The sequence below is a fragment of the Peribacillus sp. FW305-BF15 genome (genome assembly GCF_058783805.1).
On record NZ_JBYSYV010000015.1, the window covers coordinates 57,672 to 140,073 of the forward strand.

85 protein-coding genes, 2 pseudogenes and 2 other annotated features (1 of these 89 running past the window's edge) are annotated in these 82,402 nt (G+C 40.8%); of the genes and pseudogenes, 60 read left to right on the forward strand and 27 right to left on the reverse strand.

Translation table 11 applies throughout. The features are described from left to right. Both AC3WLU_RS16805 and AC3WLU_RS16810 read left to right on the forward strand, forming a co-directional pair. Positions 1 to 1,493, forward strand: partial view of a M3 family oligoendopeptidase gene (locus AC3WLU_RS16805; RefSeq protein ID WP_063576964.1) — the 3' portion only. Its footprint begins 202 nt before the window's first position; only the last 1,493 of its 1,695 coding nucleotides appear in the window; the start codon falls outside the window, past its left edge; its stop codon occupies positions 1,491 to 1,493. Between the two features lie 407 nt (positions 1,494 to 1,900). Next, positions 1,901 to 2,941, forward strand: a complete 1,041-nt coding sequence (locus AC3WLU_RS16810) for a YkvI family membrane protein (RefSeq protein ID WP_413002067.1) — start codon at positions 1,901 to 1,903, stop codon at positions 2,939 to 2,941. A gap of 53 nt (positions 2,942 to 2,994) precedes the next feature. Here AC3WLU_RS16810 and AC3WLU_RS16815 read toward each other — a convergent pair whose 3' ends face one another. Then, positions 2,995 to 3,606, reverse strand: coding sequence for a DUF8580 domain-containing lipoprotein (locus AC3WLU_RS16815; RefSeq protein ID WP_057279002.1), 612 nt, complete (start codon positions 3,604 to 3,606; stop codon positions 2,995 to 2,997). A 193-nt stretch (positions 3,607 to 3,799) separates the two neighbouring features. Further along, the gene (locus AC3WLU_RS16820; protein WP_064505160.1) at positions 3,800 to 3,976 is read right to left on the reverse strand and encodes a YkvS family protein; all 177 of its coding nucleotides are present in this window, start codon (positions 3,974 to 3,976) and stop codon (positions 3,800 to 3,802) included. 452 nt (positions 3,977 to 4,428) lie between these two features. On the opposite strand from AC3WLU_RS16820, the gene ykzS reads away from it, so the two are divergent. Next, entirely contained in the window at positions 4,429 to 4,623 is a 195-nt protein-coding gene (gene ykzS / locus AC3WLU_RS16825; RefSeq protein WP_095389998.1) for a protein YkzS, read from the forward strand. A 47-nt stretch (positions 4,624 to 4,670) separates the two neighbouring features. Here the strand turns inward: ykzS and AC3WLU_RS16830 are convergent, their stop codons facing one another. Both AC3WLU_RS16830 and AC3WLU_RS16835 read right to left on the reverse strand, forming a co-directional pair. After that, complete coding sequence (locus AC3WLU_RS16830) at positions 4,671 to 5,165, reverse strand: sigma-70 family RNA polymerase sigma factor (protein WP_098865222.1); 495 nt, start codon at positions 5,163 to 5,165, stop codon at positions 4,671 to 4,673. Positions 5,166 to 5,988: 823 nt separating this feature from the next. Then, positions 5,989 to 6,807, reverse strand: coding sequence for a thermonuclease family protein (locus AC3WLU_RS16835; protein WP_057279004.1), 819 nt, complete (start codon positions 6,805 to 6,807; stop codon positions 5,989 to 5,991). Between the two features lie 179 nt (positions 6,808 to 6,986). Between AC3WLU_RS16835 and AC3WLU_RS16840 the strand changes: the two genes are divergently transcribed. The 7 genes and pseudogenes from AC3WLU_RS16840 to AC3WLU_RS16870 all read left to right on the forward strand — a co-directional run bounded on the left by AC3WLU_RS16840 (position 6,987) and on the right by AC3WLU_RS16870 (position 13,024). Then, positions 6,987 to 7,616, forward strand: a complete 630-nt coding sequence (locus AC3WLU_RS16840; protein WP_098936706.1) for an ABC transporter ATP-binding protein — start codon at positions 6,987 to 6,989, stop codon at positions 7,614 to 7,616. Continuing rightward, complete coding sequence (locus AC3WLU_RS16845; protein ID WP_057279005.1) at positions 7,616 to 8,401, forward strand: ABC transporter permease; 786 nt, start codon at positions 7,616 to 7,618, stop codon at positions 8,399 to 8,401. Before AC3WLU_RS16840 ends, AC3WLU_RS16845 begins: the two co-directional genes overlap by 1 nt. A gap of 202 nt (positions 8,402 to 8,603) precedes the next feature. Then, on the forward strand, positions 8,604 to 8,870 hold the full coding sequence (locus AC3WLU_RS16850) for a phosphocarrier protein HPr (protein WP_034314127.1): 267 nt from the start codon (positions 8,604 to 8,606) through the stop codon (positions 8,868 to 8,870). Beyond that, positions 8,870 to 10,588, forward strand: coding sequence for a phosphoenolpyruvate--protein phosphotransferase (gene ptsP, locus AC3WLU_RS16855; RefSeq protein ID WP_492597606.1), 1,719 nt, complete (start codon positions 8,870 to 8,872; stop codon positions 10,586 to 10,588). The genes AC3WLU_RS16850 and ptsP overlap by 1 nt, the downstream gene beginning before the upstream one ends. A gap of 309 nt (positions 10,589 to 10,897) precedes the next feature. Continuing rightward, the gene (locus AC3WLU_RS16860) at positions 10,898 to 11,683 is read left to right on the forward strand and encodes an SDR family oxidoreductase (protein WP_492597607.1); all 786 of its coding nucleotides are present in this window, start codon (positions 10,898 to 10,900) and stop codon (positions 11,681 to 11,683) included. Positions 11,684 to 11,705: 22 nt separating this feature from the next. Beyond that, a pseudogene (locus AC3WLU_RS16865) lies at positions 11,706 to 12,593 on the forward strand (NAD(P)-dependent oxidoreductase); the annotation flags it as partial. A 65-nt stretch (positions 12,594 to 12,658) separates the two neighbouring features. Further along, positions 12,659 to 13,024 (forward strand): hypothetical protein, encoded by a 366-nt coding sequence (locus AC3WLU_RS16870; protein WP_249597867.1) that lies wholly within the window; start codon positions 12,659 to 12,661, stop codon positions 13,022 to 13,024. Between the two features lie 87 nt (positions 13,025 to 13,111). Here the strand turns inward: AC3WLU_RS16870 and AC3WLU_RS16875 are convergent, their stop codons facing one another. After that, positions 13,112 to 14,260, reverse strand: coding sequence for an aminotransferase A (locus AC3WLU_RS16875; protein ID WP_413000584.1), 1,149 nt, complete (start codon positions 14,258 to 14,260; stop codon positions 13,112 to 13,114). 148 nt (positions 14,261 to 14,408) lie between these two features. Here AC3WLU_RS16875 and corA point away from each other — a divergent pair, with 148 nt between their 5' ends. Further along, on the forward strand, positions 14,409 to 15,392 hold the full coding sequence (gene corA, locus AC3WLU_RS16880) for a magnesium/cobalt transporter CorA (protein WP_170946957.1): 984 nt from the start codon (positions 14,409 to 14,411) through the stop codon (positions 15,390 to 15,392). A 552-nt stretch (positions 15,393 to 15,944) separates the two neighbouring features. Continuing rightward, a complete protein-coding gene (locus AC3WLU_RS16885; protein WP_063576953.1) occupies positions 15,945 to 16,850 on the forward strand; it encodes a chemotaxis protein in 906 nt (301 codons plus the stop codon). 55 nt (positions 16,851 to 16,905) lie between these two features. Here the strand turns inward: AC3WLU_RS16885 and AC3WLU_RS16890 are convergent, their stop codons facing one another. Both AC3WLU_RS16890 and AC3WLU_RS16895 read right to left on the reverse strand, forming a co-directional pair. After that, positions 16,906 to 17,412 carry a YkyB family protein gene (locus tag AC3WLU_RS16890; RefSeq protein ID WP_492597608.1) on the reverse strand — a complete coding sequence of 169 codons (507 nt, stop codon included), beginning with the start codon at positions 17,410 to 17,412 and terminating at the stop codon, positions 16,906 to 16,908. A gap of 291 nt (positions 17,413 to 17,703) precedes the next feature. Continuing rightward, positions 17,704 to 18,015: a hypothetical protein gene (locus tag AC3WLU_RS16895; protein ID WP_413000601.1), complete on the reverse strand. Its 312-nt coding sequence runs from the start codon at positions 18,013 to 18,015 to the stop codon at positions 17,704 to 17,706. Positions 18,016 to 18,177: 162 nt separating this feature from the next. Between AC3WLU_RS16895 and AC3WLU_RS16900 the strand changes: the two genes are divergently transcribed. Both AC3WLU_RS16900 and crcB read left to right on the forward strand, forming a co-directional pair. Beyond that, positions 18,178 to 18,558, forward strand: a complete 381-nt coding sequence (locus AC3WLU_RS16900; RefSeq protein WP_057279012.1) for a fluoride efflux transporter FluC — start codon at positions 18,178 to 18,180, stop codon at positions 18,556 to 18,558. Then, positions 18,555 to 18,917 (forward strand): fluoride efflux transporter CrcB, encoded by a 363-nt coding sequence (gene crcB, locus AC3WLU_RS16905; protein WP_492597609.1) that lies wholly within the window; start codon positions 18,555 to 18,557, stop codon positions 18,915 to 18,917. Before AC3WLU_RS16900 ends, crcB begins: the two co-directional genes overlap by 4 nt. Before the next feature lie 171 nt (positions 18,918 to 19,088). Here crcB and AC3WLU_RS16910 read toward each other — a convergent pair whose 3' ends face one another. Further along, a complete protein-coding gene (locus tag AC3WLU_RS16910) occupies positions 19,089 to 19,952 on the reverse strand; it encodes a metallophosphoesterase (RefSeq protein ID WP_057279013.1) in 864 nt (287 codons plus the stop codon). A gap of 163 nt (positions 19,953 to 20,115) precedes the next feature. Here AC3WLU_RS16910 and AC3WLU_RS16915 point away from each other — a divergent pair, with 163 nt between their 5' ends. After that, complete coding sequence (locus AC3WLU_RS16915; RefSeq protein ID WP_063576951.1) at positions 20,116 to 21,972, forward strand: SLC13 family permease; 1,857 nt, start codon at positions 20,116 to 20,118, stop codon at positions 21,970 to 21,972. Here the strand turns inward: AC3WLU_RS16915 and AC3WLU_RS16920 are convergent. Continuing rightward, positions 21,973 to 22,145, reverse strand: a pseudogene (locus AC3WLU_RS16920) (transposase); the annotation flags it as partial. A gap of 473 nt (positions 22,146 to 22,618) precedes the next feature. Here AC3WLU_RS16920 and AC3WLU_RS16925 point away from each other — a divergent pair. The 3 genes from AC3WLU_RS16925 (at position 22,619) to AC3WLU_RS16935 (ending at position 24,788) form a co-directional block, all read left to right on the forward strand. After that, a complete protein-coding gene (locus AC3WLU_RS16925; RefSeq protein WP_057279015.1) occupies positions 22,619 to 23,824 on the forward strand; it encodes an EAL domain-containing protein in 1,206 nt (401 codons plus the stop codon). A gap of 74 nt (positions 23,825 to 23,898) precedes the next feature. Continuing rightward, positions 23,899 to 24,126 (forward strand): hypothetical protein, encoded by a 228-nt coding sequence (locus AC3WLU_RS16930; RefSeq protein WP_057279016.1) that lies wholly within the window; start codon positions 23,899 to 23,901, stop codon positions 24,124 to 24,126. Positions 24,127 to 24,308: 182 nt separating this feature from the next. Next, the gene (locus tag AC3WLU_RS16935; protein WP_427526029.1) at positions 24,309 to 24,788 is read left to right on the forward strand and encodes a DUF3993 domain-containing protein; all 480 of its coding nucleotides are present in this window, start codon (positions 24,309 to 24,311) and stop codon (positions 24,786 to 24,788) included. 70 nt (positions 24,789 to 24,858) lie between these two features. Here AC3WLU_RS16935 and AC3WLU_RS16940 read toward each other — a convergent pair whose 3' ends face one another. Both AC3WLU_RS16940 and AC3WLU_RS16945 read right to left on the reverse strand, forming a co-directional pair. Further along, positions 24,859 to 25,092 carry a glutaredoxin family protein gene (locus tag AC3WLU_RS16940; protein ID WP_492597610.1) on the reverse strand — a complete coding sequence of 78 codons (234 nt, stop codon included), beginning with the start codon at positions 25,090 to 25,092 and terminating at the stop codon, positions 24,859 to 24,861. An 89-nt stretch (positions 25,093 to 25,181) separates the two neighbouring features. Continuing rightward, positions 25,182 to 26,141 carry an MBL fold metallo-hydrolase gene (locus AC3WLU_RS16945; protein WP_095679443.1) on the reverse strand — a complete coding sequence of 320 codons (960 nt, stop codon included), beginning with the start codon at positions 26,139 to 26,141 and terminating at the stop codon, positions 25,182 to 25,184. 183 nt (positions 26,142 to 26,324) lie between these two features. Between AC3WLU_RS16945 and AC3WLU_RS16950 the strand changes: the two genes are divergently transcribed. The 4 genes from AC3WLU_RS16950 to AC3WLU_RS16965 all read left to right on the forward strand — a co-directional run bounded on the left by AC3WLU_RS16950 (position 26,325) and on the right by AC3WLU_RS16965 (position 29,023). Next, positions 26,325 to 26,564: a YkuJ family protein gene (locus tag AC3WLU_RS16950; protein WP_034314086.1), complete on the forward strand. Its 240-nt coding sequence runs from the start codon at positions 26,325 to 26,327 to the stop codon at positions 26,562 to 26,564. Between the two features lie 116 nt (positions 26,565 to 26,680). Then, positions 26,681 to 26,827 carry a hypothetical protein gene (locus AC3WLU_RS16955; protein WP_094246583.1) on the forward strand — a complete coding sequence of 49 codons (147 nt, stop codon included), beginning with the start codon at positions 26,681 to 26,683 and terminating at the stop codon, positions 26,825 to 26,827. A 120-nt stretch (positions 26,828 to 26,947) separates the two neighbouring features. Next, on the forward strand, positions 26,948 to 27,388 hold the full coding sequence (cbpB, locus tag AC3WLU_RS16960; protein ID WP_034314084.1) for a cyclic-di-AMP-binding protein CbpB: 441 nt from the start codon (positions 26,948 to 26,950) through the stop codon (positions 27,386 to 27,388). Positions 27,389 to 27,529: 141 nt separating this feature from the next. Next, entirely contained in the window at positions 27,530 to 29,023 is a 1,494-nt protein-coding gene (locus AC3WLU_RS16965) for an MDR family MFS transporter (protein ID WP_492597619.1), read from the forward strand. Between the two features lie 47 nt (positions 29,024 to 29,070). On the opposite strand, the gene AC3WLU_RS16970 is transcribed toward AC3WLU_RS16965, so the two are convergent. Together AC3WLU_RS16970 and AC3WLU_RS16975 are read right to left on the reverse strand one after the other, a co-directional pair. Then, positions 29,071 to 29,427 carry a TSUP family transporter gene (locus tag AC3WLU_RS16970; protein WP_231892208.1) on the reverse strand — a complete coding sequence of 119 codons (357 nt, stop codon included), beginning with the start codon at positions 29,425 to 29,427 and terminating at the stop codon, positions 29,071 to 29,073. 79 nt (positions 29,428 to 29,506) lie between these two features. Further along, positions 29,507 to 29,797, reverse strand: coding sequence for a TSUP family transporter (locus AC3WLU_RS16975; RefSeq protein WP_492597611.1), 291 nt, complete (start codon positions 29,795 to 29,797; stop codon positions 29,507 to 29,509). A 113-nt stretch (positions 29,798 to 29,910) separates the two neighbouring features. On the opposite strand from AC3WLU_RS16975, the gene ccpC reads away from it, so the two are divergent. The 4 genes from ccpC (at position 29,911) to AC3WLU_RS16995 (ending at position 33,551) form a co-directional block, all read left to right on the forward strand. After that, positions 29,911 to 30,795: a transcriptional regulator CcpC gene (gene ccpC / locus AC3WLU_RS16980; protein WP_034314080.1), complete on the forward strand. Its 885-nt coding sequence runs from the start codon at positions 29,911 to 29,913 to the stop codon at positions 30,793 to 30,795. 124 nt (positions 30,796 to 30,919) lie between these two features. Next, complete coding sequence (gene dapD, locus AC3WLU_RS16985; RefSeq protein WP_492597612.1) at positions 30,920 to 31,630, forward strand: 2,3,4,5-tetrahydropyridine-2,6-dicarboxylate N-acetyltransferase; 711 nt, start codon at positions 30,920 to 30,922, stop codon at positions 31,628 to 31,630. A gap of 75 nt (positions 31,631 to 31,705) precedes the next feature. After that, positions 31,706 to 32,830 (forward strand): N-acetyldiaminopimelate deacetylase, encoded by a 1,125-nt coding sequence (locus tag AC3WLU_RS16990; protein WP_492597620.1) that lies wholly within the window; start codon positions 31,706 to 31,708, stop codon positions 32,828 to 32,830. Positions 32,831 to 32,891: 61 nt separating this feature from the next. Beyond that, complete coding sequence (locus AC3WLU_RS16995) at positions 32,892 to 33,551, forward strand: potassium channel family protein (protein WP_057279020.1); 660 nt, start codon at positions 32,892 to 32,894, stop codon at positions 33,549 to 33,551. A gap of 465 nt (positions 33,552 to 34,016) precedes the next feature. On the opposite strand, the gene rnjA is transcribed toward AC3WLU_RS16995, so the two are convergent. Beyond that, complete coding sequence (gene rnjA, locus AC3WLU_RS17000; protein WP_034314071.1) at positions 34,017 to 35,687, reverse strand: ribonuclease J1; 1,671 nt, start codon at positions 35,685 to 35,687, stop codon at positions 34,017 to 34,019. A 3-nt stretch (positions 35,688 to 35,690) separates the two neighbouring features. Then, positions 35,691 to 35,900, reverse strand: coding sequence for a DNA-dependent RNA polymerase subunit epsilon (locus tag AC3WLU_RS17005; RefSeq protein WP_034314070.1), 210 nt, complete (start codon positions 35,898 to 35,900; stop codon positions 35,691 to 35,693). An 882-nt stretch (positions 35,901 to 36,782) separates the two neighbouring features. Here AC3WLU_RS17005 and AC3WLU_RS17010 point away from each other — a divergent pair. Further along, positions 36,783 to 37,550: a Cof-type HAD-IIB family hydrolase gene (locus AC3WLU_RS17010; RefSeq protein WP_034314068.1), complete on the forward strand. Its 768-nt coding sequence runs from the start codon at positions 36,783 to 36,785 to the stop codon at positions 37,548 to 37,550. 46 nt (positions 37,551 to 37,596) lie between these two features. Here the strand turns inward: AC3WLU_RS17010 and def are convergent, their stop codons facing one another. Continuing rightward, a complete protein-coding gene (def, locus tag AC3WLU_RS17015; protein WP_057279022.1) occupies positions 37,597 to 38,151 on the reverse strand; it encodes a peptide deformylase in 555 nt (184 codons plus the stop codon). A gap of 238 nt (positions 38,152 to 38,389) precedes the next feature. After that, on the reverse strand, positions 38,390 to 38,545 hold the full coding sequence (locus AC3WLU_RS17020) for a YjcZ family sporulation protein (protein ID WP_063576945.1): 156 nt from the start codon (positions 38,543 to 38,545) through the stop codon (positions 38,390 to 38,392). A gap of 210 nt (positions 38,546 to 38,755) precedes the next feature. Between AC3WLU_RS17020 and AC3WLU_RS17025 the strand changes: the two genes are divergently transcribed. The 7 genes from AC3WLU_RS17025 to AC3WLU_RS17055 all read left to right on the forward strand — a co-directional run bounded on the left by AC3WLU_RS17025 (position 38,756) and on the right by AC3WLU_RS17055 (position 46,454). After that, complete coding sequence (locus AC3WLU_RS17025; protein WP_413000570.1) at positions 38,756 to 39,418, forward strand: YkyA family protein; 663 nt, start codon at positions 38,756 to 38,758, stop codon at positions 39,416 to 39,418. Positions 39,419 to 40,063: 645 nt separating this feature from the next. Then, entirely contained in the window at positions 40,064 to 41,179 is a 1,116-nt protein-coding gene (gene pdhA / locus AC3WLU_RS17030; RefSeq protein WP_063576943.1) for a pyruvate dehydrogenase (acetyl-transferring) E1 component subunit alpha, read from the forward strand. 3 nt (positions 41,180 to 41,182) lie between these two features. Further along, positions 41,183 to 42,160 carry an alpha-ketoacid dehydrogenase subunit beta gene (locus AC3WLU_RS17035; RefSeq protein ID WP_034314063.1) on the forward strand — a complete coding sequence of 326 codons (978 nt, stop codon included), beginning with the start codon at positions 41,183 to 41,185 and terminating at the stop codon, positions 42,158 to 42,160. A gap of 120 nt (positions 42,161 to 42,280) precedes the next feature. Continuing rightward, a complete protein-coding gene (locus AC3WLU_RS17040) occupies positions 42,281 to 43,639 on the forward strand; it encodes a dihydrolipoamide acetyltransferase family protein (protein WP_034314061.1) in 1,359 nt (452 codons plus the stop codon). 3 nt (positions 43,640 to 43,642) lie between these two features. Then, positions 43,643 to 45,055, forward strand: a complete 1,413-nt coding sequence (lpdA, locus tag AC3WLU_RS17045; protein ID WP_057279024.1) for a dihydrolipoyl dehydrogenase — start codon at positions 43,643 to 43,645, stop codon at positions 45,053 to 45,055. 272 nt (positions 45,056 to 45,327) lie between these two features. Next, positions 45,328 to 45,585 carry a hypothetical protein gene (locus AC3WLU_RS17050; protein WP_306804763.1) on the forward strand — a complete coding sequence of 86 codons (258 nt, stop codon included), beginning with the start codon at positions 45,328 to 45,330 and terminating at the stop codon, positions 45,583 to 45,585. Between the two features lie 44 nt (positions 45,586 to 45,629). Beyond that, positions 45,630 to 46,454, forward strand: coding sequence for a polysaccharide deacetylase family protein (locus tag AC3WLU_RS17055; RefSeq protein WP_492597613.1), 825 nt, complete (start codon positions 45,630 to 45,632; stop codon positions 46,452 to 46,454). A 26-nt stretch (positions 46,455 to 46,480) separates the two neighbouring features. Here the strand turns inward: AC3WLU_RS17055 and AC3WLU_RS17060 are convergent, their stop codons facing one another. Then, positions 46,481 to 46,915 carry a DUF1885 family protein gene (locus tag AC3WLU_RS17060; RefSeq protein ID WP_187050710.1) on the reverse strand — a complete coding sequence of 145 codons (435 nt, stop codon included), beginning with the start codon at positions 46,913 to 46,915 and terminating at the stop codon, positions 46,481 to 46,483. Positions 46,916 to 47,501: 586 nt separating this feature from the next. On the opposite strand from AC3WLU_RS17060, the gene AC3WLU_RS17065 reads away from it, so the two are divergent. Next, a complete protein-coding gene (locus AC3WLU_RS17065; protein WP_081108747.1) occupies positions 47,502 to 47,627 on the forward strand; it encodes a GapA-binding peptide SR1P in 126 nt (41 codons plus the stop codon). Between the two features lie 142 nt (positions 47,628 to 47,769). Here AC3WLU_RS17065 and AC3WLU_RS17070 read toward each other — a convergent pair whose 3' ends face one another. After that, on the reverse strand, positions 47,770 to 49,227 hold the full coding sequence (locus tag AC3WLU_RS17070) for an aminotransferase class I/II-fold pyridoxal phosphate-dependent enzyme (RefSeq protein ID WP_063576939.1): 1,458 nt from the start codon (positions 49,225 to 49,227) through the stop codon (positions 47,770 to 47,772). Positions 49,228 to 49,638: 411 nt separating this feature from the next. On the opposite strand from AC3WLU_RS17070, the gene AC3WLU_RS17075 reads away from it, so the two are divergent. The 9 genes from AC3WLU_RS17075 to trpA all read left to right on the forward strand — a co-directional run bounded on the left by AC3WLU_RS17075 (position 49,639) and on the right by trpA (position 58,095). After that, positions 49,639 to 50,598, forward strand: a complete 960-nt coding sequence (locus AC3WLU_RS17075) for an NAD(P)H-dependent flavin oxidoreductase (protein WP_063576938.1) — start codon at positions 49,639 to 49,641, stop codon at positions 50,596 to 50,598. Positions 50,599 to 50,655: 57 nt separating this feature from the next. Beyond that, positions 50,656 to 50,931, forward strand: a complete 276-nt coding sequence (locus AC3WLU_RS17080) for a UPF0223 family protein (protein WP_048687073.1) — start codon at positions 50,656 to 50,658, stop codon at positions 50,929 to 50,931. 69 nt (positions 50,932 to 51,000) lie between these two features. After that, positions 51,001 to 51,231: a binding site (T-box leader), on the forward strand. A gap of 36 nt (positions 51,232 to 51,267) precedes the next feature. After that, positions 51,268 to 51,503 (forward strand) — a binding site (T-box leader). Positions 51,504 to 51,665: 162 nt separating this feature from the next. Further along, on the forward strand, positions 51,666 to 53,060 hold the full coding sequence (trpE, locus tag AC3WLU_RS17085; RefSeq protein ID WP_492597614.1) for an anthranilate synthase component I: 1,395 nt from the start codon (positions 51,666 to 51,668) through the stop codon (positions 53,058 to 53,060). Further along, a complete protein-coding gene (locus AC3WLU_RS17090; RefSeq protein ID WP_063576936.1) occupies positions 53,057 to 53,662 on the forward strand; it encodes an anthranilate synthase component II in 606 nt (201 codons plus the stop codon). Before trpE ends, AC3WLU_RS17090 begins: the two co-directional genes overlap by 4 nt. Before the next feature lie 27 nt (positions 53,663 to 53,689). Next, positions 53,690 to 54,712, forward strand: a complete 1,023-nt coding sequence (gene trpD / locus AC3WLU_RS17095; RefSeq protein ID WP_048687068.1) for an anthranilate phosphoribosyltransferase — start codon at positions 53,690 to 53,692, stop codon at positions 54,710 to 54,712. Continuing rightward, positions 54,712 to 55,488, forward strand: a complete 777-nt coding sequence (gene trpC / locus AC3WLU_RS17100; protein WP_492597615.1) for an indole-3-glycerol phosphate synthase TrpC — start codon at positions 54,712 to 54,714, stop codon at positions 55,486 to 55,488. The genes trpD and trpC overlap by 1 nt, the downstream gene beginning before the upstream one ends. Positions 55,489 to 55,498: 10 nt before the next feature. Next, a complete protein-coding gene (locus tag AC3WLU_RS17105) occupies positions 55,499 to 56,113 on the forward strand; it encodes a phosphoribosylanthranilate isomerase (RefSeq protein ID WP_492597616.1) in 615 nt (204 codons plus the stop codon). A gap of 4 nt (positions 56,114 to 56,117) precedes the next feature. Beyond that, positions 56,118 to 57,323: a tryptophan synthase subunit beta gene (gene trpB, locus AC3WLU_RS17110; protein ID WP_063576935.1), complete on the forward strand. Its 1,206-nt coding sequence runs from the start codon at positions 56,118 to 56,120 to the stop codon at positions 57,321 to 57,323. Continuing rightward, a complete protein-coding gene (trpA, locus tag AC3WLU_RS17115; protein WP_057279034.1) occupies positions 57,316 to 58,095 on the forward strand; it encodes a tryptophan synthase subunit alpha in 780 nt (259 codons plus the stop codon). The genes trpB and trpA overlap by 8 nt, the downstream gene beginning before the upstream one ends. A gap of 254 nt (positions 58,096 to 58,349) precedes the next feature. Here the strand turns inward: trpA and AC3WLU_RS17120 are convergent, their stop codons facing one another. Then, positions 58,350 to 58,970, reverse strand: coding sequence for a YktB family protein (locus AC3WLU_RS17120; RefSeq protein ID WP_063576933.1), 621 nt, complete (start codon positions 58,968 to 58,970; stop codon positions 58,350 to 58,352). A gap of 194 nt (positions 58,971 to 59,164) precedes the next feature. Here AC3WLU_RS17120 and AC3WLU_RS17125 point away from each other — a divergent pair, with 194 nt between their 5' ends. Continuing rightward, positions 59,165 to 59,362 (forward strand): YkzI domain-containing protein, encoded by a 198-nt coding sequence (locus AC3WLU_RS17125; RefSeq protein WP_034314018.1) that lies wholly within the window; start codon positions 59,165 to 59,167, stop codon positions 59,360 to 59,362. A 392-nt stretch (positions 59,363 to 59,754) separates the two neighbouring features. Continuing rightward, positions 59,755 to 60,558 (forward strand): inositol monophosphatase family protein, encoded by an 804-nt coding sequence (locus tag AC3WLU_RS17130; protein ID WP_413000558.1) that lies wholly within the window; start codon positions 59,755 to 59,757, stop codon positions 60,556 to 60,558. A gap of 88 nt (positions 60,559 to 60,646) precedes the next feature. Here the strand turns inward: AC3WLU_RS17130 and AC3WLU_RS17135 are convergent, their stop codons facing one another. Beyond that, positions 60,647 to 60,829: a YlaF family protein gene (locus AC3WLU_RS17135; RefSeq protein ID WP_057278468.1), complete on the reverse strand. Its 183-nt coding sequence runs from the start codon at positions 60,827 to 60,829 to the stop codon at positions 60,647 to 60,649. A 124-nt stretch (positions 60,830 to 60,953) separates the two neighbouring features. Here AC3WLU_RS17135 and typA point away from each other — a divergent pair, with 124 nt between their 5' ends. Genes typA through AC3WLU_RS17150 form a run of 3 tightly spaced genes read left to right on the forward strand, consistent with a single transcriptional unit; the run spans position 60,954 to position 63,421 of the window. After that, positions 60,954 to 62,801: a translational GTPase TypA gene (typA, locus tag AC3WLU_RS17140; protein WP_057278467.1), complete on the forward strand. Its 1,848-nt coding sequence runs from the start codon at positions 60,954 to 60,956 to the stop codon at positions 62,799 to 62,801. 22 nt (positions 62,802 to 62,823) lie between these two features. After that, complete coding sequence (locus tag AC3WLU_RS17145) at positions 62,824 to 63,132, forward strand: YlaH-like family protein (RefSeq protein WP_034314008.1); 309 nt, start codon at positions 62,824 to 62,826, stop codon at positions 63,130 to 63,132. A gap of 4 nt (positions 63,133 to 63,136) precedes the next feature. Next, positions 63,137 to 63,421, forward strand: coding sequence for a hypothetical protein (locus AC3WLU_RS17150; protein WP_413000595.1), 285 nt, complete (start codon positions 63,137 to 63,139; stop codon positions 63,419 to 63,421). 37 nt (positions 63,422 to 63,458) lie between these two features. On the opposite strand, the gene AC3WLU_RS17155 is transcribed toward AC3WLU_RS17150, so the two are convergent. The 3 genes from AC3WLU_RS17155 to AC3WLU_RS17165 form a co-directional block, all read right to left on the reverse strand. After that, complete coding sequence (locus AC3WLU_RS17155; RefSeq protein WP_052137470.1) at positions 63,459 to 63,890, reverse strand: hypothetical protein; 432 nt, start codon at positions 63,888 to 63,890, stop codon at positions 63,459 to 63,461. Further along, positions 63,874 to 64,074 carry a YlaI family protein gene (locus AC3WLU_RS17160; protein ID WP_072272690.1) on the reverse strand — a complete coding sequence of 67 codons (201 nt, stop codon included), beginning with the start codon at positions 64,072 to 64,074 and terminating at the stop codon, positions 63,874 to 63,876. Before AC3WLU_RS17160 ends, AC3WLU_RS17155 begins: the two co-directional genes overlap by 17 nt. Before the next feature lie 145 nt (positions 64,075 to 64,219). Then, the gene (locus tag AC3WLU_RS17165; RefSeq protein ID WP_082854691.1) at positions 64,220 to 64,819 is read right to left on the reverse strand and encodes a YhcN/YlaJ family sporulation lipoprotein; all 600 of its coding nucleotides are present in this window, start codon (positions 64,817 to 64,819) and stop codon (positions 64,220 to 64,222) included. A 261-nt stretch (positions 64,820 to 65,080) separates the two neighbouring features. On the opposite strand from AC3WLU_RS17165, the gene AC3WLU_RS17170 reads away from it, so the two are divergent. After that, positions 65,081 to 66,412 (forward strand): PhoH family protein, encoded by a 1,332-nt coding sequence (locus AC3WLU_RS17170; protein ID WP_034314003.1) that lies wholly within the window; start codon positions 65,081 to 65,083, stop codon positions 66,410 to 66,412. Between the two features lie 61 nt (positions 66,413 to 66,473). On the opposite strand, the gene AC3WLU_RS17175 is transcribed toward AC3WLU_RS17170, so the two are convergent. Then, positions 66,474 to 66,977: a hypothetical protein gene (locus AC3WLU_RS17175; RefSeq protein WP_034313999.1), complete on the reverse strand. Its 504-nt coding sequence runs from the start codon at positions 66,975 to 66,977 to the stop codon at positions 66,474 to 66,476. 221 nt (positions 66,978 to 67,198) lie between these two features. Between AC3WLU_RS17175 and AC3WLU_RS17180 the strand changes: the two genes are divergently transcribed. Together AC3WLU_RS17180 and pyc are read left to right on the forward strand one after the other, a co-directional pair. After that, positions 67,199 to 67,480, forward strand: a complete 282-nt coding sequence (locus AC3WLU_RS17180) for an Fpa/YlaN family protein (protein ID WP_034313996.1) — start codon at positions 67,199 to 67,201, stop codon at positions 67,478 to 67,480. 603 nt (positions 67,481 to 68,083) lie between these two features. Further along, positions 68,084 to 71,521 (forward strand): pyruvate carboxylase, encoded by a 3,438-nt coding sequence (gene pyc, locus AC3WLU_RS17185; protein ID WP_063576930.1) that lies wholly within the window; start codon positions 68,084 to 68,086, stop codon positions 71,519 to 71,521. 182 nt (positions 71,522 to 71,703) lie between these two features. Here the strand turns inward: pyc and AC3WLU_RS17190 are convergent, their stop codons facing one another. Next, positions 71,704 to 72,690, reverse strand: a complete 987-nt coding sequence (locus AC3WLU_RS17190) for a COX15/CtaA family protein (protein ID WP_063576929.1) — start codon at positions 72,688 to 72,690, stop codon at positions 71,704 to 71,706. Positions 72,691 to 73,290: 600 nt separating this feature from the next. On the opposite strand from AC3WLU_RS17190, the gene cyoE reads away from it, so the two are divergent. The 7 genes from cyoE (at position 73,291) to AC3WLU_RS17225 (ending at position 80,144) form a co-directional block, all read left to right on the forward strand. Then, the gene (cyoE, locus tag AC3WLU_RS17195) at positions 73,291 to 74,229 is read left to right on the forward strand and encodes a heme o synthase (protein WP_492597617.1); all 939 of its coding nucleotides are present in this window, start codon (positions 73,291 to 73,293) and stop codon (positions 74,227 to 74,229) included. Between the two features lie 254 nt (positions 74,230 to 74,483). After that, positions 74,484 to 75,566, forward strand: a complete 1,083-nt coding sequence (gene coxB / locus AC3WLU_RS17200; protein ID WP_214768672.1) for a cytochrome c oxidase subunit II — start codon at positions 74,484 to 74,486, stop codon at positions 75,564 to 75,566. 24 nt (positions 75,567 to 75,590) lie between these two features. Then, positions 75,591 to 77,462 (forward strand): cytochrome c oxidase subunit I, encoded by a 1,872-nt coding sequence (ctaD, locus tag AC3WLU_RS17205; protein WP_440438587.1) that lies wholly within the window; start codon positions 75,591 to 75,593, stop codon positions 77,460 to 77,462. Further along, positions 77,462 to 78,091, forward strand: coding sequence for a cytochrome (ubi)quinol oxidase subunit III (locus AC3WLU_RS17210; RefSeq protein WP_034313980.1), 630 nt, complete (start codon positions 77,462 to 77,464; stop codon positions 78,089 to 78,091). The genes ctaD and AC3WLU_RS17210 overlap by 1 nt, the downstream gene beginning before the upstream one ends. A 3-nt stretch (positions 78,092 to 78,094) precedes the next feature. Next, positions 78,095 to 78,430, forward strand: coding sequence for a cytochrome c oxidase subunit IVB (ctaF, locus tag AC3WLU_RS17215; protein WP_034313978.1), 336 nt, complete (start codon positions 78,095 to 78,097; stop codon positions 78,428 to 78,430). Between the two features lie 142 nt (positions 78,431 to 78,572). Further along, on the forward strand, positions 78,573 to 79,475 hold the full coding sequence (ctaG, locus tag AC3WLU_RS17220) for a cytochrome c oxidase assembly factor CtaG (RefSeq protein WP_492597618.1): 903 nt from the start codon (positions 78,573 to 78,575) through the stop codon (positions 79,473 to 79,475). Between the two features lie 207 nt (positions 79,476 to 79,682). Beyond that, the gene (locus AC3WLU_RS17225) at positions 79,683 to 80,144 is read left to right on the forward strand and encodes a DUF420 domain-containing protein (protein WP_063576927.1); all 462 of its coding nucleotides are present in this window, start codon (positions 79,683 to 79,685) and stop codon (positions 80,142 to 80,144) included. 111 nt (positions 80,145 to 80,255) lie between these two features. Here the strand turns inward: AC3WLU_RS17225 and AC3WLU_RS17230 are convergent, their stop codons facing one another. Next, a complete protein-coding gene (locus AC3WLU_RS17230) occupies positions 80,256 to 80,618 on the reverse strand; it encodes a YugN family protein (RefSeq protein WP_034313973.1) in 363 nt (120 codons plus the stop codon). A 345-nt stretch (positions 80,619 to 80,963) separates the two neighbouring features. On the opposite strand from AC3WLU_RS17230, the gene AC3WLU_RS17235 reads away from it, so the two are divergent. Then, on the forward strand, positions 80,964 to 81,998 hold the full coding sequence (locus AC3WLU_RS17235; RefSeq protein ID WP_222620159.1) for a CAP domain-containing protein: 1,035 nt from the start codon (positions 80,964 to 80,966) through the stop codon (positions 81,996 to 81,998). Positions 81,999 to 82,402: the final 404 nt, after the last annotated feature.

The window sequence follows — 82,402 nt, forward strand, 5'->3', positions numbered from 1 at the left end:
TTTTTTATAAAGCGGAGAATGATTACTTAGATGACTTCTCCCCTGAAATGGAAGAATTGACCTCGAAATTTTACAATGATCTCGTTCGCTCGAAATTCCGTAAGGAGCTTGAGGAGAAATGGGGAACTCAACTATTTGACCTGGCAGAGGCCCAACTCAAAACCTTTTCGCCCGAAATCATACCACAGCTGCAAAAAGAAAATAAATTATCAAGTGAGTATTCACAATTAATTGCCTCTGCAAAAATTCGCTTTGATGGAAAAGAATTAACGCTTGCGCAGCTTCAGCCTTTTATGGAGTCCTCGGACCGTGAGTTAAGGAAAAATGCAAGTGAGGCATATTACGGTTTCTTTGAAGAAAAGCAGGAGGAATTGGATCGTATATTCGATGAACTTGTCAAGGTGAGGAATGGGATTTCGACAGCGCTGGGTTATGGGAATTTCGTGGAACTTGGGTATTATCGAATGACAAGGACTGATTATGATGCTGATATGGTTGCTGCATTCCGCAAGCAGGTGAAAGAGGAAGTGGTACCGCTTGTCACTCGGCTGAAGGAACGGCAGCGGGAACGTCTTGGATTGGAGAAGCTGAACTATTATGATGAGAATTTTCATTTCAGAACGGGTAATGCCATTCCAAAAGGCGATGCTGAGTGGATCATCGGAAATGGGAAAAGGATGTACCAGGAACTATCGCCTGAAACGAATCAGTTTTTCAACTATATGATTGATAATGACCTGATGGACCTTGTGGCGAAAAAAGGAAAAGAAAGCGGTGGCTACTGTACTTTTATAGAAGACTATAAAGCTCCATTCATCTTTTCTAATTTCAATGGCACTTCCGGGGATATTGATGTTTTGACACATGAGGCAGGTCATGCATTCCAAGTGTATCGCAGCCGTGATCTTGATATTCCTGAATATTATTGGCCTACATATGAAGCATGTGAAATCCATTCGATGAGCATGGAATTTTTAACTTGGCCATGGATGGAGCTATTTTTCAAGGAAGATACGGAAAAATATAAGTTTTCCCATCTAAGCGGTGCCCTCATATTCCTCCCGTATGGGGTAGCTGTTGATGAATTTCAGCATTTTGTCTATGAAAATCCTAATGCCTCCCCGGTTGAAAGAAAGCAGGCTTGGCGTAAGATCGAGATGGAATATTTGCCGCATCGCGATTATGAAGGAAATGAATTCTTGGAGCATGGCGGGTATTGGCAGCGGCAAAGCCACATTTATCAATCACCCTTTTATTATATCGACTATACATTGGCCCAGATTTGTGCTTTCCAATTCTGGAAAAGGTCGACTGAAAAAGATGAAACGGCTTGGGAGGATTATTTGAATCTGTGCCAACTTGGAGGCAGCAAGTCCTTCCTTGATCTCGTTGAATCTGCGAATCTGAAATCCCCGTTTGTTGACGGTACTGTACAGTCCGTTGTGAAGGTGATAGACGAATGGCTCTCCACTGTTGATGATAAGGCATTATGAAATGGTCTAACTCTGAACCATGATTATAAAAGAAGACTTGGTTTTCCTTCATGAACACTTTTTTATATAGAAAGAAACCTTATTGGATTGAAGAAATTTGCCACACTCCTGCCGAGGTGCTTGCAATGATGCGGCATGAAAGACAGTCGGCGGAAAGGGAGTGAATTTCTGGAATCAACTGGTACGTTTATTAATTAGTATACAGTCTGAACGCTTGGAGATTATTCCAAGCGTTTTTTTAATATTCATGCATTCGGAATGATCCTTCAAAGTGAAATGCATAGGGGGTTTCAGACTGCACTGTGAGAGAATGAAACCGAGGAAAAAAACAGCCGACGAAAGGAATATTGCCCGGCTTGTCTTAAATGTCCCTTCCTTACATATAAATGTAGGGAGGAGGGGAGAGTATGCTGTCAAGATGGTCAGGGAGTTTTCAGATTGCAGCGGTTTATGTAGGCACAGTCGTCGGTGCAGGATTTGCAACTGGAAAAGAGATTGTCGAGTTTTTTACCCGTTATGGTTTTTATGGCTTTATCGGGATTTTAATAGCAGGTTATATTTTCATATTCACCGGGACGAAAATCATGCTCATTTCCGCAAGGATCAGAGCATCTTCTTATGAGGAGTTCAATCAATTTCTTTTTGGGAAGAAAATAGCACGAATCATCAACTTCTTTTTCCTAATCATGCTGTTAGGGGTGACGGCTGTCATGATTTCGGGTTCTGGAGCCGTTTTTGAAGAACAACTTGGCGTGCCTAAAAGTATAGGAAGTTGGTCTACGATCATCCTGGCATCCTTGGTCCTGATGATGGGCATGCGCGGTGTTTTCACTGTGAACTCGTTTGTTGTACCAATCATGATCTGCTTTAGCGTGATTCTTTTTTTCTCGACTCTAGGTAATGGGGATTTCTTTAAGACCCTTACTAAAGTTCCGGATGAAGTGATCACCGTGAAAATGATTTTGTCCCCCTTTGCCTACACAGCCTTTAATCTTGCTTTGGCACAGGCTGTGCTGGTTCCGGTTGCGTATGAAGTTCGAGATGAGAAGGTCATTAAGCATGGAGCAATTCTTGGAGGGATATTCCTGACCATCATTTTATTGACGGGGCATTTTTCACTTATGACACTTCCTGACGTGAATCGTTATGAAATCCCTTCAGCAGTTATTATGAGAACTGCGGCCGGTCAGTTGTATTGGATGTTCATTTTGGTGATATACGGAGAGATATTCACATCGGTCATCGGAAACATATATGGCTTACAGAGGCAAATCAGCAGTTATATTAAATTGCCAAGCATGCTGATCATAGCGGTGATCTTTTTAATAGCTTTAGTCATTAGTGAATTCGGATATGGAAGGTTACTAGGATATATTTATCCGGTTTTTGGATACATAAGCCTCCTTTTTTTAGTGCTGGTCTGGAAGAGCAAGGCAGGCAAGGAGTAATGGAGAACGGGGGGCCTGCCCTTAAGCCCTCCGTACCATGGGGAAATCAATGGTCACCCTTTCATCAGCGTCTTAGCCATCTCTAGAAAAGCATCCCGGTAATCTTTATCTTTTTTCGTGAACATCGTTAAGCGGACGGGGGCTTTTTCATCCTTGAGCAAAATGGAAGTGATGACATCATCCCCACTTTCCACTTCAAATCCTGTGCCGCTCTCGATATCGAGTGAAGGATCCCTAATCGTTTCTGAAATGCTTTTCAGCTGGTCTTGAACATTTTCTTCCACCTCATCCCAACTGACATCGGCCTTCAACAATTCGATTCTCATATAAATGGAGTCATCTTCAATCAGGAACACAATATCTTTTCCAGGTTCTTCGGCACTTAACCTGAATTGTTGCAAAACATAGAGGCTGAACGGTTGATTATCGCTTTTTTTTAGGAATGCTGTTTTTTCTTTTGCTTCCCCGTTCATTGTATACTGCAGGTTTTGCTCCATCAGTCTTATTTTATTACGATTGCCTCTTTGAGAAGTGTTGCCTCCGTTCTCCTCTTTTATTGAATCTTCCTGTGGCTCATCTGCATTTTCGTCTGTGGCCGTACCGCAGCCAGTCAGCAGAAAAGCGGCGAATGTGACACAGCCAATATAACGTGTCCAACAAGTCATGTGTTTCCCTCCTCTTTCTGATAGAAATTTCAAACTGGATATTCCTGCATCACATACAGGTGCTTTTCCCTTTAATGAATTAGACGGCATGAAATGGAAATGGTTACAAAAAGCGGGGGAATCGAATGGGGCGATTGCTAAAAAGTGAAAAACGGAATGGTCATCTAGTAACCATCCCGTTTGATAAATTGAATTATCCTATGATTTTATAATTTTTATGGTTTACGACTGTTTTTTGTTCAAGCTCCAAATCACGATAATTTTCCATATACGTGACGTCCACGATTACTGAGTTCTCGTTCACTTTCTCGACGATTCCTTTTAAGCCTTCTCTAAATTCAATGATATTTCCAACTTCCGCTTTCTTCATGGTAATCATCCTTTCCCATTTTGTTTCCAATGATCAAAAAGTAACAATGGAGTAATTGGATTATTCGAACATCTTGCCGTTTAGATTTTGACGTGGGAAGTGCTAGTAAGAGAATTAGTTATCTCTTATGTCGGTACAGTAAGCTAAACTTTTAAAAGGAGGTACGATTCTTGTAATGGAGCGTTGTAAAGATGTGGCATAATTTGGTATATCTTGCAAACGCAGTTATGCGTACCAGTATGTAATTATATGTACAAAAAATGCCAAACATTTTACATTATGATATTTTAATATACAGTTTGCACTATTTTAAAGCATTCGTAAAGAATAATGTAGTAAGTGGGCAACAAAAAATTACGATTTATATGAAGTGGCAAGTTTATGTTAAAATGAAAGTGGAATTTCTCCTGTCTGAAAATGATGGAACATTCGATAATTAAGGAGGATAATATATGAATGCAGAGGAAGCAAAAGAAGTACTCGATAAATTGGCAAATCGGGAAATGGAAGAGTTCCGGATAACAAAAGAAGAATTTTTAGCTTTTCGTGAGGTTCTTGTTAAAAGGGATGACTTTAAACATTTTCGGGGGAATGCTCAACATAACGGTGTGATAATTTATACGTATTTAGAAGAAGCGAGAAGTTGATGGATGTATAGTTTGGGGTGGCTCATGATTGAGCCACCCCAAATTATTTATAATGGAAAAATCAATTGTTTCCTTAATTTATTTAAGGCGGACTTTCTCCATGATTTGACGGCTGCAGCAGTAACTTGATATATCTCAGCTATTTCAGTCACGGTTTTATTTTCAAGGTATGTCTGTAAAAGCCAGCGTTGCTGATTCAGTGTCAATCCTTCCGTATAGGTTAATATATTTTCGATGGCAAAGGCCTCTTCATGCATTGAAAAAGGATCTTTAATCATCTCTAATAGGAAGGAATCAAAGGGTTCGGTACGGATTTCATATTTATGATGATGCTTTAATTCGTTCAGAATTTTGCCTTTGATTACCGTATAGGCATAGTTGGAGAATTGTCCGTATTCCTCATTGTAATTCCCTAATGACTCCCATAAAGCGATCAAGCCTACTTGAAAATATTCTTCCTTATTTTTATAGATGGAAAGTGAGCGGATAATATGATGGATCATCGGGGTGAATTCTTCCGTTAGCGCTGAGAAATCTTTCATTAAGCAAGTCACCTTTAGAAAGTGCACTTTCCTGTATTCCCGGGTGCTTCTACCATAAATAAATCGATCGGATAAAGCCAAATGGCATAACCGAAAAATGGCGGTAATAACAAGTGGGTTTTAAAGGAGCTAAGAGAACCTTTTTGATGAGAAAAGGATAATTAAGGAAATATTGAGTATGTGGGACCAAATGAAAAAACACATCCTAAGATTGGATGTGCCGAAACATCATGTTCCGTTTGTCGACAAGGGTAGTTTGGAATGGCCTCATTTAAAACAAGGATATATTTTATAGTTCAACTTTGATTTCCACTTCACCGTCTGTGAGCCTCCTCGGCACGCCTGCGGGGGTCCCCCTCAGACCGCTTTTCCTGCAGGAGTCTCGAACACCCATTCCAATCAACTTTGTTTTAAAACATAAAAATCCTTTTGTCCACAGTTTTTTTTGAGGTGATATAAAATTTAGATTTCCACTTCAGGCACTCGCTTTCCGCGGGTGTTCCGGGTGCCCCTCTGCGCTCTTTAAGCCTGTGGGGTCTCCCTTAGACGCGCTTTTCCGTACCTTCCATTCCAATCAACTTTGTGATATTTAAAAAAACAGCTGGCTCGTCTTATTCCGAACCCTATATAAGACTAGTATATCCTTCATGTTTTTTTCCTGTAATAATTAATGCATGGAGAAATTTGCTACACTCCAGCCGAATAACTGGCTGGCCGAGACCCCGCAGACGCTTACGTCGAGGAGGCTTGGCAGACAGCCGGCGGAAGGGGAGCGGATTTTTGAAATCAACTCGATCTTTTTTTAATAAAACCAATGTATTTGTTAACTTTGCGATTTTCTGAATCCAGCATCCTGTGCGTCTTTTTCAGTACAAAACATTTCTTCTGGTTTAGTTATTTCGTAATATTGGCCCGAAGGAATGTGATAAATTTTATTGCCTTTGGAATTTATATTCCCTTTAATTTGCGGGTTATTGCAAGACCCAGTTGGCTTTTCCACGGATGCTTCTTTTGACTTCGAATCATCGAACCCTTTTGAAGTTGCATAGTTTTCAATTGACCAAATACCGATTTCGTCTTGTTGGGCTTGTTTTTGAATATTTTCCAATTCATCAAGGTATTTCGTGTTCGGTGCATAAACATAGGCTACCCTCGCCAGTCCTTTTTCCAGCAGGAGTTTATTCACCATTTTACCATCTACATAAAAATAGGCCAGCAGCCGGCCGTATTTATCTCTTTCACCTATGCCGGTTTCTACTTCCACTTTAGAGCCCGAAGGCATGAGTTCCTTGGCGAACTTGCTTGCTTCAGGTCCAAAAGGCTGAACGGGCTTGGATGGATGCACGGTTTCTGGAGTATCTATCAACAGGAGCCTGACCGTTTCTTGATTTCCATTAGTCATTTTGATTTTTACTGTATCTCCGTCAATAACTTTGATGATCTCGGCTGTGAATGTCTTGCCTTTCTCTTCATTTGAAGAATCCGCACTGGAACGGGTGTCTTCGTTGGAAAGTGAATCTTCCTGTTTGGATTGATTGATCACGTTATCTGAAGCTGCCTGGCAGCCAGACAACGTGATCAGGCAAAGTGCAGTAAGGAGAAAAACATTCAGGTAAGAATGTAAAAAGGAATTTCCGTTCATGATAAGTCCCTCCATTTATTAAGGTGTTTTCCACGTCCGTCATGGATATATTCGGCAGGAATAATACTAACCTATAAAAATGCGAAAGAAAATGAAAATCTTTACATGCATCGCTACCCCATATCAGGATAGTTTCTTATAATGATATCGTGGAGTAAGGGAGGCAGGCGGGTAAAATGATATTCAGGCTAGAAAATATTAAATATAAAGGGATTTTGAATATTGATGATTTGGAAATACCGGCGTGTATGGTTACTTGTTTGACTGGGGAAAGCGGTTCAGGAAAAACCTCACTGCTGCGATTATTGAACAGGATGGATGACCCGGATAGCGGTTCGATTTATTATCAGGATCAGTTGCTGGATGAATTCAACCCGATAGAGCTCCGGCGTAAAGTCACAATGCTTTCTCAGGCACCATTCACTTTACCGGGTACGATTGAAGAAAATCTTCAGATTGGCCTGGAATTGACGGAACGGGAAAAAAAGGATAAAGAAGAATTGGTTAAAGCACTTGAAACGGTCCAGTTACAGAAGTCCTTAGACGAGGGTGCGGAATATCTTTCTGGCGGGGAGAAACAGAGACTGGCACTGGCGAGGTTACTTTTATTGAACCCCGACGTGTATTTATTGGATGAGCCGACTTCAGCTCTTGATGAGGAAGCCGAGCTGACGGTCATGGGGCGTTTTTTAGAAGGAGTGAAGCGGGAAAAAGGAACGGTCATCATGATAACCCATTCAAAACAGCTGGCGGACATGTGTGCTGAACATAGGATCGTTCTGAAAAAGGCGAAGGAGAGTGACTATTAATGGAGTCGAATGGGATAATAGATATTGAGTTCTGGCGTCTTTGTGCGGCCTACGTGTTTGTAGTGATTCTGCTCATAATCGTGAAGTGGCGCGGGATTACACGGGAAAAGCAAATCATGCTCGCCACGGTGCGGATGACTGTCCAACTCATTCTCGCAGGATATGTTTTGACATATATCTTTGAAAATCCCCACCCATTACTTTCTTTAGGATTTTTATGTGCGATGGCCCTATTTTCCATCCATAATATTTTTAAGCAAGTGTCCCATACTCTTAATAAGAAAATCAAAAGGATCGTTATCTTAAGTATGTTGTCAGGTCCAATGGCTGCCTTGTTTTATTTTAATGTGGTCGTGATTCATTTCACGCCATGGTATGAGCCGAGGTACTTCATTCCAATTGCAGGGATGATCGTGGGGAATGCCATGACCGGAGTGACATTGGCGCTTAAGAACCTCCATGAAGGGATAAGCGGTAATCGTGAAAGGGTAGAAGCGATGTTGATGCTTGGAGCGACTCCAGCGAGGGCTGTGAAGAAATATGTGGATGCTGCATTCGACTCGGCTGTGCTCCCGACTTTGAACAATATGCTCGGGATGGGGATTATCTTCCTTCCAGGAATGATGACAGGGCAAATCATTTCGGGGATAAGCCCGCTAATTGCTATTGAGTACCAGATTGCGATTCTGATTGGAATTCTCGGAAGTGTTTCATTAACGGTGGTCCTTTTTATTATGCTGAGTTTCAGGGCTTTTTTTACCAAAAATGCACAGCTTTCCATTTAATCATTGAAGAATCTGAAAAGTAATAGTTGCAGTTCCATCTATATTTTTGTACTATTTTGTAGGTACCAATAGTTTTGGTTTGTTTGTTGGGAATGATAATGCTATCCTGATAAGGAAAAGGGCATTTCTTTTTTCATTTGGATAGAGAAAACCCCTTACATAACCTATTTTTGTTAATTTATCTTAAAGGAGATTGATCTATATGGTAGAAAAAACATTTACAGTAACTGCAGAAACAGGAATTCACGCGCGTCCGGCAACATTGCTAGTACAAGCTGCAGGAAAATTTGATTCAGAAATAAACCTTGCATATAAAGAGAAAAAAGTGAACCTTAAGTCCATTATGGGTGTAATGTCCCTAGGTATCGGCAAAGGTGCGGAAATTACGATTTCTGCTGAAGGAAGCGATGAAAATGATGCACTGAACACACTTGCTGAAACGTTGAACAGAGAAGGATTAGCAGAATAATGTCCACTTTGATTAGTGGAATAGCTGCTTCAAACGGTATAGCCATCGCTAAAGCCTATCGACTGACTGAGCCAGATTTATCGATTGTAAAAAGAAGCATAGAAGATGTCGGGGCTGAAATATCCCGTTTTAAGGAAGCTATTCAAAAGTCAATAAATGAATTGGAAATAATCAGGGATAAAGCCGAAAAGGATCTAGGGGCCGATAAAGCCGCAATCTTTGACGCGCACCTGCTTGTTTTGGCTGATCCGGAACTTATCACTCCAATTCAGGATAAAATACAATCAGAAAACGTCAACGCAGAGTTTTCTTTAAATGAAACCGCAAGCATGTTCATTACGATGTTTGAACAAATGGATAATGAATACATGAAGGAACGAGCAGCGGATATCCGTGACGTCACGAAACGGGTGCTGTCACATCTTTTAGGTGTTCATATTCCTAATCCGAGCATGATTGCTGAAGAAGTGATCATCATTGCGGAGGATTTGACTCCATCCGATACAGCACAGTTGAATCCGGCATATGTTAAAGGATTCACGACCGATATCGGTGGACGTACATCCCATTCAGCCATAATGGCCCGTTCATTGGAAATTCCAGCAGTCGTTGGAGCGAAGTCAGTGACCACTACCATTGAAAATGGTGACTTGGTGATAATTGACGGGTTAAAGGGAGAAGTCCACATCAATCCCACTCCTGAACTCGTGAAACGCTACGAAGAGGAGCAGGAAGCCTATGCCAGGCAAAAAGCTGAGTGGGCGAAACTTGTTCATGAAAAAACCGTTACGAATGATGGCCACCATGTGGAATTGGCAGCCAATATTGGCACGCCGAAAGATCTGGAGGGCGTACATCAAAATGGCGGTGAAGGCATCGGGTTATATCGTACGGAATTTCTTTATATGGGCAGAAATGACTTTCCAAGTGAAGAAGAACAGTTCGAGGCATACAAAGCTGTGCTGGAAGGAATGTCAGGGAAGCCTGTAGTCGTCAGAACGCTTGATATAGGCGGAGACAAGGAGTTGCCTTATTTAGAGCTTCCTAAGGAAATGAACCCTTTCCTTGGCTACCGTGCGATTCGCCTTTGCTTAAATGAGCAGGAGATTTTCCGGACCCAGCTGCGTGCCCTGCTTCGTGCAAGCATTTACGGGGATTTGAAGATCATGTTCCCGATGATTGCAACACTGGCTGAATTCCGCGAAGCTAAAGCCGTCTTGGCTGAAGTCAGGCAGGAATTGCTTGATAATGGTATTCAAGTTGCCGAAAAGATTGAAGTCGGAATCATGGTTGAAATCCCTTCAACTGCAGTGATGGCGGATATATTTGCTAAGGAAGTCGATTTCTTCAGCATAGGCACTAATGACTTGATTCAGTATACGATGGCCGCTGACCGAATGAATGAGAGAGTATCTTATTTATATCAACCATACAATCCAGCGATTTTACGCTTGGTTAAAATGGTCATAGATGCAGCTCATAAAGAAGGGAAATGGGCCGGAATGTGCGGGGAAATGGCTGGAGATGAAGTGGCCATCCCGATTTTAATCGGATTGGGCCTTGATGAATTCTCTATGAGTGCCACTTCGATTTTAAAAGCACGTTCTTTAATTAGCCAACTTTCGCTTGAAGAGATGAAAAAATTATCTCAGGGAGTTCTGGGGCTGGACACGAATGATAATGTGAAAGAAGCGGTTGTTAACGCTTTGAAGAAATAATTAAAATCAGGAAAACAGCACCCCATCCATTAGAACCTTCGGATGGGGTGCTGTCCTGTAATTCTTGTTTACTTTAAAGAAAAAATGTTTATTGCACCAAAAAAGGGGTAAATAAAAAGCAAGCACAGTTGTTTAGCTCTTTTAGGGCAGCTGACATTCTCATTTCCCCCTTTGAAGCCGGTTGGTTATCCAGCCGGCTATTTTTTTTGCAAATAAAAAATCACAAGAATGATTATTCAGATTTTTCACTTTACGGTTATAACGATATAATGGAATTATATTTTTAAGAAGATGGAGGTTAGATATAATATGGAATTACATTTGGAAAAGAAAAATGCCTTGATTTTAGCTTCAAGTCAAGGTTTGGGGATGGCTATGGCAGCCGAATTGGTTAAAGAAGGAGCAAATGTCATGCTAGCCAGCCGTGATGGGGAAAAGCTAGCCGCCGTACAAAAGGAATTATCACAGCTTGGGACGGGTAAAGTTTCTTATAAGGTAACGGATATAACAAAAGCTGAAGATATTAAAAGCCTGGTTGCGCAAACCGCTGAAGAATTCGGCGGTATCGATATTCTTATTAATAATGCCGGAGGTCCTCCAGGAGGTTCTTTTTCAGATTTCAATGATGAAGAATGGCAACAATCTTTTGAACTTAATTTACTAAGCTTCATAAGGACGATTCGTGAGAGCTTGCCACATTTAAAAAAACAAGGCGGGAAAATCGTTAATATTGCTTCTTCATCCATTAAGGAACCGATTCCAGGACTGATATTATCGAATACATTCCGGACGGCAATCGTTGGTTTGTCGAAGACGTTAGCTTCAGAATTAGCACCAGACAGGATTTTGATCAATACAGTCGGTCCAGGAAGAATCGCAACGGATCGTGTTCAGCACCTTGATAAGATGAATGCAGAGAAACAAGGCGTCACTCCTGAGGAGATGACTGAACTATCCATTAATAAAATCCCTCTTGGGCGTTATGGGGAACCCGAGGAATTTGCAAAGTTCGTTACTTTCCTTGTTTCAGGTGCTAATACATATATAACGGGGCAGTCCTATTTAGTTGACGGAGGTATGATAAAGTCCATTTAAGTTCTGTTTTAAACAAAATGATTGGGAGGAATCTGCATTGATGCAATCGAACAAAGTGATCGGCTTCATTGGTTTAGGAGTTATGGGAAAAAGCATGGCCGCACATCTGCTTAAGGCGGGGTTTGAGGTATTTGTTTATACAAGGACGAAAGATAAGTCAAGTGAACTGCTCTCACAGGGAGCGAAGTGGGCAGCTGCTCCAAAGGAAATTGCGCAAAAAGCTAATGTGATCATTTCCATGGTGGGATACCCTAGTGATGTGGAGGAAATCTATCTTGGGGAAAATGGGCTTATCGAGAACGGGAAACAAGGAACCTATTTAATCGATATGACGACCTCGACTCCAACTTTGGCAGTGAAGATAGCAGAGGAAGCGAAGAAAAGGGGCATGGAATCCTTGGATGCACCGGTTTCCGGAGGAGATATCGGTGCTCGTGATGCAAAGCTCACGATCATGGTCGGCGGGTCTAGTGAGGCATTTGAAGCGGTCCGGCCCATTTTTGAAATCCTTGGCAGCAATGTTGTCCATCAAGGCCCCGCTGGTTCAGGACAGCATACGAAAATGTGCAATCAAATCGCCATTGCATCCAATATGATCGGAGTGACTGAAGCGATTTCCTATGCCAAAAAGGCGGGGTTGGATCCGGACCGGGTATTAAGAAGCATATCATCGGGGTCTGCCGGGAGCTGGTCATTGTCCAATCTCGTACCGCGGATGGTTGAAGGGGATTTTGAACCTGGTTTTTATATCAAGCATTTTATCAAGGATATGAAGATTGCACTCGATGAAGCGGAAAGAATGGGAATGGACGCTCCTGGATTAAGCCTGAGCAAATCCCTGTATGAGGGGCTGGCAGAAGCTGGCGAAGAAAATAGCGGTACACAGGCATTATATAAACATTATAATTAAGTGCTAGCATTTCTTTATCATGAATAAGCTGATAGCGACAGCCTTTACAAAAAGGAGTGAAAGCTATGGGCGAATTCGATGATATCAATATAAAATTCCAGGAATTAGAAGATGGTCGATATATTGTAAGAATTGAAGGTTTTAAACGAGAAAAAACCATTCATCAAACAAAGCCCATTCGTTGGGATCTGAAATTAATGAATGAAAGTCCGCTAATCTTGCCGGTGAAATTCAGTCATATCGAAACGAATGCCGGTTTTCAGATACTGATGCGCGAATTGAAGAGCTTAGGCTTTTCAAAGCCGCGCTCCGCAAAGGAATTTGAAGAAGTGATGGCTGATTTACTTGGGTCCATCGTTGAAGTGAGCCTTACCACGACAAATAAGGAAGAAGGATATCGGGAAATTCGTTTTTTACGAAGATTGTATTAGTTGGCGGCAAGGTGAAAAGCCTTAGGTAGCCTGACATCCTTGAAAATTGGAAAGTGGCCTTCAATTGAAGGCCACTATTTTTTGCGATTACTTTTTAGCTAAAAAAGCTTCAATACGGTCCAAGGCCTTTTCCAGGGTCTCCATGGAATAGGCATAAGATATCCTGAAGTACCCTTCGCCAAGGGGAGAGAAGGCATCTCCAGGGACCACTGCCACTTTTTCCTGTTGAACAAGCTTAAGGCAAAAGTCAAGGGAAGAGTCATAGCCTTCAGGCAGCTTTATAAAGAAGTAAAAGGCACCATTTGGTTTGACTATTTCCAGTTTCATCGCTTGTAAGCGACTGTACACGTATTCCCGTCTCCGTGCATACTCAGTCTTCATGGGGATTGCATCATTTCTGCCTGCCGTCAATGCTTCCAAGGCAGCTCTCTGCGATATGGATGCGGCACATGTCACATTGTATTGGTGAACCTTCAGGAGATGCTGAGAGATGGCTGCAGGCGCAAACAGAAGGCCAATCCTCCACCCGGTCATGGAATGGGACTTGGACAATCCGTTCAAGACGATGGTTTGTTCTTTTAAGAAAGTGGCAATCGAAACATGCTCCTGATCGAATACCAGCTCACTGTATATCTCATCAGCCAATATGAAGATGTCCTTGCCCCTAACAAGTTCGGCAATGTCCAATAATTCTTCGGCAGTTAATGTAACCCCGGTCGGATTCGATGGATAGGGCAGAACGATGCACCGAGTGTTTTCAGTTATGTACTTTTCAAGTATATCTGCCGTCAAACGAAATCCATTTTTTGTTGTATCGGCATAAACAGGTGTTGCGCCGCACATCTTAATGATGGGTTCGTATCCCGGATATACCGGACCAGGTAATATTACTTCGTTCCCTGGGATGAGGATCGTCCGAAAGGCAATGTCTATGCCTTCGCTGGCACCAGAGGTCACGATCACTTCATTCGCGGGATCATACTCAAGATTGTATTTATCTTTTACATAATTTGAAGCGGCTTCCCTTAATTCCAGATAGCCGGCATTGTGAGTATAAACGGTATAGTCATTATTGATGGCTTGTTTTGCCGCTTCTTTAATATGCGTTGGAGTTGGAAAGTCAGGCTGTCCTATCGTTAAGGAAATGGTGCCTTCGATATCAGCGACCATATTGTAGAATTTGCGGATTCCTGATATTTGTACGTCTTTTACTAGAGGGTTTATTAAATGTTCCATCTATGAATATCCTCCCTTATCTACCTACATGAATTTATGTACTATGTTTGACTCATTCATCCTATTTTATCATTTAGTTTGGAGGGGGAGAAAACTTTTTGAGATTAATGAAATAAAGGTATAATGTATGATAAGAAAATTTTGAGGGTTGATACATTTGATAAGGACTTGCGCAATTACTTCTAATCAAGAAATCAGTTTTGATTTACCGCTAACGGAAATGAATAATCCGGATATCGAGTGGTACTGGGTGGATTTTTCCAATCCCACAAACAAGGAAATCGAACTTTTAACCAATCATTTTCACTTTCATCCGCTGGCAATTGAAGATTGCCTGGATGATTTTAATCAACGTCCCAAAATGGACTTTTATGAAGGCTACCAATTTCTTGTGATTCATGCTTTAAGGGAGAAGGTATTTAAAGCAGTGGAATTGGATATGTTTGTTGGTGAAAAATGGATAGTCAGTTTTCATAAGGAAGATATGCTTGAACTGGAAAAGGTATGGGAAGAAATTGCCGGTAATAAAATGTTGAAGCAAAGTCCCTTTTTCTTGATGCATAGGATAATTGACAGGATCGTCGATGAATTCTTCCCGCCTGTTTATAAAATTGAAAGCGAATTGGCTAGCATTGAGGAAAATACTGAAAATGACACGATTAACGAATTGATGGATCAGCTTTTCGATTTACGTACAGATATGTCCAGGCTCCGTCGGACCATATTGCCGATGCGTGATTTATTGTACAGAATGATTTCATCGGAGCGTCTGAATTACTTGAAAGATCAGCATCTATATTTTAATGATGTGTACGATCATCTTCTTAAATTGACTGAAATGCTTGAATCGTATCGAGATTTTTCGTCCGATATCCGTGATAGCTATTTGTCTGTGAACTCTAATAATATGAATTCAACGATGATGACATTGACTGTCATCACTACCATTTTCATGCCGCTGACCTTCATAGTGGGCGTATATGGGATGAACTTTGAATATATGCCGGAATTAAATTGGCATTATGGCTATTTCCTCATTCTTGGAACGATGGGCGGTATTGCCTTGATGATGTTTTTATTCTTTGTAAAAAAAGGTTGGCTCAATCCAAAGAAAAGGTCGCGAAAGAGATAAGAAACATTTGAGAAATTGGTGAGTATGCATTATTTAGTTTGCGCGGCGGGGGTTTATATCGAAGGGATAGGCTCACGAATGATATGGTGGCGGAATGACAGTGGTGAAAATGAGCTTGGAAAAAGGGGGACTCAGATGGGTCCCTTTTTTGTTTGGGCTTTAATAAAGGCTCTTTTCGTAAAGATTGTTGTTTTTAAAACGAAACTATTTAAGGTTGATTGGAGCGGAAGTGCGAGACTCCTGCGGGAGCAGCGGGACAGGTGAGACCCCACAGGCGTTTACGCCGAGGAGGCTCACCGCCCGCACCAAGGAAAGCGAGCATCTGGAGGGGAAATCAACCACAACTCACTACCTGGTAAATAGCAACAAAGTCTGTGAAAACAGCCTTAATAAATGATCACTTCTGGATTTTTTTTATCCATGCTCTAAACAAAAGAAATATTTAACCGAATTATTAGGTATGAGTTCATTGATGAAACCATGATATTTTTCCTAGCGGTTTAATGATTTATGGAATTTTGAAATGAAAAAGCAGAAGGGCGGGATGAAACAGTGGAAGCAAATAAAGGTATATTACTGGAAAGTGGAACGAATGAGCTTGAGATAGTGGAATTCGGTCTCGGAAAGAATAAATTCGGCATTAACGTAATTAAGGTGAAGGAAATCATCAATCCTGTCCCCATCACGCTTGTCCCTCATTCCCATCCAAATGTGGAGGGGATCATCGAGCTTCGCGGAGAAGTACTGCCAGTTGTGAATGTCGCGGATGCTTTAGGGTTTCCTCCATCTGAAACTCCTGAGCAGGATAAATTCATAGTGGCTGAATTCAATCAGCAAAAAGTGGTTTTCCATGTCCATACCGTAACACAGATCCACCGTATTTCCTGGTCCCAAATCGAAAAGCCTTCGGATATGTATCAGGGCCTTGAAAGTCAGATTATCGGAGTAATAAAATTAAATAGTGAAATGTTACTGTTACTCGATTTTGAAAAAATAGTGGTCGAAATCAATCCAGAATCAGGAATAAACATCCAACAGGTAAAAAAGCTTGGTATCCGGCAAAATTCTGACAAGAGAATCCTGATTGCTGAAGATTCACCATTACTGAGAAAGCTGCTGTTCGATACATTGTCAGAAGCAGGATTCAAGTACTTGGAGTTTTATGAGAATGGACTTGATGCATTTAATTATCTTGAGAATTTGATTGAATCAGGAAAAGTGGTTGAAGATGAAGTGCAACTGGTGATTACCGATATTGAGATGCCTCAGATGGATGGACATCATTTGACCAGAAGAATAAAGGAAAACGGGGAACTCGCTGGGCTGCCGGTGATTATTTTCTCTTCTTTGATTACTGACAGCCTGCGTCATAAAGGTCAGGTCGTAGGGGCTGACGCGCAAATCAGCAAGCCTGAAATTGCAGAGCTTATACAGTTGATAGACAGATTGGTATTATGAATGTGAAAAAGGGCCGAGGAGGCGTTACCTCACGGCCCTTTTGATTTATCAATGATCAATACTTGGAACCTTTTCCTAAAAAGGAGGATGGGAATGGATTGTGAAAAGGTTGCTTGACCGAATTGCGCCCGTGAGCCCTTTTCTCGGTATTGGTTGTGTTCGGTTGTTTTTCACCTGCTTGTCCAACGTAAGTTTGCAGGATCTGTTTGGCTTTTGATAATGACAACGCGGCTTTAGGGTTCCGTATGGAGGCTGCCCGGCTGCCGAGGTGGGGTAGTTTTTTCAAATCTTCCTTAGTGGGAGGTAAATGAAAAACATATGATCCGCATTCGACAATGACATCGGATTGTTGTGCTGCAAAGCGAGGGTTATCAGAGAAATGAAGTCCAATCTTCTTCGCTTTTCCTTCTTGCATAAGCTTGCTTAATGCGAGCCGTTTTAAATTATATAAATTCTTTGGCTCCAATGCAGTCTTTGCATGTTTATTGACAATAAACACGGCTTGGGCAAGGGAGTTTATCGAAAACTCATCCCTTTCAGAATGTCCTTTCGTTTGGTTCATTAGTGGAAACTCCTTTTCTTAATAAGGTTAGTAGGACGTTACATACAGACTTCCTTCAGGAAAAACCTGTTTTATATATTGGTTGAAATAGGGACGTATGTGCAACTAGGCAGAAAATAGTGAAAAAATTAAGCATGTACATCTCTAGGGTATGACCATCATTTCCCAACACTTTACCATCTATTCATTTTCATATTATACCACTTCAAAATATATAGGGAAGTAAAATTCAATTCGGCTCCCTTTTGGTCCAAGAAAAAGAAGGCGTTTATGTCGCCTTCTGTCCAACTCTTATTGAGTGTAGATATTGATATTTTCAGATACCCCAGCCTGTGCGCCGAATTGTTGTTGTTGGTAACCCTGAAAGCCTTGATAGGGCGGGTACGCTGGATAAGCAGGGTAAGGAGGGTAGGCGGGCGGGTATGGAGGAGGATATGGAGGATAGACAGGTGGACGGTTATTGAATAGCAACGGTCCAATTGCCAATCCTGCAACAAAAGCTACAGGAGCCAATAGCGGAAAGAAAGGAAAGAAGCGCTCGTCATTCCAATATCCAGGTCCATATTCATTCCCATATGCATTTCTGTAATCGTTCTGCAGCATTATGGTCTGTGGATAGTGGTAGTAAGGTAAATACTGTGTTTGCATAATTAGCCTCCTTTTCTCAAATTCTTTACATAGTATGGATTTTTTAAAGAAAAGAGCCTGTTTCATCTTAATCTGTTATAATGAAGCTACTTATGATAAAAATTTGGGGTGTCCTGGATGGAAAGGTTTAAAAACATTTTTGCAGTCGGTTTTGGAGGAGCGGCTGGAGCGATATTGCGTTATTGCGTAATCTTGTCTGCCGGCCATTCCTTCTTCCCACTTGGAACCCTCTTAATAAATATAGTAGGCAGCTTTTTACTTGGAATGATAAATGGGTATTTCGCCTCAAAAAAGAAATCGTTTGTTTTTTTTGCCCTGGGCAGCGGGTTTTGCGGCGGTTTTACCACAATGTCCACATTTTCTCAGGAAGTGGTGAATCTCCTGCAGACTTCTCTGCCATTGGCGGGAATGTATCTTGGAGCCACGCTTTTATTTGGTTTGGCCGCTGGTTTCCTTGGACTGGGCCTGTTTGAAAAAAGGAGAGGTGAGACTCTTTGATTGAGGTCCTTTCAGTTTTTATAGGAGGCTTTTTTGGGGCAGCTTCTAGATATGTCTTGCAGATTATTTTTAATAGGCTATTGCCAGCCGTCTCGATACCCTTTAGCATTTTACTGATTAATCTTATAGGATCCTTTGGGCTGGGAATGGTGTTGCCACAGAAAGAAAGCTGGGCTTTATCTTTGCAGGTTTTTCTGACTATAGGTTTCCTTGGCGCTTTTACGACCTTTTCAACATTCAGTATGGAAACACTTGAACTTATAAGAAAACACCGTTATATAGATTGCCTTATCTATATAACGGTGTCTGTTTTAGGTTGTATCGGCACTTTCCTATGTGGCTATTTAAGTATGGTATAACCTTTATGGCAATTACCACGGGTACTGGTAAAAAAAACCTGGTTTTCTCAGATATACATCTAATGCTATAATTCATAGGAGTCGATTACAAATGATTCAGGGCAACAAGTTGTTTTATCCGCACAGGTTTTGTTAATAAGTGTGGCGGTTTTCCCCTGTGTTCTTTTTCTATCATTTTTCGGCTTGGAATTCGTAAACAGTTAACTCCGGACGTGAAAGAAAACGATAGGGGAGACGGGTAGTGCCAAGGCCTCGATTAACATGTAACGTTAATGAATCGATTTCATATGTGCCTTCCCGGTACTTTTCAGCGTATGGGGGAGTTACCAGGGCACCGGCGAAGGGGATTTGCACTTGACCTCCATGACTGTGACCGCTTATTTGATACTGGATGTCGTAAGTCCTTGATATGTCGGCAAGGTCAGGGGCATGTGAAAGCATGATGGTGAACACTTCTTTCGGGATGCCGAAAAGGGCTTTTTCAAAATCCGGCTTTCCTAGCATGGCATCATCAACGCCGGCAATGATTATTTCTTCAGCCGTTAATAAGGTTATCTTAGCTGAGGTATTTTGCAACATGGTAAAATGGGATTTTTCCATGATATCGCTGTAAATTTCCGAGCCATATCCCCCATGATCATGGTTACCGTAGATGCTGAATTTTCCAAGCGGCGCTTTGAGCTGATTCAAAACGAGAGGGATTTTTTGGTGAGCCTTGTATTTATTAGGCTGGTCCATTAAATCTCCAGTAAATAAAATAACATCAGGGTCCAGTTCGTTTATCTTATTGACAATTGCTTGTAAATCCTTAAGCTGAAATTGAAAGCCTAAATGCGTATCGCTGAATTGGACCATTTTCATGCCATGAAAACCTTTTGGGATAAGCGGATTGCTGATGATTTTATGCTTGGTTTCCAACCATTTCGGCTCCAAATTATGGGCATAAAAGTTTCCGCCAATACCTAAACCGGTTAAGGTAGCCAAAGTACCAAGACTTTTCTTTAAGAATGTTCTTCTGGAAATGGGTTTATTCAAATTAATCAACCTATCTAATATAAAAATGTTACTTCCTCATACTAACAAACAATATACATAAATTGAAGAAAATATCTTCTATAAGCTTATGAAAAACATGTAAACTGGGGTTTGATGAAACCGTATCCGGTTTGAAATTGAACATCTATACGGAGGTAACATGATGACCGAACCAATGTTTATTACACTGATTATACTTCTATGCGCGATTGCGCTTTTTATACAAGGAAAATTTCGAGCAGATTTAATTGCACTTAGTGCGCTATCCATTCTTGGGTTACTGGGGATTCTTTCATTGGATGAACTAGTGGCCGGTTTTGCGAATCAAGTGGTCATCATGCTGGCTGGGCTATTCATAGTCGGTGCCGGCCTGTTAAATACAGGAATCGTGGAAAAGGCAGGAAACAAGTTGTTGGGTTTATGTGGGGGCAGTGAATGGAAATCGCTGCTTATCGTCATGCTGACAGCAGGAATATTAAGTGCTTTTTTAAGCGGAACTGGAATTGTTTCCATACTGCTGCCGCTCGTCATGAGCATGGCCTTACAACAAAAAACAAGTCCGACAAGGTATTTATTGCCCCTTGCCTATGCAAGCAGTATTGGAGGGCTATTAACACTTACGGGTACTCCCTCCAATATGATCGTCGCTGATGTATTACGGCAAAATGGAATAGGGAATTTGTCATTTTTTGACTTTACACCTGTGGGCTTAGTCGCCTTTGCAGCAGGGTTATTCTTCATGTTGACACTCGGACGCCTGTTGCTTCCCGAGAAGACCATTGCAGCGAACAATAGTGTAAAGGGACTGTCGGCAGGGGAGCTTGCCGGCATGTACAAAGTATATGACCGATTGCATTATCTGCATATACCCGCCACTTCCGATATTGTTGGGGAAAGGCTGTCGGACCTCCAGCTTCCTATTCAGTATGAATTGACTTTAATTGAAATCCAGCGGAAGCCAAAGGATAAGCAACTGCCGCTGTTGCAAAGGCAGCAGACGATTTCAGCCAGGGCGGATGAGGTTCTTCACCCTGAAGATATCATTTTGGTGTTTGGAGAAGAAGAGGCAGTTGAGAGATTGGCACTTAACTATGAACTGGAATTTAAACATTTCAATACCGAACAAATAAAGAAACATTTTCTTAGCAGTAGATTTGGATTGACGGAAATATTGATCGTCCCGAACTCGGATTATGAAAATCAAACTTTGATAGATGTCCATTTTCGTGAGAAATACCAATGTAATGTACTGGCAATCAATCGGAATGGCGAATATATTCAAGCGGATGTCGGAACGGAACGCCTGAAACCGGGGGATGCAATCCTGATACATGGAGAATGGGAGAACATTGAAAGGATTTCCTCGGATTTGCAGGATGTCATCGTTATTGGGAGTACATCAGAAGATGGCTCTCCGGTGAATTCCAAGGGCAAAGCGTGGATTGCCTTGGGAATCACTGCTTTGATGGTCATTCTTTTATCGATGGAATCCGTCCCTGCTGTACTGTCGGTATTGACGGCTGCATTGTTGATGGTGGTTACTGGCTGTGTCCGTTCGATGGAGGATGCTTACCAAAAGATTAACTGGGAGCCTGTGCTATTGATAGCTGCCATGTTCGGAATTACGGCTGCATTGGATAATACGGGTGGAGTGAGAATGATAAGTGATTGGCTTGCCGTTTTATTCAGTAATATCGGAGCACACGGCATTTTAGCGGTCTTTTACCTCCTGACACTGATCCTGAGCCAATTCATCCCGTATGGAGCCGCGACGGTTATCATGACGCCCATCGCCCTGACATCTGCGGTTAATCAAGGAATCGATCCACTTCCTGTGTTTCTATGCCTTGCCGTTGCTGGCAGTTTGGCGTTATCCACTCCAAGGGTTGCCACTACGAACGCGCTTGTCATGACGGCAGGTGATTACAAGCATAAAGATTTTATCATGATCGGGATATCCATACAGATTTTCATTGGCGTTATCATGGTGATCACGATACCATGGTTCTTCCCTTTTTGATCAGACTGAAGGCATTGTTCCATTTATGGACAATGCCTTCAGTTTCTTTAAATTAATCGCAGCGAAAGTAAGCATCGCAGCAATCGACAATTTTTTAAGTCCCCTTAAAGTATTCAATGCATACCATGCTTTTCTTTTGCATCTGCGGATACAAGCTCAATCGTTTCTTTACGTTAGCATATATAGGTTTTATATCTTGATGATGACACAGATATGCATCCTGTCAGATCTAGTTTTATTAATTCTATTTAAAACCATGAAGACTTTAGGCAAAGGGTTCTATCTAAAAGTTAAAGAAAGTTGATTGGAGCGGGTGTTCGAGACTCCTGCGTGAAAAGCGAGGCCAGGGGAGAGGGGAGACCCCGCAGGCGCAAAGACGCCGAGGAGGCTCCCGGACCGCCTGCGGAAAGCGAGTGCCTGGAGAGGAAATCAGCGTTCATTTACAAACCATAAAAAATGGTAGGCATTGTTCCGGACAATGCCTTTTCAATGTATTTCTTTTCAAAACGATAGGATGAATGGGGAATTTTAGTGTATTGAAAAAAGAGTTATGCAGTAGGAATTAAAATTATTTATTATCAATGCAAGAAACTAATGGTATAATTTTGGCATATTGGTGTTTTCGTAATTAGGGGGAAGATGCATCATGGATACAGAAAAGATATTAAAGAATTTAGACAGGGTGACACCATTCTTTCAACCGATTTTCAGTGCAGATCAACATCAGGTAATCGGGTATGAAATTCTAGGGCGCTATGAGGAACAATCTGAATATAAAAGCCTTGGCCCATTTTTTCACGATTCTGCAGTGCCGGAAGAGTATAGGGTGGAAGTGGATAATTACGTACTTGAAATTGCCTTGGAGAGAATAAAGGACTATGGTGAAGATTTTCTTATCTTTATCAACAGAGATCCTAATTTGCTTATGCTGGATCATGGCGAAGAATTCATGGAGATTTTACACCGTCATTTTCAACCGGAGGAAATGCACCGGATCGTTTTGGAATTATCAGACACGATCAGTCCGGAAAACATAGATCCTCTGCAGCATGTGCTTGCTTACTTTAAAACATATGGGATTAAGATAGCTTTAGATCATTTAGGACAAGATACGCAACTGGACCGAATCGCACAGATTTCTCCGAATATTTTAAAAGTTAACCTGGACCAGCTTCGCATCTCAGGTGGGGATGCCTATCAGGTCATCCTGTTTTCTTTAAGCATGCTAGCACGTAAAATCGGCGCCAACTTACTATTTGAGAACATTGAGTCCGAATACCAGCTTCGCTTTGCATGGAAGAATGGGGGACGATATTATCAAGGGTATTTCTTGGCGAAACCGGAAGGCGAATTCATTAATAAAGATTTACTTCGTGAAAAATTCCATCAAGAATGCCAGTCCTTCATTTCTTTAGAGACCAAGAAGCTTGAAGCCGTTTATCAAAAGACTTTGCAATTCAACGAGAATATGCATAACTTCTTAAAACAGCACAAGCGGGCCGGCTCCCATGAAGAGTTTCTCGGAGTTTTGGCGAAAAAATTGGATTCAATATGTTTTCGTCTATATATATGTGATGAAGCGGGGTATCAAAAATCCCCCAATATCCTCCATAAGGACGGACAATGGATGGTCCAACCGAGTTATATGAATAAAAATTGGAGCTGGAGACCTTATTTCCTCGAAAATATTGTAAAGATGCGTAACGAGAAAAAAGGAAGGTTATCCGATTTATACAGTGATATTGAAACGGGGGAAACCATTCGGACCTTTTCCTATCCACTGAATAATAAGGAATATATTTTCTGTGATCTTTCTTATAGTTATTTATATGAAAATGAAGCACTATTATAAAAAACGATTCATGAATATAATCGCTTTAAATGTGTAACGATAAGCAGAAATGATGCGCTTGGAGGAGACATATTTTGAGCACGTACATCTGGATTCTAATCATTATCGTTACAGTCATGGCGTTATATCTGCTCTTTTATACTTATTCTGTAGCAAGGGCACAGAAAGTGAAAGCCGGTTATGATTCGACTATCGATGATTCAGTTAAGGAACATCCTTATTTAAAGAACCCGATATTCGTTTCTCTTTTTATTGGGACGATTTTGGTTGCCGGTTTTATTTTTTACTATGCTTTTCGATAGTTGTAAGAAGAAGATTTCAATATCATGAAATCTTCTTTTTTATTGTGAAAAATGGGCGATGGTTTCAAGGTCTAACGGAGAATGTGATTTTGTAGTTTGGCTTTGACCTGGACGGGTATTGAAAGACATAGGCAAAAAATCCGAATCATTAGGAGAAATTCTATAACGAGGAGATGATTGTAATGAGTAAATATTTAGTTGCATGTCTTGCCAGCGTCCTTTTATTTTTAAGTGGGGGGGGCACTGCTTCAGCGGAGGGCTTACATAGAGAGGAAGTACTATCTTTAATACATGATGCCATGGAGAATCAGGTTTCGATCAGTGAGGAAGTACGTTCTAAGGAAGCGATTGAAGGGAAGTTGGAAAAACATTTCACTGGTGATTTCATCGAGAAGTTCGTCCAAGCGAATGTAGTGAAAGTCGATGGCGGTTATACCGCATTTGGTTCAGATTTCGCTCCGTATTATATCCCTTTCTTCAGTTACGATAAGAATACGGAAATTGTATATGGGAAAAAAGGTGATGTCATTTATGTTCAGGAAGAATTCCAGGACAATGGGGACGGACCTGTAACGATGGAAAAACATGTAGAAGCAGTTACTTTGAAAAAGGAAAATGGCGCTTGGAAGGTAAAGGATGTAAAGTATGAAAACAGAAAATAGAATGGGGGATTTTAAAGGAAGCTGAAATGAAAAAGTCTAGAGAAGGCCACAGCCTTCTCTAGACTTTTTATTATATATTCAATTCCTTTTTTATTTCGTCCAATTCCAAACCAATAATGGCTTTCCCATCGATGACGACCGTTGGTGTGGAATAAGCCCCATATTTATTGGTTAGTTCTTTACGTGCATGCCCATCTGCTTTAATATCTTTTTCTTTGTATACTATATTATTATCATCAAAGAACATTTTCATGATTTTGCAGGGAGGGCAATCAGGTTGGGTATAGAGTGTAACGTCTTTCATTTCATTCCTCCATATATGATTTAGTAAGGTACTTTTTCATTATAGAGAATGCCAAGACATTTGAATAGGGATAAACCTCAAGGATCGTTTTACCGATCTTTCTCCTGTTTTACAAGATAGTCTATCAATCCCATGGAACAAACGTTCAAGTCCATGGCAATGATTTCAAAAACTGGATGATCAGCAGTGATTCCTTTTTCGCCTAAATGAACAGCGACTTCCGTGAAAATATTTTTACTGGTTGCTGCCACTTGATCCTCGAAGCTAGCATATTCCCTATATGCCGATTTGGCAGTCTCCACAAATTTAGGCAGCCAGTAATGAAGTTGTTTATATACTTCCTTAGGGTTTTCCGATACGCCGTAATGGCCAAAATATATACGTTCGACGCCAATGCTTTCATACAATTCCGCTGCAGCAAGCATCGCGTCGGGATTAAATTGGTTTGGCGATGTGGACGGTAAGTAAAATTCCAAACCTTCTTCATCGAGTTCACGATAATAGATGCCTACGGTGTCACCTGAAAACATCCCTTTTGAAACCGAATCGTATATGCTTAAATGATGGTTCGCGTGTCCTGGCGTATCATAAAAGGTCAACGTGGAAGTATCACTTGTTTTTAGGGATTCCCTATCTTGTTTAATCAGCATTCTTTCAAAAGGTATAGGTAATATCGGATCGAAAAGCTTGTTGAATTCTTCACCATAGACTGCTTTAGCCCCAGCGATCAAACGCGTTGGATCTTCTAGATGCCTTGCGCCTTTTGGGTGGACGATCACTTTGGCATTCGGACAATGCTGTAAAAAAAGTCCAGCTCCACCTGCATGGTCCAAATGAATATGGGTAAGAATGATATATGTAATATCTTCGAGGGCGATTCCCAAATGTTCGAGCCCCTTCATTAAGTGGGGGATGGAAGGGCTGGCGGAAGTTTCGACTAAGGTGATGTCCTCATCGGCAATTACATATGTTCCTGTACGATTTCTTCTATCCAAATCAAAACCATCAATCAATGAAATTCGAAAACCAAGCTCACTAATGTTTTGCAACAGAATCTACCCCCAGAAAATTTTTCATGTACAAAATCCATTCCTTATTTTATTCTGTTAATAGTGCCATGTAAAGAATGAAGTTTTAAATTATTCTGAATTTATTTCCGCGTGGCTACTGGATAGAAAAGTATGGTATAGTGAAACCTATCGAAAAGGTTTTATTCAGAAAGGAGAGGGAGTATGTCTCAATTACAGGGCATCCTTACCAGATTGAAAAGTCTTCAAGAGCAAGCGAAGGAATCTGAATCTGCTCAACGTTTTTTTGAAATAGATGGTGTGAAAAAGTGCCAGGTTACATATTTCAGCAAAACAGAAATGTTCGAGCTTGAAGTATACAGTGATAAAGGGAAATCATCAAAATATCAATTTGATAATATTGATATGATTACCATTGAAATCTTTGATCTTCTTCAATCTTAAAAAAACACAAAAAGCCGCCTTCCATTGGAAGCGGCTTTTTTATTGTGAAAAACCGGTCAATTTTTACTGAATGAAGTAGTGATTTTTACGACATCTTATTAGTTGGAGGGATGTAAATGAAAAATCCGATGGTAATATGCCCGGAATGCGGTGAGGAAAGGGAAATGGAAAATGTATTAACGGCACAATCCAACCAAAATGTGATTTATCAATGCCCGGAATGCGGTTTTAAACAGGTTAACATCAAAACTAGTAAGGGCTAAGGGTCTCTCACGAATCCCGCCAATTGGGATTTTATTGGTCTAGGAATGAGCCTTTTCTGCTTACATATGTTAAACTATAGAAAGAGCTGTTTATAAAAACATATGGTAAGGGGTTTTAACATGATCGGTACTCATGATGGGGATTTATTGGAATCCAGCGTTAAAGATTTAATGATTTCTTCTGAACGCGTGGCCCACGTGCAGGTAACCAATAACTTAGAACATGCACTATTGGTATTAACAAAGAGCGGTTATACGGCCATTCCTGTGTTAGATCCGATGTATAAACTGCATGGTTTAATTAGCACACCAGTCATTCTCGATTCAATCTTGGGACTGGAACGAATTGAATTTGATAATCTTGAGCATAAAAAAGTTTCCGAAATAATGAATATAGAAATACCTCGCCTGCATATTGAAGATACATTGACCAAGGGTGTGGAATTGTTGATTGATCATCCGTTTGTCTGTGTGGAGAATGACGAACATGTATTTGAAGGCATCTTAACAAGAAGGGCAATCTTGAAAAAAGTATTTAAACAAAATACACCTGATAAATAAGCAAGGCATAAAATGACGGTTAACCCCAAGACTCGCCAGTTGGCGAGTTTTCTTGTTTTTTTACATATTTGATCCAGTTAGTGGTGAAGTCTATTAACAGGTAGGATCTATTAGGAGAGGATGCAAAAATTGGGCCATGCAATGGATAGTGCAAACGTGCAGAATAAAAAATTGAAACGTCCCTTCATATTGGCTGCCATCATGTTAGCGATGTTTATGAATGCTATTGAAGGAACGATCGTTTCGACGGCAATGCCGGCCATTGTAAGTGATTTAGGTGGTTTTTCACTATACAGCTGGGTGTTTTCAGGCTATTTGTTAATGAACGCCGTAACAGTTTTAATCTACGGAAAGCTATCGGACATACTCGGGAGAAAACCCGTCTTATTATTTGGAATCGTTGTCTTTTTAATCGGCTCCATTCTTTGCGGCTTTTCCAATTCAATGACGGAACTCATCATTTATCGCTTTGTACAAGGTTTTGGGGCGGGAGCTGTAGCGCCTGTAGCCTCGACAATTATTGGTGATATCTATAAAAATGAAGAGAGGGCACGCGTTCAAGGGTATCTTTCGAGCGTTTGGGGCATTTCTGCGGTAATGGGACCAGCATTGGGCGGCTTGCTCGTTGAATCCCTGACTTGGAAACTTGTCTTTTGGGTCAATATTCCTTTGGGCGTACTATCTTTTATTGGAATTTGGTTATTCCTTCATGAAAATATCGAAAAGAAAAAACGTGATATCGATTACCTAGGTGCAACGCTATTGACATTGTCCATATCCACTCTTATGGTGCTGCTCGTAGAAGGAGGAGTGAAATGGTCATGGACTTCAGCTCCGGTCATATCCTTGGCATTAGTGGCCATCATCACCTTTATCCTATTCATTCTTCAGGAAAAGAAAGCAGCCGAACCGATGATGCCATTTGAAATCTGGCAGGAGCGTTCCATTCTGATTGCGAACCTAGTATCCTTGACGACAGGGGTGATGATGATTGGATTATCAAGTTTCCTCCCCACATTCGTTCAGGGCGTGATGGAGCGCTCGCCTACGGTAGCTGGTTTTACATTGACAGCCATGTCAATTGGCTGGCCGATCGCATCTATGGTGTCAGGCAAGTTATTGTTGAAAATAGGATTTAAATCAACCTCCCTTCTTGGAGGGTGCTCATTGATCCTTGGGAGTCTGATCCTAGTATGGATGAAGCCGGAAGCTGGGCCCATTATTGCCGCCATGGGATCCTTCTTTGTCGGTGTAGGCATGGGCTTGACTTCTACTTCATTCATTGTCGTCATTCAAAAAACCGTCAGCTGGGAACGAAGGGGTATTGCGACAGCTTCCAATATGTTCATGCGTAATTTAGGAAATACTGTAGGTGCTGCATTACTTGGAGGAATCATGAATTTGAGACTTCACGCTTATCTGAACGAGCATGCGCCGGCCGGATCGGGAGTGACGATAGATACGGCAAATAAATTGTTGAACAGTGAAGAACGCACGTCGCTTCCTGAAAATGTGGTAAATGTTTTACAGGAAGGACTTACATTGTCTTTACAGACGATTTATCTCATTGTTCTAGTCTTCTCTGTAATCAGCTTTCTGTTTCTAACGAGACTAAGAAAGAATAAGGAAGAATAAGAAGGCATAGGAAAAAGGCAGACTCGTTAATGTAGTTTGCCTTTGTTTTAAGGAAATGCAACTCTGATGACCAATTGAATCGATAATGCGATCGTGACCGAATGTAAAATGAATCTCAACTGTCCAGTGGAGATTTTTTGAGCCACACGCAAGGCCAGCCGTGATCCGATCAGGGAACCGAACGTGTAATAAATGGCAATCCAATTTACCGGCCATGAATAGGTAATGAATGCAGCTCTACAGCTAATGAAAGTTTGGAATCTAGTAAAGGCCAGGGATTGAAGGTAGGTGGCGCCATTTCTTAAAAAGGTGTACATGAGCATGGTCGCCTGTCCCGGTCCGAACATTCCGTCATAGACACTGATTCCGAATAGGATGGATAAACTTTTTTTGGGAGATGCCAATCCGATTCATCGGAAGGTTGCGGTTTTTTGATGAAATTCATGATCAAAGCGACAGTCAAAAGGCAGATGGCTAACAAATTCATTGCCTTCTCGGGAATGAATTAGCAAGCAGACCGCCGCATAAGCCACCAAAAAGGGCAAATGGGATTAACTGGAGGGCATCCTTCAATTTTTGCTGCTTTTTCTTGAGTAAAATATAAAAGCTAGAAAATGAAGAAAACATATTGGGAAATTTGACTGATCCAATAACCTGGTGAATGGGTGGGCCTATCAAAAGAAGGGACGGCATGCCGTTGAGACCGCCGCTCCGGGCCAATGTCCCGACAAAGGATGCTGCAAAACTGATGGCAAGCAATAAATTGATCGTCAAAGGATATTCACTCCGTTCCTTTTCTCTTGTATTATAAGCGGACTTTGTTGATAATAAAATTTAAATAAATTAAATCATCATGATAAGATTTAATTATCAAGAGGTTGGTGTGTATGTCATTTTCAGAATTTCATTTATTATCAGTGCTTGCTCAGGAAATGAATATGAGAAAAGCAGCTGAGCGGTTGTTCGTTTCCCAGCCGGCTTTATCCCAGCGTTTACAATCAATAGAAAAGGATTGGGGCTCGAAACTGTTTCTGCGTTCACAAAAAGGGCTGTCACTGACGCCTGCAGGTGAAGCGGTAATTCGTTTGGCCAATGAGGTTATAGAAAAAGAAGAGAAGGTCAGGGAAAGTATTCAAGCCATGGACCATGAAGTATATGGCACTTTGAAAATAGCCTGTGCCTCGATTGTCGGTCAAAATTGGCTGCCGCAAGTATTGAAAAAGTTCGTCCGAAAATATCCGTATGCAAAAATTTCCTTGATCACTGGCTGGAGCAGTGAGATTTTAAAGTCTTTGTATGAAGGGCAAGTGCATATTGGCATCATAAGGGGAGCACCGGATTGGAAAGGCGTAAAACAGCATTTATTCACGGATATGCTGTATTTGGTGGATACTGAAATGAAGGAACTGAATCAAGTGTTCGAAACGGACCGTCCATTCATTCAGTTTAAGAGCGATTCGAATTATTATCAGGAAATTCAAGATTGGTGGCATCGGCAATTTCAAACGACACCAAAAAACACCATAGTCGTTGATCAAATCGAAACATGCAAACAAATGGTGTTTAATGGTATTGGATATGCGATCCTGCCAGCCATCACTTTACATGATAAAGATACGAATGTATTTAAAATCCCTCTACTGGATGGGCATAACCACTCAATCGAACGTGATACATGGCTTTGCGGCTATGAATCTGCCTTCCAGTTAAAGCAAGTCCAGGCATTCACGGAAGTGGTTAAAGAGCATATTCGCGACCAAGGAATGTTATAGGTCCGCCGACGAAAATGTCAATAGGGCAGAATAATATATATGAGTGACATTCAACTTGTCTTGCCGGCTGTTGTCTGGTAAATTTAAAACGAGTAATGATACATATTTAGGAGGTTTACCCGGAATGAATAAAATGGATGCAAACGAAATTATTTCTTTTATCTCGAATAGTAAAAAATCCACACCTGTAAAGGTATATGTCAAAGGCGATTTAGAAGGCCTGGATTTTGGTCCAGCTTCTAAAACTTTCATAACAGGAAATACAGGAGTTGTATTCGGTGAGTGGTCTGAAATCGAAGAAGCGATCAAGGCAGCAGGAACAAAAATCGAGGATTATGTAGTTGAAAATGATCGTCGTAACTCTGCCATTCCTTTATTGGATCTAAAAGGCATCAAAGCCCGTATCGAGCCAGGCGCAATAATCCGTGACCAAGTTTCCATTGGAGATAACGCAGTCATCATGATGGGTGCATCAATCAATATTGGATCTGTCATCGGTGAAGGTACAATGATCGACATGAACGCAATACTGGGCGGACGTGCAACAGTGGGCAAAAACTGTCACGTAGGTGCTGGTGCCGTTTTAGCAGGTGTCATCGAGCCGCCTTCCGCACAGCCGGTCATTTTGGAAGATGATGTATTGATCGGAGCCAATGCGGTCGTACTGGAAGGTGTCAAAATCGGAAAAGGTTCCGTTGTCGCTGCTGGTGCCGTCGTAACGAAAGACGTTCCTCCATATTCCGTGGCTGCTGGTATCCCGGCGAGGGTCATTAAACAAATTGACGAAAAAACAAAATCAAAAACAGAAATCATGCAAGAACTTCGTCAACTTTAATTTCTTTAGTGAATATTGCCTGAAGCGTGGATAACTATATCCACGCTTTCTGTATAGGGAGGGAATAATGTGAAAATAAACCCTTTTGCCAAGATCCGGCGTGATCTGCATCAAATACCGGAGATAGGGTTCAAAGAATTTAAGACGCAGCAATACCTACTGAATTACATAACGAATCTGACCCAGGAGCGAATGGAAATAGAAACATGGCGAACTGGGATATTCGTGAAAGTGAAGGGAATGAACCCGCGAAAAACCATAGGCTACAGGGCTGATATAGACGGTTTGCCGATAAAAGAGGAAACCGGATTGCCGTTTGCATCCAACCACGAGGAATATATGCATGCCTGCGGTCATGATTTTCATATGAGCATAGGTTTGGGATTATTGACATATTTCACGGAAAATCCGATCGATGATGACTTGCTATTCATCTTCCAGCCTGCAGAAGAGGGTCCTGGCGGAGCTGAACCAATGCTTAAATCGGAAACGATGAAAAAATGGAAGCCTGACATGATCCTTGCTTTACATATTGCTCCGGAGTATCCAGTTGGGACGATTGCCGTTAAAGAAGGGCTTCTATTTGCCAATACATCTGAATTATTCATCGATTTGAGGGGGAAGGGAGGGCATGCAGCCTACCCGCACGAAACAAATGATATGGTCATTGCGGCCTGCTCGCTTGTAGGGCAGCTTCAAACAATCGTATCCAGGAATGTCAATCCGCTAGATTCAGCTGTCATTACAGTTGGGAAGATCACTGGAGGCACCGTTCAAAACATTATTGCGGAGAGAGCGCGGTTAGAGGGCACAATACGCACTCTTAACCCCGAATCGATGGTAAAGGTCAAGTCTAGGATAAAAGCGCTTGTGGATGGTATACAAGTAGGATATGAGTGCTTGGCTGAAATCGACTATGGCGCGATGTATCATCAGGTATATAATGAAGAGCGGTTGACCCGGGAATTCATGGATTTCACAGAGAAGTCAACTGCTGTTCATTTGCATGAATGTACTGAAGCAATGACTGGCGAAGATTTTGGTTATATGTTAAAGGAGATTCCAGGATTCATGTTCTGGCTGGGGGTTTCATCGGAATACGGATTGCATCACGCCAAGTTAAGCCCGGACGAAAAAGCCATTGAACTCGCGATCGATCACTTAACGGATTATATAACGTTTAAAGGAAGCAAAGCATAAAAATGATTTTCAGTGCAGAACATGCTCTAAAGAAAGAACGAATGACGTTGGAGGGCTTATTGTGAAAAAAGAATTTGCGGTGATTGGACTTGGCCGTTTTGGCGGCAGCATAGTCAAGACATTAGCTGAAGAAGGATTAGGGGTTCTGGCTATCGATGCCGACGAAGATCGAGTGAATGAATTTGCCAGAATAGCTTCACATGCCGTAGTAGGGGATACGACAGATGAAAATGTACTAAGGAATATAGGGATACGAAATTTTGATCACGTCATTGTAGCGATTGGCGAGAATATTCAAGCCAGTATATTGACGACTCTCATGCTTAAGGAATTGGGTGTCGGAAATGTTACGGTTAAAGCGCAAAATGATTATCACGAGAAGGTTCTTCGTAAAATCGGGGCCGACTATGTCGTGCACCCCGAACGGGATATGGGGAGAAGAATTGCCCATAATATCGTCTCCAATAATATTCTCGATTATTTGGAGCTTTCTGATGAACACTCCATCGTCGAAATTGTTGCAAGCCAAAAGATGAATGGAAACTCGATAATTGACCTTGATATCCGTGCCCACTATGGACTGAATATAGTCGCAATCAAAAGAGGGAACGAAATTAATGTTTCCCCACAGGCGAGCGATTTAATACATAAAGGTGATATATTGATCGTCATCGGCGCGGATTCGGACATCAATCGCTTTGAAAAAAAAATTGTGGAATAAGTAAGCGTCCTGCTAAAATCGAGCAGCGCTTTTATCAAAGGAAAACCAAAAAGGTTTCGGAATGGCCTCATTCCGAAACCTTTTTGGTTTTTTAATTGGATCTTAAGGAGTTATAGAGAATAGCTTCATCGACAATTTTTCAATTCCCTTATTATTTTTGCGTACATGATAAACTCGTGTTTCCGGCACTTCGACAGTGTGGAATCAACAAAAATAGGCTTCTTATCAGTTTACTTTCGGAAGCTTTCCATTTTTAAAACAAGAAAGACTGTTGACAAAAGGAGTTCTATCTAACTTTTAAAAGAAAATTGATTGGAAGCGGGTATTCGAGATCCTGCGGGAGACGTGTAGACCCCGCAGGCTTCTAAGGCGCCGGGGAAAGTGAGTGCCAGTGGAATTCAAGGTGGGGGGATTTACAAACCTAAACAAAAAAAGCCCAGCCAAATGATGCTGGGCTTCTATTATTTATTGCACTTCCATGATGATCGGCAGGATCATCGGACGGCGTTTCGTTTTTTCATATAGGAATGGAGATAGAGTGTCTGTAATTTCATTTTTGATTTCAGACCATTGAGTAGTTTTGCGATCCATCACCTTATTTAAATGCTTTGTGATCAAGGATTGAGCATCGCTGATAAGGTCTCCTGATTCTCTCATATAAACAAATCCGCGTGAGATGATGTCAGGACCGGATGCAATTTTGAATTCCTTCATATTGATGCTAACCACAACAACGACAAGGCCTTCCTCGGAAAGAATCCGACGATCACGGAGAACGATATTACCGATATCCCCAATGCCGCTTCCATCGATATAAACCGAACCTGAAGGGATTTTACCAGCGATTTGAGCTGTGTTCTCACTTAAGGAAAGAACTTCGCCATTATCCATGATAAAGCAATTTTCTTCCGGAACGCCGCAATCGACTGCATGGCGGGCATGCAGTTTTTGCATACGGTATTCACCGTGGATTGGCATGAAGAATTTTGGTTTTATCAAACGGAGCATAAGCTTTTGTTCCTGCTGTCCGCCATGTCCTGAAGTATGAATGTCATTCAGAGGACCTGAAATGACGTCTGCTCCTGCACGATATAATTGATTGATCGTTCTGGAAACGCTGATTGTGTTACCTGGGATGGGTGAAGATGAAAATACTACCGTATCACCAGGGATGATTTGAATTTGACGGTGAGTGCCGTTCGCTATGCGCGACAGTGCTGCCATTGGTTCACCTTGGCTGCCTGTACAAAGGATGGTTACTTTATTCGCAGGCATACGATTCAATTGCTGTACATCAATAAATGTATCTTTAGGAGCTACGATATAACCAAGATCTTGTCCGATTGATATGGCTGAATCCATGCTTCGGCCAAAAACGGCTATTTTACGGCCGTTGGCCACGGCTGCTTCCACAACTTGCTGAAGGCGATGGATGTTCGATGCAAACGTTGCAAAAATAATCCGGCCGTCAACCTTGCGGAAAATGTCTTGAATGGTATCACCGACACGGCTTTCGGACATAGTAAAGTTCTGCACTTCACTATTTGTGCTATCCGAGAGTAAGCACAATACACCTTCTTTACCGATTTCAGCCATCTTGGTCAGGTTTGCAGGCTCACCCACTGGGGTGAAGTCGAATTTAAAATCACCAGTATGGACAATTTGTCCAGGTGGGGTTTTTACGACGATTCCATATGAGTCAGGGATACTGTGAGTTGTACGGAAGAAAGAGACGGACGTTTTCCGGAACTTGATCACTTCATCTTCACTGATTTCAATCATGGTTGTCTGACGTAAAAGGCCGTGTTCTTCCAATTTATTACGAAGCAGTCCAAGTGCAAGCTTCCCGCCGTATACAGGGACATTCACTTTTCTAAGTAAATAAGGAATCCCGCCAATGTGATCTTCATGACCATGGGTAATGAAGACACCTTTGATTTTATCTACATTTTTCTCTAAATAGCTGTAATCTGGAATCACATAGTCAATACCGAGGAGTTCATCTTCAGGAAATTTAATTCCAGCATCAATGATGATGATTTCATCTTGAAACTGAACAGCATATGTGTTCTTACCGATTTCGCCTAAACCGCCCAGGGCGAATACAGCTGTTTGATCGTTTTTTACGAATTTCATAAATTATAGCTCCAATACTTTGTAATCTTCATTTTGTTTTTCATATTCTAAATATGCTCCGGTTACGGGTAGTACGATTTCTACATTATAAGGTTCTTTTTTTAATTTTAAACGAACGTCACGAACGGATTCACCTTCGACAAACATTGTTTTAGTATTCTCCCTGATGGGAACCTCTGATATGGTTACTTGATAGTATACCTTAAAAACCATTTTAATCTCTCCTCACTTGTTTGCATTGCTTTTTTCATTATATATAAAAACAACAATTTTTTCATGTTTTTCAACATCATGTAAAAATAAACCCAGCTCCGCCATAAAAACGGAAGGGGTTTGATGAATTAAATATACCAATGTCTAAAAGTATATAAAAAAATAGATGGCCGAATCTGGTATCAATCCAATTGTAGCTTCCTCTATCTTATATCCTATCCGTTTTTGCCATGTGTAAAACTTAAATCATGGGATCTTTTTTTAAACGATTTCTTTCTAAATTAATACAGTACCACTGTGTGCAGCGTTTCATGAAAACACAGCGACTCATATTTTGATTGAAATATGTATTCACCAGACCATATAAAAGCCAAGATAGAAAGAATGCCTAACAAGAACTTTACAACAAGGAAGAAGCCCTCCGCAAGTTTTTGAAGGGCTGTCCGAAAAAAATTCGCATATGGATGACGGCCAAGGCAGGAATGAGTGGCAAATCATGCGATAGATTTTTTTCTTAAAAGATCATTCCACTGTTTAACAAGCTTTTTACGAAGCTTTTTTAACATGGCGATCACGCTCCCTTAATTATTATTGTATAGGATTATTCAATAATGTAAATACGTCTTTACAGGTACATGGCCCATTTTTGAAAAAAAAGGCTCTTTCAAACAAGCAACTGGGATTTGAGAGGCAGAAGGATGGGAGAAGTGTAATCTGGAAAGCCTGAGTTGGTTTCTATTAAGAATAGTATATGCCCATTCCTGAATAAAAAACGTAACTTTGAGTTGGGTCCGGTAGAGTTACTTGACTTATCTTGATGACAATTATTAAATGGTTACATATTAAAAAGGAAAAAATGAATGAATTGGAAGTGAATCGCAAGTGAAAATCGTATTTTTTGATATTGACGGAACATTGCTTGATCATGAAAAAAAGTTACCTGCTTCAACAAAAGAAGCCATTAAGCAACTGCAGGATAGCGGGGTTTTTGTAGCGATTGCCACAGGAAGGGCTCCGTTCATGTTCGAGTCTTTAAGGGAAGAGCTTGGCATCGATACATTCGTAAGTTTCAATGGACAATACGTTGTTTTTGAAGGGAAAGTCGTTTATAAAAACCCTTTGAGCATACCTGAGATAAAACGCCTTCACGAACATGCTGAAAAAAATGAAATACCGATCGTGTTCATGAATGAGGAGACAATGAAATCGAGTGTTCCGCATCATAGCAGAATTGAAGAAGCATTGAGCAGCCTTAAGTTTCCCCACCCTGAACATGTGGCGGATTTTTATGAGGACCATGATATATACCAAGCCTTATTATTCTGTTCGGAAGCTGAAGAAGGGAACTTTGTTGGGAAATATGATGATTTTCACTTCATTAGATGGCATGAGTATTCGACGGATGTACTTCCATTCGGGGGTTCAAAGGCTGAAGGCATTAAAATATTAATGGAAAAAGTCGGGTTTGCTCTTGAGGATGTTTACGCCTTTGGAGATGGCTTAAACGATATAGAGATGTTAAAAGTAGCGGGATATGGCGTGGCTATGGGGAATGCCGGTCAGCTTGTGAAGCAGGAGGCCGACTTTGTAACGAAGGATGTCGATGATGATGGCATACTTTTTGGTTTGAAGGAACTTGAACTGATATAAAAAATAAACCCCCGTCAACCAACAGACGGGGGTTTTGCTTATTACGTTACCTTTCCACCGCAATTGAATTTTCCGGAATGGCATAGGGGTCTTCCTGATTGATATGATCATAAAACATGATACCATTAAGGTGGTCGATTTCATGTTGAAAGCAAATGGCTGCGATGCCTTTCAGGCGAAGTTGAACCGATTTTCCTTCCAGGTCCGTACCCGCAACCGTTATTCGGGCATAACGTGGCACATAGCCGGAAACGGGACGATTTACGGAAAGACAGCCTTCTCCGGATGTCAAGTATGCTTTTTCGACTGAATGGCTAACGAGTTTAGGGTTGAAAAGTGCATAGCTATAAAGTTGATCATCCTTTTCTTTTAAATGAACCGCAATCATCCTTTTTGAAACATTAACCTGTGGTGCAGCCAAGCCAATTCCTGCCCTTAACCCGTATAGAGCAGCAATATCAGGTTTCTGGCTGTTTTGGACATATTCCATCAAGCTGGCTAAAAGTTGCTTATCTTCATTTGATGCCGGAAGCGGAACCTCTACCGCAACTTGCCTTAAGATTGGATCGTCTTCATTAACAAAATCATCCATGGTAAGCATAATCTTTCACCCCATAAAAATTCTTATAATATGTATAGGGTTATTTTAACAAAAAAGAGGCTGAAAGTTAATGAATGGTTTAATGAAAGAAAAATGGAGGGGATGGAATCAAGTCGATGATTTCCTATCCCTGCCATTATTTTATTTGCATGTTGGTCTATTTAAAAAATATTATCATTTTTTGTGAATCAGGGTAAATCGTTAACATTTTCGGGTAAAGGTAATAGTAATTACCTGGTTAGCATAAGCACGCGCCGACGATGATTAACAGAATGAACAGGACAATGATCAGGGCAAAGCCGCTTCCAAAGCCGCAGCCTCCACCATCGCCATATCCATAGCTGGGTGCAGCGGAAACCGGATAACAACATTCTTGGTTGAAACCTCCATACATAATTTCATACCTCCGTTTTTGTATTTATTAAAATGCTGACCATTCAAATTTGAAACGGTCCCTACAGCCTATGCAGTATGGTTTAAAGGGTGTAGGCTAGCGCCCAGTAATGAAAAAAACCTGCTCGGAATATGATTGTAACAAATGTCTGCGGCTTAAGAATGAATTGAGGAACATGAATCTTCAAAGAACTATCAGAAGGAGTTGTCTATGTTGAAACGTTTTGGTCCATTTATTATCTTACTTCTTTCTTTAGTGACCTTGACTGGTTGTTTTAATGGTTCACCGGAAGAAAGAATCCACAAAATCCTGGAGAAAACTGCAGAAAAGGAAAGTGATTTCACCGAGACTCAAGAGCCGCTTAATGATTTGGAGAAAAAAGAAAAAGAAAAATATGAGAAAATCATTAAACTTGGATTGGATGATTATGAACAGATCGTCGAGCTTTCAGATGAAGCAACCAAGAATATCGACGAAAGGGAAAAAATAATTGAAAAGGAACAAAGCAGTATGCAATCCTCAAAAGAACAATTCAATCAAATAGATGAACAAATCGGGAAAATAGAGGATGAAAAGATAAAAGAAGAAGCGACTGAAATGAAAAAGATCATGAGTGAGCGCTATAGCACCTATGATGATTTATATGATGCCTATCAAAAAAGTCTCGCTTATGATCGTGAATTATATGAGCTTTTCAAAAAAGAGGATTTGAAAATGGATGAATTACAAGTGCAAATCGAGAAAATAAATACCTCTTATACAAAAGTTTTGAAAGCGAATGAGGAATTTAATGCATTAACGGAAAAATCAAATCAAAAAAAAGAAAGTTTTTATGATAGTTCCGGCATAGAAATGGCGGATTCAACAAATTAATATAAATAATGATGGGCTGTGATCCTCACTCACAGCCCATATTTTTTTCAATCCAGTTCTTTTTGGAATAAAAAATTTTTAGAATGGTCTTTTTTTTGTGCAACCAGCCTGATGTGAAATTTTCATACCTGTACTAAAAAAAAACGATAATTAAAAATCTAACAGCAGACTTAGATGAAAGCGTTTGAATATTTTTTCGGTATATTATTTTACATGCTCAAATGCCTTTAGTTAAAGCGGTTTTGGAATCGATGGGATATGCTGGGGAATTGAAATGTTATCCTTTGCCATCCTTAAATTGATAAATAAGGGAAAGTTAATAGTACAGTTGTAAATTGAAAACTAATACAGCGAAGAAGTATGAGTATTGGAAATTCTATTAAATCAAAATTATTAGGAACTCCAAGTGATTGACTTGATGTTAATTCATCTTGTAAACTTAATCTATAAAAATTCTTGTATCATTTTCCTTGATTTTTTTTATGGTACAGAATAAGATTGAGACATATTAAGCATATCCACGTTTGAGGATTGGTCTTAAGGGAAAAATAAAAGAATGTATTGTTGCAGAAACTAAAAAGCAAACTATTTTTGCTTTATAGAATAATAATAGCAAACCTTTTTAATGAAAGGATGAGGTGCCAAATGGCTCAAAAAACTAAACAAGCTAAAATTAATGTTCAGGATCAGCTTAAGAAAGTAGAAGAACAATTTGAAACTTTTCAAATTTTAAATGAAGAGGGAGAAGTCGTGAATGAAGCGGCTATGCCTGATTTAAGTGATGAACAATTGCAAGAATTAATGCGCCGTATGGTTTATACACGCATCTTGGATCAACGTTCCATATCACTGAACCGTCAAGGCAGATTAGGTTTCTATGCACCGACTGCCGGTCAAGAAGCTTCTCAAATCGCTTCCCAGTATGCTTTGGAAAAAGAAGATTTCATTTTGCCTGGTTATCGTGATGTTCCGCAAATCGTTTGGCATGGCCTGCCGCTTTGGCAAGCATTCTTATTCTCCCGGGGTCATTTTAAGGGAAATCAAATTCCTGAAGACGTCAATGTAATTTCTCCTCAAATCATTATCGGCGCTCAATATATCCAAGCTGCCGGAGTTGCTCTTGGGTTGAAGAAACGCGGGAAAAAAGCTGTTGCCATTACATATACGGGTGACGGTGGAACCTCACAAGGTGACTTCTATGAGGGAATTAACTTTGCAGGTGCCTTTAAAGCGCCAGCTATCTTCATCGTGCAAAATAACCGTTTCGCAATCTCTACACCAGTTGATTTGCAGTCAGCAGCTAAAACATTGGCCCAAAAGGGTGTGGCTGCAGGTATTCCTGGAATCCAGGTTGATGGTATGGATGCGTTGGCCGTTTATACAGCCGTTAAAGAAGCTCGTGAACGTGCAATAAATGGTGAAGGCCCTACATTGATTGAAACATTAACTTACCGTTATGGACCACATACGATGGCTGGGGATGACCCGACACGTTACCGTACTTCCGAAATGGATAACGAGTGGGAACTGAAAGATCCATTGGTTCGTTTCCGCAAGTTCTTGGAAAGCAAAAAACTTTGGAATGAAGAATTAGAAAACGAAACGATAGAGAAAGCCAAAGACGATATTAAAGAAGCAATCAAATTGGCTGATGCAGAACCTAAACAAAAGGTTACAGACCTAATTGAAAATATGTATGAAGAAATGCCTTATAACTTAAAAGAACAATATGAAATTTATAAAGAGAAGGAGTCGAAGTAAGCCATGGCTCAATTGACGATGATTCAAGCAATTACAGAAGCATTACGTACAGAACTTAAAAATGACGAGAATGTACTCGTTTTTGGGGAAGATGTAGGTCTTAATGGAGGAGTTTTCCGTGCAACGGAAAATCTTCAAAAAGAATTCGGTGAAGATCGTGTATTCGATACACCTCTTGCTGAATCTGGAATCGGTGGATTAGCGGTCGGTCTTTCTTTACAAGGTTTCCGTCCTGTTCCTGAAATTCAATTCTTTGGGTTTGTATATGAAGTAATGGATTCCGTAAGCGGTCAGCTTGCTCGTATGCGCTACCGTTCAGGTGGACGTTACAGTGCACCGGTTACAATTCGCTCACCTTTTGGGGGCGGAGTCCATACTCCGGAAATGCATGCTGATAGCTTAGAAGGTTTAATGGCCCAGCAACCAGGGTTAAAGGTAGTTATCCCTTCCACTCCTTACGATGCAAAAGGCTTATTGATTTCAGCGATTCGTGATAATGACCCTGTCATTTTCCTTGAGCACATGAAATTGTACCGTTCTTTCCGTCAGGAAGTTCCTGAAGAAGAATACACAATTCCATTAGGAAAAGCGGATGTGAAAAGAGAAGGAACGGATTTATCCATTATTACTTATGGTGCGATGGTGCAGGAATCCATCAAGGCAGCTGAGGAATTGGCTAAGGATGGTCATTCCGTCGAAGTGGTCGACTTACGGACTGTATCACCATTGGATATCGATACAATCATTGCTTCTGTAGAAAAAACAGGACGCGCTATCGTTGTTCAAGAAGCACAAAAGCAAGCTGGTATAGCAGCGAATGTCGTAGCGGAAATTAACGAACGTGCCATTTTGAGCTTGGATGCTCCAGTACTGCGCGTGGCGGCAGCTGATACGGTATTCCCGTTTTCACAAGCTGAAACAGTATGGCTCCCTAATTATAAAGACATTATTGAAACGGCGACTAAAGTCTTGAAGTTTTAACAATCTTAAGTAATGGAATGAATGTCCTGCTCGGGAAAGTGATTTTGCATTAACGGTAATGCAAGATAAAGGACTTTATTCAAAGCACTAAGTATGATTTAATATAGGAGGTTGAACTCAGTGGCATTCCAATTTAGACTCCCTGATATCGGAGAAGGTATACACGAAGGTGAAATAGTGAAATGGTTTGTAAAGCCAGGAGATAAGATACAAGAAGATGACGTGCTTTGCGAGGTTCAAAACGATAAGGCCGTTGTTGAAATCCCATCACCGGTGGAAGGTACCGTTGAAGAAATCCTTGTTCAAGAAGGAACGGTTGCCGTTGTTGGCGATGTACTTGTAACATTCGATGCTCCAGGTTATGAAAATCTTCAGTTTAAAGGGGATCATGGAGAAGAAGCGAAGGCAGAAGGCGAGAAGAATACGGAGGCCCAGGTTCAAGCAACTGCTGAAGCTGGACAGGAAGTCAAGAAAGAGGCTGCTCCGGTTCAAGAAAATAGCGGAGTAACGGGCGCGGGAGCACAACCACAGGTTGAGGCAGATCCTTCACGCCGTATTATCGCTATGCCTTCTGTCAGGAAATATGCACGCGAACAAGGGGTAAATATTCGTGAGATCACTGGTTCTGGGGATAACGGCCGCATCATGAAGGAAGACATTGATGCTTTCAAAAACGGCAAAACCGCTCCACAGCAACCAGCAGCTCAAAGTGAAGCTTCACAACAAAATGATACGGAAACAACCGAAAAACAAAAAGTTTCAATTCCAGAAGGGCAATATCCTGAAACTCGTGAGAAAATGAGCGGTATGAGAAAAGCGATCGCAAAAGCAATGGTTAAGTCCAAGCAGACAGCTCCGCATGTTACATTAATGGATGAAGTCGATGTGACGCTATTGGTTGCTCACCGTAAGAAATTCAAGGAAATTGCTGCACAAAAAGGAATCAAGCTTACATTCCTACCTTATGTTGTTAAAGCGTTAACAAGTGCATTGCGTGAATTCCCTATGCTTAACACATCATTTGATGATGAAGCTAGTGAGATTATCCATAAACACTATTACAATATCGGAATTGCGGCAGACACAGACAAAGGACTGCTCGTTCCAGTTGTAAAAGATGCAGATCGTAAATCAACTTTCGCTATTTCACAAGAAATTAACGAATTAGCGACGAAAGCCCGTGACGGCAAATTGGCTCCTAACGAAATGAAAGGTGCTTCTTGCTCCATTACGAATATCGGTTCCGCAGGCGGTCAATGGTTCACACCTGTTATCAATCATCCAGAAGTTGCCATTCTAGGGATTGGACGCATTGCCGAAAAAGCAATTGTACGCGACGGGGAAATTATCGCCGCTCCAGTTCTGGCATTATCACTGAGCTTTGATCACCGCATGATTGATGGAGCAACAGCTCAACATGCATTGAATCATATCAAAAAGTTATTGAACGACCCAGAATTATTGTTAATGGAGGCGTAAACAATGGTAGTAGGAGATTTTCCAATCGAAACAGATACTTTAGTAATCGGTTCAGGCCCAGGGGGATATGTTGCCGCAATTCGCGCAGCACAGCTTGGACAGAAAGTAACGGTCGTTGAAAAAGGAACAATCGGCGGAGTTTGTTTGAATGTAGGCTGTATTCCATCGAAAGCTTTAATTTCGGCTGGACACCGTTTCCATGAAGCTCAGCATTCAGAAGATATGGGTATCTTTGCAGAAAAAGTTACTGTTGATTTTTCTAAAGTACAAGCTTGGAAAGGTACTGTTGTAAAAAAATTAACTGGCGGTGTAAGCAGCCTGTTAAAAGGCAATAATGTTGATGTTGTAACTGGCGAAGCTTATTTCGTTGATGAAAACAGCATCCGTGTTATGAATGAAGACTCTGCCCAAACATATACTTTTAAAAACGCAATCATCGCTACTGGTTCATCGCCAATCGAGATTCCGTCATTTAAATATACGAAACGCGTACTTAATTCAACTGGCGCTCTTGCTTTGGAAGAAGTTCCAAGTTCGATCGTGGTAATCGGCGGAGGTTACATCGGAACTGAGCTTGGCGGAGCATTCGCTAGCTTTGGCACTAAAGTGACGATCCTTGAAGGTACAGAAGAAATCCTTTCTGCAGGCTTTGAAAAACAAATGGCAGCACTTGTTAAGCGTAACCTTAAAAACAAAGGTGCTGAAATTGTTACTAAAGCAAATGCTAAAGGCGTGGAAGAAACTGATACAGGTGTAACCGTTACTTATGAAGTAAAAGGCGAAGAGAAAAAAGTTGAAGCCGATTACGTTTTAGTAACAGTTGGACGTCGTCCAAACACTGCTGAAATCGGCCTGGAACAAGTTGGAATCAAAATGACTGACCGCGGTTTGATCGAAACGGATAAACAATGCCGTACTAGCGTGAAAAACATCTACGCAATCGGTGATATCGTTTCTGGACCTCAGTTAGCTCATAAAGCTTCTTATGAAGGTAAAATTGCAGCTGAAGCCATTGCTGGACATTCATCTGAAATCGACTATCTTGCTATTCCGGCTGTTGTATTCTCTGAACCGGAACTTGCTTCTGTCGGTTATAATGAAAAAGAAGCGAAGGAAGCTGGAATCGAAGCGCTTGCTTCTAAATTCCCATTCGCTGCAAATGGACGTGCTCTTTCATTAAATAATACGGACGGATTTGTGAAGCTTATCACTCGCAAAGAAGACGGATTGGTTATTGGAGCACAAATTGCAGGACCAAATGCTTCTGATATGATTGCAGAACTAGGTTTGGCTATCGAAGCAGGAATGACTGCCGAAGATATTGCGATGACAATCCATGCACATCCAACTTTAGGGGAAATCACAATGGAAGCTGCTGAAGTTGCCCTTGGAACTCCTATCCACATCATTAAGTAATTGAGATTTATAAAAGCGTACTGCTGAATGCAGTACGCTTTTTTTATTGGCCGGATTAAAAAAATGAAGGATGACTCCCCATTCATGAATTTCTTCTCACTAGTTAAATGAAATGGACAAAAAGGGCATAAGCTATAAAAAGGACTTCTTACTTTTTTCCTTGAAAGGGTTTGAAAAAGGCCATAAAGGATAAAAAATAAGATGAGCGATTTGTTAAAGAATATTTTTTGCCAATAAAAAGATCATGGCTGATATATTCATATTAAAATGGGGTGGATCACTTGAAAAATTATCTGGTAATCCTCTTTCAACTAATCGTTTGGAGCGGGTATACATTAGTTGAATGGCTGTCAGTTAACGATCGATTCGTTTTCAAAGTATTCATGTTTCTGGTCTTTTCTTATCTAGCCATTTACATTGGTAAAATGATTTTAAAATCCAATAGACGAACCATGCTTGTTACCGTGATAAGTCTATTATGTTACGGGATTTTGCAAATCCTTTTGGAAACGCTGGTACCCGTATATTGAATTTTTACGTAAGCTTCGATGACATATAAAACCACGGAGGTATCATGTTTAACAAAGTAGTGGCATTATTTACATTAGTATCATTTTTATTGATGGCTTGTAATGACCCGAGTTCCGATCAAACTGAAAATGAGAGTGAAAAAAGTGTCGAAACGACGACAACGGTCCAAGATGAAAGTCAGCAAGAGAAAGATTTGGAAACAGAAACGTCACAAACGATTGGCGAAGGGAATGTAAAGGCAGAATATCGGGTGGATAAAGAGAATTGGTCATTTAAACCGATTGGGGATGCAAATCCGAAAGTTGTGTTGTTGACATTTGATGATGCACCTGATAAATATTCCCTGGCAATCGCCCAAACCCTGAAGCGACTAGAAGTACCTGCGATATTTTTCGTGAACGGTCACTTTCTTGAAAATGATGAAAATAAAGCGATGCTGAAAGAAATTCATGAAATGGGTTTTTCCATAGGAAATCATACGTATTCCCATGTAAATTTAAAAGAGTTGAACGAAAAGGAACAAGAGCGGGAAATCGTAAAATTGAACAATTTGGTTGAGGGAATAATAGGGGTACGCCCTAAGTACTTCAGGGCGCCATTTGGTTCGAATACCGAGCATTCAAAAGTCGCTGAGAAAGAAAAAATGTTGGTCATGAATTGGACTTACGGCTATGACTGGGAAAAAGAGTATCAAGATAAAAAAGCTTTAACGGAAATCATGTTGAACAGCCCTTATTTGGGAAATGGGGCGAACTTACTGATGCATGACCGGAAATGGACGAGTGAAGCGATAGAGGATATCGTGAAAGGTTTTCGAAAGAAAGGCTATGAGTTCCTTGATCCAAAATTAATTGAAACGCCTGCATGAGCCAATTTCGGCATTCGCAGGTTTTTTTATTTCCTCGGATAATAATACATCACCCGTTTATTGAAGAGATGCAGCTGTGCCCGTAATTTCTTTGCAAGGAATTTGCACAATTCATTAGCTTTTCCCTTATCACCGAAAGTTGCTGTGTCAGGGAGGGTGAATTGGATATAGGATTGGATTCGATCTGATCCATCTTCATCTTTTACGACTTCTTGGTCAACTCCTATCAATATCATGTGATATCGATCTTCTTTGGCTTGGAGATATAAGGCCTTATCCTTCATTCTTTCCGGTTCTTTCATTTCATAAGGAAATGCTTTCTTATCATAGTCCCAATCCAATTGCTTTCCGGTTTTCGCTGTAATCATTTGATAATAGTTCAGCAATTCTTTCACGTCTTCGATGGTTACAGTTCCTTTCACGGACTCGGGAACGAGTTTGATATAGGCATTTTCAGACATGTAGATCCCCCTTCAATCGATAAGATGTAAGAATATTTTAACATTTTATGGATGTATTATATACCTATCTATATGTAAATGAAAAGGCGAAATTCCTTTTTCACCTTGCCATCCCAAAGCAAGGAGTGTGATGCACTGAGTCCAGGGCCCTTTATAAATAAATTCCCGTGTTTTAAAAAAGGCTGTTTTCGCATACTTTATTGCTATTTACCAAGTAGTGCGAAGTGGTTGATTTCCACTCCAGATGCTCGCTTTCCTTGGTGCGGGCGGTGAGCCTCCTCGGCGTAAACGCCTGTGGGGTCTCATCTGTCCCGCTGCTCCCGCAGGAGTCTCGCACTTCCGCTCCAATCAACCTTAAATAGTTTCGTTTTAAAAACAACAATCTTTATGAAAAGAGCCTAAAAAAAAGAATCAGTCTAACGAACGATTGGAATCCATTTCTTTCAACATGATCGTTCATTAAGTGAGAAAAAGTATATATGTTATACTTTTTAGCTTGAAATAATAAATGTGTTATATTATAATTCATTTAAAGCGGTTACATTATATCAATGATGCATACAATATAGGGGAAGGGGTTGTAAAAATGGGAACTATCGTATGTCAAACTTGCAATAGCACGATTGAACATTTTGAAGATGAGAAAGTAAGTGTATTATACACACACAATCACAACTGCCAATGCTGTGATACAGCTGCCTCTGAAAAATAAATGAAAAAAAGATTTCAAGATTAATAGAATGTAAGGGTGTTTCAGGGTTGTAACCTGGAGCACCCTTTTTATAGAAGCCAATGCTTAATAATAAAAGGTTAAAAAAACCAGAGCAATACTCTGCTCTGGTTTGCTGGGATAATCAATTTTTTATGATGCGTAAATGTTTTATTTCTGGGTCCTCAGGGCCTTGAACCGGAAGTCCGGCCTCGATGTTTTTCCGGATGTAATTGATATTATCTTCAGTAATTAATTCTCCTGGAATGAAGATCGGAATTCCAGGCGGGTAAACCATGATGAATTCAGCGCTGATTTTGCCGACAGATTCCTCAATGGGAACCACTTCGGTTTCTGCATAAAATGCCTCTCTGGGTGATAAAGCCAGCGGTGGTGTATCAGGAAGCAGGACTTCGATCTTTTCATGTTCAGCCGCCATTTCCTTAAACTCATCCGCTAAGTCTCTAAGGGCAGCGATCAGCAGGTCCGCTTCTGTTTTTGTGTCTCCAGGTGTTATCAGGCAAAGGATATTGTACAAGTCGGAAAGTTCCACTTCGATATTATGCTTTTCACGAAGCCATTTCTCAACGTCGTATCCCGTAATATTCAATTCCTTGATGGATATGATCAATTTTGTCGGATCATAACTAAAGGCTGCCTCGCTCTCGAGAATTTCGCTGCCGACACAGTAAAGATAAGGAATCTCATTAACGGCCTCACGGATATACCCTGCGAGATTGATCGCTTCATCGATCATTTCCCTGCCTACTGTCGCAAGTTGTCTTCTAGCCGTATCCAGGGAAGCCAGAAGGATATAGGAGGTTGAGGTGGTTGTAAGCATGCTCAATATGGCTTGAACACGATTTGCGGAAACCAATCCAGTCTTAACATTCAATATGGAACTTCCCGTTAGTGAACCGCCCAGTTTATGAACACTAGTAGCAGCCATATCCGCTCCAGCCTGCATGGCTGACATCGGCAAGTCTTCATGGAAGTGTATATGGACACCATGTGCTTCATCTACGAGTACTGGGATTTGGTGGGAATGGGCAACTTCCACTATTTTTTGCAAATCAGCCGAAATGCCGAAATAGGTGGGATTGATGACAAGCAATCCTTTTGCATCGCTATGTTCCCTTAAAGTTTTTTCAACGGCATCAACGGTGATTCCGTGTGAAATGCCCAAATCCTTATCTATTTCAGGATTGATGAAAATGGGAACAGCTCCGGAAAATACAATGGCAGACATTACGGATTTATGTACATTCCTTGGGACGATGATTTTGTCCCCAGGTCCGCAGACTGTCATGACCATCGTCATGATTGCTCCACTTGTTCCTTGAACGGAAAAGAATGTGTGATCTGCCCCAAAAGCTTCAGCGGCAAGATCCTGAGCTTGTTTGATGATCCCCTTTGGCTGATGGAGATCATCGAGTGGAGCGATATTGATTAAATCTATCGATAATGCATTTTCTCCAATGAAATTACGGAAATCAGCGTCCATTCCTTTTCCTTTTTTATGACCTGGAATATGAAATTGAACGGGATTTCTTTTTGCATGCTGCAATAAGGCAGTGTATAAGGGTGTTTCATTCTGTGACAATTCTTTGTGGCCCCTTTTCAGTAAAATAGGTACGAAATATGGGAGGTTTTACTCCCTTTCTATTAATGATCGTATGTTTCTCCGATTCCATTTGTATGGTTAGTAAGCTTGTGGATAGACATAAAACATATGAATTATAGCACGTCTTATAATAAATGCCTAGAGTGATTTAATGTCCTGACTTAAACAATTTATATATGTCTTTGTCTTTAAAGAGCCCAATAAAATTATCAGCAGTTTATAAATATCCATTTTTCTAGTATTAACTTGATTTACTCAAGAATTCTTCTTTTTTTATATTGTATGTGTGAGTTAAAAATTGAACGGGTAAACAATATTTGCCATAATGAAGCTAATGATTTGGATTCAGCTAAATAAACAATCCAGCAAATGAAAAGGGAGATGAGGAGTTTGAAGTGGGAAACGCGTGTGACCGATTTGTTAGGTATTCAATACCCAATTATACAGGGGGGATTGGCCCATTTAGCATATGCCGACCTGGCTGCGGCAGTGTCGAATGCAGGCGGGCTAGGGCAGGTGACGGCCATGTCCTTGGACACTCCGGAGCAGCTGATAGAAGAAATAAGAAAAACAAAATCATTGACGGATAAACCGTTTGGTGTGAACTTTGCGATCGGCCAGCATGGGAGGCCTTATGAACACATGCTTGAAGCAGCCTTGAAAGAGGGAATTGCAGCTGTTTCCGTAACCGGTGGCAACCCTGGCCCTTTTCTTGATTACGTTAAAGGCACTCAAGTGAAAAAACTGGTGCTTGTTGCTGCAAGAAGGCAGGCAATGAAGGCTGAACAGCTTGGTGCAGATGCAGTGATGGTAGTTGGTCAGGAGGGCGGAGGACATTTAGGGCGTGATGATATTGGAACCTCCGTGTTAATTCCTCAAGTTGTGGACTCGGTTAAAATTCCAGTCATCGCGTCTGGAGGTTTTGGCGATGGACGAGGTTTGATGGCAGCGTTGGCGCTTGGTGCCGAAGGAATCGAGATGGGAACACGTTTCATAGCTGTCAAGGAGTGTGTTCATGCACATGAATTATATAAAAATGCCTTGGTTTCCGGCACGGAAAATGATACCGTTATCATCAAGCGGTCCATTGGTGCACCAGCCAGGGTAATTGCAAACAGCTGGACCGATAAGATTCTTGATATTGAAAAAGAAAACGGCGGATATGAACAATTGAAGGAATACATAAGTGGAAAAGCGAATCAGCGTTATATTCATGACGGTGTCGAAGGTGAAGGCTTTGCCTGGGCTGGACAAGTGATGGGGCTGATTCATGATGTACCATCGACTGCTGAACTATTCAGTCGGATTATCGACCAGGCGGAAGCAATTCGTTCAAAATGGGCAGACTGATGATGCATGGTCCGCCGGACAACATGAAAAACTATCTAGAAGGAGCGTGTTTAGGATATGGATTATCAATATCCAATGGATCTTGATTGGTCTACTGACGAAATCGTAGATGTGATTAAATTCTTTGAAGCAGTAGAAAAGGCTTATGAAAATAAGATACAAAAGGAAGAATTCATGAAGGCTTACCGAAGATTCAAGGAAATAGTCCCCGGCAAGGCGGATGAAAAAAAGTATACGGATGAGTTCGAGTCAGTCAGCACCTATTCAGCCTATCTTGTCATTAAGAAGGCAAAAGGAATCGATGACGGGGAATGGATAAAAATGAAACATTAAAAATATAATTTTTCGAAAACTCCATTGACTTACTGAAGAGATTGTTTTAACATAATAATCAAGAAAAAGATAAAGGCAGTGACGAAGAAGAGTACCTTAATGATGTTCTGCAGAGAGCCAGTGGTTGCTGAAAACTGGTGAACGAAATTAAGCGAATGGACTTCCGAGCCCCAAACCGAAACGGATGAACGGAGTAGGCTTTGGCGATTATCTCATCGTTAATGGAGATAGGCATGTTAATGCCGTAAAGTGAGCTAATTTAGCTAATTAAGGTGGTACCACGGGTTCCTCGTCCTTTGGATGAGGGCCCTTTTTGCGTTTTTTTTGAAAATGATAATTAAATCTATGAATGAGAGTAGTAATCTTTTTAGATGCGTCACAGAGAGCCGGAATAGGTGGAAACCGGTACGATATAAGAAGATGAATGGACTTATGAGTGGTTTCTTGAAAATAAGTAGGGAAACTCGGCTGCCACCGTTAAAGGGTAATCGCAAGAATTCAATTCTTGCTTGAGAGGGAAAAATGATGCATTTTTCCAACTTGAGGTGGCACCGCGGTATACCGTCCTCTGCAGACACATATTTGTGTTTGCAGGGGATTTTTTTATTGGAATTTCAATATATATACCTTTTAAAGAAAATATCCAGAGGAAATGAAGACCTGGTCATTTGGCCAAAAGGGTTTTCCCTCAGGGGGATTATAAGAGCGCATAAGAATCGGGAGGGAATCAAGAGATGAATAATTTGGATGAAAAAAAAGTACTCCGTTTCAAAATGGATACAATTGAAGGGGATATCCATACACCCATTGCCATATTTCAGAAATTAGATGGTGACCAGAAGTTTTTATTGGAAAGTTCGAATTCGCATCATGACAACGGCCGCTACTCATATCTAGGTTCAAAACCTTATTTGGAGGTGACATCGCTTGCTGACCGAGTAAATGTGAAAGACATTGAAACAGGTGATCAAATCGTTAAGGACATCAATATCATCGAGTTTCTAAAAAAAGAATTATTAGTGGAAATAGAAGAGGTTCCCACACATCTTCCGCCATTTAACGGTGGCGCAATCGGATATATGGGCTATGATATCATTCGTCTTTATGAAAATATTGGTCCGGTTCCTCCTGATTCATTGCAAATGCCTGATGCTCACTTTCTTTTTTATAAAGAACTGTATATATTCGATCATGTTCTGCAGAAGATCCATCTTTTGACTGCTGAAGAAGATAGTGAAAAAAGTTTATTGGGAATGAAGGATAAAATAAATCAGGCAAGCAAGCCGTCAAAGGAAATATCGTCGGAATATTTGGAATTCAACTCGAATTTCAGTCAGGATGAATTCGAGAAAATGGTCCTTGAAGCTAAATCGGCGATCATAGCTGGTGAAGTGTTCCAAGTTGTTTTATCACAAAGGTTTAAAGCGGACTTTGATGGGGAGCCTTTCGATGCCTATCGTCGTTTGCGATTAGCCAACCCCTCTCCTTATATGTTTTATATAGAATTTGGTGAATATACAATCATTGGGTCTTCTCCAGAAAGTTTAATCAGTGTTTCATCAGGAACGGTTCATGTTAATCCCATTGCCGGCACAAGGCCGAGAGGGAAAACGGATGAAGAAGATAGGGGCTTCGAAAAAAGCCTGCTGATGGATGAGAAGGAACTTGCCGAGCATAAGATGCTAGTTGATTTAGGTAGAAATGATCTTGGCAGGGTTTGCGAAATCGGTTCAATCCACCTTACCGAGGAAATGGAAATTCAAAGATATCAGCATGTCATGCATATTGCTTCGAAGGTTAGCGGAAAGCTTAGGAAAGGGTACACGAGTTTAGATGCACTGACGGTCTGCCTTCCTGCCGGAACAGTTTCAGGTGCTCCTAAAATCAGGGCAATGGAGCTGATCAATGAACTGGAAAATTGTAAACGGGGGATGTATTCGGGCTCGATAGGCTACATAGGTTTTGGAGGGGATCTTGATATGGCTTTAGCCATTCGGACGATGATCATTAAAGATGGCAAGGCCTATGTTCAGGCAGGGGCTGGAATCGTATATGATTCAGATCCAAAAACGGAATATGAAGAAACACAAAATAAAGCACGCGCTTTAATGGAGGTTCACACTAGATGATTTTATTAATTGATAACTATGACTCGTTCACTTACAACCTTTATCAATATTTAGGTGAAGTGGAAAAAGAAATCGTAGTAAAAAGGAATGACGAAATCACCCTTGCGGAAATTGAGGAACTGAATCCAATGGCAATCGTCATTTCCCCGGGACCGGGCAGGCCCGAAGATGCTGGAATCAGTATGGAGATCATCCGCAATTTTTATGAGAAGGTTCCGCTATTAGGCATTTGTTTGGGGCACCAGGCCATTGGGGCGGTTTTTGGAGCGAATGTTGTTGGGGCGAAACAAATCATGCATGGAAAAACATCGGTAATCGAACACGATGGAACAGGTGTTTTTGCCAAACAGGACTTACAATTCCCGGTAATGCGCTACCATTCCCTTGTGGTTGAAAGGGCGAGTTTGCCAGAAGAACTGACTGTGACGGCAGTGGCACTGGATGATGGGGAAATCATGGCCCTTAAACATCAGGAATTCCCTCTCTACGGTTTACAGTTCCACCCTGAATCAATAGGGACGAAAATCGGCAAGGAATTATTACATCAATTTTATGAGATTGCCGGTACCTTTCAATCAGAGAAGGAGCAATCCATTCTTTAAAACAAAAAACGACTGGGGGAGTTAGCGGTGAAGGAGTATTTAGCGAAGTTAGCAGAGCGTCAAACATTGACGGAAGAAGAGATGAGCAGAGCAGCCCAATCGTTATTTTCTAAAGATATCTCCGAAAGCGAGATGGCAGCATTCATCATTGCCTTAAAAGCCAAAGGGGAAACGGCAGGTGAAATAGCAAGCCTTGTCAGAGTCATGAGAAAAGAAGCAAGAAGTGTACAAACAAGCTCCCTTAATGTAATGGATAATTGCGGAACGGGAGGAGATGGGTCACAAAGCTTCAATATAAGCACAGCATCGGCCTTCGTGCTTGCTGGGGCCGGTGTCAAGGTTGCCAAACATGGAAATCGCAGCATTTCAAGCAAAACGGGAAGTGCGGATGTATTGGAAGCATTAGGCGTTAATTTGTACTTGGAGCCTGACATGTTAAAGGAACTGTTGGAGGAAAATGGGATCACATTCTTATTTGCCCCATCTGTTCACCCTAATATTGCAAGGATAATGAAAGTGAGAAAAGAACTGAAAATCCCGACGATATTTAATCTTATCGGTCCCCTGACAAATCCAGTCCAGCTCGACACGCAATTAATGGGAATCAATCGACGCGATATGCTTGAGCTTTTTGCGGAAGTCCTGCATAAATTGGGCAGAAAACGCGCAGTCGTGATAAATGGTGCCGGGTTCATGGATGAAGCGAGCCTGCAGGGTGAAAACTCACTCGTCCTTTTGGAGCAAGGAGATATTATCCCATTTACGCTGCATCCTGAAGAAGTGGATCTGCCGGTTTACGGAAATGATGCCATCCGTGGTGGTGACGCCAAACAAAATGCCGATATCATGCTTAGGCTTCTCAAAGGTGAAAAAGGTGCATATCGTGATACCGTTTTATTGAATGCCGGATTGGGATTATACGCACATGGTACGGCAGCAACGATCAAAAAAGGAATCTCCATGGCCAAAGAAAGCATTGATAGCGGATCGGCTCTTGCAAAGTTAGAAAATCTGATTGCTTATGGCAATAGAAATAAGGTGGTCATGTAATGGAAAATATCTTAACGAAAATCATCGAACAGAAAAAGGTGGAAGTCGCAAAATTAAAAGAAAGGGCCTTAGATGATTCGGTCATGATCAACATAGTCAGACCATCTTTGGTGGAAAATTTGAAAACGGCTAAATCGATGGCGGTCATCGCGGAAATAAAACGGGCTTCCCCTTCAAAGGGGGACATTAAAATCAATGTAAATCCAATCGAGCAGGCCCTTTCATATGAAAGTGGCGGAGCTGCAGCGATATCCGTATTGACGGATGAGGTTTTCTTTAAAGGATCCATTGCAGATTTGAGAAACGTAAGCGAGGCTATACAAATTCCCAGGTTGTGCAAAGATTTCATCATCGATGAAATCCAAATCGATCGGGCCCATCGAGCAGGTGCGACTATCATTCTATTGATTGTGGCAGCACTTTCTAAAGAACGCCTTCATGAATTATATCAATATGCAAAAAAGAAAGGGCTTGAAGTATTGACGGAAGTCCATGATGAAGCCGAACTGGAACGTGCTCTAGAGCTGAATGCAGAGCTCATAGGGATTAACAATCGGAATTTAAAGACCTTCAAAGTGGATTTGGCTGTAACGGAACGACTGGCGAAGTTGCTTGATCCCACACGCCATATCATTATCAGTGAAAGTGGGATCAAAACAAAAGAAGATGTGATGCGTGTAAAGGGTGCTGGAGCAAAAGCGGTTTTGGTCGGGGAGACACTCATGACTGCATCAAATCTTCCGCACAAGATGGCCGAACTGCAAATGAGTATATAAGGAGATTAATATGTTAGTGAAAATCTGTGGGATAAAGACTTTGGCAGCTGCTCAGACTGCTGTTAGTTCCGGGGCAGACTTCATTGGTTTCATTTTTGCCGAGAGCAGCAGGAAGGTTGAGCCGGAGATAGTAGGAGATTTCGGAGCGAATCTAGCTGGTCATGTTAAAAAGGTCGGAGTGTTTGCCAATCAAACTGAACAAGAAGTGATAAAAAGTGCTGAAATTGCGGGATTGGATTATATTCAGCTTCATGGTAACGAGTCTGCCAGCTTTGCCCGCAGAATGCCCCTGCCGGTGATCAAGGCCTTTGCCATCCATTCAGAGAAAGACCTTGAAACCCTGCATGAATACCCAGCGGATTATCTATTGGTCGATCTTCCTAAGAGCGCATCCGGCAAGGGATTGACTTTGGATTGGGATATGATTCGAAAAGCTGATCTGCCACTGGAGAAGGTAATTCTAGCCGGTGGGCTGACTCCGGAAAATGTCGGAAAAGCGATTAATGCCGTTTCACCATTCGCAGTTGACGTAGCAAGTGGTGTTGAAACAAACGGATTAAAAGATGCTGTAAAAATGAAAGCATTTATCAATGAGGCAAAAAATACAGCCGGAAAAGAGGAATGAATAGATGAATACTTATACACAGCCTGATAAAACTGGACATTTTGGAGCATATGGAGGCCGCTTCGTTCCAGAAACTTTAATGGCGGCGATTACGGAGCTTGAAGAAGTATATGAACAATCTAAAAATGATCCAGAATTCCAAAGGCAGCTAAGTTATTACCTGAAACAATATATCGGTCGGGAAACCCCTCTTTATTTTGCGGAGAACTTAACGAGACTGGCTGGCGGTGCAGACATTTATCTGAAGCGCGAAGACTTGAATCATACTGGAGCCCACAAAATAAATAATACGATCGGCCAGGCTTTGCTGACTCAGAAAATGGGCAAGAAAAAAGTGATTGCCGAAACGGGTGCAGGACAGCACGGGGTTGCAACGGCGACTGTGTGTGCTTTGCTGAAGTTGGAATGCATCATCTTTATGGGAGAAGAAGATATCAGGAGACAGAAATTGAATGTATTCAGGATGGAGCTTTTGGGAGCCAAGGTCATATCTGTATCACAAGGAAGCGGGACACTGAAGGATGCAGTAAATGAAGCGTTACGATATTGGGTGGCTAATGTGGATGACACCCATTATATAATGGGATCAGTTCTTGGTCCGCACCCATTCCCCGTTATTGTCCGTGATTTTCAAAGCGTGATAGGGAATGAAACAAAACGTCAATATTCTGAGGCGGTTCATTCCCTGCCGGATGCAATAGTTGCATGCATAGGCGGAGGAAGTAATGCAATGGGGATGTTTTATCCCTTCATTGAGGACGAAACGGTAAAGTTATACGGAGTGGAAGCGGCAGGGCATGGGCTTAATACACCGTTGCATGCTTCAAGTTTGACGAAAGGGAAACCTGGGGTGCTCCACGGGGCATTCATGTATGTTTTGCAGAACGAGGACGGTCAGATCCAGGAGGCACATTCTATTTCGGCAGGGCTGGATTATCCAGGGGTAGGGCCTGAACATAGTTACTTAAAAGATACGAATCGGGTGGAATATACTTCAGTAACCGATGATGAAGCCTTGGAAGCCCTAGCGATGCTTTCAAGGGAGGAGGGGATCATCCCCGCCTTAGAAAGTTCACATGCCATTTCCTATGGTTTAAAGCTTGCTAAAGAAATGGAGAAAGGAACAGGACTGGTGATTTGCCTGTCCGGCCGTGGTGATAAGGATGTTGAAACGGTCCAATCATTGATGGGGGGTAGTGAACATGAATAAATTAACAAATGCGCTTGAAGAATGCCAAACAAAGCAGGAAAAAGCATTCATACCATATATCATGGCAGGTGATGGAGGTCTTGATCGGTTAAAGAGCCAGCTTCTTTTCCTTGAAAACAGCGGGGCGACTGCCGTTGAACTAGGAATACCTTTCTCTGACCCTGTCGCTGATGGACCCGTTATCCAACAAGCTGGAATCCGTTCTTTGAAAAATGGAACAACTTTAAAAGATGTCCTGAAAAAAGTAATGGAAATCAAAAATGATGTGAACATCCCCATTATTTTAATGGGATATACGAATTCAATCCTGGCTTATGGACTTAAAGAGTTTACGACTGACTGTCTTCAAGCAGGAATTTCCGGGTGCATCATCCCCGATTTACCGATTGAAGAAGAAGCCATCTTTTCATCAATCAAAACTGCAGGGATCGTTCTTATCCGACTTGTGACACTCACGTCTCCGCAAGAGCGCATCACTGAGATAACCGCAGGGGCGGAGGGCTTCATCTACGCAGTTACAGTCAAAGGCATCACAGGTGCCCGTGATGCCTTCGGAGAAGAACTTGGAGGCTATTTAAAGAAAGTAAAAGAGATAAGTCCGGTTCCCGTTCTTGCCGGGTTCGGCATATCGACTCCAGAACATATCCGTGATGCCATACAATACTGCGATGGAGTCATTGTCGGCAGCAAGATCATCGAATGCTTCGAGACAGGCAAGGAAGACCGAATTAGAGACTTGATTCAAGCAAGCAAAGGTTTAGTGCAAAAATAGGGATGGAGAGACTCCCAGGCTGCCCTTAGTTTATAGGCAAAAGGAGTTCTAATTTAAACACAGTTGATTGGGGCGGGTGTACGAGACTCTGGCGGAAAAGCGAGTCCTGGAGGCAACGGTCAAATTTTTAAAAACCTAAAAAAACTGTAGACAAACCCAATGATTATCGAGTTTGCCTACAGTCTGAGGAGAGCTCTTTGGCTCTCCTTTTATATTATCCAGTTATTGTTGGATCCGAATAGGAATCAATGTGTTTAATTTAATTGATATAAGGGTAAAAGATGTTCAAACGCATCTTGAATGGTTTCAATGAAATCATCATCTTTTAACTGAATAGCGTCATCACGGGAAATTTTTATACCGCATAGGATTTCGGCTTTCTTTACCGTTTGCAAACGGGTGAACATTGAATTCAAATCATCTACTCCAAGACCATCATGAGGGATGACATCAGGTTTTGTATGGTCCATTGACCAAACATAATGGGAGGGAATGCTATTCACCAATCGATCTGCCTGCTGCTCCAGATGCTTTCCGATTTCCATTTTATTAGGGGCTTCGTAAATGACGGCATACCAGATGAACATATGCGTTTCCCATAACCCGATTTGGAAATGCGGCATCATTTTATAACCTCTGCTATTGGCAGCAAAAGCAACCCATGTATCATTAGGGGGATTCACTGTCCGTCTAGCATGCTTTGCAACGTGAGGGTGCATTTCATCGCCGGTCATAACTGAGAGCTTTTGAGAAAAGTGCTCTCCTAGGGCTTGTAATTTAGGCTGGATCCGTTCTTTTAAAGCATCCATGCGCGGTTCCAATCCATCAATTTTAAAAACATCAAAATCATCTGCTGTAAAACTTGCTATATTCATTTTCATCTCTCCTACCGTAATATCTGCACATATTGTAGCATAAGTAAAAGTAAAATTTTAAAAATACGATTCAGGTTGGCAATGTAAAATTCCTTATAGGTTATAACACAAATTAGTTGCTATTTGAGGTAGGAAGTCATATGATAATATAAATTCAGAAAATTACGTTAATTAACGAAGGGAGAATGTTAATTATGAAACAAGTCATGAACCAAGCATTAAAAGCTAAAGAAGTTGAAAGACATAGAGCTGCAGTGTTAAGAATGGAAATGGACTATGAATTAGCAACCCTTTTTGAAGCAATCGGTGAAGAGAATGACCAAAAGAGGTCACAATGCAAGCAAAGACTAGAACGAATCCGCTTGGAATTGTTGAAACTGAAAGCCTTGTAAATGATTGGCTGCAGAGACCTTGAAGGAGAATGAATTAAGGAAATGAATCAATTTCAATACAAGGAATTTTATTATAGATAACGGACACTTTATTTTATTAAAAAATAATGTGTCCGTTTTTCATTAAATGTCCAATATATATAATGTGGAATTTCATTTGGTCTCGAGTCCTTTTAATAAGGAAGGGGAACGTCAAGTAAGGAGAATATTCTTGCTGGCTAAATCATGATTACGATTAATGGATGGGCAGTCAAGGAAACTTCTTTCCTCATCAGTTAAAAAAATGGAAAATTTAAGATGTTAAAAGCTTGAAGGCAAGCTCTATTTGCTTTAATCTTTAAAAGAGGATCATTTTAATGTAGTTTCTGATCATAAAGGACGGGGATATTATAATGGCATCGGTCAAGGAAATGGATACATATGCGAAGTTATGGATGAAAGAAGCCGGTAATAGGCTAAGGGCGTCCTTCAAAACCAAGTTGAATATTGAAATGAAAACGAATCCGAATGATTTGGTAACTAATATGGATAAGGGGATAGAAAAGTTTTTTTGCGAAAAAATCGGCGAAGCTTTTCCAGAACACCGTATTTTTGGTGAAGAGGGAATGGGCAATGATATTAAAGACCTAAAAGGTACGGTGTGGATCATCGATCCAATTGATGGAACTTTGAACTTCATTCATCAACAGAGGAATTTTGCGATTTCTCTTGGGGTTTATGTGGATGGCATCGGAAAGATTGGCATGGTTTATGATGTCTTTAGTGATGAATTATATCATGCGATTAAGGGACAAGGAGCATTTCTGAATGATCAAAGGCTCCCATCTCTTGAAGAGGCATTGGTAAGCAAAGCGATCATTTCCATTAATGCAAGCTGGGTAACGGAAAACCGGAGGATCGACCCGAGTCTTTTGGCACCGCTCGTCCGGGATGCAAGAGGAACACGTTCTTATGGCTCGGCAGCGTTGGAGCTGGCATTCGTGGCCGCTGGGAGGATTGATGCATACATAACCATGAGACTCATGCCTTGGGACTTTGCCGGGGGAGTTTTACTGGTCGAGGAAGTGGGCGGGGAAGTTAGTAATATGAAAGGTGACAAATTGGATTTTTTAAAAGGCGACTCACTTTTCGTATCAAAACCAGGGCTACACAAAGAAGTATTTGACAAATACTTATCAGGAAACTCCAGCCGTTAGTATCAAGGACTGATTGCGGCCATGATAAAAGTCTCGGATAGAAATAATTAACAAAAAAAACTCGCTGTCTGCCAGCGAGTTTTTTATATTATAACTTCCCGGCTTCACGTAATTTCTTCTTCTGGGTGAAACCGAACCCCATGATTCCGCAAAGAATAACGATTGCAGCTAATATTCCAATCAAGCTTTTTTCAGCAATGAAGATGCCAATGGAGCCAATGCATGATGTTGCCAATACCGCTAATATTAAGAAATTCCATTTAATGTTCATGAATATCACCCCTAATATATCTATTGTACATAATTTCTGTATTTGTTTCTAGTATGTTTGTGATATAATATGTAAGTTAATACTAGTGATACGTTTTACACAAACTTTTTTAGGAGTGAATTTTTTGAAATTAAGAGAAAATATTCGTAATATAGCCATCATTGCTCACGTTGACCATGGTAAAACGACGTTAGTGGATCAGTTGCTAAAGCAATCTGGTACTTTCCGTGAAAATGAACATGTGGAAGAACGTGCGATGGATTCTAATGCGATTGAAAAAGAACGCGGAATTACGATTCTTGCGAAAAATACAGCAGTTCAATACCAAGATACAAGAATCAATATTTTGGATACACCTGGTCATGCCGACTTTGGTGGTGAAGTGGAACGGATCATGAAAATGGTCGATGGCGTTCTTCTTGTTGTTGATGCATATGAAGGCTGTATGCCGCAAACTCGCTTCGTGTTGAAAAAAGCATTGGAACAAAAGATCACGCCAATCGTTGTCGTGAACAAAATCGATAAAGATTCTGCACGTCCAAATGAAGTGGTCGATGAAGTAATTGACTTATTCATCGAACTAGGAGCTGAAGAAGAACAATTAGACTTCCCAGTTGTCTTCACTTCAGGTATCGCTGGTACTGCAAGCTTGGATTCAGATCCTGCTAAACAAGAAAAAGACATGACCCCACTTTTCGAAACAATCGTCGAAACGATTCCAGCACCAATTGATAACTCAGATGAACCGCTTCAATTCCAAGTGGCTTTACTTGACTATAATGATTATGTAGGACGTATCGGGGTTGGCCGTGTATTCCGCGGTAAAATGCATGTAGGTCAACAAGTTTCATTAATGAAACTTGATGGAAAGGTTAAACAATTCCGTGTAACGAAAATCTTTGGTTATATTGGCTTGAAGAAAGTTGAAATCCAAGAAGCCGTTGCCGGTGATTTAATTGCCGTTTCAGGTATGGAAGATATTAACGTAGGGGAAACGGTTTGTCCGACTGAACATCCTGATGCCCTTCCAATTCTACGTATCGATGAGCCAACATTACAAATGACTTTCCTTGTAAATAACAGCCCATTCGCAGGCCGTGAAGGTAAATTCGTCACAGCTCGTAAAATTGAAGAGCGTTTGAAAAACCAATTGCAGACTGATGTCAGCTTAAGAGTCGAAAATACTGATTCTCCGGATGTCTGGATTGTTTCAGGTCGTGGGGAGCTTCACCTTTCCATCCTGATCGAAAACATGAGACGTGAAGGTTATGAACTGCAAGTTTCTAAACCGGAAGTTATCGTTCGTTTGATTGATGGTGTCCGTTGTGAGCCGGTTGAACGTGTACAAATCGACGTACCTGAGGAGCACACTGGTTCGATCATGGAATCAATGGGAGCCCGTAAAGGTGAATTATTGGATATGATCAACAGCGGAAGCGGTCAAGTTCGTTTACTGTTCACGATCCCAGCTCGCGGACTTATTGGCTATTCAACTGAGTTCTTAACGATTACACGCGGATATGGTATCATGAACCATTCATTTGACAGCTATCAACCAATGGCACAAGGTCAAGTCGGCGGAAGACGCCAAGGTGTACTTGTATCCATGGAATCAGGAAAAACTACACAATACGGTATTATGCAAGTAGAAGACCGCGGTGTTATTTTCGTTGAGCCAGGTACGGATATTTATGAAGGCATGATCGTCGGGGAACATAACCGTGATAGCGATTTGACTGTTAATATCGTTAAAGCGAAACAAATGACCAATATGCGTTCAGCAAATAAAGACCAAACTTCTTCCATGAAAAAACCAAGAATCATGTCCCTTGAAGAAGCTCTGGAATATTTGAACGATGACGAGTACTGTGAAGTAACTCCGGATTCAATCCGCCTTCGTAAAAAAATTCTAGATAAAAACGAGCGTGAAAGAGCAGCTAAAAGAAAAAAAGTTGCTATTGAAGAAAAATAAATAGCAAGAGGAGGAGAAAAGATTGGATATCCAAGAGCGATTATCATTTTTTGCAGCATTGTACAGAGTGGATGAAAATCCTGAAGCAGGAATGTGGTATTTATATTTGACGGTCTTTGGATTATGCATCCTTGTCTATCAGTTAGGTTTTGCCAAAAAGTTACCATTGCTAAAAAATGTGGTCATTTATGTGGTAATGGCACTTGGATGTACCCTTCTTTCTTTCTTTGCGGTATTTCTCCCTATGGGGGAGGCATTAGTCATCGCTTCGCTTGTTCTGGGGATTTATAGGATCCGTCTTCATAATTCGAGAAAAGAAGAACAGGCTTAAGATGATGAAATCATTACAGGATGCTTTATACAATTGGTTGACGATCAAAGTTGTTTGTGATGCAAGGCCTGATGATTCAGCTGCACGCGATACAGAAATGTTTTTCATGCAGATGCTGAAAGACGATCATCAGGTGATAATCGATTCGGTTACAAAAACAGAACCTTTTTATTTCGTCGAGTACCTTTTGGGAGACGAAATAAAAAAGCAGCGTTATCCGATTGAATTGATTGATATCATGTTAGACCAAATTCAGTTAGAGCCAGAAAAGTATAAAAATATCGAGTAATGATAAAAAGAACCGTGCGATTTACGCACGGTTCTTTTTATATTGCTTTAGGGAGGGAAAGTCCATAAAAAAGATGTAAGATTGTCCACAAAAAGAAAGCTGTCAAATCAGAAGGAAGTACAACTTCTGTTTTTGACAGCGCCGATAATGGGAAGTAAAGCATGATGGCTGGAATGATCGTGATAAAAGCAAGTGCGTATTTGTTCCATTTCCTGAAAACTTTCAAAGGATGTAGAAAATAAACGTAACTATACGTAATTGCCAGTGAGAAAAGGAGGTGGAAAAAGAATAATGATTCCTCACTCCAGGAAACCGCTCCCATTAGGGGGAGGAAATCCACATTCAATAAAAGCTTATACACTTGTTTACCGGATAGCATTTCGACCCACTTCATTATCCATCCAAGCAGAAGTCCATTGATCAGGCCAATCAGAGTAACTTTATGAAATGTTCTACCACTCATCTTCATTTTTGATCGTCCGATAAAGACGGAAGTTACCGGTAGCAATCCGCTCGTTCGTACGCTCTTCTATGCGTTGGTTGCATGTATTGCACATATAGGTATGTATAGGACGGTTTCGAAGTTTCTTCGCTTCTGGGCTATCGTCAGGTATAGATTCAATTTGATCGCATATTACACATTTAACCTTCATATTAGTTGAACCTCACTTCAATTTGAATATGCTTTTAAGTATACCAATATTTTTATGGTAAAACGAGGATAAAGTGAAACTATCAGTTGAACGTTGATTGTTGGATATGAAAAAGACCCGAAGATTCATTTCGGGTCGGGTAATATCAATCTTTAAAATGATTGGATTGATCATTTTGCTCTTTATCGAGTTCTTTTCTTTCCGTATCATCATCAAGTTTATTTTTTTCCTTTTCGATGTTCTTAGATGGCGTTGGGGTTAAAATATCACCAGGAACCTCCGGGATGACTCGGCTTGTGATGTCAGCGAGTTCATTTAGTATCCCGGTTACCGGTTTGCCGTCTTTAATATCTTTGGCTACCTCCCTGATCCGCTCATTTAAATCCGGGTCAGCGACGATGATGGCATTAGCACCGTCAGGATCATGTTTTAAAGTTTCTCCGACTGAGTACTTTATCGTTCCAACCTGTGAACGCTCAATATCTTGGTCGATATCTATTCCGACGATGGCGAATTTGCCAAGTACAACTGCGGTGGCATCGTTCACCTCTGGAATGGACTTAGCCAAACCGGTAAGTCTTTCCGCAGTTTGCTGACCTGTATTCCTGTCTGTTTCCTTAATGGTCGTATTATTGACTTTCGTTATATTGTTTTGCGCATTATTTTCAGACACTTCATTTTTATTATCCGTTGCGCAACCTGACATCAACAGAACAGCAGCGAGCGACAATATGATTTTTTGCAATGTACAACCTCCTTAAATGTTCTTTGGTTCCAGCCTGTCCGCCACCGACCAAGTCTGTTGTCATTATTACATGCAGTGAAACAGGGTGTAATCAATGTTGGGGATGGCATTCTTTGCTGGAAGTTTTCTTTATAGTCTGTAAATGTTCTTCTATCTTTATGCAAAGGAACATATATTTTATCAACAGTCTCGTCCGCTACATAACTGCTGAGTGTAGTAAATGGTAAGACATATCCTATAGAGCAGGCAGGAGGCGTCATATTGGGGAAAAAAATCTATGTTTTAGATACGAATGTCCTGTTGCAGGATCCGTATTCGATTTATTCATTCGAAGATAATGAAGTTGTCATTCCAGCAGTCGTATTAGAAGAATTGGATTCAAAAAAAAGGTATATGGATGAAATCGGAAGGAATGCCAGGCAAGTATCGAAATTGATCGATAGTTTTCGTGAAAAAGGAAAGCTGCATCAGAGCATTCCGCTTCATAATGGAGGCAGCATAAGGATTGAACTCAACCACCGTTCATTTCACAAACTTCAGGAAATTTTTGTTGAGAAAACGAATGATAACAGGATATTGGCAGTCGCGAAAAATTTATCTTTGGAAGAAGAGACGAAGGAAGATGGAAAAACGGTCATTCTGGTTAGCAAAGATACTCTCGTCAGGGTTAAAGCTGACGCCATCGGTCTAGAGGCAGAGGATTTTTTAAATGATCGCGTTGTAGAACTGGATCATATATACGCTGGGCACAAAGAAGTGTATGTATCGATTGATAACCTGAATAAGTTTTATGAAAAAAGCTTTCTTTCACTGGAAGAACTGACAAAAGATGCATATTACCCAAATCAATTCCTATTGATGAAGGACACGCTGGGCAGTTCAGCTTCGGCGATCGGGATAGTGGATGAGAACTGCAGGCTAGTCAAGAAACTGATGTATGAAGGGGAGCATATTTGGGGAATTAAACCGAGAAATGTCCAGCAGACCATGGCCCTTGATTTGTTGCTTCGTTCGGATATCCAGCTTGTGACGCTCATTGGTAAGGCGGGGACAGGCAAGACTTTATTGGCATTGGCAACAGGATTGATGCAAACTGAAGATCTGTCACAATATAAGAAACTTTTGGTTGCCAGGCCCATTGTTCCGGTCGGTAAAGATATTGGTTATCTGCCTGGGGAAAAAGAAGAAAAATTAAGACCATGGATGCAGCCTATTTTTGATAATCTCCAATTTCTGTTCAATACGAAAAAACCTGGGGAATTGGATGCGATTTTAGCAGGAATGAGTTCGATCGAAGTTGAAGCCCTCACCTATATCAGGGGAAGGAGCATACCGGATCAGTTCATTATCATCGATGAAGCGCAGAACTTAACGAAACATGAGGTCAAGACAATCTTGACGAGGGTCGGGGAACGGAGCAAAATTGTCTTGATGGGGGACCCGGAGCAAATAGATCATCCTTATTTAGACGAATATAATAATGGTTTGACCTATGTTGTGGAAAAATTCAAGACCGAGCGTATAGCCGGCCATGTTAAATTGATAAAAGGTGAAAGATCGGGATTGGCACAACTGGCAGCTACACTTTTATAATGCAATCGGCAAGGGGTTTCCCTTGCCGATTGCCAAAGTTTTGGCAAGGATGAACGAAGTCTTATTTAACGGTGAAAGACCGTACATTTTTTATCGGATCATTGATGTTGGAAGCGTCTCCGAAATAAATTTCCAGAGGGCCGCCTTCGGATATTTTAAGCGGCTTTCCATCCTTGGAAAAGCCCAGGAAAAATTCAAGTGCCGTTGCCAACGGGAATGTAAGTTCCTCATCATCGGTTGTAACGATGACTTCGGTCACCCCATTTTCAGGTTCGGCATTTTTTAAAAACGGTTCAAAAGGGATGCCGAAAGTCCCTTCCAGCAATCTTTGCTTCTCGAACTTTCGTTCCGTTTTTATTGTGGGTGGCATTATTGCTCCTTCCTGTATTTCTTTTTGCCAATGTTTGGAGGCGGCAATCGTATATTCTTCTAATTCATTGACTTGGACTCTTTCAGCGTGGAAATATGTATCGATTTCAACTTTACGGTCATCAAAAATCCATACTCCAGGATCTAGCGTAATTGGATATTTCACTTTTCCATTTATAAATACGATGGGTTCCAAATATCTCATTCCTTTCTGTTGCTCTTTAATGATTATAATCAATTATAATAGAAATGTCACATCTTCAAGATGGTGAATAAATTCCATGGCTGGGTATATCCATTTGAGAGGTGATCGTGATATTTCAATGGCAAATTGTTCGTCAATGTCCTTGCTTTTTCACAAAACTAAAGGTAGAATTTAGAGATAAGATTTAATCGCTCTGAGCGGGGGGATTTAACATGGCATCTGATATGCTTGTCAATCATCGAGAAAAAGCTTATGCTTTATTAAAAGCAGATGCTGACAAGATTCTAAAACTGATTAAAGTTCAAATGGAAAATCTCACTATGCCTCAATGTCCTTTATATGAAGAGGTACTTGATACGCAAATGTTCGGCCTATCACGAGAAATTGATTTTGCCGTACGCTTAGGTTTGGTAGAGGAGACCGAGGGTAAATCCCTTTTGGAAACCCTTGAACAGGAATTGTCAGTTTTGCATGAAGCATCGTTAAAAAAATAATAGATAAAACATACTAACTCAAACAAATCTCGATGATTGTTTGAGTTTTTTATTTATATACACAATTAATGAATAATGTTATACTATATTTAATAGTGACATACTAATTAGTTCGCGAAGTTCAATTTGAGTTATCTTATTCTTTTGAATTCTTTCTAAGTTCAATGGTCATCTTCCGATTTTAAAATATTCCCTGTGGGATTTTCCGGTCATATGGCTTTGATCAATAATGGATCGATAGTAGGGGAGTCAGATCTAATTCCCTGTTTTTTTATACGAATATATGTAATTTTTTATTTTTTTATTGTATTCAGTTAATTTTAGTATTATTGTTATATTAATTGAATGTTAAATCAAATTGATAATATATTATTATAGCTAAATTTTAATTTGTTAATGATATATGGCTCTTTTTTTGTCTTTATCGGATGTGAAAAACGAAAATATAAAATATATCGAAATAATTACATCAGCGATAAAATGAGCCTAAACAGATTGGACTCCTTATTTGGGAAATCAATTCATGAATAAAAAGTGGTGGAAATCTTTCACGCTTTTTTTCTATATATTCAATAAAAATACATATTGATTAGGGTGGTAGCAATGGGGAAACGTATAGAAAAAGTACTTGCGGCAAATCGCGGGGAAATAGCGATAAGGATTTTTCGGGCTTGTACGGAATTAGACATTCACACAGTTGCAATCTATTCAAAGGAAGATTATGGTTCTTATCACAGATATAAAGCGGATGAGGCATATTTGGTCGGGGAAGGCAAAAAGCCGATTGATGCATACCTGGATATTGAAGGCATAATTGCGATTGCCAAAATGAGTGGCGTCGATGCGATTCATCCCGGTTATGGTTTCCTTTCAGAAAATATTGAATTTGCGAAACGTTGTGAGGAAGAGGGCATAATCTTCATCGGACCAGAATCAAGACACCTAGATATGTTTGGTGACAAAGTAAAAGCCAGAACACAAGCTGAACTGGCGGATATTCCGGTTATCCCTGGTAGCGATGGACCGGTGACCAGTGTTGAAGAAGTCAAGGAATTTGGTGAACGATACGGTTTTCCAATTATTATAAAAGCCTCATTAGGCGGCGGCGGACGCGGAATGCGAATTGTCGGAAAAATCGAAGAAGTTGAAGAGGCTTATGATCGCGCAAAATCAGAAGCTAAAGCAGCTTTTGGTAATGATGAAGTCTATGTAGAGAGATTCATACAAAATCCGAAGCATATCGAAGTTCAGATTTTGGCTGATACTCATGGGAATATCGTCCATTTATATGAGCGTGACTGTTCCGTTCAGAGACGGCATCAAAAAGTTGTGGAAGTGGCACCTTCCGTTTCCCTTTCCGAAGATTTAAGGGAAAGGATTTGTGAAGCAGCCGTCAAGTTGGCTAAAAATATTGATTATGTAAACGCTGGTACGGTCGAGTTCCTTGTCGCAAATGGCGAGTTTTACTTTATTGAAGTCAATCCACGGGTACAGGTTGAGCATACGATCACTGAAATGATTACGGGCATTGATATCGTCCAATCTCAAATCATGGTGGCTGAAGGGCATGAGCTCCATGGCAAGAAGATCGGGATTCCTGAACAAGCAGGAATTAAAACTCATGGATATGCGATTCAATCAAGGGTGACGACCGAAGATCCATTGAATAATTTCATGCCTGATACCGGGAAAATGATGGTGTACCGTTCCGGTGGGGGATTCGGTGTCCGCCTGGACGCAGGGAATGGGTTCCAAGGTGCGGTCATCACACCATATTATGATTCCCTTCTCGTTAAACTTTCTACTCATGCGCTTACATTTGAGCAGGCAGCTTCCAAAATGGTTCGTAACCTTAAGGAGTTCAGGATTCGTGGTATTAAAACAAATATCCCCTTCCTTGAAAATGTTGTAAAACATGAAAAATTCATAAATGGGGAATATGATACATCATTCATTGATTCAACACCGGAATTATTTAGCTTCCCAATTAGAAAAGACCGTGGGACAAAAATGCTTTCATATATCGGAAATGTGACCGTGAATGGATTCCCGGGAGTCGAGAAAAAGAAAAAACCTGTTTTTGATCCAGCACCGATTCCTAATGTTGGTGGCTTGCCGCTTATCTCGGGTACAAAAAATATACTTGAAGAGCAAGGAGCAGAGGGACTGGTCAATTGGATCAAAGAACAGAAAGAGGTATTGATCACTGATACGACTTTCCGTGATGCACATCAATCTTTATTGGCGACGAGAATCAGGTCGAAAGATATCCTTGATATCGCAGAACCTACAGCAAAACTGCTTCCTGATTTATTTTCAATGGAAATGTGGGGCGGGGCAACTTTCGATGTCGCCTATCGTTTCTTGAAAGAAGATCCGTGGGACAGGCTGTTAAGTTTCAGGAAAAAAGCACCGAATGTCCTATTACAAATGCTTTTAAGGGCTTCAAACGCAGTTGGTTATAAAAATTATCCTGATAATGTCATTCGTGAATTCGTAGAGAAATCAGCGGATGCAGGCGTTGATGTTTTCCGTATCTTCGATAGTTTAAACTGGGTTAAAGGGATGGAATTGGCTATTGATGCAGTCCGTCAATCCGGCAAAATTGCAGAAGCTGCCATTTGTTATACAGGGGACTTGAATGATCCAACACGCAGCAAGTATAATATCGACTACTATAAAAATATGGCGGTGGAATTGGAACAAGCTGGTGCCCATATTTTAGCAATCAAGGATATGGCCGGGCTCTTGAAGCCTGATGCTGCTTACCGCCTTGTCTCGGAACTGAAAGAATCGACATCCCTTCCGATTCATCTGCATACTCATGATACAAGCGGAAATGGCATTTACATGTATTCTAAAGCGATTGAAGCCGGTGTGGATATCGTTGATACGGCGATTGGTTCTTTAGCTGGACTGACTTCTCAGCCAAGTGTACAAACACTTCATTATGCATTGGAGGGTTCAAGCAGACAGCCTAAGTTGGAAGTCGATTCTCTAGAGCGTTTAGGAGAATACTGGGGTGAGGTCAGGAAATTCTATCATGACTTCGAAAGCGGAATGAATGCACCTCATACCGAGGTTTACAAACACGAAATGCCGGGCGGTCAATATAGTAATCTGCAGCAGCAAGCCAAAGCAGTTGGGCTGGGAGACCGCTGGCATGAAGTGAAAGAGATGTATCAGCGCGTCAATGTAATGTTCGGTGATATCGTTAAAGTGACTCCGTCATCCAAAGTTGTTGGGGACATGGCTTTATTCATGGTACAAAATAACCTGTCTGAAGAGGATGTTCTGACAAAAGGTAAATCCATCGATTTCCCTGATTCAGTCATAGAGTTATTCGAAGGCTATCTAGGTCAGCCAGTTGGGGGATTCCCTAAAGAGCTTCAGGAAGTTATCCTGAAAGGGAAGAAACCTATAACAGTAAGACCGGGTGAGTTATTGGAAGAAGTGGACTTTGCAGCACTTAAAGAAGAATTATTCAAGGAATTGGGACGGGCAGTCACTGATTTCGATGTGCTTGCATATGCCCTATATCCAAAAGTATTCCTGGACTACAATAAAACGATTGAGCTGTTTGGAGATGTTTCCAACCTCGATACCGCGACTTTCTTATATGGTATGAGGCTAGGGGAAGAAATCGAAGTTGAAATCGAAAAGGGTAAAACGCTTATCGTAAAATTGGTTTCAATCGGCCAGCCATTGGCTGATGGAACACGGGTTGTGTATTTTGAGTTGAATGGTCAATCACGTGAAGTGATCATCAAGGATGAAAACATTAAATCTTCCGTTGTATCAAAAGTAAAAGCTGATCCAAAAAATAAAGAACAAATCGGTGCGACAATGCCAGGTACGGTAATTCGTGTAGTGGTCGAGAAAGGAGATCAGGTCAAGCAGGGTGATCACCTGATCATTACGGAAGCGATGAAAATGGAAACCACCGTGCAAGCACCATTCTCCGGGACCATCAAAGATATTTATGTAAAAGATGGAGAAGCGATCAGTACTGGGGACTTATTGATTGAAATAACTAAGTAATATCGCTGACTGTGACCTTCTGAATGATTTAGGGTATATGGGGTATGCTTGAGGTTTCAAGCTGCCCTACACCCTCATTCAAGGCAATCCACGGTATCTTAAGACAAAACAAGAACCACCATTCCCCAGGGAATGGTGGTTCTTGTTTTGTCTTATTATATTATTGATTGAACAATCAGAAATTAACGGGCGGGTACTGTTGGTGTTATGTCCTTTTCATCCTGTCCTTTGACTGTGTGCGTGGAGTTTCTTTTTTGCTTGGCCAGTGCATTTTTTTTGCTTCTTGATGTCAATAGCATCAAATAGCTCATTATACCAAAAAAGCAGGCAATGAATAATGCGTGTGTCAATGCGATATATAAGTTTTGCCTTGAGAAAATGATGAAGGCTCCAGCGGTAACCTGTAAAAATACGAGAATGAATGCAGCCATCCAACCGCCATATAACACTTTTTGATTTTTGTAATGTTTTTTTGCGATATAAGCCACATATGATACCCAAATGAAAATGGCGCCTGCGATTGCACGGTGTCCCATCTGTATCCATTCATAAAGGTTAGAGGGGAGTGCAAGGCTGTCATTTACACATAAAGGCCAATCCTTACAGATAAGACTTGATTCTGTATGCCTTACAAGAGCACCTGTATATACGACTACGAGACAAAAAATCAATACGCCAATGATATGGAATTTCATACGTTTGTCAACTATAAGTTTTTCGGCTTCAAACTTCTTGTCTACTTCAAAAATCAACAATGTCAGTAAAAAGACGGCAGCAAAGGAAATGAGCGATATGCCGAAATGAAGGGCAAGGACAAAATCGGATTGTGACCAAATGACGGCAGCGGCCCCGATTAACCCTTGTAGTAACAGAAAACCAAAAGAAAGGACGGATAAGAAACGTGCTTCACGGATATGGCCGATTTTTTTCCAAGACATATACGATAAAATTAAAACCAAGAATCCTCCAGCACCTGAAACGAGACGATGGGAAAGTTCAATGACCAATTCAATCGTGATTTTGTCCGGGATCAATTGGCCATTGCACAATGGCCAGGACCTGCCGCATCCCATGCCGGAATCCGTCTTCGTGACTAAAGCGCCGCCAAGTAAGATGAAAAGCATTACAATCGTTGTTAAAACAGCAAACCATTTAAGAGACGATTTCACTAGTAGTCCCACCTTTTTCTCTGTAGCAAATTAGGATTGTTCCATAAAATTAATAATAGCATAAGATTTTTCATAATATTTGTCGAACTTCCTCGATATTACACAAAATAGAATGATTTTACAAGTTCAGTTAATATTATAACTATTAATTAAAATGCCTGAAATAGTTGAAAGTTACAAAAGACTTTGATAGAAATAAAGGGAGTGTAAACCTACAAGTAGGAGCAAAATAGGGAATAAGCCTAGGGGATGATGATAAAAGCATACTATTCATGTTCTTGATGAACATCTTACAAGAGCAGTAAATTATTGAGACACAAATTGGTCAAAAATATCCGAAAAATTTTCACAAAAGCTTCCAAAAATGTGTTTTAATATATTGAAGAAATGATTTTACTAAATTTTACTGTTGTTAAGCATGATATTAAGAATGATAGCTCTCGATGGATTCCATTGACGACAGTCATTGGTAAATAATTTACTTTTTGTTTACGCTTCCTTGGTTACAAATATCAAAAAGTATGAAATAATGTTCTATAGCATATGTAAGTATTTTTTTGCATTTGCGTCTGTGCTGAATGATTTAAAGGAGGAAAACAAATGTCAGAAACAAGGGGTTTGTCAGAAGCTGTCATGGAGGACAGTAAAGCCGCCCTTCAATCGGATATACCTGAAACAACAGCTTGGAAGGATTTTCTCGCACTTATAAAAGTGGGGATCGTCAATTCAAATATAATTACAGCTTTTACCGGCGTGTGGTTAGCTCTTCATTTTTCGGGGCTTAGCTTCTTAAGCAATCTAGATGTAGTGTTTTATACACTTGCTGGTTCGGCGCTCATAATGGCGGGATCTTGCAGTTTCAATAATTATTATGACCGTGATATCGATCATTTAATGGAAAGAACGAAAAACCGTCCAACGGTAACCGGGAAAGTACAGCCTTCAAAGGTATTGGCGTTAAGTTTCGGCTTAATTGCTGCAGGGCTGATTTTACTTGCATTGACTAATATGACAACTGCCATACTTGGAGCATTCGGCGTCTTCGCCTATGTTGTTTTATATACTATGGTTTTCAAACGTAGATTTGTCTCGAATACGATAATAGGCAGTATATCCGGAGCGGTGCCTCCGCTTATCGGGTGGGCTGCGGTCGACCCGGGCCTTGATAAGATCGCCTGGGTCCTGTTCGCGATCATGTTCTTGTGGCAGCCTCCTCATTTTTATGCACTTGCAATGAGGCGTGTCGAAGAATATCGTGCAGCTAGAGTACCTATGCTTCCGGTCGTAAAAGGGTTCAAGGCTGCAAAAAGATCGATTATGCTGTGGATCATCTGTTTAATGTTCATTCCTTTCTTTTTAACTCCATTAGGAACACCGCTAGTTATTCTTGCTGCATTATTGAGCACAGGCTGGCTTATTTTGGGGATTAAGGGGTATAAAAAGAAAGACGATGTTAAATGGGCAACATCCATGTTTGTATATTCTCTAAATTATATGACCATTTTATTTGTAGCGATGGTTATTGTCACACTGATCTAGTTTTGGTTTAAATAAACTGGCGGCCTGTTCTTTTACAGGCCTCCAGTTTACTGATAAATAAAGCACTGACCGCCATTCATACATATTAACGGAACCAACAGGGGCATACATAAGAGCGGTTACATGAATCAACTTAATAATTCCTTAGATTAGGGATTCTTTCTTTTTAGAAATTGACATAGAGAGAATATTCGCAATTGCGCCCATTTTTATTTTTGTGAGAAAATTTTGACGAAAGAGGGGTTTCTGAAGCTATGAAAAAAAGGCTGCACAAATGGCGCCTAATTGCTCTGCTGGGAATTGTAGGACTTGTCCTTTCGGGCTGCGGCGAACCATTTCTATCCGCACTGAAGCCAGCTGGCGATGTTGCGCAATCTCAGTATGACTTACTGATATTGAGTACACTAATCATGGTACTGGTTATTATTGTTGTGATTATTTTGTTTGTTGTAGTTATACTACGCTTCCGTCGGAAGGAAGGCGACGAAACAATACCGAAACAAATTGAAGGAAGTCATAAACTCGAAATTATCTGGACTGTTATTCCTATCCTTCTTTTAATTGTTCTGGCTGTTCCAACCGTCGTCACGACTTTTGACTTAGCCGACACAAAGGCAATGGATAAGAAAGATAAGGATGGAAAGACGAAGGATGCACTTGTCGTGAATGTTAGGGCAAACCTTTATTGGTGGGAGTTTGAATATCCAGACCTTGGCGTCGTAACAAGTCAGGATTTGGTTGTGCCGACAGATCGAAAAGTGTACTTCAATCTAACTGCTTCAGATGTTAAGCACTCATTCTGGGTACCGTCTGTCGGAGGGAAGATGGATACAAATACAGAAGGGGTCAATCAGTTTTTCTTAGAATTCGATGGTGAAAAGGCAGAAGATTCGAACAACTTATTCTACGGAAAATGTGCTGAGCTTTGCGGTCCTTCACATGCTTTGATGGATTTTAAGGTCATAACGAAGTCTAAAAGTGATTTTGAAGCATGGACTAAAGATATGAAAGCCTCGAAGGAACCTGTCGTTGAAGGCGATCTGGCCAAACAGGGTGAAGATGTCTTTAATCAAAGTTGTATAGGCTGCCATGCGGTGACGCCGAATGACAGCAGGCCTGAAGCTGCTCGTCAGGCTCCGAATCTGGCTACATTCGGTGAGCGTGAAAAAGTTGCTGGCGTATTGGATCATACGGAAGAGAATGTGAAGAAATGGATCAAGGATCCTGAGAAGTATAAACCGGGCAACACGATGACCGGTACTTACGGTGAACTTTCGGATTCAGATATTAATGCACTGGCAGCTTATCTATTAGAGCTTAAGGTGGAAGACAAATAGAACATTGATTAAGGAGGTTAAATCGTGAGTACCTACGCTAATAAAAAAGGATTTGGCGCTACGCTTTGGGATTATCTGACGACGGTAGACCATAAGAAAATCGCCATTCTATATCTTATCTCTGGCGGGTTATTCTTTGTAATCGGCGGTTTGGAAGCGATGTTTATCCGTATCCAGCTTGCAATCCCAAATAATGACTTCGTTAGTGCCGGATTTTATAATGAAATTTTGACCATGCACGGTACGACAATGATATTCCTGGCGGCAATGCCATTGGTATTTGCTGTTATGAATGCGGTTGTGCCATTACAGATAGGGGCACGTGATGTTGCGTTCCCATTTTTGAACTCATTAGGTTTTTGGCTGTTTTTCTTTGGGGGAGTCTTTTTAAATCTTTCCTGGTTTTTAGGGGGGGCTCCCGATGCAGGCTGGACATCGTATGCATCACTATCCCTTCACTCCGAAGGCCATGGCATTGATTTTTACGTCCTTGGACTACAAATATCAGGTTTTGGAACACTAATGGCAGGAATCAATTTCCTAGTAACCATCATTAATATGCGTGCGCCAGGTATGACATATATGCGTATGCCGCTGTTTACCTGGTCAACTTTCGTTGTTTCTGCATTGATATTATTCGCTTTTCCTCCGCTTACCGTGGGATTGGTGTTAATGATGTTCGATCGGATGTTTGGTGCAAATTTCTTTGATGTAGCGGCAGGGGGAAATACGATCATTTGGGAGCATTTATTCTGGATATTCGGTCACCCGGAAGTATATATCCTGATTCTTCCAGCGTTCGGTATTTTTTCTGAAATTTTCGCTACCTTCTCCAGAAAAAGATTGTTTGGTTATTCATCGATGGTATTTGCAACCGTTTTAATCGGTTTCTTAGGTTTCATGGTTTGGGCGCACCATATGTTTACCACTGGACTAGGTCCGATCGCAAATGCAATCTTTGCCGTGGCGACCATGGCTATCGCTGTACCGACAGGTATAAAGATATTCAACTGGATTTTTACGATGTGGGGAGGAAGCGTCAAGTTCACGGTTCCGATGCTTTATGCAGTTGCCTTTATTCCTACATTTACAATGGGCGGCGTGACTGGTATCATGCTCGCATCTGCACCTGCTGATTATCAATACCATGATAGTTATTTCGTTGTTGCCCATTTCCACTATGTAATCGTCGGTGGGGTTGTATTAGGTTTATTGGCAGGGATCAATTTCTATTGGCCGAAGATGTTTGGAACAATGTTAAGCGAAAAATTGGGGCAAATCACATTTTGGACGTTCTTGATCGGTTTCCATTTAACATTCTTCATTCAACATTTCTTAGGTTTGATGGGGATGCCTCGTCGCGTATTTACATTCTTGGACAATCAAGGCTTTAATACAGGTAATATGATTAGTACTGTGGGAGCCTTTTTGATGGCATTTGGTGTCTTGGTTATGGTCATCAATATCATCATTACATCTGTGAAGAATGAAAAGGTCGGCAATGATCCTTGGGGAGATGGCCGTACGCTAGAATGGGCCATTCCATCACCACCGCCTTTTTATAATTTTAAACAACTGCCGTTAGTCCGCGGATTAGATCCTTACTGGGTTGAAAAAATGGAAGGGAAAAAGGAAATGACTCCTGCAGAACCACTTGGGGATATCCATATGCCAAATTCATCTATTCTTCCATTAACGATTGCTTCAGGTTTATTTATCGCTGCATTCGGTGCTTTATACCATATGGATGATAAGACATGGACCCTCCCTATAATTATAGTAGGACTTTTGGTGACATTTGGTTCAATGTTTATTCGTTCAGTTAAAGACGATCATGGATACCATATTCATAAAGCAGACCTTATGGACGATAAAGACAAGGGAGGTAAGGCATAATGCAAACAGATGAAAGATTCACGGATGCCACTTGGCCTGCTTCTCCCGAGAAAGCGACTTTAGAAGGTAAAAATAAGTATTTAGGTTTCTGGTTGTTTCTTGGTGGAGAGACTGTTTTATTCGCCTCACTATTTGCAACTTACCTAGCATTGAAGGATAAAGTTCCAAATGGTGATGCAGCCTTAGCTAAAGATTTATTCGAATTACCACTTACTTTTGTAGCAACCATGCTGTTACTGACCAGTTCATTGACCAGTGTGTATGCAATGTACCATATGAAAAATAACCACTTTAAACAAATGCAAGCTTGGCTTGTGATTACGGTTGCACTTGGTTTTGGTTTTCTTGGACTCGAGATTTATGAATTTAATCACTATGTTCATGAATTCCATCATACCTTTACGAGCAGTGCCTTCGGCTCCGCGTTTTATACGTTAGTTGGTTTTCATGGAGGACACGTTGCTTTCGGTTTGGTTTGGATAATATCTCTTATGGTTCGTAATGCAGGAAGGGGCTTGAATTTGTATAACGCTCCTAAATTTTTTGTTGCAAGTCTATATTGGCATTTCATTGACGTAGTCTGGGTATTTATCTTTACTGTCGTATACTTAATGGGAATGGTGGGATAACTGATGGCGAATGAACAATCAAATTCAGCGAACCCGAATGTCGATTTAAAATATCGCCGTAAGAAAAATGCTGAAGAGATGAAACACCAAGTAATATCATTTACACTAATGATTTTCTTTACATTACTTGCTTTTGCTGCAGTTGGAATAGAGGGTTTTTCACATTGGTTCATTAAACCGGTCATTTTGCTGCTGGCAGTTGTACAAGTGATTTTCCAATTGTATTATTTCATGCACATGAAGCATAAAGGGCATGGCACCATTGCATTGTTCTTATTTTCCGGCCTTGCAGTGGGCTTGATAACGGTCCTTGTGTTCCTAACGATTGTTTGGATATAAACCATAAAGAAAATCGGCTATTGAATGATAGCCGGTTTTTCTTTATGTGGTGATTCTCATCCAAGTTTATCTATATTTGTTACAATGTTTCATTTTAGGTATAATGGATAGTAAGAAAAAGTTCATGAACGAGGTGATTTTTTTGTCTATTGATATTTTTGGATTTCGCGCTTTGTGGAGTCCTTATTATTTTGCCACCCTCGTACTTATTACAGTTGGCTATTTTTGGCTGGTGACAAAAAAAAGGGGGAAGTTTCCGGGCAGCTCACCGCTTTCCGTCAAACAGGCTACTTATTTTTTGATAGCCATGTTCCTTCTTTATGTGGTAAAAGGATCGCCGCTGGATTTATTGAGCCATATCATGTTCAGTGCCCACATGTTTCAAATGGCACTGCTCTATCTCGTGATTCCGCCATTATTTATCATTGCGATTCCAGATTGGCTTATGAGAACACTCATAAATTCAAGGGGAGTGAAGCCGTTATTTCAGTTTTTCACGAGACCTCTTATCGCCCTTTTATTATTTAACGTTCTTTTCTCGTTGTACCATATCCCGTTAGTATTCGACTTTATCAAAACGGGGATGTGGATTCATGCCGGATACACGGTCCTTTTATTTACGACCGCTGTTTTGATGTGGTTCCCGCTTGTCAATCAACTGCCCGAACGTGAAAGTCTATCAGGTGTGAAAAAAGTAGCTTATATATTCGGCAGTGGCATTCTAATGACCCCTGCCTGTGCTTTAATCATATTTGCTAATGATCCGATGTATGATACATTCACCAATGCGGAATCTTGGGCCAGTGCCATGGAACTTTGCGTTCCGGCTTCCGCACTATCCGGTTTAACGCTCAGTGGTCCGGAAATGTTCAATGGACTGCCATTGCTTGAGGATCAACAGCTTGGCGGGGTTCTGATGAAAGTGATTCAAGAAATCGTATTAGGCTATGTATTGGGTGTCATTTTCTTTGCTTGGTTCAAAAAGGAGAATGGCGGCCAAAATGATATCGATCCTATACCTTCGGATTTTCAGACTGCAGAATAATTGTACGATAAAAGACTTGTCTTGGGGCGGACAAGTCTTTTATCTGACTTTACCTGATTTTCGAATTAAAGCAAATAGCCAGTAATTTGACTTGGGTATTCTATAAAAGTGAGCATTCTGTTAATAATCCTTGATTTTATTGAATTTTATGATTGCCTCTTATAAAATGGTAGTTGATTAATAAATATAGAGAGGACTACATTTCATATGTCTTTACCAATCCTTCCAACGATAAGTACAGCCTTCATTGTATTAAGTGCCATCACTGTTGCAATAGGCTGGTATCAAATTAAACAGCGCAAAATCGAGACCCATAAAAAAACCATGATGGCAGCTGCGGTTTTTGCGGTGATCTTTTTCACTATATATCTTTCTCGGACGGTCTTCATTGGTAGTACGTCGTTTGGCGGACCCGATGACATGAAAATTTATTATACGATTTTTTTGATTTTCCATATAACGCTTGCAACAACTGGAGCAGTTTTGGGGATCATCATGCTTACCACTGGGTTTAAAGGTAAATTCGCCATTCATAAAAAAATCGGGCCGGCGACAAGCATCATTTGGTTTTTCACTGGGATTACTGGAGTAGCTGTTTACATCCTGCTTTATGTGATTTATCATGGCGGCGAAACAACATCTTTAATAAAGGCGATCCTAGGATTTTAAAGTGACAAAAAAGCCTGGTGCAAAAAAAAGCATCAGGCTTTTGTATTGGATACAAAAAAGAGAGCATCACACATGATCCTCTCTCTTTATACCACTTTTCGCTGACGGCTTTTATAGGCCGTTGAATTGTGTAAGTTCTTCTTTGATTTGAGCGAGGATTTTTTCACTTTGTTTAACTAGTGATGCAGGAAAATCCTCCCCTTCACCATATTCAACTCCGTGTGGATAATAATGTTTTCCTAATAGAGGAACCATTAATTTGATGACGGCCCTGTGAGCGCCAACATCGCCCTCTGTAGCATAGCCAAGTATTCTCAGGTAAAACGTGCCTTCTTTTAATTCGAACTTACGATCGTAACTTACTCTTTCGTAATCCCATTGTTCTGCTCGTATTAAACCATATTGCGGCATTAGGTCATCTAATCGGTTTAAGTCGGCTGTGATGTTTTCGATTCCAAAGCTTTCAAATTTCACGAGTAGTACCTCCTATGTTTACTATTGAGAATTAAAATGACATACCGGGAAAATATTATGTACATGAATATATTAAAAATCTCCAAGTATGTTTATAATATACCATTTTATCCTATATTTTATAATAGTACGAAATGGTGGAAGTTGCAATGAACTCAACCATGGTATTTTAATCATTCACAAAAGTTCCATTTTTAAAATAAATTTAATGAAGGGGCAGTCTAACGTAAATTAGAAAAATATGATTGAACAGTGATATAATCAGGAAAGAAAGGTTTTTGCATTGGATACATAAATTAGATAGAGAGAGGGAGTGTTCCTCTGCGCAGTTTAGGTAAGGTGTTGGTGTTAATCATTATTTTTTTCGTAATCGGTATTTATCTTAATATCGGCGATGAAGATGAAGGGAACCCCCTTATTGATGGTAACAAAGGTGTTAACCCCAATGGACATATAAATGAAAGAAGCACTTCCTCTGAAAAGGAAGGGGTTACTGAAGTGACAGAAGGTCTGGGAGTAACGATCGGGAAAAATGCAAAAGAGATAGAAAGGGAATACGGTAAGCCGGATCGAATTGATTTGTCTGCCTATGGATATGAATGGTGGGTTTATAAAAAGGACTATAATAATTATTTCCAATTAGCCGTTGAAAATGAAAAAGTGGTATCTGCTTATGGAATCGGTGATGAGGTCAATGTCGCTCCTTTTAAAATTGGACAATCGATTGATGCCATCTATTCCAGTTTATATGTGGAACCAACTGTTGATATTGAAGTTGGTCACAGTTCCTATCGTTTTGAATTGTCGGAGGAAGATATGAACATGAGGCCGTTAATTGATTTAGGGAATATTAATGTTCAGCTTTATTTGGATAAGTTCACTGGTACTGTTTCAAGCATCCGATTCTTGAATGATTCCGCCCTATTGAAACAAAAGCCGTATGAGTTGACCTATCATGGTGAACTTGTGACAGTTAAGGACCTTTCAGATGAGGACATGGCGAAAGTGGAAGATGGAAATGAGCAGCAAATATTCGATATTACGAATATCATGCGCAGCAGATTTGATTTGAAGCCTTTAGAATGGGATGCCGCTACTGCGGAGGTTGCTTACCTTCATAGCAGGGAAATGAAGGACACCCCTGAAGGAACCCATGTTTCTGAAACAAAGGGGGATTTGGAAAATCGTCTTGATGCAGGTCATGTGAAATACAGGGCGGCAGGTGAAAATATAGCAGCCCATTATGTGGATGCAGCTGCTGTCATGGAAGGTTGGCTAAATAGCAAAGGACATCGGGATGCGATGCTGAACGAGGAATTTACAGGTCTGGGCGTCGGGGTATATAAAAATTATTACACCCAGAATTTCATAAAGAGATAAAATATGGCCCTTTGGGTCCGTTCAGAATGTAGACAAACTTGATAAAAATCGAGTTTGTCTATTTTTATGGCTTGTACAATTTGGACGTTGATTGGAACGTAGGGCACTCGCTTTCCGCGGGCGGTCGGTGAGCCTCCTCGGCTTTCGCCTGCGGGGTCTCCCCTAGACGCGCTTTTCCCGCAGGAGTCTCGTACACCCGCTCCAATCAACTTTGTCTTACCATTTAGATAGAACACTTTTGCCTGGAGTCATTTTTGTTTTAAAAGAGAAGTATTAAAACCTGAGGTGATGAGGATGCTTTCTAAACATGATTCTATTCAGCGAGATCAACTTGAAATGATTGCTTTAGATCAACTGGTGCCGGCGAATCATTTGGTTCGTAAAATGGAGGCTGCCATTGACTT

What these genes read in the sequence shown, in the direction of transcription:
- ctaF (WP_034313978.1), top strand. Translation starts at nt 78,095, where the DNA reads ATGGCGAATGAACAATCAAATTCAGCGAACCCGAATGTCGATTTAAAA.
- trpA (WP_057279034.1), top strand. Translation starts at nt 57,316, where the DNA reads ATGAATAAATTAACAAATGCGCTTGAAGAATGCCAAACAAAGCAGGAA.
- AC3WLU_RS16870 (WP_249597867.1), top strand. Translation starts at nt 12,659, where the DNA reads ATGGGCGAATTCGATGATATCAATATAAAATTCCAGGAATTAGAAGAT.
- AC3WLU_RS17065 (WP_081108747.1), top strand. Translation starts at nt 47,502, where the DNA reads ATGGGAACTATCGTATGTCAAACTTGCAATAGCACGATTGAACATTTT.
- AC3WLU_RS17125 (WP_034314018.1), top strand. Translation starts at nt 59,165, where the DNA reads ATGAAACAAGTCATGAACCAAGCATTAAAAGCTAAAGAAGTTGAAAGA.
- AC3WLU_RS17180 (WP_034313996.1), top strand. Translation starts at nt 67,199, where the DNA reads ATGGCATCTGATATGCTTGTCAATCATCGAGAAAAAGCTTATGCTTTA.
- AC3WLU_RS16940 (WP_492597610.1), bottom strand. Translation starts at nt 25,092, where the DNA reads ATGAAAGACGTTACACTCTATACCCAACCTGATTGCCCTCCCTGCAAA.
- trpC (WP_492597615.1), top strand. Translation starts at nt 54,712, where the DNA reads ATGGAAAATATCTTAACGAAAATCATCGAACAGAAAAAGGTGGAAGTC.
- AC3WLU_RS16845 (WP_057279005.1), top strand. Translation starts at nt 7,616, where the DNA reads ATGGAGTCGAATGGGATAATAGATATTGAGTTCTGGCGTCTTTGTGCG.
- AC3WLU_RS17160 (WP_072272690.1), bottom strand. Translation starts at nt 64,074, where the DNA reads ATGAAGGTTAAATGTGTAATATGCGATCAAATTGAATCTATACCTGAC.
- AC3WLU_RS16955 (WP_094246583.1), top strand. Translation starts at nt 26,681, where the DNA reads ATGAAAAATCCGATGGTAATATGCCCGGAATGCGGTGAGGAAAGGGAA.
- AC3WLU_RS16830 (WP_098865222.1), bottom strand. Translation starts at nt 5,165, where the DNA reads ATGAAAGATTTCTCAGCGCTAACGGAAGAATTCACCCCGATGATCCAT.
- AC3WLU_RS17130 (WP_413000558.1), top strand. Translation starts at nt 59,755, where the DNA reads ATGGCATCGGTCAAGGAAATGGATACATATGCGAAGTTATGGATGAAA.
- trpB (WP_063576935.1), top strand. Translation starts at nt 56,118, where the DNA reads ATGAATACTTATACACAGCCTGATAAAACTGGACATTTTGGAGCATAT.
- dapD (WP_492597612.1), top strand. Translation starts at nt 30,920, where the DNA reads ATGAATAAAATGGATGCAAACGAAATTATTTCTTTTATCTCGAATAGT.
- AC3WLU_RS16835 (WP_057279004.1), bottom strand. Translation starts at nt 6,807, where the DNA reads ATGAACGGAAATTCCTTTTTACATTCTTACCTGAATGTTTTTCTCCTT.
- AC3WLU_RS16860 (WP_492597607.1), top strand. Translation starts at nt 10,898, where the DNA reads ATGGAATTACATTTGGAAAAGAAAAATGCCTTGATTTTAGCTTCAAGT.
- AC3WLU_RS16925 (WP_057279015.1), top strand. Translation starts at nt 22,619, where the DNA reads ATGGATACAGAAAAGATATTAAAGAATTTAGACAGGGTGACACCATTC.
- AC3WLU_RS17060 (WP_187050710.1), bottom strand. Translation starts at nt 46,915, where the DNA reads ATGTCTGAAAATGCCTATATCAAACTCGTTCCCGAGTCCGTGAAAGGA.
- AC3WLU_RS16935 (WP_427526029.1), top strand. Translation starts at nt 24,309, where the DNA reads ATGAGTAAATATTTAGTTGCATGTCTTGCCAGCGTCCTTTTATTTTTA.
- AC3WLU_RS16915 (WP_063576951.1), top strand. Translation starts at nt 20,116, where the DNA reads ATGACCGAACCAATGTTTATTACACTGATTATACTTCTATGCGCGATT.
- AC3WLU_RS17225 (WP_063576927.1), top strand. Translation starts at nt 79,683, where the DNA reads ATGTCTTTACCAATCCTTCCAACGATAAGTACAGCCTTCATTGTATTA.
- AC3WLU_RS16810 (WP_413002067.1), top strand. Translation starts at nt 1,901, where the DNA reads ATGCTGTCAAGATGGTCAGGGAGTTTTCAGATTGCAGCGGTTTATGTA.
- AC3WLU_RS17090 (WP_063576936.1), top strand. Translation starts at nt 53,057, where the DNA reads ATGATTTTATTAATTGATAACTATGACTCGTTCACTTACAACCTTTAT.
- AC3WLU_RS17155 (WP_052137470.1), bottom strand. Translation starts at nt 63,890, where the DNA reads ATGAAGATGAGTGGTAGAACATTTCATAAAGTTACTCTGATTGGCCTG.
- rnjA (WP_034314071.1), bottom strand. Translation starts at nt 35,687, where the DNA reads ATGAAATTCGTAAAAAACGATCAAACAGCTGTATTCGCCCTGGGCGGT.
- AC3WLU_RS17035 (WP_034314063.1), top strand. Translation starts at nt 41,183, where the DNA reads ATGGCTCAATTGACGATGATTCAAGCAATTACAGAAGCATTACGTACA.
- AC3WLU_RS17120 (WP_063576933.1), bottom strand. Translation starts at nt 58,970, where the DNA reads ATGAATATAGCAAGTTTTACAGCAGATGATTTTGATGTTTTTAAAATT.
- AC3WLU_RS16875 (WP_413000584.1), bottom strand. Translation starts at nt 14,260, where the DNA reads ATGGAACATTTAATAAACCCTCTAGTAAAAGACGTACAAATATCAGGA.
- pdhA (WP_063576943.1), top strand. Translation starts at nt 40,064, where the DNA reads ATGGCTCAAAAAACTAAACAAGCTAAAATTAATGTTCAGGATCAGCTT.
- AC3WLU_RS17105 (WP_492597616.1), top strand. Translation starts at nt 55,499, where the DNA reads ATGTTAGTGAAAATCTGTGGGATAAAGACTTTGGCAGCTGCTCAGACT.
- AC3WLU_RS17020 (WP_063576945.1), bottom strand. Translation starts at nt 38,545, where the DNA reads ATGTATGGAGGTTTCAACCAAGAATGTTGTTATCCGGTTTCCGCTGCA.
- AC3WLU_RS17135 (WP_057278468.1), bottom strand. Translation starts at nt 60,829, where the DNA reads ATGAACATTAAATGGAATTTCTTAATATTAGCGGTATTGGCAACATCA.
- AC3WLU_RS16820 (WP_064505160.1), bottom strand. Translation starts at nt 3,976, where the DNA reads ATGAAGAAAGCGGAAGTTGGAAATATCATTGAATTTAGAGAAGGCTTA.
- coxB (WP_214768672.1), top strand. Translation starts at nt 74,484, where the DNA reads ATGAAAAAAAGGCTGCACAAATGGCGCCTAATTGCTCTGCTGGGAATT.
- ykzS (WP_095389998.1), top strand. Translation starts at nt 4,429, where the DNA reads ATGAATGCAGAGGAAGCAAAAGAAGTACTCGATAAATTGGCAAATCGG.
- trpE (WP_492597614.1), top strand. Translation starts at nt 51,666, where the DNA reads ATGAATAATTTGGATGAAAAAAAAGTACTCCGTTTCAAAATGGATACA.
- AC3WLU_RS16895 (WP_413000601.1), bottom strand. Translation starts at nt 18,015, where the DNA reads ATGCTGCAGAACGATTACAGAAATGCATATGGGAATGAATATGGACCT.
- AC3WLU_RS16950 (WP_034314086.1), top strand. Translation starts at nt 26,325, where the DNA reads ATGTCTCAATTACAGGGCATCCTTACCAGATTGAAAAGTCTTCAAGAG.
- AC3WLU_RS17025 (WP_413000570.1), top strand. Translation starts at nt 38,756, where the DNA reads ATGTTGAAACGTTTTGGTCCATTTATTATCTTACTTCTTTCTTTAGTG.
- AC3WLU_RS17210 (WP_034313980.1), top strand. Translation starts at nt 77,462, where the DNA reads ATGCAAACAGATGAAAGATTCACGGATGCCACTTGGCCTGCTTCTCCC.
- AC3WLU_RS17055 (WP_492597613.1), top strand. Translation starts at nt 45,630, where the DNA reads ATGTTTAACAAAGTAGTGGCATTATTTACATTAGTATCATTTTTATTG.
- AC3WLU_RS16965 (WP_492597619.1), top strand. Translation starts at nt 27,530, where the DNA reads ATGGATAGTGCAAACGTGCAGAATAAAAAATTGAAACGTCCCTTCATA.
- lpdA (WP_057279024.1), top strand. Translation starts at nt 43,643, where the DNA reads ATGGTAGTAGGAGATTTTCCAATCGAAACAGATACTTTAGTAATCGGT.
- pyc (WP_063576930.1), top strand. Translation starts at nt 68,084, where the DNA reads ATGGGGAAACGTATAGAAAAAGTACTTGCGGCAAATCGCGGGGAAATA.
- cbpB (WP_034314084.1), top strand. Translation starts at nt 26,948, where the DNA reads ATGATCGGTACTCATGATGGGGATTTATTGGAATCCAGCGTTAAAGAT.
- def (WP_057279022.1), bottom strand. Translation starts at nt 38,151, where the DNA reads ATGCTTACCATGGATGATTTTGTTAATGAAGACGATCCAATCTTAAGG.
- ccpC (WP_034314080.1), top strand. Translation starts at nt 29,911, where the DNA reads ATGTCATTTTCAGAATTTCATTTATTATCAGTGCTTGCTCAGGAAATG.
- AC3WLU_RS16900 (WP_057279012.1), top strand. Translation starts at nt 18,178, where the DNA reads ATGGAAAGGTTTAAAAACATTTTTGCAGTCGGTTTTGGAGGAGCGGCT.
- cyoE (WP_492597617.1), top strand. Translation starts at nt 73,291, where the DNA reads ATGTCAGAAACAAGGGGTTTGTCAGAAGCTGTCATGGAGGACAGTAAA.
- AC3WLU_RS17005 (WP_034314070.1), bottom strand. Translation starts at nt 35,900, where the DNA reads ATGGTTTTTAAGGTATACTATCAAGTAACCATATCAGAGGTTCCCATC.
- AC3WLU_RS17150 (WP_413000595.1), top strand. Translation starts at nt 63,137, where the DNA reads ATGAAATCATTACAGGATGCTTTATACAATTGGTTGACGATCAAAGTT.
- AC3WLU_RS16850 (WP_034314127.1), top strand. Translation starts at nt 8,604, where the DNA reads ATGGTAGAAAAAACATTTACAGTAACTGCAGAAACAGGAATTCACGCG.
- AC3WLU_RS16815 (WP_057279002.1), bottom strand. Translation starts at nt 3,606, where the DNA reads ATGACTTGTTGGACACGTTATATTGGCTGTGTCACATTCGCCGCTTTT.
- AC3WLU_RS17080 (WP_048687073.1), top strand. Translation starts at nt 50,656, where the DNA reads ATGGATTATCAATATCCAATGGATCTTGATTGGTCTACTGACGAAATC.
- ptsP (WP_492597606.1), top strand. Translation starts at nt 8,870, where the DNA reads ATGTCCACTTTGATTAGTGGAATAGCTGCTTCAAACGGTATAGCCATC.
- AC3WLU_RS16890 (WP_492597608.1), bottom strand. Translation starts at nt 17,412, where the DNA reads ATGAACCAAACGAAAGGACATTCTGAAAGGGATGAGTTTTCGATAAAC.